The organism is Pontibacter sp. 13R65, assembly GCF_047525655.1.
In the GTDB taxonomy this organism is placed as follows: domain Bacteria; phylum Bacteroidota; class Bacteroidia; order Cytophagales; family Hymenobacteraceae; genus Pontibacter.
Genome location: NZ_JBLIQL010000004.1, coordinates 1 through 115343, shown reverse-complemented (window position 1 = coordinate 115343; position 115343 = coordinate 1). Strand labels below are relative to the sequence as shown.

Below are 115343 nucleotides of genomic sequence, written 5' to 3'. Positions count from 1 at the left end.
TAAAGCAGCGAATCTTTATAGTTATGTGCTGCCGGTGCGTTAGAACCCTGAAAATACCATTTCTCGGGAGTTATAAAAGTCCAGTTAAGTAAATCGGTAGAATGCCAGTAACCCATGGAGCGGGTCACAAACATATAGTACTCTCCCCGGAACTCCACTACAGCCGGATCTGCACCAGACCGATAAGAAACATCGCGGTGCGAATCGTAAATCATGTAGGTATAGTCCAGGTTTACGGGATTGCAATACGTGCTCAATTGTGCAGATTGCGCCCTCAGGCTGGTGTAGCAGCACAGCAGGAGACCACAGCACATAGTCAGGAAAGTAGTCGTTCTTCTCATCGTTGTTGTATTGCCTTTTATGATGAAGGTGATCTTATAGACTCAGGTAGCAACCGAAGACTGTTTTCGTTAAAGCATAACCTCTAGAGCTGCTGTTCCGCTTTGAACGTGTACCATGATAAGGCTTGTTGCGCTACCAGCACGCTGCTCAAGTAAGTACTTTACCTTTGCTACCAATCTCTTGCAATTTCCACAACTTGCTGCAGCCCCCAAAAAATTGCTCCCCTACAATACTACATCATGCCATACCCTTTTACTTTGTCGGCAGCATTACCATTCTAAACTTACGCTCATTTGTATGCAGCCAGCTTCTAATACTATAATCAGGAGTAATCGGTTTTTAAATTATGTGCCGCCGGAGCCGACTTTTTTAACTGTAGAGAGGTAATGATGTAGTAAAAATAACCAGGCAAGGCAGGCATGAGAGGTGGCTACAGTAGTTCAGGCCCATAAACCGCTATAAAAAGGCATGGCTGATGTAGCCTTTGCAACTAAGTTTAGATGGCTCGATGTAGTCCACTGGTGTTTGCGATGTAAAGATTGGTTTCGGCTTGGGTAACCAAAAGCACCATATTTCAGTGCCCGCAAAAGTGAAAGGCCCTACATCCATTGAACTATAAAATACCTCTGGAAGACCAAATTCATTAGAAGAATTAACTCTCCTGCCATACCGACCTGCTATTGGTTTTATTACTTTGGTTTAGTATTAAAATACAAGCGCCACCTGCTCCCGCACACAAGTGTTGCAGAGATCAGGCGGCGCTTGTAAGCTTTGAGAACAGCAGCAAAAGTTACCTTGAGCCTTTCTATTCAGAACGTTTTATTTTTTAGACAGCGGAGCTCCTACCGGTATGGCACAATCGTGACCAGGCTGGCCGTGGGGCGGATTGATACCGGGTGCCACGGTTCCCTGAGCCTCAGGCATCGGCTGAGGCATTGGCTGTGGTCTGAACTGAGGTGCGGTATTCAAATTTGGCTGCATCGGAGTACTGAGGGGTGCCCCTTCCGGTATGTCGCAACGGTGGTTTGGCTGACCGTGCGGCGGGTTTACGGCTACTGCTGCACCCTGACCCTCAGCCGGTTTTTGTGCGTTGAGAGGCTGCGCTGGTGAAACAGGAGCATTCGTTTGCGGTGCTTTCTCAGCCTTGCGATACTTGGTGTTATCGGTATCGGAGCAGCCTACCAGAACAATTAGACAAGCAGAAAAAAGAAACGTTAGGATGATTTTCATAAAACTTCAGTTAAAAAGCATTTTCCTGTAGCCAAATGCCTGTGCTAAAAAAGACAAAGTTTACCTCCGGAAGGCCTTTTTGATTAGAATAATTGGTCTTGCTGGAACTATCCTGAGTCCAATATGCAGCAGTGGAAGGAAGTATTAGTAAAATAATATACTTAGTTGCTGCATATGACCAGGTTTAAAGGTAAAACAAAAATACAGGCTTACCAAAAATGCAAAACTATAGTGCAGGCAAACGCTGAGGCAGGTTATTTAGGCTGTGTCCCACTTGAAGCAGATTTGCCTCTTCTTCTCCAATCCATGGTTACGAGCCTCACCGGCACTTCATCGCCTAAAAGTTTCCCCCAAGGTTTCAGACCATCTATGCGGTCGAACACAATTTTGAGTACCGCCACAAACGGAATAGAAAGAAACATGCCCGACACGCCCCATAAGGAGCCGCCCAACAACACCGCCAAAATAGAGATAAGTGCGTTAATTTGCACCTGCGACGACACAATGCGCGGCACAATAATGTTATTGTCGATAAACTGAATAACAGCATAAGCGCCTACTATGGCCAATTGGGTGGTATAGCCATCTGTGGTAATTGTGGCCATGATAACCGGCAATAGTATGGCCACGATACCGCCGATGTAAGGAATCAGGTTTAGAATTGCTCCCAACACACCAAGCAATATGGCATACTCCACGCCCAGGAGCAAAAGCGCGGCAGAGTTTAAAACAGCTATAATAAGGGTTTCAATCATTAACCCTACAATATAGCTCTGTATGGCAGTTTTGGTACCTTGTAAAATACCCGCCACACTCTCTGAACTTTCTTTTGAGAAGACCTCGTAAATAAAATTAAGAATCAGGGTTTTGTAAAACAGCAGCAGGAAGATATACACCGGTATCAGGAAAATGACGCTGAACATGCCCAAGGCTCCGCTAAGTGTCCGGCCTAAAATGGCTTTATTACTGCTGGCCGCCTCGTTCAGGTACTGTGCCTGCTTCTCCAGCGAAATGCCAAAAGTTCGGGCAATCCAGTTCTCCAGATCGAGTATGATCTGCCCAAACTTCTCTTTCATAACAGGTACCATCTCCCCGAACTGGATGATTTGGGAAGACAGAAAAAAGAGTATAGCACCAATTACTAAGATAGCTAGTAGCAGCGTAAGGATGATGGCAAGAACTTTCGGGATTCGCATGCTCAGAAGCCTGCTGTAAAGCGGATTCAGGAGCACCGCGAAAAGGCCTGAAAAGGCAAGCGGCACCAGAAAATCGGCCAGCATATAAAGGATATAAACAGCAAGTGTAAGACCTACCAGAATGGTAGTCGTCTTTTTATAAAAAGGCTCCTTCGTTTCGATATTCATACTTTTAATTAAGTAGTATGGCTTTGAAACGTTACTGGCAGAAAAAAGAACATGCTTTAGCAGTCGAGCATACGTATTTCTTAGCGAATGTAATTTTGAGTTGTTTTGTAAGGGCAAAGGCCTTCTTTCGGTGAGTTAAAATCCCTCTGCTCTTGAGGCCCAAATAGCCGCATTTTTCCACAGCCTCTTCACCTGAGCTGGTTCTTCCACAGCAGCATTATGCCCGATTGTAGTCAGAAAAATGCGCCCTCTTCCAAAGTTGTACACCCACGCCAGTGGCTGTTGTTTACCGGCACTACCCGATACTGCCAACAAAAGAGGTACCGCAGGTTCAGTTCCTACCACACAAAAACCTACAGGTACAGCTACATCAAAATTACTCAGGCCACTGGTAACGGCATGCTGCGCCACGCTAACCTGTACTTGATTTTTTTTCTGCTCATTCAACTTTCGTGTCCTGCTCTCTTTTCTGAAAATACTGGTATAAGCTGGCCAACCTTTAAACCTCTCAGCATTTGCTATACTTGCTGCTGAGTCCAGTAAAAAAGTAGTTGCAATTAAACCGCCTCCCTGCTGCAGGTAACTTTCTAACGCTTTCTGAGAGTCGCTATTCATTCCGTTTAAATCCTTCCTGTTCAATATGATGACCTTGTAATCTCTTAAGTCATATTGTGCCAGGTCGTTCACGTTAGCCGACATATCCACCAAAAACTGGCTATCTTCTTCTATACCAGCTGCTATAAGTTCAGAAAAAATTTGGTACTGACTGCTCGCTGCATTTTCATCTGTTATCTGCAGGGCTTTTTTTGTTTTCTGATAGAGATGCTCCGTCACTTCCTGATCGGAAAAGAATCTTGTTTCAATACCTGTCGGTGGCACCTCTGCTCCTGCCGCCCAAACTAGTCCGTTTAATAATACTTTTCGGTAATTGGTATTTTCCCAATTGGAGTAGAAGTGGTTCAGGGTAGCACTAAAGGCGCGTCCACCATCAGATCGTTCTACTGCCCAGGCTACTACATTTCCGAGTCCGGCTCTCCCTCCCAAGGCAGGCACCTCTAGTATAGGGGTCAGGCGGGTGTCATTCTCTCTAAATCGCATGTTGTAGTAAAATTCCTCTTCAACCCGGAAGGGCATTACTCCTCTTGAAACAGGATGTGCGGGACTAGCAAGGTGCACATCTGCCTCCAAAGTTTTTATTTCAGAATACTTACGATATGCACCGGTTGGCTCTTCCCAGTCGTAGTACCCTCCTCCCCACTCCAGCACCTTCTGGCCATGTGCGTATGAGGCAAAAGTAGCAAAATGTAACAAGGCAAATCCGCAGCCTCGGCTCATTTGTCTCTCCATCACCTTCATTCTCTCTGGTGTCATAAAGGGCACGTCTTCAAATAATTCTCCATCGCGCCCATCAGCCAGAAAAAATATTAAATCAGCGTCATTCAAGGTTTTTTCGTTGGGTGGCCAGCCATGTAAATAGACCTCGGTGCGAAGACCACTGATGTTTGAATGGTCGAGCATAGTTTTGATGAGACGCACCGTTTTAATATACTCATGCGTGCCCGGAGGATGACTTTTTTCACCGGCAATCAGCACTATTTTCTTAGCGGTATTATCGTTCGTGTTGGTAATGTTGTTATTGCTGTTCAGCTTATTTTGGATTTGGTTGCAACCTGCCGAAAGCAACATAAGCAGCCATAGCACCAGATAATGCCTTCTTAACCTTTCACATATCCTCTTCAAATAGGTGCTGTTCATGTTGCTGCTACGTTACAAGTTCTTTCATTCACAAAAAGAATAACCCGAAGATAGTGGATGCTTCTTACCCGTTGGAAGCACAGTGTTGGCCTGCGCGTTGCCCATTGTGGTTAATAAAAGTAGGGCAGGCCGCAGCAGGCTAATAATTTTATTCGTTCTTAGAGACTTTCGGAACAGAACTTTTATTTTACCTATACCACACCACTTAAATTATTCTAATGAAAAAGGCCTTCCGGAGGCATTTTCACCGATGGAGCTTATAGGCTTTCAAAGGCCTTTGTTATGGTACAGGCAACTTGCGGGAGGCATCATCCAGCATCAGCACCCAATCCTGACCAGCTTCCTGTGCTGGAGGAGAAAACCGGACAGTGGCCTTGTTTTTATATGTTCCGGCTTTCTGGATATGACCTGTTCTGGGATCGAACCAGCTGGCAGTTACTTTCCGGCCCGAAATCTTGCCCATATTAAGTTCAAAAGGCAAACCAGCTGCCGAGTAGATAAAGGCATAGTCGGTGCCGCGTGTAGCCTGCACGCGCTCCTGGTAGTTATCAGGAGCATTTACTACCAACGACTGGTCCGGCACCCGCTCCAGCATTGGCCGCGACTCCATCAGCTTGCGCACATGTGTCATGGCCACGGCTCCGGGTAGGTCCAGCGACTCGTGCCAGGGTTTAGTAGGTTCCAGGGTTGGCTTCCGGTGCTTGTCGTACATTTGCCAGATGTTGTTGCAGCCATACGTGTGCCCATGAGCTCCGGCAAACAAGCTCAGGTAGGCTCTCCTCCTGATGTCGATAGGATCAGGGTAACCGTTTTTGATATCGAAGCAAACCGGAATTTCCTCGTAAATGGGCTCTCCATCCATAGTAGGTTTTACAGGATAGCGCTGATAGTCGCTGCTGATCTTCTCCCATACCTTTACATCGGGGCAATGGCCTGTTTGGAGCATGTTAAAATCCAGCCACTCATCCTGATGAAACCATTTAGATGAATTCGTTTGCGGATGGAAGGTCATCATGGCATTGTCTTTACCTCCCACTGCATCTGTAATGCCTTTCGCCATCGCCCGCCACACCGCCACATCTTCCGAATGGTCACGTGGGTTCCGGTCGCCGCCTACCACCCAGATAATGTTTTGCTTTGTTTTATACCTGTTTCCGATGTAGTGGCCAAAGGCATAGGCCTTCTGCTCATTAAAAATCTCGGGACCAACGCCCCACTTATCTTTAAACAATTTATCGCCCCAGGTGGGCAACAGTGCAATGTGCAGCCCCAAGTCGTCGGCTTTGTTAATGATATAATCTACATGCTGAAAGTAAGCTTCTACCGGCTGCTCGGGGTCGTTGTGCAGCAATGGTGTATGCCCGTAGGGGTTTGGATCTTGCAGACCATTATGCTCTGCCAGCACCACTGCCTGTATAGCCGTAAATCCTTTTTCTGCTCTGTTAGTCAAATACAAATCTGCTTCCTCCCGGTTCAGTCTATGAAAAAGCTCCCAGGCGGTATCGGCCAGATAGAAAAAGGGTTTACCGCTAGTGTATTCCAAATAGCGCCCATTCTGGCTTACCCGCAAATCAGACTGCGCTATGACTAGTGGAGTCATAAAAACACATAAGCCGATAATGCAAAGAAGCGTTTTGTAAAGTCTTCGGGAAGTATGGAACATGCCTGATAAATGAATAAGAGAAATGATTATTTTCCCTGGTGCAGGGACTTTGGGACTACTTATCTTGTGTAACACCCTGCCAGGTGTCGGTGCGGAAGGGAGAAGCCGGAAGTCCTTCCCCATTATAAAAGTTAACCTTGGGGTTAGCAGCCCAGCCATACCTTACCGCTACCGGCTGCTGTACCTCTGGGCTAGATACCAGCACTTCGTTGCCCACGATGGTAGCCTCTGCCCAGTGAAATTTTTTATCTGCTCCCGCAATCGCAAAACCCGTTAATTTATTTCCGCCTTTTGCTTGCAATCCTTTATTTGTATGGTCGAAGCTTAACCGTATGCTATTGCCTTCTACCTTCATGCTTTTGTAGGCAGGGCCTGAAAAAGCTATTTTTTCGTTGTATGTTTTGGCCCGCGCTGCTAATGCCAGCCTTCGCCCTACTTCCTGCTTATTTTTAGGGTGAATGTCTTTTTCCTCCCCAATGTCTATGGCCACGGCCATGCCGGTATTGGGCACTTTCAATGTCATGAGTTGTGCCTCACGCAGCTCTGCCCAGTCAGACTCGCCTGGCTCAGGATTTGATTGCATGTAGTTAGCCAATTGCACAAAGTAGAACGGGAAATCGCCTCGGCCCCAGCTTTTGCGCCAGTCGTTTATGAGCAATGGAAAGAGGGTGCGGTACTGGTAAGCTCTGCCGGCATTGCTCTCGCCCTGATACCAGATGGCACCTTTAATGGGCAACTTAGTAAGCGGGTGCACCATAGCGTTGTAGAGCACAGTAGTTCGGTTGGGGCCCACCGGGTACTGTGGGCTTGGGGGCAGCTGTGTGTAATCTACAGCAGGTTGATAGAGCCACTCCCCTGCCAGCGAAATTTTTTCGCCAGTTGCATTGGTCAGAAACAGCTCGTCCGGGTGCCCGTACAGGCCGCCATCTCCTCCGTTGTCTCCCACGCGCACCGTTACTACGTTATCACCAACTTTAACCAACTTGGCTGGCACTTTGTAACTTCTCAGCTTGCCGTAGCCTACTGTTTGCCCAACTTCCTCACCGTTAAAGAACGTGGTTTCGTCATCGTCTACCGGGCCAATATTAACCCTTAGCTCTTTTCCGGCCCAGGCTGCCGGTAGGCTTACCTTCTTTCGTAGCCATACCACACCATCAAAGCCAGGCATTTCTTTTGTCTCCCAAACACCGGGCATGGGTATTGGCTTCCAGGACGAGGTGTTGAGGCTGGCTGACGCCCAGTTTGGAGATTCCTGATTATAACCCGCATCTTTGCTCCTAATCAGCTTGTAGAATTTCTGTTTCTCCTGCTCATACTCTGACAAAAGCATCTCATCGCTCTTGGTGTTGTTGGCGTTTTGCTCAATATGCTTTACCTGCTCTACAAAGGCAGGCATGGTTTTAAGAGAAGGGCCGCTGGTCCAGGCTTCGGCAATGGTTCCGCCCCAGGAGGTGTTAATAATCCCGATTGGCACGTTCTGGCTTTTGTGTATATCGCGGGCAAAAAAGTAGCCAACTGCCGAAAATTGCCGAACAGTTTGTGGCGAACATACCTCCCAGCCACCGTTCTTTATTTTTGCTTCTTTTAGCGGACTGTTGCTGGTAATGTTCTCTACTGTCAGAAACCGAATTTCCGGGTAATTGGCAGCGGCTATCTCCTGCTGCGCATTCAGCACATTACCGTACTGCCCCGCCATGTGCATCTCCATGTTCGATTGCCCCGAACACACCCAGACTTCTCCAACCAGCACGTTGTTGAGCTTTAGTTCTTCGCCGTCGTTAAAGGTTATTTCAAAGCCTCTGCCAGCAGCTGGTGTCGGTATGGTTATTTGCCAGTTGCCTTTCTTGTCGGCTTGTGTGGTGTAGTTTTTTTTGTCCCAGGATGCTTTTATCGTCAGCTTGCTGTTAGGAGTGGCGGTACCGAAAAAAGGCACCTTGTCCTTTTGCTGCAGCACCATGTTATCGCTGAAAACTGCCGGCAGCACGACTTTAGCTTCTGCGGCATGCAGAGAGAGGGCTCCAACTGAAAGGAGCAGTACGCTTTTCTTTAGTATAGAAATTATATTATTTGAACGCATATTGTCAGGTTTTTGAAGTTTGTGATGTTTCGCACTAAAGGCATTCTATAAAATTCTATAACTCTCTTCACAACTAATAAATCTGGTGCCCTCATGCTATGTAGTTCTATTGCCGGGGATCTGAGCGCATAAGGCTGTGTGCCTTGACCTTTGGCCATAAAAGGTTCGCGGATTAGTTGAGACCAAAAAAGCCTGAGTGTTTGTAGCGTAAAAAGGCTCTGGAAGACCCTTTTTATTAGAATAATTCAAGCTCCTGTATAGTTGGGCTCACACAGCGTGTACTTTCAGGCCAGAAAGAAGCTGAGTGTTACTATTATTTCATCAGGTGAGGCTTGAGGGCAGCAGCCCATATATCATAGCCTTTCTGATTCAGGTGTACACCATCTTCCACATAGATGCCAGCAAGGGGTGTACCGCTGTCGTTCGTAGTAGGAGTTACAATATCCACAAACTCGGTCCTTTTCTGTTCTGCAAGGAAGTCCTTAACCAGTCTGTTTGCCTCTTCTACTTTAGCACGGGAATGAATGCGGCCCGGACAAACTTTGATTGATATAAAGGCGACTGGCAGCTTGGGCTTATCTTTTCTGATCTGGCTAAAAACGGATATAAATCGCTGAAGCACTTCCTCAGGCTCTTTTCCACTGGCAATGTCATTATCGCCGCTGTAGATAATAATTTGTTTCACCTTCGGCGGATACCCTACTTCACGCAGATACAGGTTAATGTCGGGTAGTTGTGAGCCACCAAACCCCCTATTAACAATAGTATACTCCGGAAACATCTGCTGCGCATTATGCCAATTGGTAAAAGAGGAGCTGCCAATAAACAGAATGGCATTTTCAGGAGGAGTTCTGTCTGCATCTTCTCTCTTAAAACGCTGTACAGTATCCCAATAAGGAGGTTTGGCATCCGTATCCTGTACTTGCCCTTGAGTTAGATTTTGTGCAACCGGGGCACACCCTAAAGTAAGCAGCACCAGTACCAGGCACTTCAGTATATTTTTGGCAATAAGGTATGATCGCATGTGACGGGTGTATTTAAGTTATAATTGATAATTCTTTTCCATGTTATTTTAGCTCAAACTGATAAGCACCTGCAGGCAGCGTATACACCTGCACCTTATCAGTCTGGCTTACCAGCCGCACGTCTCCTGAAACCGCCTTCAACTCCTTCTTTCCTTCATACACTTTCTGCCCCTGGGCTACAGGTAAGGTAAGTGTGGCGGTGGTGTTAGCCGGGATTGTAACTGCATAAGAAATTCTCTTCCCTGTTTTTTTCCACCCTGATGCTATAGTGCCATGGCAGCTCTCGTGCGATGCCTCAAACTGCTGGAGACCGCTTACAAAGTTTGGCTGTAGCAATATATGCTTAAAGCCGGGTTTCTCCGGATCAGGCTTAATTCCGCCCAGTGCTTTAAAGTACCAGGCACTCACCTCCCCGAACATAATGTGGTTCATCGAAATATCTTTCTCTGCATCTATAGGCCAATTTTCATACAAGGTGGTAGCGCCATTCACAATCCACCAACCCCATGAGGGGTAAGTTTCCTGCGACGCTACTTTGTAAGCCACATCGGCATAGCCATTTTCGCTCAAGGCGTTTAAAAGCGTTTTAGTACCGAGCAAGCCCACATCCAGGTGAAAGTTATCTCTTTCTACCCGACTGGCCAGGTTGGCTGCCACCTGGCTTCGCAGTTCCTCCGGCACCAGCCCCCAGTAAAGAGCTGCACTCAACTCTGTCTGAAAGCCGCTGCCGTACATACCAGTCTGGCGGTTCAGATATTTGCTATTGATGGCATCTTTGATACTGGCGGCCAGTGCGGTGTATTTCTGATGATCGTCCTGCTTGTTCAGCAGTTTAGCAGCTTTGGCTAAAATGGTGGCATCTACAAAGTAGTAGATAGAAGAAGTAAGCTCCACTGAGGCCTCTGACTTTACCGGAATCCAGTCGCCGAGCCCTCTTGCCGTTAAACCACCCGGGTAGTTGGTGTTAATGTTATCGACAAAGCTCTTAATGTTGCCATAGCATGCTTCCAGTAGCCTGGTGTCGCCGTTAAACAAGTAAGTGTTCCATGGGATAAGGGCGATGGTACTGGTCCAGTCGATGCCATTGCCCCACTGGTAGCCCCAGCCACTTGTTGGAATTATGGCCGGCAATATACCGTTTGGCTGCTGCTCATCCTGGTGGTCGGCCATCCACTTTTCGTAAATCGTAATGCCATCAAAGTTATACAAACCGGTTTCTATGGCGATATGGGCATCGCCGGTCCAGCCGTTTTTCTCGCGCTGCGGGCAGTCGGTGGGGTAGCCAAACAGGTTTGAGAGATAGGCATTGTTGGTGGCCCACCAGATTTTGTTGAGTGTGGGGTTAGATGACTTTACCTTTCCCAGGGCGGGCACATCGCTGTGCATAAAGTAAGCCTTTAGGTTTTGCTTGCCCAGCGCAATGGGTTTGCTGCTGGTTACCTCCACATACTGAAATCCTTTGTAATTAAACCGAGGCATAAACGATTCCTCGCCCTTGCCGCTCAGAATAAAAATATCGGTCTGGAAAGGATCTTTGTCGTCGGTAGGGCGGTAGTGGGCATCAATGTTCGACAGATCTACGTGCCCGTTTTTGTATAGTCTTTCTCCATGCTTCAGCCGGATAACTGTGCCGGCAGGGCCTTTAACCGTGAAGTGGCTAACACCGGAAATATTTCTGCCTAAATCAAAAACATAGGTAGTGTCGTTCAACTGCTTTAGTTCTTTTACCTGTACCTCCTGCACATTCCGAATTGGGTGCATGGCTTGGGCTACAATGTTTTGCGATGGAGCCGAACGGTCTATAGCGGCTTGCCAGTGTTTATCGTCAAAGTTTGCGGTGTTCCAGCCCGGCTGTTCCTGACGTGCATCGTAATGCTCTGCTGTGTAAATGCTGTTGAAAATAACAGGACTAAGTGAGGTTTTCCAGTCTCTTCCGGTAGAGATGGTTTCGGTGGTACCGTCTTCGTAGGTTACTCTAAGGTCCAGGCAAAAGGTGGGGCGTGCACGCCAGGGTGCCTCATGAAAATACCATACCGCCGTTGACTGATAGTTGTACCAGCCATTGCCAAGTAATACGCCAATAGCATTTTTGCCTTGCTGTAACTGCTCCGTTACATCGTGGGTAACGTAGAGGTTGCGGCGATCGAAGCGCGTAAAAGCAGGGTCCAGGCGGTGGTTGCCGACTTTTTTACCATTTATCGACAATTCATATAAACCTCCTACAGCCACGTAGGCCCTTGCCGATTTCACTTTCTTTTTAGTGTCGAAAACTTTCCGGAAATAAGGTGCCGGTTTCAGATTAGAATCCATGTTGTCGCTGATCCAGGCTCCCTGCCAGTTAGCTGCTCCCATCATACCCGTTTCAAAAGAAGCTATTTTGGCTGAAGTGGCAGGTTGTGCGTCTTTATCCCAGAGGCTTACGGCCCAAAAATATTTAGTGAATGGCTGCAATGATTTGCCACCATATACTACCCTGTTGTTACCGGACGTAATTTTGCCAGTATCCCAATAACTGCCTTTGCCTTGGCTAACTTCTGCCGAGTCTGTACCCACTACTATTTTATAGGCTGTTTGTGCTGCCCCTCGCCGGTTGTCGTCCAGCCGCCACGATAATCGTGGATTAGGAGCATCAATACCAAGTGGATTTACCAGGTATTCAGCCCGGAGGTAACTCACCGTAGCTGGTGCAGCAAAGGAGACAGCTGGCACCAATAAAAAGATCAGGCCCATCAGCAGGGCTACTGATGCGCGTAGGGCAATGCGGCTTTTTGTAAAGGTTATCAATTTCTATGTTATTAATGTCGATACTCAAGGCTTTATTACTCTTACTATGAGCAGCACAAGGGGCAGCGAAGCGCTCTGAAACAGAATTTAAGTTAACTTAATTTTTTGAACTTGCCACTGCTGCTTTTTTACTACCGCTGCTATGTTGCCGGTAGGTTTTTAAGGCAGCAGAATCTTCAAGGGCCACTAATACATCCTGTAAGCCTTCTATGTTCATGCTGAGTCCAACTTTTGCATCTGGAGCCGTGTCTTCGTTAATAATGCCAATAGGTCCCTTGTAGCCACTTTGCTGCACAATCTGCATCATCTCCTGCTCTGCGTCTCCTTGCCCAATTGGCACTACTTTTACCGGGTTCCCTTTTTGCAAGCCAGCCAGGTTAAGGCTTAGCAGGTAAGGCTGAATTTTAGGAAAGAAGGTAGGAAAGCGCTCAATATGCTCTTTGGCATGATGAAAATTATATACGATGCCAAGGTTGTCCATTTTCAGGTAATCGATAAGGGCCAGCTGGTTTTCGGGTTCGCCGTACCAGCCGCCATGGTTGTAGAGTCCTACTTTGCAGCCGATTTCGGCCGCTTTTTCTGCAATGTATTTAATAGGTTTCGCATGCGCTTCTATTTTCTCCTGCTGGGTCATCTGATCGAGGTTATCGATGCTGCCTACCATGCACCAAATTTCGGTTTTTACCTTCTGCCGCTCTAGTACATCCAATATAATTTTCAGGTGTGGGTCATCTTCCGGGTTAGGGCCGGAGTAAAGCCAGAAGGCCTGTAGTGCAATATTATTCTTCTTCAGTGTTTCTATTTCCTCGTCAAACTCCGGGATGTGCTTTTCTCGCCAGTCGTAGGCCAGCCTTGTTATGCCAAGCTCCTTCAGCATCTGGGCTCTCTCAACCGGCCCCCGCTCCTTTACATCGAAGGGTACAATACACCAGGCCACCAGGTTACTGAGGGCAAATACACTTTCAGTAGCAACCGTGTCTGTTTCTTTGCTCGTGTTACAGCTCCACAAAAAAGCAGACAGCACACAGGCAAGAGCAAAGCTTAAACGGGTTGTTAAAGTCGATTTTCTCATATTTTCTGATCTTAAAGTCATTCAATTATTTTAAAGCTGTTTTGGAAGCCGTGGCTGGTGAGTCGGGTAAAGCAAAGGCCACGTAGGTGTCGCCGGTAGGGCCACCCAGTTTGCCACCTCCTGTTGCCGGAATTACCACATACTGTTTTCCGTTTACAGCGTAGGTACTGGGGGTGGCGTAACCGCCATATGGTAGTTTTACCTCCCATAAAACCTTACCTGTCTCCTTATCAAAGGCTCTAAATTTCTCATCGCGGGTGGCTCCAATAAATACCAGCCCGCCTTTGGTCACGATGCTTCCTCCAAAGTTTTCGGTACCCGTAACCGGCATTCCTGCTTTTGTCAGTTCTTCGTACTCACCCAACGGCACCTTCCACTTTATTTTCCCGGTGGTCAGGTCAACTGCATTCAAGGTGCCCCAGGGTGGTGCTGTAGCCGGATAGCCGTCTGGGTCCAGGAACTTTACGTAACCCAGTGAGCGGTATTCAGGACCTTTTTTTTCTGCTTTCTCTGCTGGAGCGCTATCTTTATCTAACAAGTACTGGCTTAGCTGCCGGAGTTCGGTATCCGGAATTTGTGAGAAAGCCGGCATGCCTTTTCTGCCGTTCCGGATAATTTGAAACACTTCGTCTTCGCTATATTTTTTTTCTAGACCTGTCAGCCTAGGGCGGCTTCCCTGGCCCTCTCGTTTGGCGCCGTGACAATAGGCACAACCCATTTTCAGGTATACATTGTTGCCAGGGTGCAGCACTGCAACTCTATTACTATCTTCAGATGCTGTGGCGTTCAGGTCTTTCATTTTAATTTGCCAGGCCAGCTCATTAGAGTTAATGTAAACTGTATTTTCTTCGTGGTCGTAAGCTCCTCCACCCCACTCTGCACCACCATGTATGCCATAATACAGAATGCCTTTTTCAGAGGGCGGAATATACCAGCCAGCATCCATCTCATCGAATACCTTTTTTGCGTAAGCGTATGCCTCAGGTGTTCGGTTGGTGAGGTCGTTGGCAGTAACAACTTGCTTTGCAAAGGGCTCTGGCCAGGTAACATAAGGCTGCGTAGGATAAGCATATTCGCCGGGCAAGTCTGAGGGCGGCACCGGCCTTTCCTCCACCTCTGATAAAAGTTCGCCTGTGATTCTGTTAAATAAAAAGATATACCCCGTCTTTGACAGCTGCATCACACCCTTTACCTTTTTGCCTTTGTGCTTTAAGTTTACCAGAATGGGGGCGCAAGGCAGATCCAGGTCCCATAGGTCATGATGGATAGCCTGATAATGCCATATTCTGGTACCGTTTGTTGCATTGAGCGCTACAATGGAATTACCAAACAGCTGCTCCCCCTCGTTGTCGGAGCGGTAGAAATCATCTTTTGGCTGGCCTGTGGAGAAGTATACAATACCACTCTCCGTATCTACAGACAGACCTCCCCAGGCATTGGCTCCGGCACCATCGCGCCAGAACTTCTTATTGCCCCAGGTATGGTACCCGTACTCATTGGGCTTAGGAATGGTATTGAAAATCCATACTCTTTTACCTGTTGTCACGTCGAAGCCGCTTACATTGGCCGGTGCGCTCCAAGAGGCAGCCCCGGCAACAACAGTATTTTGGTAAATAACTGGTGCAGCCGGAGAAAAGATACTCATATCAGCAGCAGGCCTTACCAAGTCTGCATTCAAATCGATGCGGCCGTTGTCGCCAAAAGAGGCTATGGGTTCTCCGGTTTTGCTGTTTACTGCATTCAGGTAATTACCGGAGGTGAAATATAGTCTGCTTTCTTCTCCGGCTGGCGCCTGCCAATACCCGATTCCTCTGTTTGTTCCGCCAAACGTTTCTCCTTTCCGGGCCGGGTTGTAGCGCCATACTTCTTTGCCATTTGCAGCGTCTATTGCTATCAGTTCCTGCGCTGGTGTGGTCACATACATAGTACCGTCAATGATCAATGGGTTTACCTGCACATTTCCGGTAGTGTCGCCGGAGCGATAGGTCCAGGCAACAGCCAGTTCAGCTACATTCGCTTTATTTATCTGATCAAGTTCTGAATATTTGGTCTGCCCCGGATTACCGCCTGCAGCCGCCCAGTTCTCCGGGCTACTCCCCTGCCCTGATTTCTGGCATGATGTAAAATAAACAAGATGGAACAAGACAAATAATGTCAAAAGCTGACGCTTCATATAGGGGATAACAGACTGATTAAGTATATTTTATTTATTGAAATCTCTTCCTGATTTGCATATTCAAGTTTACAAAAATTACGAACGTTAATTATAATACTCTTTTAACTTATTTTGATCTTTAATTACCTTTACTCCATAAAATACGCATTCCTGCTAATATTAATTTAGCACCTTTTTCTAATAAACTCCAAGTGGCCAAGGCTCTGTTTTACTCCTGACGCCATATTCTCAACCTAATGCAAAAGGAGGGAAAGTTGCCCCTCCCCCCCTTTGTTTCTCTTTTATGTAGTTGAATAGGCATTTGGGAAATTGTATTCCCACTTCCAGGTATCGCTCATCTCCGGGTATTCGCCTTTGCAGGCCAGGTAATCTTCCATCATGCGGCGCATGGTGGGGCTTAGCGTGTCGAGGTACTGGGGCGTGAGCAGGTTGCTATTGAGCAGGTAGAAATGCCAGGTTGGCGGATATGCCGCACTATGGTAGCCCATATGCAGCGTGCGGCGCGGCACCTTCATGGTTTCGGTATAGCCTCTGTGAATTAAGTTATTGTTGTATAGTACCGCCTGCCCCGCTTTTAAAGAAACAGGTACTCCCCCGGGCATCTCTACCCCTACCGGAGCATAGTGCTTGGAACCCTGGAAAGCAGCATCCTCCTCCGGTGTATTAGGTCGATTATGACTGCCTGGCACTACCCAAAGCGAATTCTCGTCCACGAGCGGCAAATTAATTTGTACACTGTTGTGAAACCGCTCGGGCGAAAACAGCCAATCGTTTATCTCGTCCTGCGGAATTTGTATGATGTCTCGGTGCCAGCCCAGGGAATAAGAGGTTCCTTCGTTGGCAGCCAGAATAGAAGCATTGTTCACGATCAGGTTTGGCCCTAACAATTCCTCCACAGTCTTCAGCATTTTTGGGTGGTGGAACGCATGGTGAATAGACTCCGTACCAGGCTTTGTGAGCAGGTGGAAATAATACTGACGAGCCTCTTTCCCAAAATCCTTGATTTCGTCGCCCAGGTGCTGGAAGGAAGAACTGCGTTTTTCGGTGTCGGCGGTTTTTATTTTTGGACTGATTAAGGCATCCATTACTTCTCTAAACTCCGACACCTCCTGTTCGGTGAGTATCTCTACAATGACAAAACCGTCTGTCTGAAATTTATCTCTTATTGTTGATTCCATAGCATTTGAAGTTGATTAGCTGAGAATTAGTTCTGGTTGACTGATACTTACCTGCTGTTTTGTTTCTGCTGATGCAAGACCAGCCTCAAGCACTTTTATAATCCGGAGGCCATCGTCAAAGTTGGGCTCTATGGCTTTATCCTCTGTTATGGCTGTTATAAAATCGATGGCTGCATGCACAAAGGCGTGTTCATAGCCAATAATGTGGCCCGGTGGCCACCAGCTTTTCATGTAGGGATGTGTGGGTTCGGTAGCCAGTATGGTTCTAAAGCCCTGCTCCTGCTCCCTGTCCTCCAGCGAGAAGAACTGCAGCTCGTTCATCTTTTCCAGATCGAAGCTCAGACTCCCGTTGCTGCCATAAATTTCAAATGATAACTTATTTTTTCGGCCAGTGGCAAACCGGGTAGCTTCGAAAGAACCGATGGCACCGTTTTTAAACTGCACCAGCATCAGGGCAGCGTCTTCTACGGTTACTTCTCCTTTCTCGTGGCCCTTGCTTTGCGCCTGGAGGTTACCTGTACTGGCTTCTTCTGCCAATGGCCTTTCAGAAATAAAATTAGTAGTGAGGGTGGTTACTGTCGCGATTTCACCTACTAGAAAATGAGCTAAGTCTACACAGTGCGAGTTTAAATCCCAGTGCGGTCCGGCCTGCGCCGTTTCTTTCCGGAGCTGCCATGTGAGCGGGAACGCTGGGTCTACAATCCAATCTTGCTGGTAGGCGCAACGCCAGTGGTAGATGCGTCCGAGTCGCCCCTCCTGAATCATTTGTTTTGCCAGCGAAATGGCCGGTGTTCTGCGGTAATTGTGGTTCAGGTAGTGCTTTACGTTGTTTTCTTCACATACCCGCAGCATCTCTTCCGCCTGCTGGCTGGTCATGGCCAGCGGTTTTTCGCAGAAGATGTGTTTACCTGCACGGGCACCAGCTATGGCTATGTCGTAGTGCAGGTGCTGCGGGAGGGCAATATCTACTATATCGACATCGGGGCGGGAAATAAGCTTTTTCCAATCAGTTTCTGTTTCCTGCCAGCCCCATTTCTGCGCAAACTCTTTTAGGGCAGGCTCGTGGCGGCCACAGGCGACCTTTAAAATTGGCTGAGCAGGCACATCAAAAAACAGGGGAGCTTTTAACCAGGCATTGCTGTGGGCGCGGCCCATAAATTTGTAGCCTACTATGCCAATATGGAGTTGCTTTTCCATTCTTCCAGATTTTGAACCATGGTTTTCAATGCTTTGATACTTTCTTTCACCACTTGCTCTTCCTGATTGGTGTAGTCGGGGTGCAGGAAATCGATTTCCACTGCCAGAAAGCCCTGGTAGTTGTGCGATTTCAGAATCTGCGCCAGTTTCTCGTTCTGAATAAGGCCGTGGCCGGTAGGCACGCAGGAGAAAAAATACCATTCGTTTACCGGCACTCCCCGCACCGGCAGCAAATCTTTAATATGGGTGGCAAACACATGCGGCGCAAGCTTTTCCATGGCCTGAATTGGATCGTCGAGAACCCGCAGAAAATTACCGGAATCGAAATTAACCCCGAAATAGGGTGAGTTTACATTCGTGACCAGTTGCAGAATTTCGTCGGAGTTGTAGTCGATGTGATTTTCTACGGCTAACTTAACACCATAAGCCTTCGCCAGATTAGTAGCCTCGGAGAACATATGGCTCAGCTTTTCGAGCTGCGGTGCATGTGGCTCAAACCTGAACAGGAGGCTGCTTCCTACTACCCGCATCACGTCTGCCCCTATCTGGCTGGCATACTCTATGTGCTCCATCATTTCGTCGAATGCCCGCTCATTTTTTCCACCCTCCAGCCCATCGGGGTGGCCCCAGGCATACACACGGTCCATGCCCATGCCATCGAGCTGCGCTCTTATGCCTTGCAAATAGGCCTGGTCGAAACGCGGTATAAAACAAGACTCCAGCGAAACACCCTCTATTCCCATGTCTCCTATCTTCATCATGAAATCTTCGAAAGAAAGTGTTTTGTCAGGTTTGTTCTGGCCTGGGTAGACTTCCCCAAACAGCCTGTGATAGCAATAACTGTCTATTCCTACTTTCATATAAAGTTGGTTTCGTTAAAAATGGAAGTACAATTCATTTTATTGACGCAGCGCCACCTGACTTTACATACCGGATAGCGGTCTGGACAGGGGAAGTTTACTGTGAGAGGCAAGAAAGCCTGATATACACCCAGAGGGATATGAAGCACAAATAACCTCTGGAAGGGCAAATTCATTAGAATAATTCACAACCTGTTGTCAGGATACATTAGCAGTACGTTAAGTGTATCTTTTTCAAATTATTCAGATGAAATTGCCCTTCCGGAGCCTTTTAGCTCACTTTCTGCTAAGGGATTATTCTGTAAAAAATATACCAGCTATCGATTGGTATGTAACACCGGTCACTATTAAACTTGGCTCCAGGAGCAGACTTTAATTCTTAGGCACCACTCTAAAATTATCAAACGACATATCAGCAGTAAGCACACCATTTCCGTGGAAAATGAATTCTGCTTTGTAAGTCTCTTTACCAGGGTCCAGCGGTTTATTGATGATACTGTTCAACGGTATTGCCATAGTTTCCCACATGCCATTTGTATGGAAAGCAGGGTTTGAGACCCAATTGTAGGTATTTTCAGTTCCCCAGTTACCATCCAGCATTAACCTGATGCGGTTGCTGTTAAAAGGCATGATGGTGTTTACCTCAAATTTGAGCAGGTAATTTTCAGGGTTACTTACGGCAGCAGCAGGCAATCTTACCTGCCCCCCTGCAAACTCCAGCACATCCCAGGAATTTACCTGCTTGTTTACTCTTACATACTTGCCATTTATGCCACCAGGCACAGGGCTATCGGTAACATACTGGTTGGTGCTGTTCTCGAAGTCGAAGAGCAGGTTGCGGCTGTCTTTGTAACGGAACGGTGCTACCCGCTCTATTCCACTGGCATTTACTACTTTAATCTCGTCTCCGGCAGTAGCTCCGGCTGGTACTTTCAGGTAAAGCGTGTTTTTGCTAGCACTGTCTATGGGCACTTCTATGGTGCCAAAAAATACTTTACCGGGTTTGGAGGCAAACTCATATACATCAAAATTATCTCCGTTCAGAAAGAAACTTTCGCCTGGCGCAGCATACTCATTTTTGGTGCCGGTAATAACGATTGGCGGAACAATAATGGTGTAGGTATACTGCCCTGTTCCGGCTTTGGTGCGTACGGTTATTTTCTGAGAATCTACTAAGGGAGCTTTTCTAGGAATGCGCAGTGTTATTTCGGATGGTGTGATGTAAGCATCTGCCAGGTCTACGTTTACATCGTTGAGTGTAATCTGCTCCACATGGCAGAAACTGGAGCCCTGAATAATGATCCAGTCATCGAGATTGCTCTCCTTAAGCACGGCAGTTCTGTCGGTTGGTTTGGTTATGCTGGTAATAACGGGAGCGCCGCTACAACCCATTTCCACCTCATCCTCTTCGCAAGAGAACATCAGAAACGAACTCAGCAAAAGTAAGGCTGCTACCTTTGCTTTATGTATAGAAGATTTATGATTGTACATTTTAGTTGACTTTAGAATTTACAAATGCGATGCTGCAAATAAAATAATCGGATAGCGGGAAAATTCTGGAAGAAAAGCCATAGCACTGCCCCCAATGCATAGCACCAGGAGCAGCCTAAATAGAGTTCCTACCAACCGGGGTTATTCACATTAATGCTCGTGTTTCCGTTTACTTCATTCAGTGGAATAGGGAACAGCAGGTGCCTTTCTTGCCGGCGCTTGATGATATTATTGGCATCAATGTCGATCGCATTCATTACCGGCAGGTAAATACCCCAGCGCACCAGGTCCCAACGACGGTTCATCTCCATCGAAAGTTCTCTTCTTCTTTCTTCCAGCACATAAGAGCGGAACTCCTGCTGGTTCATGCCGGCTGGTGCATCAGAGGCGTTGCTTCTCCTGCGAATTCTGTTCAGAGCCTCATAGGCCTCAGCTGTAGGTCCGTTATTCGCCTCGTTTTCAGCTTCAGCAAAAATGAGCAGCGTTTCGGCATAGCGAAGGAAAGGCACATGCATATCTCCCCTGGACACGGTACGGTCCGTAATCATGGCAAACTTTTTCAGCATAGCAATATGCCACTGATCTTGCGAGGTTACATCAGTACTAACATAGCCTAGCTCATTGTTTTTAACATAAGTACTGTCGCGGAGCGGGTAGTAGTGCATCTGACCGGGCTGGAACATCATCCAGCGGTGAATAACTCCCTCACGGATGCGCTCATCCTGAAACTCAAAGAGATCGTACCAGTGATCCGCCATGCCGTAGTGCGCCCCATTAATGGTACCATTCGGATTTATGTAACCTACATACTGAAAAGAAATGATATTGCCGAACACTTCAGATCCGCTAATGGCGCTCATTTGCCACAGGTGTTCTTTTCCGGCCCTGTTTGGTATGGTCCAGATATCCATCTGCTTTTCAAAAAGCCCCATGTTTGGTCCTTCCATCGCCATCACTTCTTTTGCTTTGTCGCGGGCCAGCCGGAAATATTCTGCGGCATTAAAAGATTCGTGCCCTGCTACCACAGCTTTGGTGTAAGTAGTTGGTGCAGCTGTGGTTCTTACTACCCTGGTTCCTACAGTTTGCGTTTGTTTACCGCCCAGCACTGTAACCTGTGCATTGGCAAGCGCACCCGATGCCATCGTCAGATACACTTTCGACAACAGTGTTTTAGCTGCCTCCTGGCTAATTCTTCCTTTCTGGTACTTACCGTTGCTGCGGGTATACAGGCGGGTTTCCGCTTCCTTCAGGTTCTGGATAATAAAGTCATACACTTCTGGCACTGAAGCACGTGGCTGGTTAGGGTCTTCTCCTTCCGTTACTGATTGTTTGAAGATAGGAACAGGGCCAAAAGCTTTTACCAAGGTAAAATAGGCCCATCCTCGCAGGAAGTATAACTGACCAAGTGCATTGTTCTTTACGCCTTCCTCTATGGTCATTTCCTCTATTTTCATAATAGCAAAGCTGCATTTCTGGATGAGCGCATAAGGTCCGTTCCAAACGGTATTCAGGTCGGAGGTTGATTGGAAGTTACCGGCACCTAACTCGCGGAAAGCAAAGTCTTTGCCCGTTATATCATCTGCATCTGCCTCCATGGGCCTGTTAAATACGCCCCAGGCAAAAAAGTCGCCGCTGTTAAAGGAGTTGAGCACCCCGTTTACCCACAGGTTGGCAGCTGCCTCGGTGTTACCCAGCTGGTTTGGCCCAACAAAATCGTAAGGGGTTTCTTCTAAGGCATCTTTACAGGAATAGGTACTAAATGTTGCCACCAGAAACAAGGCTAGTAATTTTATCTTTTTCATCTTGATCTTCTCTAAAGTTGACATTACTGTATAACCGCTCTTAAGCCGAGTGTAAAGGTGCGGGCGTTTGGATAGGAGTTCATATCTACACCTCTTCTTGATGCGTCGCCTCCAAAAGAATTCACATCCGGGTCGTACCAGCTATAGTTAGAGAAGGTGAGCAGGTTGCTTACACTTCCGTACACATTTATAGATTCTATGAACCGGTAAGGTACTTTAAAGCTGTAGTTCAGGTTAATGTTTTTCAGACGAACATAGGTGGCGTCCTCCAGGTACCTGTCAGAAAAGAGCATAATCCTGTTAGAAGAGGCATTGGCTTTTGGCCATTCTGCCGAGGCTGCGGTTTCAGGAGTCCAACGGGTGTCGTAGGCGAATTGAGGTATGTTGCCATTCTGGCTCATTCTAACTTTTAGCAGGTTGGTGTTTACAATATCACCTCCTACAACACCCTGGAAGAATACACTCAAGGTAAATTTCTTGTACGTCAGGTTATTGGTGATGCCAAAGGTGTAATTAGGGTTGGTGTTTCCGATGATTACCCGGTCGGTGGTTTCGCTGATGCTGGTGGGGTCATCGTCCATGTTCTTGTATTTGATCTCACCTATTTTAGTTCGCTGCACGTTTTCCGGCAGGTTGGCAAACTGTGGATCAGCCATTACCTCGGCCAGGTTATCGTAGTAACCATCTTCCACCAAGCCGTACACAGCACCTATTGGTTGACCGTTACGCTGAATAAACACATTGTCGACGGAGTGCCACAAGCGCTGGGCAAACTGGTCGGCAGGCAGGTCCATTATTTTGTTGCGGTTCCACGATATGTTTGCATTAACATCCCAGGTAAAGTTTGAAGAGGAGTGTAAGATACCCTGACCAGTAATTTCAAGTCCTTTGTTTTCTACAGTTCCATAGTTCGTCAGCATCACACCAAAGCCAGTGCTGTTTGCAATCTGGATGCGCTGCAGCAGGTCTTCGGTGCGCTTATGGTACACATCTACCGTGAGGTTAAAACGGTTGGCGGCAAAGCCCATGTCGATACCAGCATTGTATTGCGACGTTGTTTCCCAACGGATATTCGGATCAACAAGCCCTAAACCATGGTTTACAACATAACCGCTCTCCTCTTTTCCGTTTATAGGCACGTTGGCAATTGCCAGGCGGTACATACTACCATATGGCCCAATACCCTGGTTACCTGTTTGACCGTAGCTGGCCCTTACTTTCAGATTAGAGAAAATGTTCAGGTTCTGTATAAAGGCTTCGTTGCCGGCATTCCAGGCCGCCGCAAAAGAAGAAAAGTTAGCCCACTTGTTTTTCTCTGCAAACTTACTGGAGCCATCGCGCCGGAAAGAAGCTGTTAAAAGGTAGCGGCCGTCGAAGCTGTAATTAACGCGACCCAGCACAGACATCAGGTTAAATGCATCTCTCCCGGTACTGATAGGAGCCGGATTCAAGCCTGCACGCAAGTCGAAGTTTTTGGTGATGTCCGTTGGGAAATTAGTAGCAGCCAGATCTTGGTATGTGGAGTTACCTTCTTCGTAAGAGTAGGCACCCACAGCATTGATGTTATGCTTCTGACCAAAGGTTTTGTTATAAGACATGATCGACTCCAGCACCAGGTGCCCGTTGTTATGAGTACTGGAAGAGGCTCGGCCGTTAACTGGTGCTCTTCCTTCGTTCAGGTCTCTGCCATAGTATGTTTCGCGGGTATTGGTATTGTAGTTGTACCCCATTCGCTGCCGGAAGTTTAAATCCTGGCTAATGTTCACCTGGGCATAAGCCGAAGTAGAAACGCGGGTAGAGAAAGTTTCATCTTTCGCATCGGTGGTCGTTTTGTAAGGATTAGCAATGTTCATCCAGGCAATGCTCTGTTCCCTTAAAACGGAGAACTCATCGTTATCGGCAGGGAAAGTTGGCGCAAACAATAAGGTGGAGCTGATAAGGCTTGGCTGCGCACCGGAGGAATTGGTTTTGCCAAACTTGAACTGCGTGTAAGATATATTGTTGTTTGTTCCTATATCCAGGAGCTTGCCTACTTTTCTGTTCAGGTTAAACTGCACGCCATAACGCTTGTAACCAGAATTATTGATGATACCTTGCTGATCTACGTAATTACCTGAAATAGAGTGTGCTCCTTTTTCATTTCCACCAGAAACACGGAGAGTATAGTCCTGCATAGTAGCAGTTCTGAAAATCTGATCCTGCCAGTTAGTGCCGGTAAATCCTACCGGGTAAATAGTAGAACCTTCGGGCATACCATTTAAAAAGTCCTCTGGTTTAGGACGATAAGTGGTTAAGCCTGTTGCCTGATCAACGCCAACTGTACCAGGAAATGGCACACTTAAAGCTGTTCCTTCGTAAGCGCTGAAATTGGCAAAAGCCTCGTTCTGAAACTGAGCGTACTGGTAGGCGTTCAGCGTTTCTACACGCTTAGATATTTCTGACAATGAAAAGTTAGAGATGAACTCAACCTTATCTTTTCCAGCCTTGCCTTTTTTAGTTGTGATAAGTACTACTCCGTTTGCTCCCCTGGAACCGTAAATAGCAGTGGCTGATGCATCTTTCAGAATCTCCATACTTTCGATGTCCTGCGGGTTCAGGAAAGAAAGCGCGTTAATAGCCTGCATATTGTCTTCAGTGCCTGCTTTAGGTGTAGCAGCAGAGGTAAACGGAATACCATCTACTACATACAAAGGCTCACTCCCGGAAAAAGAGTTTGTACCACGGATTGTAATATTTACGCCTGCACCAGGTGCGCCATCCCCCCTATTCACCATTACACCAGCTACCTGACCTTGCAAGGCCTGATTAACGCTGGTAGGCAGTGTTTTCAGCATATCTTCTGTTCTAACTGAGGAAACGGCTCCTGTAAGGTCGCTTTTCTTTACGGTACCATAGCCGATTACCACTACTTCGTCCAGCACCTTGCTATCCGGCTTCAGACTGATATCTAATGTGCTTCTGCCCTGCAACGGCACCTCCTGCATGGTATAGCTAAGAAAAGAAAATACCAGTATAGCTTTTGGTTCGGGGACCTGCAGTTTGAATTCTCCACTTACTCCAGTAATTGTACCTACCGAAGTGCCTTTAACCACGATACTAACCCCAGGAATTGGCTCCCCAGTTTCGGAATCTTTTACTGTGCCTGCCACATCTATGGCTTGGGCCCAAGCATCTGATATGCCTATAAACAGGGAGCACATCAGCAACAATAGTAAAAATCGCTGTTTCATATAATTTTTTTTGTGGTCTAATAATATTTTTGAATAAGTAATATCAAGGGGGCCTAGATTTGCTGCGGCCCCACTGTCTGCGCAATATGGTTTGCACTTGGGGTAATGTATGTTTATTTAATCCTTTATTACTTTTAGACTTGTCTGCTTTGCACCCGTGTCAACATATATAAAATAAAGCCCTGGCCTTAGTTGAGTTAAGGCCAGTTCAAGTTTATCGACAGACTTAAACTCTTCCGTTAGTAAAGCTCTTCCGTGCACATCATATACAGTAACTTTAACCAATGGGTAAAAGGCACCTAATTCAATAAAATATTGGTCGGTGGCTGGGTTAGGGTAGGCCAGGAATTTATAATCTAGGTTGCTGCCAGGAAGAGAAGTTACGTTTCCGCAGTTAGTATTAGCAGCTTTATACTTTTCCAGTACTGCCATTTGCGGACGATCAATGCCATTACGTGGGGCTACAGCCAACATATAATCGCCCCACCAGGGTCCGGCAGCCCAGTAAGTACCGTTTATACAATTATCTTTTAAGTAACTAAGCATGTATTCCAGCACAACCAGCCAACGGGGGTCGTTGTCGGGTATGCCATATTCGCCCACAAAACCACGTAAGTTGTTGCTCTTTAGCCAGTTTACAAATGGCGTTACGCGCTCTATGCCAGTAGTTGGTTTTGCATTCTCGGCTGTATAGTTCTGGCTGTATTCACCAGAGGAATTAGCATCGAAATAGACATGCGCCTCAAAAACCATGTTTTTAGATGGATCTACCAGGTTTTTCAGGTTGTCGCTGACAGAAGGCCATAGTCTGGCAGAGCTAAAACCATCTCCTCCTACCACTATGGTAGTGTTAGTATCTACAGTTCTAATTTCGGTGATGATGCCCTGTGCAATATTAAACCAAGAATTTGCAGCGGGCATGGCATAGGGCTCGTTCATTATACCGTACCCCCAGATGTTGTCAAAGGACTTAAACTCGTCTGCTATTCTTTTCCAGGCCTCTGCCACATGCCCGATCGTAACGGCAGGCGTAGTGCCTATTATCACATGCTCTTCTCCTATTTTTCTTCTGGCATAATTGTGCATATCCAGCAACACGAGCATTCTTCTTTCCTTTGCCGCAGTCACAAAGTTTTTCATGCGGGTTAGTTCAGCTACATCCAGGTTACCACCTAAGTTGTGTTGTATGCGCTCCCACTTAAAAGGCAATCGTACCAGAAGAAGCCCTTTTGATTTAAAGTAATCCAGATCAGTGGCTGTGGGATAGGTGTAGTTGGTATTATACACACCAGGCATAGAGGTTCCAAACTCAGCGCCAGCCAGGTTTATTCCGAAAGGCAGCAGGCTTACAACAGGCTCTTCCTCTATAGTAGTGGTGTTCGCCGTCAGCTTACCAATGTTATAAGCAGTATCGGCAAAAGCAGTATCCTTCCTAGGAATTTGGTTTGTAACATCCTCCAGAATATGATTTTGCAATTCACCATTAGTAGCAATACCTTCTCCCTTAAAGCTAACTTCACTGCCAGCTTTGAAGTTAGCATTCTGGCTACTCTGGGCACTTCCTAAGCCAGGCAGGAAGGTGCATAGCAACAGGCACAGGCAAACTGCTTTCTTTTTCATTAGGCTATATTTTAGAGAAGTTGGCAAACAAACATATTATCGCCTATAATGCTTCTGAACCATTAATTGCGGCACCTGATGCAGATGACAGGAAGGGAGTTACTAAAGGCTGATAAAGAAATTTTTCTAATGAATTTTGCCTTCCAGACCTTTTTCAAACCCGAAAGCACAAAGCCTTCTTAAGTAGAGTCAGTACACGGTACTAACTCTACTGCTTACAACACAGAAAGCTGTACGGCCTATGTTATCTGGCTTCGCTTTTAGCGAACTTATACTTCTCAAGTGTTTTTACCTGCGGCCTGTCTTGGCCGTCGCGAGGTTCAATAGCGAGCACGTATTTGCCCCACCAGGGTCCAGATGACCAGTATGCGCCGTTAATGCCGTTATCTTCTAAATGCTTTAGAAAATGATCTAGCGTTACCAGCCATCGCGGATCGTTATCGGGCACACCATATTCGCCTACAAAACCTTTCAGATTATATTGCTTTAGCCAATCCACAAATGGTGTTACTCTTGTAACTCCGGTCATAGGTGTAGTACCTTCTTCGTCGTAAGACATTTTGTAAGACCCGGAAGCATCATTGTCGAAATACACATGCGCCTCGTAAATCAGGTTCTGTGAAGGGTCTTTCAGGTTTGCCAGGTTAGAGCTGTAGGCAATCCATCTTTCGGCAGAGCTCCAGCTATCTCCACCTACCAAAATAGAGGTTTCAGTGTCTATTTCTCTTATCTTAGTAATACAGGCCTGCGCAATGTTAAACCAGGGCGTAGAGGCTAACATGTCGTGCGGCTCATTCATGAGGCCATATCCCCAAATATTGCTGTAGCCCTTAAACTCTTTAGCCAGCCTGCCCCACAAATCAGCAACCGGGGCTATAGGTAATTCTGGCGCTCCTATAATGTACTCAGTGCCATTTACTTTGCGGCGCCCATAGTTATGCAAATCCAATATTACCCAAAGGTCCCGCTCCTGGGCAGCTTCTACAAAAGCCTTCATTCTGGAAAGCTCGATCGGGTCTAGGTCGCCTTCAAGTTCTGGTTGTATCCTCTCCCATTTAAAAGGCATTCTGAAAAGCGTAAGACCTTTTGACTTAAAGTAATCTAGTTGAGCGGTAGTTGGATAAGTATAATCTTTATTGAAGACACCCGGAATATTAGACCCAAACTCCGCTCCACTTGCATTTACACCAAACGGAAAAGGCTTTGCACTTTCCGCACGAGCTTCAGTCTTGCCCATAGCCTGGTGCTCAGCCGGAACATTAGTTTTACAAAATTGTAACAACAGAGTGGTTACCAACAGATAAAGGAGCGTATAATTCTTCTTCATATTTTCATTTATATTATATTATTTTACATTAAACCATTCATTGTGTTCAAAAACAAATTGTTATAAGGCACGCAAGAAACTATACTATCTTTCCAAAATATGATACTATTTTACCTATCTAACTCAAAATACTTTTATTATAAACAGCTAAGCTATGCATGACCTATATACTATTGTTTGGTCACAGGAAAGAACATAGCAAAACAAGAACAAGCTAGTAACCTCCTATTTTACATATAATTAAAAGAATTTGATTCTTAACTTTTTCCTGTTCCTAATTTTAATAAGTAATAATTTAATGATTATAAATTTCTAAAAATTATTAATAAAAAAACAATACTATTTTAACGATTGTTTGTTCATTTATATTAAGCAACACTTATTAAGGAGTTGTGAATACTTTCATCTTGTGGAGAGTAGTCAAGCGCAGACAAGACACTAACTATCGTTTGTTATTTTGTCGCTAAAAATAGGGCCTTCCTAAAAACAGTGTCAGGACGCGTATTCTCTAGCTACTGCATCTAAGAATAATACTCCTGCTATAATTAGCTATGACTAACCTTGTTCAGCCGTTTTTACTTTATGAATAACCAGCATATACAATGGGTCAATATGAAAAAACATCTGCATAGTTAGATTTGACTCTACTCAAATATAATAAAATTTTACAACTTGTATATACAAGATGATTTATTTTTTATAGTTTATATGAATTTGTCTAGTGTAAGTATCCAATTATCTGGTTAATCACACATCCAAAGCCAGTTTAGCCACTAATCTATACACATAAAGAGCCGTTTTCTTCATCTATCTAAGTGGCGGAATATCATGTAAGGTGGCTTGTAAGGCTATTACTTCCCCTGGCAAGATCTGCAGGCCTCAAGCTTCTACTCACGTAATGGCTGCCTCTTTTTGCATGGTTTCAAAAAAGGCTAAGTTATGATCTATCTGAGCATTTAGCTTTTCCACAGAAGCAGCAGATCGATACTCATCAGCTGGCGTGTTTATAACATAGTCTAGGAGTCGTTCTATGGAAGAAGTAGCTACATGAACCCGGGTATCTGATGAGGCATAGTAGATATACACGGTGTCATCTTCATCTTTGATCCACCCGTTCACGAAGAGCACATTAGACACATCGCCAATCCGCTCCTCTCCTTCCGGTGCCATAAAGTAGCCTGCCGGTTTGTAAATTACTTTTGCAGGTTCCTGCAGGTCGGTCAGAAACATATATAAAACATAGCGGAGACCAGCGGCCGTATTGCGTACCCCATGTGCCAGGTGCAGCCATCCTGCCTGTGTTTTGATTGGGGCAGGTCCTTGGCCGTTCTTTACCTCGTAAACGGTGTGGTAGCGTTTTTCATCCATAATAACATCATCCATTACAATGGCTTTTTCCATAGACGCTGTTAAACCAAAACCTATTCCACCACGGGTTCCCGCCTCTATAAAGCTGTCCTGCGGGCGTGTATATAACCCGTACATGCCGTTCACAAACTCTGGGTGCAGTACAACGTTTCGCTGTTGCAGAGAAGATGAAATCAGGTCAGGCAGTCGTTCCCAGGCAACTAAGTCTCGCGTCCGGGCAATGCCACACTGTGCCAAAGCTGCTGATTCATCTCCCTGCTTGGCTCCGGGGTCTTTGCGCTCTGTGCAGAAAAGGCCGTAAATCCAGCCATCCTCGTGCTGCACCACACGCATATCATATACATTTACATCTGGATTTTCGGTTTCAGGCAGTGTTATGGGGCGGTCCCAAAACTGAAAATTATCGATACCATTGTCGCTCTCGGCCACCGCGAAAAAAGATTTCCGATCCAAGCCTTCTACCCGAACGACCAGCAAAAACTTATCATTGAGCTTAATTGCCCCCGGATTGAATGCTGCATTAATTCCACAACGCTCCATGAAAAACGGATTCGTTTCTGGGTTAAAGTCGTAACGCCAGAACAGAGGCGTGTGAGCGGCCGTAATTACTGGGTTTTTGTACCGGTTAAACACACCATTTCCCAGTGACTCTTTCTCATTTTTTTTGGCAATAAGTTCCTGATGCGCTTCTTGCAGTTGCTTTAGTCTTTGTGTAAAGGCAGTTCCCATCGTTATTAGAATTATGTCTTATCTACGTGATCTATGTGTATCATACTCAAGCCAACCAGGCAGCTCTGGCAAGCTTTGTTCTCCTTAGGAGCCAGAGTTCGCTCTCCTGCCACCGAGAGACCAGGTGCAGAAAATAAGTCTACTTTTGTTTTAGCTCTTTTCGGGCTTTGAGAGACAAATTAATAAGAGGCGCTACACAACCTCTTTAGAATACCGGCTCTTCCCTAGAAACAACCCTAAGCGAAAAACCGGGCTTTTCTGCTCCGGAAGGCTATTTTCATTATAATAATTTGGCTCAACCTTGATAAGCTGCACATGGTATTAGTTCGAGACAAGGGCTTTTTCGCGCCGGTTAGCCTTCTCCTCTTCAGAGTAAAGTTTGTCCCACCAGGTTCTTTTCAGAATAACACCGCACACGCTTAGAACTCCGAGCACCACTGCCAGCTCAGTGAACATCTGCAGCACCAAGTAAATGGGCAACAGCGTGAGGCACAGTTGCCCTACAACCCCTAATACTACATTAAAGGAGTCGAGTGCGAAATTTTTGTTCTTTCTAAAATCAGGATGCTCGGCTACCACGAGCTTGTGCACTGGCTCCCAAAAGCCCCAGGGTCGCACCGAGAAATAAAACTTCTTCAGGGTTTCCATATCTGTTGGTGGAGCCATGTAGGTACCCACCACACTTCCAACCAGCGAGATAAAGAGCAATAGCGGGAAATAGTAGAGATCCAGCCCATCGAAGATGTAAGGAAAAACAAGGGCTGGCACAATACCTGCCATCATACCCCAGAAAAACCCATTGCCATTGAACCGCCACCAATACCACTTAAGAACATTGGCCGCTATATACCCGCCGTACAACCCTGCCACAATCCATTGCAGCAAGCTGTTCACATCTTTCGAGAAAAAGCCGACCACCACACTCAGCGCTACCACTAAAATGCCGGTGAGGTAATTCATATTGGTTACAGTTTTATTAGAGGCCTTTGGATTAATGTATTTCAAATATAGGTCGTTTACAATATAAGCCTGGGCTGCGTTTAGTGTTCCCGCAAAAGTGCCGACAAAAGCTGCCAGGAGGCCAGCTAATAGTAAACCTAAAATTCCTTCAGGAGCAAAATTCTGAATGGCAGCTGGCAGAATCTTTTCAAAATCTATCCCGCTGGTCGACTCCAGATTAAGTTCTGAATAATTTAATAAAGCAAGTACCGCAAAGCTTATGATCATAAGATACCGGGTAGGCAACAGCACCAGCGACACAAAGCCGCTCATTTTAGCTGCATCCTGAGGAGAGCGCGAAGAAAAGATCTTTTGCATGTCGTAGTTTGGGGCAGGTCCAGCCAGGCTTGCCAGCACACCTTTAAAAAGCATCATCGAGAAAAAGATGCCGAAAAGCGAGAAGCCATCTGTCTGAATCTTCTCATTTACTTCGTCTATAATACCTGTCCAGTCCATGTTCAGTTGAGCTCCGAAAAAGGGGGTAAACCATTCCGCAGGCACCTGCAGCGAACTTATTGCCAGTTCATTTATAGCAATTATGGCAATGGCAACAGCCGCTATAGTCATGATAACAAACTGCACCACATCGGCCCACACAATACTGGCCATTCCACCCAAAACAGAATAGAAAACAGCAAAAAAGGTAAACGCCAGTCCGTAGAAATGAGGCACATACTCTGCAGAAACCTGAATAGGCACAAAAGGCTCTACAACAGACCATGGAATAAAAATTTCCACGAACTTTCCTAAGCCAATAAACCCGTAAGCAAGAAAACCAAGGCAGCTGAGCAATGCAAAAACAACCACAATACTGTGCGCTTTGCTGGTATCCCTGCCCCGGCCAAAACGGGTCAATATCCACTCTGCACCCGTTGTTACGTTAGAACGGCGTAGCCACGATGCAAGAAACATCATGAGGAACACCTGGTTAAAAGAAGGCCAGAGCCAGGGAATCCAAATACTTTTCAGTCCATACACAAAGGCCAGCATCACCATCCACATGGTACCAGAAATATCGAACATACCTGACGCATTAGATACTCCCAAAGCGTACCATGGCAGCTTATTGCCACCCAACATGTAAGACCCAATATTGCGTTTAGCACGCTTCTGCATGACAAGCCCAATAACTGCCACAGCTAGGAGGTAAATAAAAATTATGCTGATGTCTAGTGCAGAAAGCCTCATCTGATAGGATAGTAAGTACACAAAATTTTTTAACAACAGCGACTAACAAGAGAAGCTATAATTGCGAATGTTAGTTAGCTACTGATAAAACAAATTTAAAGCGGCGGGGCAATTATTACATAATACTATTTTATCTATTTGTTCGACAAATAGCCTGATTTTTAACCACTCAACAAAAAGAATGCATGGCTACCACCTGCACTATATTGTGATAGTTATGTCAGAACTACCAGCTACCATTAAAAAAACCTTCTTATTTTGATGTATTACAGATTTTTTTACTATTTTAGGGTTAAAGAGCCAAGTTTTGCTTCTTAAAATTACACATTAAGTTCTGTGTCTGTTTTAATCATTATAATTTCAATAATTTAACCTCAACACTACTTCATTTGCACAAATACACAATAGCATGAGTGTACGAAAAGTAAAAGACAACTCCTTTTCTAACTAATATTTTCAGAAGTTCCACCTCCTTTTTTGATCATATATTAGTTAGCTTGACGGAAGTTTCTTCAGGATTTAGTTTAACTTGTTAAATTATTTGCCCCTATCATCTCTGTCTGATATGCTCCTCTGGATAAACCCACTATGCTTACCCTGCTCAAATGAAAATTCCGTATGAAAAGGGGCGGCCAGGTTCTTATACTTCTCATGTTCCTCCTTGTGAGCTCTTTTACAGGAGGAGCAAAGAAAGTTTATGACATAAATGGTTATGCACAAGGCACCAGCTACCATATAACATACTTTGCCAAAAGCAGCCTCATTACAAAAGCAGAAATAGAATCAGTTTTCAGCAACATAGACAGCTCCCTTTCTATCTATAACCCATCCTCTTTAATCAGCAGGTTTAATGAATCATCAACAGGAATTAAGGCCGATAAGCACCTCTTAACCGTTGTCCGGAAATCGATGGCTATATTCAGTGAAACAGAAGGAAAATTCGACATAACTGTTTACCCTTTGGTAAACGCCTGGGGTTTTGGCAACAAATCTGTTTCTTATCTACCTGATTCGGCAAGTATTAAAGCGCTCTTACACTGTGTAGGCTCCAATAAAATTTCACTTCAAAAAGGCACTATTATAAAACACTCCCCTTGCGTGAAAATTGATGTAAATGGAATTGCCCAAGGATACAGCGTAGACCTAATCGCTAACTTTCTACAAAAGAAAGGCATTCGAAATTACCTGGTAGAAATTGGGGGCGAAATAAGAGTAAGCGGCAGGAAGCCAAATGGGGAAAGCATGAAAATAGGCATTGAGGGACCACCTGAAAATAAGCAGGACAAGCTCATTATAAACAGGGTCATCTCCATTAACAAAGGCGCTATAACAACATCTGGTAGCTACAGAAAATTTGTTATGGACGGAAGCATAAAACGCTCACACCTTATCGACCCAAAAACAGGTTATCCTTTTGAAAATGATATGATAAGTGTCACTGTTGTTGCCAAAGATGCCCTGACAGCCGATGGATATGACAACCCTCTGATGGCCATGAAGGTAGAGGAAGCTTTGAATTTCGTGAACAATAAGAAAAACCTGGAAGCTTATTTTATTTATCGTAAAAAAGACGGTGCTGTGGCAGATACAGCTTCGGAAGGATTTAGGAAATACATTGTTCGCTGAGTACCTGTTTGCCTGCAACTCTTAAATTAGGTTTAGGCAACCCAATTTATAAATATTTTATTCCTTAAGACAACTTCATCAGTGGGATTAAAAAACTGTCCGCTCAGTTTAATGAGACATCATGTTTCAGGCCATATTCTTTGAGTTGTTTTTGTATACCCTCCTCCTTCACCTGCTCATGCCGAAGAAAATCAAAAGCCTTTTTTGAAATAAAGTCATTCTCATCTTGTAAGAGCTCAGCTACTTTACGATATGCTTCAACATCTGTAAGTTTATGGCGCTTAAAAACCTCCAGCACCCTACTAATGATCTCGCCGTTTAATTGCGCCAGATTACCGGCCAGTTTTTCTTTAACGCGAGAGTTTAACTCAGGAGCTTCTTTTAGTTTATCTATAATCAGCTTTTTAATGCTGTAATCAGATTCATAAAATTTCTGAAGCAAATGGAATTGCAGCGAATCGGATGTAAGCTCAACAGGATCTAAAGCATAAATTGCCCGTTCTGAAAGGCTGTAGTTTTCGGTATTTATGAATCCAAGAATTTTATTGCTAAGCTTCGGACTGAGCGGCACGTAGCCCTTGATATGATGCAATGCCCACATTACATCACTCTCATCAGGGCTGTTGAGTATTTGTAGCATTAACTCCGGTGAAAGAGCCATTCTGGTGAAACGCATTACCTCTGCCTGGGCAGAACCATATACCAGATGCCACAACTTGTAGGTAGTATAAGCTGCTCCAGGTACTACATGCTCCAGTACCGCCGGAGAGGTAGCGGAAGTAATCCCGTCTAACCCCGCTAGTTTAGACACCGGCTCCTGTACTACTTGGTTATAAGTAAAATTAGCAAGAGGAGATCTTTTGTCTGCCAGTATATCGCTTAACTGCTCATACTCTTGTTCTGTGAAAGGCTCATGATCCGTTTTACTTAAGTATTCGCCCTGAGGAAGCTCAAAGCCTAGATAGCGCCCTGTAATGTTCCAGTAAAGCACCACATCCAACTGCCGGCATTTATTATCGAAACAAACTCCTGTTTTAATCTCCCGAAAGTAGGCGACAGGGTAGTTATCTTTTGACCAGACTTGATACAGCGTATCATTGGAAGTTGAATCTCCGAAAGCAACAAAATGCGCATCTATCCTATCATATTTCACCAAGATGGTAGGTGAGCGGAAATATTTTTTATTCTCAGCTTTCTGAAATGCAACCAAGGTTGAAATCAACAACAGGGCGAAGCAACAAAGTATATTCCTATTAATTTTTCTTTCCATGTTTAACTATCAACCCTATAATTGTAGGCAAAAATGCTCTTGTGCCTCCCATTCTTCGATCAGTTGCTGTTTTACCACTACAAGGATGTGTAAAAAACAATTTTGTTTGAATAGGCAGGATCCCCAGTAGCCGTTTATGCTGGCACTATTCCACCATGTTCTTCCAGCAACTTCCTGATTTCGCGCATGGGCACATCCAGAGGCGTTTTGTTACTTTTGTTTGCAAGCACAGCCACCGCCGCCGCCGCCTGGCCCATGCCCATACAAGAGCCTTGCACCCGCAAGGCAGAATTGGCCAAACGATCGCTACAAAGGCTTCGACCTGCTACTAAAAAATTTCGGCTGTTTTTGGGCACCAGGGCCCGAAGCGGAATCATGGGTACTGTGCCAGGCTCTAACTGACTTGGAATCACACCGGCTTCGTCGTGCAGGTCTATAGGGTAATAAGAATAAGATACAGCATCATCAAACTTTTTGGCTGTAATGTAGTCTTCGTGGGTAATTTTATAATGGCCGTCTATCCGGAAGGTTTCGCGCACGGCTGTTTCTGTCTGCATCTGCCGTAGCACAATCTTTTCGCAACCAGGCAGTGTCTTCAGGAAACGGAGGTGATTGTATAAAGAAGTTCTGCCTTTAATATTGGCAAGGGTGTGGGTTTCCGATGTGGTGGAATCGGCGCCAGCAATGTGCTGTATGTTGTCTCCTTTGCTTCTTAAAAGTCCTATAATGTCTCCCCTGAATTCTGATTTTACTAGCTCTCCCTGCTCCAGTGCCTTGTTGTATTTGTTTCGGATTAAGGCCACATCTAATTTATCAAAGTCATAACCTCCCAACTGGAACATGAGCGTACCAGGTTGCGTTTCCTCTTCTCTTATTAGATTAAACCCGGCAATAGAAGCTACATAAGCATTTCCTGTACAGTCTATCAATTGATTGCAGGTTATTTCAGTACTAACGCCTTTCCCCGTAGTCTGCACTTTCCAGTTGTTGTTGCTGAAGGCTACCTGTGTGGGAGATTCGTAATATCGAATTTGGACTCCGGCTTCCAGGCACTTCTGCTCGGCTAGCATCGCATACAAAGGCGCATTTACTCTTACCTGATGAGTCCAGTGTTGCTCACCGTGCGGCACCGAAAAGTCAGGGAGTGTATCATTGTTCATGGCCACTGCTTCCTGCACCAGTTCCCAACCAATGCCACCGATCACCTGCTTTCCCCAGGCAAAGTAAATGCCCGGGTAGGCCACTCCTCCGGTTGTAGTAGTACCTCCTAGCTGGCTTCCATTTTCTACCAGAACAACTTTTCGTCCTGCTCTGCCAGCCTGTATTGCCGCAATTACGCCAGCTGTGCCTCCGCCAACAACCAGTATATCTGTTTTTAAGGATCTCCTTTTTATCTCATAAGGTTTCTTCAGCACCTCACCTTTTAACAAATTGGGTGTAACGGCTCCTACCGAAGCAACGCCAATTGTTTTAAGCATCAACCTTCTATCAATTTTTGTCATGATTAACTAAATTTTATAACAATGATGTGTAACCAGCTCAAAGGCTAAGGCAGCTAATTTCGTGTAGTCTCTGAAGTTCTGAATTCCTTCTCTGGCCACACTGGCCAATAATCTATGTGGGCAATTCAGTTCCTACAGTCCTAGCATCTTAAGAGGAAAGTAAGCCAAACAAACCTTTTCATAACATCGAATAAACGTCCTATCAACTCCTTACTAAAGAGAATAGAAGCATGCAGTAGCGTTACCCGGAGGGTAAACCGAGATAGTATAGCAGAATAGAATAACAAGCTGTAAGAAATCACAAACAACTGTTAGTTTATGTTCTAACAAATGTATACTAACAAAAGGGTGATGAACTAATACTGTTTTATCAAACTTTTTACTTTATACATCATTTAATACTCTTACCTGCCGAATTTTACTTTTCTTGCGACTGAACACAAACATTTGTTTTTAGGCAACTGAAAGTAAAAACCTGTCTCATTGTCTGAAAAAAGCAGATCACAGGATTATTAAAGGGTTATATTTTTCTTTATTAGAGGGTTATCACTCTAACCTTTATATGATGTTCAAACCTAGCGTTGATACTGCTCTTCTGCCATGTGAAGAGGCACAGTTATACTAATATTACCTATGTAAGACTGTTTTAAATAAAATTTTGTGAATGCCATCTATCGAGAAATTACGCCGCTAACGCAGAACGATTGCTTTACTTTATTCTCCAGGAAAAAGAAAGTATTCGATTTTCCGCTACATTACCACGATGAGTTTGAGCTAAATTTTGTTATAAATGGGGCTGGCACAAAGCGTATTGTGGGTGACCATACAGAGATAATAGATAATCTGGACCTCGTGCTAATTGGCGGTAACCTGCCGCATGGCTGGTTTAACCACCATAGCCAGGACCAGGAGATACGTGAGGTTACAATCCAATTTCATAGGGATCTTTTTGACGACAAGTTTCTGCGAAGAAACCAGCTCAGCTTTATCCGGACAATGCTGCAACACTCTTATAAGGGAATTACATTTTCTACGAAAACGAAAGTAGCCTTTAAAGAACGGATTCTGGGACTGGTGGATAAGAGCGGATTCGATTCAGTGCTTGACCTCATTTCCATTTTACATGACCTTTCCATTTCAGGCAATATCCGCTCGCTTTCTACCAGCACCTTCTCATCAGAGCTTTACCAATCTAATAGCCGCAGAATCCAAAAATCCTATAACTACATGCAGGCCTATTACACCCAGGATATACTTTTAGCCGATGTAGCCAAGGTTGTGAACATGTCGGATGTTTCGTTCTCCAGGTTTATAAAGAAACGCACCGGCAAAACCTTCATCGAAACCCTCAATGATATCCGTTTGGGACATGCCTCCCGTTTGCTTATAGACACCATACAAACTATTACCGAAGTATCGCAAAAATGTGGCTTTAATAACCTGTCTTACTTTAACCGGGTTTTTAAAACGAAATATGGGTGCACTCCTACCCAATTCCGGCAAAGCTATGCTGGCCTACGAATATTTATTTAAACGTTATTTCCCGAGTTTGATTCTGAGGAATCACCTGACTCTCTTAACATCGAATGAGCCATTCTTCTAATGAAAAAACCCTTCAGGAGGCTTTAACCTTAATTTAGCTTTGAGGGTGCTAGTAAGTTTCCAGAAGGCGTACACTTAATAACGAACACTTGTTATTTAATTCAACAAAACGATAAAAATGTGCTATACAATTCAACAAGTGTTTTTGTAGGTTTGTAGCTGTATTTTGGCCTATAAGTGACTCCGAGTTGATTTAAGTAAATTATAATTGTTAATTATATACTATAATTCGGTATTTAAATACTACCAAATATTTAAATTAAACCTCTCCTGTTCAGCAAGAAAATCTGAAATAATGATGCTAAACTTCCAATCGCTGCAAATAGCTTTTCTCTACTTATTCGTCTTTTTTCTTCCTTTGTATAGTTCCGCCCAGCCGGGTCTTAAAAGTAATGAAGTAAAACGAGAATGGTGGCATATTGAGGAACTCAAACCATACAAAGCAGATCCTAAGAGCAAGAAAATGTCTTTTATCAGGGTAAAAGGAAACTCTTTTGTAGATGAAAGTGGAAAGTCGATTGTTTTTAAAGGTCTTTCAATCTCCGATCCTGACAAACTGGTAAAAGATGGCCGCTGGAACAAACGGCATTTTGAAGAAATAAAGCGCTGGGGTGCGAACATTATTCGCATTCCGGTACACCCGATTGCCTGGCACCAGCGGGGCGTGGAGGAATATATGCGCCTGCTAGATGATGCCGTTACCTGGAGCTCCGAGCTGGGTATTTACCTTATTATAGATTGGCACTCTATCGGCAACCTGCACATGGAAATTCTGGCTCATGACATGCATTACACAACCAAACAGGAAACATTTAATTTCTGGCGCACCATTGCAGCTCATTACAAAGACGTTCCGGCGGTAGCTTTCTACGAAATTTTTAATGAACCCACCATCTACGATGGCCAGTACGGCAATACCACCTGGGCAGAATGGAAAGTGCTGGCAGAGCAGATTATCGATGTAATTTATGCACAAAACAAAAAAGCGATTCCGCTGGTAGCCGGTTTTAACTGGGCTTATGACCTGACTCCTGTCAGAGAAAACCCTATTGCCAGAGAAGGTATAGGCTATGTTACCCACCCTTACCCTGGCAAAAGGCCTGTTCCGCGCGAACCTAAGTGGGAAGAAGATTTTGGTTATGTAGCCGATAAGTACCCCGTGGTAGCAACAGAACTTGGTTTTATGAAAGAAGGCGACGACGAAAACCTGCACGACGACGGTGTGTATGGCCCCTCTATTATGAACTACTTCAATAAAAAAGGCATATCGTGGGTAGTTTGGGTATTCGACCCGGTTTGGGTACCGCAAATGATTAAGAACTGGGACTACGAGCCAACGGAACAGGGCAAGTTCTTCAGGGAGGTGATGCAGGGTAAATTTAAGTATGCCAGGTAAGCTCTGCAGGCGCCAAGAGCAATTATTCTAATAAAAGTAGCCTTACAGAGGTGCTTTTACAAGAATTGCCTAAGGGCTCATAACCTTACTTTAGCATAAAAACAGCAATGTGTTAGGTAGCCGAATCTGAAAAATCATATCTTCGAACAAATTTTATGTTAGTAACCACACCACGATGATTAGATTAAAAGACCGGCAACTGGCTCTAACTAATAAAAGAATCACTACAAGTGTCAATAACTTGCCTATTCCAAACAGCCAGGCAAATGATATTTGTAGTGCACTAACAGGCATTTCAGATTTATTGATAGAGTACGAGAAGCTGGTACTGGTAACCTCCACCAGGGAATGTTCCTGGCCCGTAGCACAACAAGGCTTTCTGCAATATTGCCAGCGCTTTAACAGAAGCTACACCATTTTGGAGTGTGCTGCTACCGAAATACCATCTCCTGGCACCGCGTATTTCACCTTGAACGACGCAGACCTGGCTTCACTCATTGCCAAAACGAACATGTTTGGTTATAAGCTCGGACAAGACATAGGACTTCTTGCTTTTGACGATAGCCCTATCAAAAAGCTGATGAATTTAACAGTTGTTACCACAACCCTGCCCTCCGGCTCTACCAGCCAACAGCACCCTGTAAACAGCTGCAACAACACTTTTGAAATCATAAGAAGGGCCTCTTTGTAAGCAGGCCTACTACCAGCCAAACCAGGGGTGCAGCGCAATTATTCAAATAAAAGCATCCTTCCGGAGGTAAAATCCACCTTTTAGCACCCAGGCCTTCCGGCTGCATTAAAAGTAATCCTGCAAAAAATATTCCTGCGTATTGCAGTAAACAAAAGAGTAGATGTTCAATTCCGGCACATTTGTCTGCAGCCTTCTTTTCATGTGCACAATCGGGTGATTGGTTTTTATATCCAGAAGCTTGCTGATATTCTTATTACCGTGTATAGCCCATATTTGCTGCTCACCTTCCTTTATCTCTACCTGATATTGATCGTTCAGTGTTTTAAACAAGGAGCGGTTTTCCAGGTCCAGCGCTAGAAACCCGGGAAGATTACGGTTTGTGATGTACGTCTCTTCAAACAATACGGGTTTATCATTTATAATTCGTAGTCGGGTAAAGAACATACAGCCTGCCTCCTGCTCTTCCTGACTGATTTCATAAGGAAAGCCTGAAGGCCAGGATTGCTGCACTGGCTTCTGCAGAATAGAAGTGATCAGCGTCTGATCGCCGACACCAGCGGTAACGCCATGCAACGAAAGAATGCCCAATCCCTTTTTAGGTTCCGATACAATACTGCCCTTGCCATGCCTGCGGGTAATGTAGCCCATATTTGTAAGGTCAGAGAGCGCCTGCCGTATGGTTACCCGTGTGGTATTGTAGGTTTTGCAGAGCTCATTTTCAGAAGGAAGCAGATCGCCTTTCTTAAACTCCCCTTTATCCATCATCGATTTCAAATCATCAATTACCTTTTTGTATAAAGGCGTAGTTTCTTTCTTGCTCATGAAGGTAAACGTAACAATAAAGTAACAAAGGTAACTATTTACGGGGCTTTACCAGAACTTGATTATACAAGTTATACCATGTCTCTCTACAAAAACAGCAGCAACAGGATACAGGAGTTATGATACAAGCATTTTCAGTTTTATCATGCCTTTGGAAAGAGGGGTATTAAAGGCATAAAAATATCAAAACCAACTTGTATAGACAAGATGAAATTCTTATGTTTGGTTAATCATTTCTGAAGAAGCATGCATGCCCGCTTTTTTGTCTACTTCTGCTCTTTCCCTGCACAACAGTAGGTTGTTGCACTAGAACAAAAAGCTCTTCAGGGCTTACAAAGTTTCTCTTCATTTACAAGATCATGTATTACCTTGGTTAGAAATGAAGGCTACATACACAACAAATTATTATCTTCTATCTTGAATAAAGAGTGTACGCAAAGAACATCATGCCACAACAAAATAACAAACGTTTGCTAGATAAAATAAAGCCGAAATGGGAAATTGGCTACCATTTTTCTGAAGAAGCCGCACCCGAAAAATGGATACCAGCCACTGTTCCGGGTGCTGTTCAATTAGACGTAATGCAGGCTGAAAATTACCAACAGCCATATTGGTATGCCGATAACGTAAAGCAGTTCGATTGGATGGAAGACTACTACTTCACCTACAGAACTTCTTTCCCCAGACCAGATCTGCACCCTGGGCAAAGGCTTTGCTTTCATTCAAAAGGAATAGAATATGATTTTAAAATAAGCCTGAACGGTACCCAGCTTCTGGAGCAGGAAGGTATGTTTACCTATGTAGACCTCGACCTGACAGACCAGCTGCAGGATATAAATGAGCTTCAGGTACAGATAAAGCCCATTCCGAAAGTGGCAGGAGCCCCTGCGTATACTCCAGGCACCGATACATACCGGCAACATGCCCGCGAGAGCGCTAAGCCGGCAGTAAGCTACGGCTGGGACTGGCACCCAAGGCTGGTTACCAGAGGAATCTGGGATGAGACCTACCTCGAAGTACGAAGCAGCACCTACCTCACAGCATCCACAGTTACTTACCAACTGAACGAGGAGCTATCTCAGGCACAGGTGCAATTAAACCTGGAAGGCAAAGCATTAGCCGGTAAGCACTATAAATGGTCTCTAACAACCGAAAGCGGCCAAATTGCCATTGCACAGGAAGGCATCCTTAGCAGTAATACTGAAAGCATAAGCACCCAACTGCAGGAGCCTGCGCTATGGTGGCCAAGCGGCTACGGATCTCCTACTTTGTACACCAGCGAAGTAACCATTCTCAACGCCGAGCAGGAGGAGCTGGACAGTAGCCATAGCAAAGTGGGCTTCAGGAGAGTGAAGTTATTGATGAATGAAGGCGAGTGGGATAAGCCTCTTGTTTTTCCTGCCTCCAGAAACAGAGCTCCGGCCAGTCTGGAAATAAACGGAAGGCGCATATTTGCAAAAGGCACCAACTGGGTGCACCCCGAAATTTTTATTGGCCTGATTACAAATGAAACTTACGAGAAACAGATTCAGCTGGCTAAAGAAGCAAACTTTAACATCCTCCGCATTTGGGGCGGGGGCATTACCAACAAAGAGTCGTTCTTTGATTTGTGCGATGAGCAAGGCATGCTGGTGTGGCAGGAGTTCCCCTTAGCCTGCAACAACTACACCGACAAGGCGTCCTACTTAGCTGTATTAGAGCAGGAAGCTACCTCCATCATCAACCGGGTGAAAGCCCATGCCTGTTTAGCTATCTGGTCCGGAGGAAACGAGCTCTTTAACGCCTGGGGAGGCATGACCGATCAATCGCTGGCCTTGCGCCTGCTGAATAGCTTATGTTACCGCCTAGACCCTTACACGCCTTTTGTTCCAACTTCTCCGCTCAACGGTATGGGGCACGGCAGCTACCTGTTCTACGACAAAACCATTGGCACCGGAGAAGAGGTTTTTCAGTGGATGCAGCGTGCAGACAACACAGCTTATACCGAGTTCGGAGTACCCGGCGTGGCGAACCTGGAGGTATTAAAACAATATATTCCTCCGCACGAACTTTTCCCGCCCAAAAGAGAAACAGCCTGGGAAACCCACCATGCCTTTGGTGCCTGGCGCAAAGACAGCTGGCTGGAACTTCCCTTTCTGGAAGAATACTTCGGGGAAATTACCTCGCTGGAAGATTTGGTACGTTTTAGCCAGCTCACCCAGTCAGAAGGGTTAAAGTTTATTTATGAAGAAGCCAGAAGACAAAAGCCCTACTGTAGCATGGCGCTGAACTGGTGCTTTCAGGAACCTTGGCCGGTTGCCGCCAACAACAGCCTGGTAAACTGGCCCAATATACTGAAGCCTGCTTATTATGAAGTAGCGGCGGCTTGTCGGCCGGTGCTGGCAAGCCTCAGAGTACCAAAATTTTTGTGGCACGAAGGAGAAGATTTTATATGCGAGCCCTTCCTGCTCAACGATACCTACGATCCTATAGCACCCGCTCAAATTACCGTAACGCTGTTGTATGACGGTGGCAAATCACTTAAAGTAACTACCTGGACTTGCCCTGGTGCGCCCGAATTTCAGAACAGCCAGGGCTCTAAGGCTCAGCTACCTTTGCCCGACATGCACGGCAGCTTTTTCACGGTAAGCGTGGAGGTTGAAAGCAATCCAGCATACAACTCCAGGTACACATTTATGTACAGAGGCAAAAACGAAACAGGTGTAAAGCCAGGTGCTGCGTTCTAGTTTGTAGCTGAAAGTAGCTGCTGGTTCATAAGAGACAAAGTTACATATGATCCAAGTTGTGCGGTAACTGCTCTCTTTAATGTATTGCGCCGGGCAGCAACAAAGAGAACACCTGAGCCAAGTGAACCCGTTGACGATTTTTTGTTTGAGCGTTCAGCGAGTGGGGGTGCAGGGGCCCCCTTTAGACAAAATCGTCTTGATTTTTTTGGTTCTTTTTGTATCAAGACAAAAAGAACAAGAAAGCCAGCAATACAATGACTACACTCCGCTGTCACAGCTTAACAAGTGGCTATGCGAACTTAGACTAAAAGCTAATAGCGACTGCTAAAAAGTTAAACCGTTGGCATGAAAGTATGAGCTACAAGCTCGCACTAGCGAGGAATTCAAACCAAAAAGCTAATAGCGGCTGCTGTAGGACCTCGCCCACAAGATCTTTACAAGATGACAACATGAGTTAGTATCAGTAGCAATGATGATCCAGCTGCTACCACACAACTAAATTATTCTAATGAAAAAGGCCTTCAGGAGCTTTTTCATTAGAAATTGACCAAGGGTTTCACCCACCACTCCAGCTGTAAACCACTTTAGAAACAACAACAAAAAATAATTAATAAAAATCTTCAACTTGTATATACAAGTTGAAGATTTTTATTATATTTGATCATGAAAACATATAGACTAAACAGGTTATTCAACCAGAAATCGGGCAATTGCTTTGATGTAGCTATTGACCATGGGTTCTTTAACGAAGCATCTTTCCTTAGCGGAATAGAGAATGTGCAACATGCCGTAAATGTATTGGTAGATGCAGCTCCGGATGCCATACAGCTTACGGTAGGCCAGGCCCAGTATTTACAATCGATCCCCGGCCGCCAAAAACCATCGCTCGTGTTACGAACAGATGTAGCGAATGTGTACGGAAAAGAACTTCCCCGGACCTTGTTCAGCAGAATGATCGAAAATGCGGTGGAACAGGCGCTGCGACTCGATGCAACTTGCGTGGTAGTAAACCTCTTCAGTATTCCAGGTCAGCCGGAGGTAACGGACCTGTGCATTCAGAACATCCTGAAACTTAAACCGCTATGCGACCAGTTTGCCATGCCGCTAATGGTGGAGCCGCTGGTTTTCCGTCCGAACAACGAGGCCGGTGGTTATATGGTAAACGGCGATCCCGAAAAAATTATTCCTTTGGTAAGGCAAGGAGTAGAACTGGGAGCCGACATTATAAAAGCTGACCCAACTGACGATGTGAACCAGTACCACCGGGTTGTAGAAACGGCAGGCAATATACCTGTATTGGTACGTGGAGGCGGAAAAGCAAGTGACCAGGAAATATTGGATAGAACGTATGGTCTGATGCAGCAAGGCGTAAAAGGCATTGTATATGGCAGAAACGTTATTCAGCACGAAAACCCTGCCGGCATGACAAAGGCCCTCATGGCTATTGTGCATGAAGGTGCCCAACCGCAGGAGGCAAGCCAGTTCTTGAAGGCATCTCCTAAACTTGCCCCAGCCTATCTTTCATAAAATAAAAAGCTGGTAAGTTTTTTTAACTCACAAATAACAAACGGTAGTTAGAAGTTCTTTTTGACTACCAGGTGCCTAAAAGTGCTGTTGCATCAGCTTAGCAGCTTTCAAAAATCACCCAATCAACAATAGAAACATGAGAACAGTAAATATTGGAATTATTGGCGGCGGACTGATGGGTAAAGAAGCCGCCAGTGCGTTCGGCCGTTGGTTTGCCTTAAACGATTTTCCGGTAAAGGTAGCGCTTAAAGCCGTTTGCGACTTAAACGAGCAGGTGCTGGCCTGGTATAAGAGCATTCCTTCTGTAGAGCTACTTACAGCAGACTACAAAGAGTTGCTTGCCCGCCCTGATATAGACGTGGTATATGTGGCGCTTCCGCATAACCTGCACAAGGCATTTTACCTGGAGGTGCTAGCGGCAGGAAAAGATTTGCTGGGTGAAAAGCCGTTTGGCATAGACCTGGAGGCAGCACTCGCCATTAAAGAAGAAGCAGAAAAACTAGGCCGCTTCGTAAGATGCAGTTCAGAGATGCCCTTTCTGCCGGGGCCGCAGCGGGTCATTAAAGAAGTGCAATCTGGTACCTTAGGGCAGATCATCGAAATAAAAGCAGGTTTTCTTCACTCCAGCGACATGGACCCTACAAAACCGATTAACTGGAAAAGGCAGGAGAAGTTTTGCGGCGAAATTGGCGTAATGGGCGACTTAGGCATGCATGTGCTGCACGTACCGCTAAGGCTTGGCTGGAAACCTCAGTCTGTTTTCGCCCAACTGCAAAAGATTGTAACCGAGCGCCCCGACGGCAAAGGAGGCATGGCCGAATGCGACACATGGAATAATGCCACCCTCTCCACGCAGGTAGAAATAGACCACCACAAGGTACCCATGACGCTGGAAATGAAACGACTTGCCCCCGGCGAAACGAACACCTGGTTTATTGAAGTACTGGGAACAGAAGGCGGCGTAAGGTACAGCACCAAAGACACCAAAGCACTCTGGACCTTTAAGCGCGAGGAAGAGCAGTTTTGGCAAAGAACCGATCTCGGCTTTAAAGGAGTTCCCTTCCCCACCATAACCGGGGGCATTTTTGAACCGGGTTTTGCAGATTGCTTTATGCAAATGCTGGCAGCTTTTGTAGCCGAAAGAGAAGGTGCGCTAGCTGGCAGGTTCGGTTGCGTTACCATGGAAGAAGCCGTACAGAGCCATTGCGTATTTGAAGCCGCTTTAAAATCTTTTGCAGGAAATACAGTAGAAAAAGTGATATATTACCAAGAAGAACCTGCATGAAAAGGTCAGAGATAAACGAAGTCATACGCGCGTCCCGGCAGTTTTTTGAGCAAAATGGCTGGACTTTACCCCCTGCCCCCCGCTGGGATGTGACTGACTTTGGCCTTGGCTCCTTTTCAACAGCTGGCTTGGTGCTCGTTAACCTGGCAGAAGAACCCGAGTACTGCGAAAAGCTGATGTATGCCACATGCAACCAGGTAACACCGGCCCATACGCACCAGAAAAAGAAAGAAGACATCATCTGTCGCACCGGCACCCTACATATCCAGCTATGGGCACAGGACCCTGCCAAGCACCACAACCAGGAATCTATTCAGGTGAAAGTAAACGGAGCCTACCAGAAAATTGCTTCAGGAGAGGTGCTGGCACTGCAGGCCGGAGAACGGGTAACTATTACGCCCGGCACCTGGCATGCCTTTTATCCTGCTTCCGAAGAGTGCATCATTGGAGAGGTTTCTACTGCGAACGATGACCTGCATGACAATTTCTTTTCTGATCCCAACATAGGGCGTTACTCTGATATAACAGAGGATGAACCTGCTATTGTAAAACTTCTAAGCGACAAACTGTGAGAAACGGAATATTAGTTAGCGGAAACTGGATTATTGATCATGTAAAATTGATTGATGTTTTTCCTGAAGAAGAAAAACTGGTAAGCATATTGGCAGAGTATAGCTGCAACGGAGGCTCCGCCTTTAATGTGGTAAAGGGACTGGCTAAGCTAAAGGCACCTTTTCCAATAAGTGGGCTTGGGCTGATAGGCGACGACGAAAGAGGAGAAAAAATACTACAGGACTGCAGTAGGCACCAGATAGACACAAGCCAGCTTCGCAAAACGACCGAGGCGCACACATCCTACACCGATGTTATGTCGGTGAAGTGCACTGGCAAAAGAACTTTTTTCCATCAGCGCGGCGCAAACGCCCTGCTCGATATGCATCATTTCGACTTCGCTGCCTCACAGGCAAAGATCTTTCATCTGGGTTACCTTCTCCTGCTCGATAAGCTTGATGTAAAGGAAGCCGATGGCACTACCCGCGCCGCCAAAGTGCTGAAAAGTGCCCAAAACCACGGCTTTATTACCTCAGCAGACATTGTAAGCGAACGCTCCAACAGGTTCAGGGAAACAATACCCTCCTCCCTGCCTTACTTAGATTATCTCTTTGTAAATGAATTTGAAGCAAGCATGATAACAGGAATTGAGACTGTGCAGAACGGGCAGGTGTTAGAGGAAAAATGCACGGATGCTGCCTGGAAGCTTCTGGAAATGGGTGTTAACAGGTGGGTTATCTTACATTTTCCAGCTGGTGCCATTGCCGTGAGCAAAACCGGGGAACAGCTTTTTCAGCCGAGCATAAACTTACCATCCGACAAAATTGCAGGAGCTTCGGGTGCCGGCGATGCTTTTGCCGCAGGCATTTTAATGGGGGTGCACGAAAACTGGGAAATGAGTCAGTGCCTGCAGTTAGGTGTTTGCGCTGCCGCCAGAAGCTTATTTGCCGCAACCTCTTCTGATGGAATTTTGCCCGCAACAGAATGCCTGCAATTAGCGCAGCAGTACGGTTTTAGAAATGCTACCGTGCAAGTATAAAGCGGCCTGCATCCGGCCAGAATAATTTTAAGTACTTCCTAAAGCTCCACCACGAGTTAAAAACTACATGACGCTTCAGCTAATAGACTTCCTGATCATTGGGGCCTACCTCCTCATGATGGTTTTAATTGGTTCGTATTTTCAAAAGCAGGCCAGCGCTAACAAAGACAATTACCTGCTTGGAGGCAAGTCGCTGCCCTGGTACTACCTGGGCCTGTCCAATGCCTCTGGCATGTTCGATATTTCCGGTACTATGTGGATGGTGACATTGGCTTTTGTGTATGGCATAAAGAGCCTCTGGATACCCTGGCTGTGGCCGGTTTTTAACCAGGTGTTTTTAATGATGTACCTGTCGGTTTGGCTACGTCGTTCCAATGTAACCACTGGCGCCGAGTGGATGCTCACCCGTTTTGGCGAAGGCAACAGATCTTCTATGGCGCAATGGGTTGTGGTGGTGTTCGCCATCTTGAGTTGCCTGGGCTTTCTGGCTTATGGCTTTGTCGGGCTCGGGAAATTTGTAGAAATTTTTATTCCTTGGCAACAAGTGCAGCCCTACCTGCCCTTTACCCTCTCACCCGAATATGTTCCGCACTTCTACGGGATTGTGTTTACGCTGGTATCTGTTATTTACTCTATTTTGGGAGGCATGAGCAGCATTGTATTTGCCGATGTGGTGCAGTACCTCATTATGACAGTGGCCGCTATTGCCATTGCCGCTATCGCTATGACACAACTGTCTATTCATCCGTTAGTAGTGCCGGAAGGCTGGTTAGACCCCTCCTTTGGCTATACCATGGGCCTGGACTGGAGTAATGTTATAACTGAAGTAAACGAGAAGATCCAGAGCGACGGGTATGAACCTTTTGGCATCTTCTTTACCCTTATGCTGATAAAGGGTGTGCTTGGAAGTATGGCAGGCCCGGCCCCAAACTTCGACATGCAAAAGCTCTTGTCTACTAAATCGCCCAGCGACGCAGCCAAGACCAGCGGCTTTGTTAATCTCATTCTGCTCCCGACCCGTTACCTCATGATCATGGGCTTTGCGGTGCTGGGGCTTCTGTTCTTTAAAGAACTTAACCTGGAGGGGCCTAACGGAATAGATTTTGAAAAAATTCTTCCTGCTGGCATCAACAGCTTTGTTCCGCCAGGCCTGGTTGGCTTGCTGCTGGCTGGCTTGCTTGCCGCCTTTATCGGTACCTTTGCCGGCACCTTAAACGCCGCCCAGGCTTATATATTAAACGATATTTACCTGAAGTACCTAAACCCCCAGGCCTCAAACAAAAGAGTAACTACTATGGGTTACTTAGTAGGTATATTTGTGGTAGCAGTAAGTATTGCGCTGGGCTTTTTTGCCAAAAACGTAAACGATATTCTGCAATGGATTGTGGGCGCTTTGTACGGCGGATTTATTTCGGCCAACGTGCTGAAATGGCATTGGTGGCGCTTTAACGCCATGGGCTTTTTCTGGGGAATGATGGCAGGCATTGTGGCTGCACTGGTGTTCCCTTATCTGTTCACGGGCGTTCCACTGTATAGCTGGCCATTGCTCTTCCTAATCTCGTTTGCAGGCTCCATTGTTGGCACCTACCTTACCCCCCCCACCGATAAAGCCGTGCTCAAATCATTTTACAAGAATGTTCGCCCCTGGGGCTTCTGGAAACCAATAGAGCACGAGGTAATGGCAGAGGACCCAAGCTTCCAGCCTAACAGAAGATTTAAGTTAGATATGTTTAATGTGGTAATCGGCATTATCGGGCAATGTTGCCTCACTTTGCTGCCCATGTACATTGTGCTATCTATGGGGTTGCCCTTAGTTGTTGTTATCGTTCTTCTGGTCATTATTGGGTTTATTCTAAAACGCACATGGTGGGATAAGCTGGAAGATTAAGAGACCTGCCTTTACGGTGCAGTGCTTACTAGTTACAAATAATATGCAGCCACTAGCTCGAGTATACTTCTGCTGGTGGGCAGCTTGGCACGCGCGTGTTATCCTGTAGCCGCTGGCTTTAAAAGAACATGGCAGCTGCCAGAAAAGCTCAGGTTATATTCTGTCTGAACTATCATATCATCACCTGTTACATAAGCTATAATTCACAAGTCTTGCTCACTCAGACTTATGATTTTTTTTTAACAAATAAACATTTAACCGCACATTAACATGAGAATAAGAGAAATGGCAAAAGCTGCCTTTACCTTACTAGCCTTTGCGGCTTTTTTCCTGACTTTTTCATCTACTACCACAGCGCAACCTGGTCTCAGAAGCAACGAAATAAAACAGGATTGGTGGAACATCAACAGGATAGAGCCTTATAAACTGGCTCCTAATGCCACCAAAATGAGCTTCATAAAAGTAAAAGGAAACTCATTTGTAGATGAGAACGGAAAAGTAATTGTTTTTAAGGGCCTATCGATTTCTGACCCTGATAAAATAATAAAAGACGGCCGCTGGAGCAAAAAGCATTTTGAGGTGATCAAAAGCTGGGGCGCCAACATTGTCCGAATTCCGGTTATTCCTATTTCGGTGCACCAGCGCGGCATAGAGGAGTATGTTCGCATTCTAGATGAGGCTGTTACCTGGTGCAATGAGCTTGGCATTTATGTTATTATCGACTGGCACTCTATCGGCAACTTAAAATCGGAAGTGCTGGCCCACGACATGATGAACACTACCAAAAAAGAGACCTATAATTTCTGGGCTACCATAGCCGAACACTACAAAGATATTCCTACAGTGGCGTTTTACGAACTCTTTAACGAACCGACTACCTTTAACAACCGCTACGGCACCTGCACCTGGGAAGAGTGGAAAGTAATAGTAGAAGAGATGATAGACATAGTGTATGCCTTCGATAAGAACGTAATTCCATTGGTAGCTGGTTTTAACTGGGCCTACGATCTTACTCCGGTTAGAGACAACCCCATTAACCGCGAAGGCATAGCCTATGTAACGCACCCTTACCCTGGCAAAAGGCCAGTACCCAGAGAGCCCAAATGGGAACAAGATTTCGGGTTCGTAGCCGATAAGTACCCTTTGGTTGCAACAGAAATTGGTTTTATGAAAGGCGGCGACGACAAGACACTGCACGACGACGGCATTTACGGAGCATCTCTTATGAACTACTTCAACAAGAAAGGCATATCGTGGATGGTATGGGTATTCGACCCTTACTGGGTACCGCAAATGATCGAAAGCTGGAACTATGAACCAACAGAGCAGGGCAAATTTTTCAGAGATGTGATGCAGGGCAAGTTTAAGTACAAAAAGTAAGGTTATAGAAGGGAGGTTCCTGCTGGCGCAGCGGGAACATCATCTCCCGCAAAAACCTAAAATATAAGCCGCGGTTAAGACCTGTTACCACCATGGCAGGTTTTAACCGCGATTTATTATTTCTACTCTTCACCAGCGGACCTTTAGACTAAATAAATACAATCCTCCCTTTAGCCTTTATTAGGAGTTTTTACAAACAAGCCTGATTACCTTTAACAATAGAACAAGATAGCCTTCATTTGGGATCGCCCAGCACGGGTAGAAGGATTTTGCTATCTTATCCAGAGGGTTTACTTAGAGTTTTTATTTAATAATCACCCAAGGGTGTCTAATACCTAAAAAGCCTCTGGAAGGCTATTTTCATTAGAATAATTTGAGTGGGTGTGCCCAATATAAATTCAGGAAAGGCTTAAAGGAGGAGAAGCATCCATCAGCAAAAGCATTTTGCTTTATGCCCTGTGTCATGAATCCTAAAAAAAGCCTCTGGAAGGCCTTTTTCATTAGAATAATTGCCAGCTACCTCTCGTAAAAAACCATTACCAGCACACTATCCTTTGCTTAAGAAGAGTGTGCCGGTAATGGAAATAATACTGGTTACGGGTATTGCTCTGTTACTTGCTCGTTAAAACGACATGTTTAACTGAACCTACTGTTTCTCCTATTCAATTCTAACTTCAGCTTAATACCATCATCAAATTTGAGGCATTTCTACTGCAGCATTCCAAATTCAGTGCAGAACCAAGTTTGATTGCTCAGTTTATTTAAACCATTTAAAAAGCTCCTCGGCAATCAGGTTATGCCCTTTTTCATTTGGGTGGTTCACATGTGACATATAAGGTTCTACAGTACCCTCTTTCTTTGCAATTTTTTCGAAGGCAGCGTAAGGATCTGCTAAACCTACTTTGTAAGTGGCGGCCAGCTCCCGGATCTGCTTTGCATGTTGTGCCAATACGTTGTTTGGGTCTTTCAAGTCCTGCCGCTGGTCAGGCGAAGGGGTAACTAAAATCACTTTCATATAAAGCCGCAGGGCTTCCTCAATCATTTTCTGCCATGCTGCCCTGGACCGTTCCAGCCCAATACCCATGTCGTTGAGGGCATAGTCGATAAACAATACATCAGGTTTATGCGGCACCACATCGCTTGTAAACCGCGTTTGCCCTTTCTCGGCATACTCACCTCCTATGGCGGTTACGATTATATTAATAACTGCATGTGGGTACTCCTGCTTCAGCTTGCCCAGCAGTAAGTGCGGGTAAGACTCCAGCGTATGCACCTCCTGCCTGCTCCAGTATCCGGAGGGTACCGAGTGGCCATGAAACACCAGGTTTATCCTCCTGTTATTTGGGAACACCGTACTAAGTTCTTTTTTTACCTCGTGCAGGTAAGCAGCAGAAACAGGGTAGTTCAGTGTCTGGCATGCTGCTGCAAAAGACAGCAGCCATGCCAGCAACATAATGCCTAAAAATTTCATGTTATCAACTTTAATCACCAGGAAACCACAAGCTCTCCTGTCACATTTTTCACGATATAGTTGTTCCCGAACTCCTTTTCTCCTTTAGCAAATGGCAGCTGGCCAGTCTGCCACGGGTAAGTAGTGTTGAGGTAAAAATGAATGCCATCCTCTGTTATGTTCTCATCGGCATAAATTCGCACCGTAGCATTCTGTAGCCCCGAAATCTGCAACCGCCTGCTAATACCAAGCTCAACAGACGGCATCTCTTTACAGGAAACAATGCCGTCGTTCTGCTCCACAAACACCCTGGCTTCTCTGTTCCAGGCTGTAGGAAAAGCGTAAGTGGCGTATCCTTTCTGAAGCTCTGTGTCGTAGCCAGTCAGAACCGGTGCTCCCTGTGGCAATTTTAAACGATGCTTTACAGTTGTGTTTGGAACATAACCGGCTAGAAAGTAACCATTGCTACTGCGGGAGATCGTTAAAACGGGGCTCTTTATATTTGGGTCATACTTATCCACATGGTACTCTAAGCCGAACTCCTGCAGCACATGCCGCAGATAGGCTGGCCCAACTGCATATTTGGCAGGGTCGTCGGGGTTCAGAAGTCGACCACCTTCATGGTGGCTGGAGTTGGTACCGCGTACATAGGCTATTTTGCCCCCTTTCCAGCCCGGCTGCGACCTTACCCACACGGCATCGCGCGAGTTGCCCGCCTTTTGCATCCGCACCTGCACGGTGGTATGCGGGTCTTTCGGATTTTTAACAGTGGTTCTTAAACCGCCACCCGAAAACAACGAGAGGTGCCGGATAGTAGTTGGCGCGCCTTTTACCAGCTGGTCTTTTGCATAGTTACCCACTATTTTAAATTCACCCTCCAGAGGTGTTGTATTCTGCAGGTTGAGCAGCTCTGCGAAAGCTGGGCTGGCATAGTCGGCAGGACCGTAAACAATGACCTTGCCACCGTTCTTTACATACGCCATTAGACTGGTTTCAAAAGCGGAGCCGGCATCTGGCACAATGGTTAACAGCACAGACTGGTCGAACATAGCTTTTTTATGCTGCACAGCCGACTGAAAATATTGCGTTGAAATAACTGTGTTGAGGGGCAAGCCGCTGTTAATGGCCTGCCTGATAAACCAGTCACCATAGTAAATTTCGTCTAACCGCTCTTGCTGGTTGTAAGCCCAGCTATGATATTCCTCAAATGGATATACCCACACCAAAGGCCCCGGAGCCGTAGGACTATCGTAGCGGGCTTTCAGGATATGCGGTGTTACCTCGTTTGGCACCTGTGTAGGCATATTACCGAATGAGTCATCAATGGTAAGGAAATTGAGGTGCGTCGGAAGTTTTACTTCTCCTTGCTGGTCTATTCTGGCTACTGCCATGGGCAGGTAAATGTCGTGCGGCTCGCGGCCATAGCGGTCTAACCAGGGGCTGTTTAGCCACCACGGGTCATGTGTGTAGTAGCGGAAAATGTACCTGTCGTCTGGCAACTGTGCAATCCGCGACATATAGCCCACCATTTCCAGACCAAAGTCACCATCCAATGCGGCCCAGGGTGAGTTAGGCGGCGGCAGTATGTTGTATCCACCTTCGTAAATGGCTTTCAGATCTACGCCATCTTTGGCCAGGTCTATGCCGGTGGCCAGGTTTGTTCCGCGCGTTTCAATTCTGAAGTCGGGGCATTCTTTCCTGAAAAGGCTCCAGAAGTTAACAATCTTCTCTTTTGTATCAGATAAGTTTTCCTGGTTAAAGCCTTCGCCAGTAAAAATGGTACCTGTAGAAGCCCAGGGTTCCATACCAAAGCCAAAGCCATTGCTAAACCAGATGTAGTCAAAGTCCAGATCTTTCAGGAAGTGCTGGCTTTGGCGCCCAAAGAAGGTTCCGAAGGGTGTATTGGCCGGAATACCATTCGGGAACCCGGCATATGAGGCCTTGTCAGCGTTCAGTGTGGCGTAGCTAAAGACAAAGGATTTATGCCCCATAGCGCTGCCTTCCAGAATTTCGGGGTGCTTTTTATACTTAAAATCCGATTTGGCAAATTCAGGACCAGGATCAAAGGTAGCTCCTACTCTTATGGGTTTGCCAGTAATAGCCGCACCGGTTTCTTTTAATGTCTGAATAATAAACTTCAGGTCTTTGTAAGTAAAGTTAGGCGGGTTATCGAGGTACAGGTAAGCCCGCTGGTGCAACGATAACTCTTTGGGACCGGCATTCACTTCGTGGTCGGTGTTGGGGTTTCCTATGTATTTTGCCCACTCCAGCGGCTGGTCGAGCGAACCGTTATAGTCCAGTATTTCAGATCCGTCTGATGTCCAGAGCATCACGGAAATAGTGTCGGCATGCCGTAGCAGGGAGCTCCATTGCGTAAACATTTCTGCCGCCACACTCCTGATATAAGCCTCGTCGTTTTGCTTAAATGGCTTCAGAGAAGCTTCTAGGGTGATATTATGAAACGATTTACCACGTAGGTTATCGTCGATGAGCGGGATGAGCCCAGGCAGTTGCACATTTGAGGTCGATGTTGGAGCCGGGGTTGGAGGAGGCGGTGGCGGAGATGTTCTGGAGCTGGTGCAACCATACATCAGGGCTCCCATGAGTAGCCAAAACCGGTAGTTAAGCTTAAATTTCATCTTATATGCTAAAGGTTTGTCAATGCAATTGTAAGGGAGATGGACCTGGCTAAAAAGCTATTTTAAGCAGCCACTCCTTCCCTTTTGTTGAGGAGTAGAAAAAGGCAGGCAAAAGGGGTGGCTACCACAGCAAGCCCTTTTGCCTAAGGTACTTAGTATCCAGCATTTTGCTGTACGGCAGGATTGATCTCTACTTCTCTTCTTGGAATTGGCAGCACAAGCTCATGTGGCGCAACAGAGAAGTTTAAACCTTTGCCCGCATAATAAGCGTTAATCACTTCTACTGCTCTTCCGGTTCTAACCAAATCGAACCAACGATGCGCCTCGTAAGCAAGCTCTACTCTTCTTTCCCGTGCTATAGCGGCACGCATCTCTGACTGGTTAAGCCCTTCCAGCCCCGCCAGTTTAGCACGACTCCGCACTGCATTTACAAAAAGCTTTGCCCCTTCAGTATCTCCTTGTTCATTCAAAGCCTCGGCATACATCAGCAACACATCGGCATACCGTAAAACTATAAAATTCACGGCACCATCTCGTGGGTTTATAGCAGTTAAATCTACAAACTTGAGTCCGTGCCTGCTATAATCTCTTACACCTGTTAAGTTAGAGGTAATTGAGTCTCCTACAGAGGCTTCTCTTCTGCTGTCTCCCTGCTCATAGGCATTCATTAAACTTAAGGTAGGATTTATTCGCCCGGTGCCTTGCTGGTCGTTTGCCAGCAGGCCGGTTGAGGCCGGCGTAAACTGGGCAGAGTAGCTGTTTCCTAAATTTGCTCCGGCAATAAATTTCAGCTCAAACATAGACTCTGGCAGATTTTCATTGCCCTTCACAAACATGCTTCTGTAATCCCCAACCAGGGAGTACTGTTGTGCATCTATTACTTCCTTAAGTTTGGCGGCAGCCAGATCGAACCGTTGCTGCGTAAGGTAAACTTTTCCTAAAAGCGCTTTAACAGTTCCGCGGGAGGCATGGCCTTTGTTTGGATTAACCTCCACCGGGAGCAGGTTCTCTGCATGGGTCAGGTCCTCCAGAATAACCCTATATACCTCCTCTTTAGATTGAAGCGATAGGTCTGTTGCCTTAATCTGATTAGGACTTCTGAACTCGGCATTGGTAACAGGAGATTTCCCAAAGGTCTGCACCATTATAAAATAGGCATAAGCACGCATAAACTTTGCCTCGCCTAATACCTTGTTTTTTGCGGCCTCATTTATGTCGGCACCTTCCAGGCGATTAATAATTACATTGCAGCGCGATACGGTATAGAGCGCCCTATCCCAAACTGACTGCACAATGGTATTAGCTGGAGTTACATTTAATTCATCAAACTCTACTTCGGTAATGGATGAAGATGGAATCGAGATCTCGGCATTATCCGACATAAGTTCAGCTATGTAAAAGATGTCGGTATTATACAGATCTCGGAACGTAGCGTACACGCCGATCATGGCTTTATCGAAATCATTTACCGTTTTAAAAAAGTTCTGGTCGTTTATCTGAGACTCCGGCTGCAGGTCTAAAAAGTCTTTGCAGGATGTAAACGCTGTAAACAGAAAGGCTATAAGTATTACTTTGTATTTCATGGCTTTATTGCTAAAGTTAAACCCCTGATTATTGAAGTGTGATTCTTAAGCCAAGTGTAAAAATCCTTGGAAGTGGGTATGAAAAGTAATCGATGCCGCTGGCCGCCACATTATCACCGGTTGAGCTGGCCTCTGGATCAAAGCCTGGGTAATCGGTAAACGTGTACACATTGGCTACATCTCCGAAAATGGTGAGGGCCGGTAGCCGCAGTTTCTGTAGCAGGTTATCTGGCAACGAATAAGCCAGATTAATATTCCGAATTCTTACAAAAGAACCATCAAATAAATACCTTGAACTGGAGCTGATGCCTCTGGCATAGTCATTCCGGATGGCTCTGGGCACAATGCCATTTCCTGGGTCCTGCTCAGATCGCCACCGGTTGGCAACCATGGCTAACTGGTTTTGTACACCTGCAGCGTTAAGAGAGATCTCCCCTCCCTGAAAATAAACTTGGTTGCCCTGAGAGCCCACAATGGTTGTACTCAGCGTCAGGTTTTTAAAAGAGAAATTGTTTGTGAACCCGAAAGTATATTTTGGCCAGGGGTTGCCTACTATTTTCCTGTCAGCGTCTGTTATAACCCCGTCTCCGTTTACATCTTCAAATTTCAGGTCGCCAGGCTGCACATTGGGGTGCTGTTTAGGGTTAGCATCCACATCTGCCTGATTCTGAAAAATCCCGATGGCATGGAGCATGAAAAAACTTGAGATAGGATGCCCTACTTCTGTTATCTGGTAAGCGGAATTATTGATTCTGGAACCGGAAGTGCTAAGCGCCAATACTTTGTTTCGGTTCATGCTTATATTAAAATTTGTACTCCAGGAGAAGTTGGCCGTTCGGATGTTCACGGTGTTTAGGGCAAGCTCTATCCCTCTGTTTTCGAGTTCGCCTACGTTTTGTGTAGAAGAACCAAAACCAGATATAGCTGGCAACAACGCGTTCAGCAGCAAATCTTTTTTATGGTTTCGGTACACATCGGCTGTAAGCGACACACGATCTTCAAACAGGGCCAGGTCCAGGCCCAGGTTTACTTCCTGTGAGCGCTCCCATGTCAGGTTTTCGTTTGCCAGGCTTTGTGGCACAATACCTAATATTGGCTGGCCTCCAGCCACGTACCTGGTTATTCCTAACAAACCAATGTGTGCATAGTTACCAATCAGGTTGTTCCCGGAGGTGCCATAACTTGCCCTTATCTTAAGATCGCTTACAAAGCTGAGGTTCTTCATAAAAGGCTCCTGAGATACCCGCCAGCCGGCCGAGAACGATGGGAAAGTACCCCACCTGTTGTTTACCCCAAATCTTGAGCTACCATCTCGGCGCACTGTGGCAGTAAACAAGTATTTGTCATTATATGCATAGTTTACCCGCCCCAGCACAGATAGCATTGACCATTCCGAAATAAAGTTGGTTCCGGCATTTACGTTTCCACCCGCCAGGTTTGGAATGTAATCGGTCGGATAGTCTGTTGCGCCGGCCTGGAACATTTCTAAAGCATCTTTTTGGGCTGTAAGACCAGCCACGGCATTGAAACTATGCCGCTCCCCAAACTGGCGCTGAAAATTAATGGTGTTCTCATTTAGCCAGTTTAAATTAGTTCGCTGATGTACACCTGCTGTTGCCGGACTGGTTTTAGCTCCCCACTCCCCTATTTCAGACGATTTCCACAATCTGGTTTTGTCTACGATATAATTTATGCCTATAGAAGACCGAAGTGTTAATCCGTTTAAAATTTCGAACTCCAAATAATTGTTGTTGAAGATATTGGTTGAGTTGCGCCGATCGCTAAACTCATCCAGAATAAGTAAAGGGTTTTCTACGGGCACTCCAAGCGGATCTAACAGCTCCGAGCTATAACCACCGGTCTCGTTATAGATTGGGAGAGCAGGTGAACTGGCCAGGGCTGCAGATATTAGGCCACGCTGCCCCAAGTGCCCTTCAGCACGGGCAAAATCGCCGTAGGAGTGCGATCCTGCTACCGATACACCTATCTTCAACTTCTTCGATAGGTACGCATCTACGTTGGTTCGCAGGTTGAACTTCTTAAAATTGGACCCTTCAATAATACCCTCCTGATCGAAGTACCCACCGCCTACATAATAGCTGATATCGTTAGCTCCTCCACTTACCGAAAGCTGGTAGTTCTGAAGGGCGGCTGGCCTGAAAATAACATCCTGCCAATCGGTATTTACAGGAAGTGAAGCCGGGTTTCTGAATTCTGGTTTTACGCGTGTGCTTCCGGCCCGCACCTCATTCGGGTCTGATGCCTTTCCTCCGGCATACACCCAGGCATTATCTCGACCCTCAGCCACGTATTCAGCGAATTGCTGGGCGTCCAGCAGATCCAGTTTTTTTGCCACTGTCTGCACACCGCCAGATGCTTCAAAAGAGATAGAAGGCTTACCCTGTTTTCCTCGTTTTGTTGTAATAATCACCACACCGTTTGCTCCTCTAGAGCCATAAATAGCCGTTGCAGAGGCATCTTTTAAGATTTCTATAGATTCTATATCTGCTGGGTTAATAGTGCTGAGCGGGTTTATTTTGTTGGCTGTATTATTAGCCATACCGCTGGAAGAAAAAGAATTGCCATTGAAACTACTTACATCAGAACCACTTCCTCCTGCTCCTATTGCATAACCATCTATCACATAGAGTGGTTGGTTCCCTCCTGTAATGGAGCTTATTCCCCTAATTACAATATTCACGTTTCCTCCAGGCGCACCTGTTGTTTGCGTAATCTGCGTACCTGCCACTTTTCCTTGCATCATCTGGTCGAAACTGGCCGCGGGTGTAGGCAAAAGCTGCTCACTTGTCAGACTCACCATAGAGCCTGTCAGATCTTTTTTCTTTTGGGTACCATAGCCCACTACCACTACCTGCTGCAACATTTTCTGGTCAGCATCCAGTGTCACGTTAATCAGACTGCGGTTATTAACAGGAATTTCCTTTGTATTAAAGCCGATGTAGGAGGCAACCAGGGTGGCATTGGGAGCCACTGACAAGGTAAATCGCCCAGACACATTAGTTGTGGCTCCATTCATCGTTCCTTTTTCTACTACAGTAGCTCCTACCAAAGGTTGCTCCCCATCTGTTGACGTTATGGTACCACTGATTTCAATTTTGCCATTTGATTGTGCTGCCAGGTTATTCGTAAAACCTATCAAGCATAGCACAAAGCAAAGCAACCCAAGAATAGAGACTTTTTTGTGTACATGTTCCATCGTAAGGTTTCAAATAGTTTAGTTAGTGAACATATTGTGCTTTAATAATTTATATAAAGACTTGCAATTGTACCTCTCTGACTTTCACAGAGACCAGAAGAATGCACTTTCCGAGTTTTTCAAGCTCTCTTAATAATAAGCTGCCAGGCTCCGGCTGACCATTTTCTCAGAACTTATCTTAACGCACTAAGCTTAAATCAGCAAAATTTTTTAGCATTTTTAAAATCAACATCAGCTCAAACTATAACACAAGACTTTAATACTTATGTTACAGTTATACTAAATATTGTGATTTAGAGTGTTTTACCAATCTCCCTGATGAAGTTAATTTATTATATTTTTACAGATTTCAGGGGGTATGGTGTAATTAATGAATATTGATTACTAACAGTAAGCAAATAGTAAAGCGGCTAATTACTTAACGCACTAACCTGTAACAATAATAAAAAAATAATCCGAAACAACCTAACATTTGTAAGTTAATTTAACAACTTTCAGCATAGAAAATAAAGTCATTTTTAACTGTGTTGTAGGCCAGATATACCTTGGCAGATTTTCCCTTTCCCAAACTCGAAAGGGGGCTTTTATTGTAAACATTGCACCTTCTATATCTGAAATAACCGAAAGCTAATCCGGCTCCTAAGGTCTGGTTGGTTAGGTTTTGACCATACTACTGCCAATGCTTTTCTATAACTTATAAGCCTTGGTACCAACAAGGCTAAATCGGCTCTGGAAGGCCATTTTTATTAGAATAATTGGCGAACGAACACCTTGAATTGATTGGCATAATATGTTCTGCACTGAATAAACCGTTGAATCAGAGGTCTGGCGCATGAGGTAAAGAAAATCAGAAACCAAAAACTGGTTCCTGATTTTCTTTGGTTTCTGATTTCAATTTAGCTAAGGCTTTTCTAAAACTGCACGATAAACTTTTTACTAACCTTCTCTTTCTGATTATAAAAAGTAGCAATGTACAAACCAGATGAAAGTTTCGGCACCGGCACCTCCAGTTGGTTGTCGCCAGCAAAGAAATGGTACGGTTTTTCGGCCACTTTGCGCCCTAACATATCTGTTATCAGCAATACTCCTTCGGTACCTTCTACTGCACGGGCATTTACCAGTATGTTTCTGCCGGATGTTGCTCTTACAAAGAACTTATCTTTTTCTACATCAGCAGCTGGTCCTTTAGCAACTGCGTTGGAGGCAAGGCTACCTAGGCTTAGCTGCTGATCCGATGCCAGCCTTATATAGTCGATGCTCACTGTTTTGCCTAAAGAAACAGCACTTACCGGGCTCGGCACATCGAACCGGATGATCCGAATGCTGCTCTTAGTAGTCCAGAGCGCCTCTGGTGCCAGGGCTACTGTATATTCTTTAAAATCGGTATCGTTACTGCTGATATCGAACTCTACAAAGTTGGCCACATTATCGCCTACAGGGCCCCACCAATAAAACCGTGCTTTGGTATCAGCTGTTTCGTTCTTCAGCCTGATGGTAACGAATTTATATAAGCCAGGGTCTACCGGAGAAGAGGCAGGCACATCGTAGCGGATGTTGTTGAAGCTTTGGGCTGCCGTAAGACTTAGAACACCATTGACCGTTTGAGCATTCGTATAGTTTATGATGTTCCAGCCATCGGCTTTGTTATTTGCCACTGGCTCGTTAAAATGCCAGGTGTAGGCAAGAGCTGGCGGCAAAGCTGATAACAGCTTCACCTGATCTACCCGAACCGCTTTTCCGATAGAGGCCGCTCCGGCAAGGGCAGGTACATCGAACCTGATAAGGCGAATACTGCTTTTGCCGGTCCAGCTTGGGTTCTGGCTAAGATCTACTGTGTATTCTTTAAAGTCGGTGTCGTTTCCGGAGATATCAAACTCCACGTAATTAGCTACATTGTCTCCTGCAGGTCCCCACCAGTAAAACCGCGCTTTGGTGTCAGCTGTTTCGTTCTTAAGTCTGATAACGGCGTATTTGCTTTTGGTTGGCTCTATTGCATTAGAGGGCGGCACATCATATTTAATGTGCTGGTAAGACTGAGAGACCGTCAGGTTCAAGATGCCTTCGGAGGAGCTGGCATTGGTGTAATTAACAATGGTCCAGCCATCTACCATGTTGCCCGCTACGGCACCATTAAACTCCCAGATATGTGTTTGCGGATCTTCCTCCTCCTCTTTTGTGCATACAGTATTGGCGGTTTTATATTTTTCGAGTACAGCCATTTGTGGTCGATCTACACCTCCTATGGGCTCTACTGCCAGTCTGTAAGTGTGCCACCACGGCCCGGCAGACCAGTAGGTACCGTTTATGCAGTTGTTACGGAGGTACTCCAGCATATTATCCAGAGCCACCAACCAGCGCGGGTCATCATCGGGTACACCATATTCGCCCATGAAGCCTTTTAGCCCGTTGTCGCGGAGCCACTTTACGAAAGGTGCCGACCTGGTAATACCTATGGTTGGGTTGGCTTGTTCACCGTCGTATGCCTGGTCATACTTTCCGGAGGCATCATCATCGAAATATACATGGGCTTCAAATATCAGGTTGTCCGATGGGTCTACCAGGTTCTTCAGGTTATCGCTGGCTGCGGGCCACCTTACCGGAGAGCTCCAGCTGTCGCCACCTACTACAATGGTTGTTTCGGAATCTGTTTCCCTTATCTTGTTAATGATAGCCTGGGCAATGGTAACCCAGGGCGTGGAGGCCAACATGTCGTGTGGTTCGTTCATAATACCGTAGCCCCAGATATTCTCATCTGCCTTGAACTCCTGAGCCAGCTTTTCCCACACATCTGCTACCGAAGTGATTGACAAGGCAGGATCGCCGATAATGTATTCTACCCCGTTTACCACCTTACGGCCATAATTGTGCATGTCCAGCAGTATCCACATATTTCTTTCGCGGGCCGCCTTTATAAATGCTCTAATTCTTGCCAGTTCTGCCGGATCGAGCGCTCCGCCAAGCTCAGGTTGTATGCGCTCCCATTTAAACGGCATCCGCACCAGGTTCAGACCTTTCGATTTGAAGTAGGTAAGCTCGGTTGCGTTAGGGTAAGTATAGTCTGTGTTAAAAACACCCGGTATGTTAGAACCGAACTCGGCACCCGACAGGTTTACACCAAAAGGAGCGGGCTCTCTGTCGGGCATTGGCTCCAGCGGCACCGGCTCAGGCAAAGGCACTTCTTCTGTCGATAGTTTCACAGCATCGATATGTACTGTATTTCCGAAAAAAACAGGGTGCAGCACATTCGGTACATCGAACCGGACGATGCTGATCTGGCCGCTCCAGCGTGGGTCCCGGCTCAGGTCTATGCGGTACTCTTTTACTTCGGTATCGTTGGCCGATATATCAAATTCTATGTAAGCGGCTGTTGCAGCACTTCCCCACCAATAAAACCGCGCCCTGCCAATTCCTGTTTTATTCATAAGTCGAAGCACGGCTGTTTTGCTTTGCTCCGGATCTATAGCATGGCTGGCCGGCACATCATATCGAATGTGGTTATAGGTGGTAGAGGCGGTCAGGTTCAGCAGGCCTTCCGTTGTGTGGGCACCGGTATAGTTTACGATGGTCCAGCCTTCAACCCTGTTGCCTATTACCGGTTCATCAAACTCCCAGGTGTGCGTGTATTGAGCATTCGGATCGGCTTGGGCACCTCGGCTTATGCGCATGATACGTGCCTTCGGCTTGTTGATAGTATAGATATGGTCAGCGACAGAAGCCATTTGCACCTCTGTTTGCTGCTGCACCGGTTTCTCCAGAAGGTAAGCATCGAACAGGCTTTTATTGGCAGCATAAACAGGGGCGTTGGTGCTCTTTAAATTCTCCAGATAAGCTTTTACATCTGGGAAAGGTGCGTTTTTTAAGGCGTCAGGCAAATAATTAATCTCTACCCGCTTTATATCACGTAGCTTGCGCTGGAGCGACCGGTATAGTGCCACCTGCGCCCCCACCTGCATGGCTTGTTTGTATTGCGGTGTATTTTGCTTTAGAGCCAGGTTAACGCCTTTACTTAATTCTTCGCTCGTGTAATTGCTGATAAAGACCCCGTCTATTGTCAGGGTGTAATCTCCTTTGGGAAGTTTGGCTACCTGCAGCAGCTCGGCGTTCAGTTCCTGCGAGAAAGGCACTAAATCAAGAGCAGAAGCTGCCTCAGGCGATACCGGGTAAGGCAGGCTCTTTGCCAGGTAAGTAAATTCTATGTCACCTTCATTTGTCTTTAGATCGGTTACGCTGCAATCTTTACATCTTTTGACGCTACCGTTCTCTAGACTGATGTCTGCCACATAGCGCGGTGCGCCAGTATCTTTCAGAAACTGGTAGGCCATAATAAAATTACCTGCTGTACCAGGGTGAATGCGATCGTTGCTGATGAGAGTGGCGGCGGGGTTTGTGGCCTGTACCTGCTGGTTCAGCCTGTTTAGAATAGTCCAGTAATCTACTACTTTTAAGTTGTACTGCTCTGCCAGCTGCTCTATTATGATTGTACATTTTTGCAGCGCATCGTTTACGCCAACCAGGTTCTCTGCCGGCAGGTCGCCTGTTTGGTCGTAGATGCTGGGCTTTTGCAATATTACCTGCGTGTTTGCCTGCAAAAGCCTCTGTATTACTTGCTCCATGTTAGCCTTATAGTCGGTGAGAGCACGCTGTTTCTGCTCCTCAATGCCTGCCTCATTTTGCCTGGATGCAGCATATAATCCTCGGTTCACATCATTCATGCCTGCCATTACCACCGACCACTCCGCTGGCCGCACAAGTATGTCGTGGTCCATGCGGCGGAGAAAGCTGCCGGCATTGTCGCCCCAGATGCCCGAATTATAAAACGTTACGCGTTGGTCTGGAAAGCGGGTGGCATAATAAAGCCAAATAAAGTTTTGAAACTCCCCACTATGCGTGATGCTGTTGCCAATAAAATTGACACGGTCGCCGTGCTTAAACACGACATCCCCCTCCTGCTGGGCAAAAGAAAAGTGGTGCAAAAGCAAGGTCAGCAAAGCAACCAGGTAAGTAGATCTTTTTAGCATGATTTCATATGAGTTAAGGTTACAAATTGCGTGAGGCAGGGATTTGCTGGTCGACGCTGTACACAACCTTAAGCCGTACCGGCACCAAACCTGCATTAGATTGAGTAGACTTTAAATGATAGGCTTTTCAGTAGATAAGCAGGAAAAGTAAAATTGGCTAATACACTTGCCTGCCAGCAGCCAATTATTCTAATGAAAATGGCCTTCCAGAAGTTTTTTCACCTAAAATAGGACTAGGGTCAACGCAAGGATTTGAACGAATAAACTAACATTAGCTCTACCTCTTTTAAATGAAGTTAGCTTTTAACATTTGCCAGCAAGCAAACCTCGTATCGGTGCTACAATCAGATCGATTGGCTAAGTACATCCTGTTACACGCCAATGTTTAAGTGTTCTGTAAGTGAGGCAGGAGCACTACTTTCATCCTGAGCTTGCAAAAATAGCGATGAAGCACATACCAGTGAGAAGCAGTTTTCCAGACAAGCCCGAATTGACCTCGACTTCGTCTGATCTATTACCTCTAGTAAATTCTTTCAACAAGCCAATTGTATACACCTGTTGTTAGGAACAGATAAAAAGAAAACAATAGGTAGCCTGTGCAGCAGCATAGACTACCTGTTGTTTAGCAGATTAAGGTTTATTGAGTGTTGTAGAAGTGCTGGTTGCAGGACCAAGCATTTCTACCGCCCAGTCTTCCTGCAGTAAGAAATACAGCCTGGAATAATGCTTATCGGCCCACGCTTGTCTGGCCAACTCAAGGTAAGGAGCATGCTTGGCTGTACCGGTACTCTTCTCCTTTGCCGCGAGCTGCACTTTCTCAAACCTGTGGCGGAGTTCGGCTATAAATTTTTCAGAAAGCTTAACATCACCTGCCAAAACACGCTGCTGGGCAGAAGAGCTTTGGAGAACACGCAGCTCGTATGGCTCCAGGTTCAGGCTTATCTTTTTTGCTTTCTTAAACGATTCACCTGTAACCGGCTCCAGCACTTGCTCCGATTTCTTTAGCTTTATCTGGATTTGAGCAGGCTCAGGTAATGTGTTGAGCACATAGAAGTATAATTTACCATCTACTACCTTCTGCCGTATCCGCACAGGGTCTACCACACCTGGCACATCCTCAAAATCAACAGCCGGTAATGCCTGTAGCGCCTGAGAGAAACGCTCCAGTTCCTTCTCCATACCAAATGTTCCTATCACATAGCCACCTTTTACAATACTGGTCGCATCTAAATGGTGCAGCGCAAACATGTATGGCTCCATAGCATGGTAACTAACCCCATTAAAGGTAGAGGCACGCCAAACCATCTCATTAACACCAATGTTTTTTAATCCAGCAAGTGGAGCCTCGCTTCCAATAGGGTCTTCCCAGTAGCGGTCGTGTATGGTTACTCTCACGTTGTCGTGGTCCTTTAGAGAAGCTACTACTTCCGGAGCAGTCATAACCGTGCGATTAATTTCGTGGTTACCAGGTTCGTAGTTATTGCGTTTCCAGCGCATATCTGCCGGCACTGTGGTATAGTTCAGCACAATGTTTGGGTGGTTCTTGTACAGCGCAGGGTCAATCCCCATTTCCCGCATCACTTCCACGCTTGGCTCTGCAAGGTAATCGGCCAGGCGGTGGTTGTTGGTTAAATGTACAAACACATTCAGCTTCAGTTTCAGGTCCGGGCGGTAGGTGGCTATTTTGGTGCCCATGGCGGCATAATGCTCATAAAGAACTTTGCAACGCCAGTCTATCCAGGCTTTTTTGGCGTCGGGGTTGCTCATGAGCCAGTTATAACTGTTGGCAAATCGTTGGGGATCGCCTGCCTTGTAAACAGGAATTTGCATTTGCGACTCCTTCTGAAATCGCTGCAGGTTGGTATCGTTGTAACCTGAGGCAAGCGTACCGAAGGTAAACAGTTTGGGCCGGGCCATTACCAGCGAAATACCATCAAAAGCGGGTTCTTGTGCATATCGCTCACACACTTCATTTACAATGGCATTTACAGATTGCATTACACGCGGGTCAGCCGCATTATAGTTTGGGTCGGCTCCATGCCAGTAGCCATACCAGAGCTTTCCGTCTTTGTTTATGTTAATGGCCGTTTCGTGGCCCGCATGAATAAGCGCTGTGTCGGCTAAGGCATATTTGTTTAAGCTGGGCAGCGTGTGGATATGCAGTCCGGCTGTAAATTTGATTTGCTGCTCTGCTAGCCGCTTAAGCAGATAAGCAGGGTAGCCTGCAGGATGCGGACGCTGGCCACCCTGTGCCCCGTCAATATCAGGCTGAAAAGGTTCTACAGCAGTTCCGTAAAGAGGCCCCGCATACCAGGCAAGCGGATATTCCAGTTCTGTTTGCCCAAAGGACTGCATATACTGCAGCAGCCGGTCTGTGGCTTTAGTAAAACCCTCCAGGTCGCGACCGGTACCGAAGTTATGAAACAGCACAGGATCTTCGTAGTAAATGCCGGCGCTTCGGGCAGGCACGCTGCCTGAGAAACGGCCTTTAGCAGAAGCTACAGCAAAGTCTTTTAACCTGTAAATTTTAATATGCTGAACGGCAGCTGGCAGATTGGGCTCTGCTGTCATAAAAATGAAAGCCTGCTTTTTAGACCGGGGCCAGAACACTACCCTATGCTCCTGCATTTTATTTGAGAGCGGGTATTCGCCTCCTGTGAACACACCCGTATGCACCTGAAAGTCTATGATGTTACCAAAATTCTGCAACATTACTTCCATAGACCTTGGTTTATCATCCGGGTAAGAGATAATAGCCAAATGAGGCTCATTTACCTCTTCAACCTCAAAATCAAGGGCAAAGCGGTCCCGTTTTTTAGTGCCTCCTTCACGGTAAGCTCCTATAGGTAAATTATGGATAACCGTGCCTCCTGTTTCTCCGATTGGTTCCTTTTTTACGGCATCCAGCTCCACTAACAATGTTTGTTGTGCAGCCTTTGTTATAGCTTTGTTCGAAGCCGCTACTACCTGCACGGCAGCTTTGGTTTTTTTCTGCTGCTTGTTCTCGGTATAGTGCAAGGTGAGATTATAACCTCCCGGTTGGAGTGCCGGGAGGTTCAGCTGTACCTGTGCTTTTCCGAATGCTTTTACCGATTGATTTTGCACGTTGCCTTGCTCTACTATTTTCCCCTGGCTGTTGGCAAGTTCAAACCGGAGGTCTTTCAGCTCGACTGGCTGCTCTCCTGCGTTGCGCACCACCACGGGCACCACGCCAGGTTGAGCGGCTTCTAAAAAAGGATCGATAATAGCGACATCTGCCACCAGCTTTCCAAATTGCTGAAAAGCCTTGCGTGCCTCAGCCTCTGTAAACTCTCTGTTGTAAATATAAAACTCGTCTAGCGTAGCCTGGCACGACTCTTCTCCTTTTGCATTGGCGGCACCAATAAAAAAAGAATCGTAGGCTACAGGGGTCCATTGTGGCATCCATCCGATAGAAGCAGGTTTACCGTCTACGTAAATAGAGGCTCCTTTTAATACATTCCAGGTAAAGGCCAAGTGGTGCCATTCGCTATCGCTCCAGCTATCTATTTTATGGTAATACACATAGGAGTCGCGCTTATCTTTCAAACTAAAGCGGATAAACCGCCCACGAAACATTTCGATTTTAAAACTGTTGCTGCCACTGGTTTGCGGGCCGCTTTCCTGAAATATGGTAAAGGGGTCTATCTGTTTTCCATCTTTTAAAGTTGGCACTTGCAGCCACATCGCAATAGTGCCTTCAGACTTCTGCAGATTACCCTGTGCCGGGTACTGGAGCACCTGACCAGGCATAAAAGAAGCGGCTTTACCCTTTACACCGTTCACTGCTCCAGGGTGCTTGCTCTTGTTAACCGGGTTGTTGCTTCCGATTGCATTTGCTTTATAGCCAGCTTCAAAATCGAGCTGAAACAGAACCTGTAATTCTTTTATTGCAGGTTTTTCCTCTTGCCAGGCAGCCGGTATGGCCGCCGCAGCAAAAGGTTTGGTTGCTAAAAGAAAAAGAATAAAATATGCCGCTTGCTTTATCATGATGCTTATTCTACAATAACTGCTTCGATGTTAAGGTATTCTCCTATTTTCTTGATAGTTTCTGCGTGGTGCCCTACTCCTAAGGCAAAGTGGTGTGTAGGTCCTTCTTTTACCCATTTCTTTAGAAATGTTCTTACATCCGGCTTAAAGTAACCTCTGGTGTTTGTGTTTCCAGTTGGCGGAATTGGACCTTCTACAGATGTACCTTCTGCAATTACAAATTTAAATTTTCCATCGTAGGTAGAGGTAATGCTAAGCATGGTAATAGGCCCCTCTTTTATTTTGAACTCTACTCCTGCCCCAAAACCAGGTTTACCATGGTACTTTTTCAGGCTACGGAGCACTGGTTTACCTTGGGCAATGGTAACGTTATGCGGACCGTCGTGCCCCACCAAAATAAAGTTTTCCTTAAAATCAACCGGGTGGAATTCTGCAAAACTGCCCCCAATACCCAGGCGCTCCATTATCATCATGGCAATGCAGCACTTCAGGTCAGACTCGCCACACATAGGGAAGCCGGCGCCAGTCAGAAGGGAGTTTCCTACAATCAGGTTTGTCATTACCTGCCGGGTTTCGCTGTTCTCGGGTCCTTCGTAATAGTAAGCCAGGCCATCTAGCTTTTTGTCTTTCACAAACTCTTCTAGCGCTACCGATACGCGCGCAGCAACTTCCAGGTCTGTTTCGCGGAGCTTTTCAGAAATTGGGTCTGATACGGGGTCGGGTGTATCAAAAAATTCCAGGATACGCACCTTTTCTTTATCTACATCTGTTGCAGCAACCTGCTGAAATTTGTTTACAATTTCGTGGGCTTCGCACTGCACGATATGCAAGCCAAAATGAGAGGTGAGCATGGTCGCATCTGAGTGCATATCGAGCATGGCCTCTATGGGGTGTCCTATATGGCCTATCCGGGCCGTTTTCAGGTCGTGCAGCACACGAGCAATATTGCAGTAGGTACTAATTTCTGCTTCTGCAGCAGGGTCGTCGTGCAGGGTACCAATAATAACGTCGGGTGCTTTTTTACCCATTCTAACGGCTACACCTGTAAACTCAGGAAGAGAGCAGATATCGTCGTTGTACAGTTGTTGGTAGGTAGAGGCTTTGCTGTAATTCAGGGCTTTATCGGGTTGCAATGCCACCAGCACCACAGGCACATCAAGGCTTTTGATGATAACGCCAAACGTACTGGAGGTGGCATAGGTCAGCATGTCGCAGAATACAAGATCCAGGTTTGCTGCTTTTAATTTTGGCAGCAGCTCGTATGCCCCCTGCACATCGTCTACCATTCCGAAATCAAATACCTCTACCTGGTTCTTCTCAACCTTTTCGAGGAGTATGGCCTGCTTCTCCATCATTTGCTCATAGAGGCCTTCGAATTGTTCCCAATACTTGGCGTATCCTACTCCGAAAATCCCGACTCTTGGAATAGTTTCTTTTCTTTTCTTTATGACTGGCATATTATCAGGCTTTACTACCGTTTCAGCCACTGTCAGTTCTTCGAATTGGTTCATAATTTCAGGTTTAATATTTCAACAAATATCTTTACGCACTAGGTTTTTAAATACACACTTTTATTTCTCAAAATTTTATAATAACCAAATTGCATACAGGTAAATCTGATTTTCTATACTTGGCCTATTACAATTGGGTGGTCCACTAAAGGCTCTTCTTAAATACCATTAAGCTGCCACTGTAATCATCAGCTTAAATTATTCAAATGAAAATGGCCTTTCAGAGGCTTTTCTCATGTCAGCACCTTTAGGGTTCCCTCTTAGCACCCCCTCAATAGAAAAAACATTTATCGTTTTATAATTCTGAATTGGGTGCAGCTATAGTTGATGCAACCAACTCAATTATTCTAATGAAAAAGGTCTTCCAGAGGCAATTATACCTTGTTAGGGCTAAGGGCTGAGTTAATATACTTTTTATATTAACTATTAATAGGGATAGACAACTTAACGCACTAAGTTAAATAATTTTGAATAATTTTCCTTATCATATTTGCTTAATTTTGAAGCTTTGTTTGCCTTTTAGCCGCCTAAACTTCAGACAAAGCGAATATGCTTGCTGCTGTTCTACTCTATAATGGTTAATTCGAGCTGGCGTGTAACCGATTTACGGGAGTCAACAGTTTGATTCGTTCCGACGAAGGTGACTTGGTAGGTGCCGGGCTGAGTATACACAAAATTGTAATTTTCCAGCGCGTTAGTGCCTATATTCTGAATTGGCCTCCCTGTATCGGGGGGCACTTTCGTAAAATAAAGTGGCTTTGAAACGTACCAGTCTTCACTCTCAGGAGCGTTAACGCCGCCACCTATAATCACTAAGTCTACAGCCGGGTTTCCTCTTGTTGTCCAGGTGTTGGCATCGTTCTTTATGCTGAATGGCAGCCACCCGGCATTCTGCAGCGAGGCAACAGGAATGGCAGTAACGTTTGGCAACACAGTTTTAGCGTTAAAAGCATGCACAATCCAGTTTCCGGCTGCCTTGGCAGGATCTGTTTGCCCTACAAATTTGAAGGCAAAAAACAGAGGCTTACCAGGCTCTACCAAATCAGAAACATGTAGCGTACCGGAAGGCGTTATAACAGTGTTGGGCGCAATAATGGCCCGGTCGGTTATATCGGTCCAGTTGGCAGCCAGAACACCTTCTTTGGTAAGGGCAGCCAAATCAGAAGACACCATTAGGCGGAGAGAATTGATCTGAGTGCCTCCCCCACCATACTGGGTCGTAACATCCAGCTGCGGTATACCCCCTTCTACAGCCGTTCGTTCTCTGAAATTGTAATCGGCACCAGCCACACCAGAGTAAAAGGTGATGTGCCCTGCATAGCCGGAGAAGTTAAACTGTACTGTTTCTCCAACCTTGTAAGTTTGTTTTTCGACCTGCACATCGAAGTCTGGCGTTACCACATCCAATGTTTTGTTGCAGGACATGAAGGCAACAGTGAGCACTATCAAATATAAATATCTCATAACTCAAGAACAGTTTAGTAACCTGGGTTTTGTGTAAGCGATTTGTTCAGCGACATGTCGTAAGTCGGAATCGGAAGCAGAAGGTTTCTTTCGCTTATGTTTGTCTGAGCCAGCACGTGCCCCTGAACTGCGCCATTGGTCAGAGCCCAGGCCATATAAGCTTTCATATCTCCTACAAAGTTACCCCAGCGTATCAGGTCGGGTCGCCTGATTGCTTCAAAACAAAACTCTCGGGCTCTTTCGTCTTTTATCGCTTGCCTGAAATCTTCCTGCCCCATTCCTCCTGGTAGATCGGCCTGCACATCAGGTTTGGGGGGATTAGGCAGCATCAGACCGTAGCCTCTTCTTCTGACCTCGTTTATGGCATCGTAAGCCTCTGCGGTTGGTCCTGCAATTTCGTTCTCTGCCTCAGCAATCATCAGCAGGATATCGGCATACCGGAGTATCGGGAAATTTTGGGGCGATGTGCTGATGTCTTTAGGCGATACCACCTCATACTCTCTTCTCCACTTGCCAAGGGTGCGCCTCCAGATGTCGTTATTAGGAGTATACACAGCAGGGTTACCGGCATAAGTAAAGGGAGCAATGTTCCAGTCTCTGCGCAGGTCCGGAGAAGCCTGGGGCAAATCGGTGTTTGCGAGGTCTTTTTCGTAGAGGTCGAACAGTTTTCTGGTTGCAAGCACTGACCCGCCGCTTATGCCTTTTTCCCGGTCAGCCGGGTTTCTGATTCCGCCCCTGGCTCCAATGTAGTAAGTGTATTCGCTAAATGCCCCTGTATTATTACCATAAAATTCTATCTCCCAGATGCTTTCTCTTACATCGTATTGGTCTTTTGCATATTTAATAAATATGTCAGTGTAATCAGGGTTGAGAGCGTGTTTTCCGGAGTTTTTCACTATTCTTGCCCAAGTGAGTGCCTCAGCATACCTAGAGGCATCTCTTAGCGGGAAACCGGCCATAGTCAGGTTTACTCGGGCTAAGATTCCCTGCACGGCAGACCTGGATATTCTGCCTCCATAGCTTATACCTCCCTCGGAGCCAGCACCTGCCACCTCTTCTACCAGGCCTTCTGCTTCTGTCATATCTCGTATAATCATCTCGTATACTTCTTTCTGAGGTGTGCGCGGCACATTTACATCTGATATGGAAGGTGTGGCCGTTAGCAGCAAGGGCACATCGCCGTAGTTACTCACCAGCAGAAAGTAGTAGTAAGCACGAAGGAACATGGCTTGCCCTTTGATTCTGTTTCTGGCAGCTTCGGCAATGTTGGGATTGTCTACAACAGCCAACAGTAAGTTTGCCCGGTAAATACCCTGGTAAAGTGTTTTCCAGAAGTTTGTAATTTGGGCATCGGCAGGCGTATAAATGTAAGCTGTGGTGTTTGCCTGGCCGGTGTTGGTATATTCTATATCTGTGCTCACGTTTAGCCAGTAAGGCACTACATCCCCATACATCGCCTGCGAACCCAACACATCGTAAACACCTGCCAGAGCGGTCTCCAACTCCCCCACCGTACTGTAATTGGGGGCTATAAAGTTTGTAGGCTCGGTATCCAGAAAGTCTTTGCAAGAGGTGCTTCCCAGGCAAAGCAAGGAGGCGAATAAATAATATTTAAGTCTCATATCTAGGAAAATAAGATTACAACGAAGTGCTTAAACCGAAAGTAATGGTCCTGGCTAACGGATAGGCGGCAAAGTCAAAACCTGGTGTAAGAGCCGAGTGTCTGGTAGAAACATCTGGGTTAGAGCCGGAATACTTCGTCCAGGTAAAGAGGTTTTGGGCAGAAGCATACACCCTCAGTGACTTCAATTTAATTTTGCTGATAAAGGCTTCGTTAAAGTTGTAGCCAAGCGCCACTGTTTTTAAGCGCAAGAAAGAAGCGTCTTCTACTACCCTGCTAGAGTAGTAAGTATCGCGCTGACCGCCGGTTCTGAACAAGGTATTGCTCGGGTTCTCCGGAGTCCAACGGTTCTCGTAGCTGGCATATTGGTTCAGGGACCGGGTACGCTTGGCATTGCCCTCCAACAACAGGCGGTTTGCATTTATAACATCGTTGCCATAAGACCACTGAAAGAAAACGTTCAGGTCGAAACCTTTGTAGCTAAAGTTGTTGGAGAAACCGCCTACATGTACAGGCAGCCCACGGCCTATTACAGTAAAGTCCATTTCGTTTACCACCAGGTCACCATTTATATCCTGGTATTTTATGTCACCAGGTTGAATGTTCGCACGTGGTTGTCCGTTTGTTGAGATATTGTCTTTAAGCACATAATTGCCCAACACCCAGTCAAAGTCCTCATACTGATACACGCCATCCCAAATCAGGCCATAGATTTGCCCTATAGGTTGCCCTACCTGCGCAATGTAGGGTGAAGTGTTCCTGAAGTCCGTATCAAAAGCGACCTGGCTTAGCAGGGAAGTCTGGCCTTCATTTAAAGCAATTATTTTGTTCTGATTGAAACTGATGTTAAAGCTGGTACTCCAGCTGAAATCGTTTTTCTGGAGGTTAACGGTATTAAGTGTTAGCTCAAGCCCCTGGTTCTGCAGCTTCCCAATGTTTTTAAAGGCAGTAGCGAGGCCAGAGGTATTGGTCAGACCTGTGGCATAAGGCAGGCTGGCATTCAGCAGCAAGTCTCTTGTAGTTTTGCGGTATACATCTACTGTTATCTCTACCCGTCCTTTTAGCAGGCTCAGATCGTAACCAATGTTGGCTTGCTCAGTTGTTTCCCATTTAAGCTCGGGGTTACCATAATTCTCCAGGAGCGCCCCTCTGGTGGGCGAACTGTTGTTAAAAGAATAACCACCATAGCGCGGCACGCTCAACTGGGTCAGGTAAGGGAAATCAGAAACGCGGTTATTACCTGTAAGTCCGTAGCTTAAGCGGAGTTTGGCATCATTAATAATGCTGATGTTCTTGATAAACCCTTCGTCAGACATTCTCCAGGCAAAGGCAGCTGAAGGAAACGTGGCCCATCGGTTACCTGGGGCAAATTTAGAAGACCCATCGTTCCGGATAGAAGCCGTGAACAAATACTTTGATTTGAAACTGTAATTTACACGACCTAACAGCGAAGCCATGGACCAGCGGGAACTGCTGGAGAAGCCAATGTTTGTATCTGCCTCATCCAGTCCATCTATGCCAAGTGCTTCATTTAGAACGTTGGTCGCCGAAAACCCATAATTAGCATCTGTTTGATGTTGAATAGTAAAGCCTCCAACCACATTAACATGATGATGCTGGTTAAAAGTCTTTTTGTAAGTTAGAGTGTTTTCGTTGAGCCAGTTAGTTACAGGTCTGAAGTTAACCGATCCGTTTACGCCCTCTGCTCTTCTGCTATTACCATTGGTTGTAAGAGAATTAAAAAAGGCATCGCGGCGCACCATCATATTAGTAACCCCTCCGGATACTCTTAAAGTCAGGTCTGGTGTAAGGGCATACTGTGCATAAGAGTTAACATTCAGATTGTTTACGCGGGTTTCGCGAAGTTCATTTTTAGCCGATAAAATGGGATTAACCCTAAAATCGTTGCTGAGCATTGTTGGGTCAAACAGTTCATCTAATACCTGGTCTCCGGCTCCGCCCACAGGCCGGAACCCCCAAACAGAATACAGCAGGCTTAAGCCACTGTAGGTCATGGTATGCGAGGTGTTCGACACAATAGCTCCATAAGTCAGTTCGCTGCTGTAGTTGGCATTAATACCAACTTTAAGCTTCTTGCCTACTCCCTGATCCAGTGTAAGCCTGCCCTGGTAGCGCTTAAAGCCAGAGTTTATAACCAACCCCTGCTGGTTTATGATATTCCCTGATATGGAATAATTAGTAGCCCCATTTCCGCCTCTTATCGACAATTCGTGGTTCTGAATAGGCGAACGCTGATATATTTGCTTCTGAAGATCGATACTTTCCACATTTCTATAATCTTCCAGTGTTTTCTCACCGGTAAAATATACATTCTCGGCAAATTCGGGCTCCAGCTCACTCTGGTACTTCACAAACTCATAGGCTCCCATAAGCTCCAGCGGTTTCGGGTTTTCAGAAAGCCCAAAAAAAGTATTATAAGTAATCACAGGTGCCCCGGCTTTTCCTCTTTTTGTAGTAATCATAATAACGCCATTTGCTCCTCTGGCCCCATAGATGGCCGTAGCGGAGGCATCTTTCAGAATATCGATAGATTCTATATCGCTTGGGTTAATGGAGTTCGCCATTGAAGTCTCCATCGGGAACCCATCTACCACGTAAAGTGGCGAGGTATCCTGTGTTAAGGACCCGGCTCCCCGAATTACAATGTTGTTGTTAGAGCCAGGCTGCCCATCGTTGCCCGATACTGTAACACCAGCCACACGACCAGCAAGAGCCTCGTCAAACGATTTCACAGGGGCTTTCTCTACATCCTGCATCCTGACCTGCCCTATGGCACTGGGTACATCTTCTCGTGCAGAAGTACCATAGCCAATTACCACTAGTTCCTTTAATTGATTCTGATTTGCCTCCAGTGCCACATTTATAACACCACGGCTGTTTACTGGAATTTCCTGGGTCGCAAAACCCAGATAAGAAACTACTAATGTAGCAGTAGCAGGCACCTTTATAGAAAAACGCCCTTCTGCATTTGTTGTAGTTCCATTACTTGTTCCTTTTTCTACAATTATAGCTCCCACCATAGGCACCTCATCTGCAGCGGCAATTACTTTACCACTTACAGCAGCAGCTTGCTGTGTCTGTGCTGCCAGATCCCCTACACCCAGCACTAGCCCCACCATGATACAAACTAACTTTAACGTCAGCACCTTAGCTAAAAAGTGTTTCATGCTTCTTTCTCAATTTATGGTGATTATGATAGATTTCTTTTTTTTGAGAGACGATTAAAAATGAGACTGTTGGCGACTAACAAATCCAGAAAAGGTTAAAGCTGCACATTATTAGAAAGAAATATGTACAACTTACAATGCAAGTTTAATATTAGACCAGCCTAACGCACTAAGTTAAAATCAGATAAAAATTTTTACCTTATCAGGTAGCGGTTTGTCGCTCCAACTTTTCTTTCAGATCAAACACAACAGGTTTAATTTTAGGAATAAATACTGCCAGCAATACAAAAGCGATAGGATACATCAGACCAGAAACCACCCAAAGAGGTCCATACGAATAGTCTTGTATCACCATACCGATAAGCGGGTTCATAACCATACCAGACACCGCACCAGCTGTACCCGAAAGTCCTACTACAGTAGAGGTGGCATGTCGTCCAAAAACATCAGAAATAGCCGTAATGTAATTGGTAATCCACAGTCCGTGCGCTAACATCATAACTGCCATTAAGAAAATAGCTACCTCCACCGACGACACCCAGGCAATAAGTGGAGCAACCAATGTAATGAAAGCCGCCACTCCCATTACAGCTTTACGGGCAAAATTTACTGAATGCCCCCGCGCAATAAGCCTATCAGACACCCAGCCTCCCATAATATTAGAAATACCAAGGGCCAGAAACGGAATCCAGAAGAGCTCTCCTACTCGCTCAAAAGAAACCCCACGTTCCTGATTCAGGTATTTTGGAACCCAAAACATCAGAAAGTAAAATATAGGATCAAGTAAAAAGCGTACTAGCACAAAAATCTGTACCTCTTTGTTTTTTAATAGCTTTAGGAAAGGAATAGCAGCCGCTTTTGGTTCTGGTTCCACCTCTTTCAGTTCCTGGCCTGCATGCTGTTTTTTCCGCCAAGGCACCAATACCCACACCAGCACCCAAACAATACCGACTAAGCCTGGAATTGCAAAACTCCAACGCCACCCCATTTGCGACGATATAAGAATAGTAATGGGAGGTGCCAGCACAGCCCCTATTGCAGATCCGCCAATGGCAATGCCGTTAGCCAACGCCCGCTCTTTTTTACCAAACCACTCATACACCGTTTTGGCAGCACCAGGAAAACAACCTCCTTCACCTACTCCTAGCAAAAACCTAAAGGCTAGTAAGTGATAAAAATTCGTCATAACCCCATGCAGGCTATTGGCCACAGACCACACTCCTACAGAAAGGGCAAGTCCTGCTTTGCCTCCAATCCGGTCGATGAGCCTGCCTCCTATAGTAAACATCAGGGCATAACTGATCAGAAAGCTGGTATTCACTAAACCATACTCCACATCAGTAATACCAAATTCATCTTGTATTTTAATTATTGTCATAGACAGCACCTGGCGGTCTAGAAAGTTTAAACCTGTTGCCAGAAAAACAAGCACTAAAATGAACCAGCGGATTTTTGGAGACATAATCTTAACGCACTAAGTACATACAATAGTAAATATTTTTTAAATAACTACCTAACATTTGTAAGCTATATTTAAAAATATTTCTCTCTCCCAAATACCAATCAATCAACTTAAAATAGTATTAAATAAGAAAAATACAGTATACTATAAGCACATAATAGGATATAAAATATCAGAATCGAAAAATTACAAACCTAACGCACTAAGAAAATAATTATAGTTAGTTGGTTTATTAGCATGTAAAAGATCCTTGCATCTAAACACTCTTGCTAGCTTACATGAGTTAACATAGAAAACAAATCTGCGTTGCACCTGCCACCACTTTAGGACCACCTACGATTGGTGTAAAGCAAGCTGTACATAACTTAATTGCTAGCAGGAGGAAAAGGGCATTACAATTAGTAGAGGCTGCTAACTAGACTGCGCCTTACAAGTAGATAAACTTAACACGATGAGTTACAGATAATTTTATTAAGAGTATGCTTTAGAAACAGATAGCTACTTGTCGTTGTACTCTGGGTTTGCAACAATGGCAAACTTATACTTATCGCCGCGGTAAAATGACTTCTCTATTTCAAGTACTTTTTCTGGCTGACACAGCACTACGCCGTCTAGAATAAAAACTGGTAACTGCTTGTTAACTTCAAAGTTGTTGTCCGAAGCGCCAGGCTCTAAAATGTCGGCACTGAGCGTTTGCTTGATATCGGTTATTTTATGATGGTATTTTTCTTCGTAGACCTTAAAATAAGAGATTTCTGTTGACATCATGTTGATTTTAGGGCATAGCTTCAGGCAGATATACCTTACTTCATCTTTGATGATAACATCATCAGCGTATCGAAGCTGGTGAATCTTTAGCACAGGACCTTCCATGATAAAATGCTTGCCACTTATTTCAGATGAAATACCGTGCTGCAGAATAGTCTTTTCCAACACAATATTTTTGGGATTGAATCCCTCTGCCCTTAAACTCTCATTGAAACCACGACGGGTAGAGTCGATGGACCCTAAAGTCCGTAAGAGGTGGTGATCTTCTGTACGATTAAGTACAAAAGTTCCTTTTCCTTTTATTCGTTGCGCCCACCCTTTAGACTCAATCTCTAATAAGCTTTTACGGGCAGTAGTATTGCTGACATTATAGCTTTTGATGAGTTCGTTTTCAGAAGGTATTTTATCACCTGGCTGCAGCTCCCCCATTTTAATTTTCTCTATAATTTCCTCGCTGATCGAAATGAATTTGGGCTTCATTGAAAAAGATAAATAGTATAACTGCCTCAATATATCAATTGTTAGTTAAATATTATCCGCAAGTCCATAAAATTGTAGAAAGTAAACGATTTAGGAACATCAAACTCAATTGCTATTTTATCTCCAGTTTCATCAAGGATAAAAGGCTTAATTAATTACCCCCTATAGGTTCATTATCCATAAAAAAGTTAAAACCGTATTAGATCAGGCTAGAGTTTAAAGCATAAAAGTCTATTTTGACGGAAAAGATTCATAAAAAACAGAAAAGCCTTACCGGACTAGATAAGGCTTTTCTGTTGATAAGAGTCCTACAAAGATCAGGCTTCTTCTATCTTACCGCTTGCTTTGAACCTATTAGTTGCAGATGGATGGTAAAGGCTGGCTCTATTTATCCACATACTGGGCCGGTAAGTAACAGGTTGCACGCTGTGTCAGACGATTTAGACCAAAGTAGCCTGGCATCCTGACAAATGGACATCAAATAGGTTATTCCCTTCTCTCTCTTTTGCATCAATCCGACCGGGGCATGCAGTACACCTGCAGCTCGTTTAGAAAGCAGCTAGCTTCAGGGCATGAGCATAAAAAGGAAGTGTTGCATTATTGTTGTTCATTGCTATTGTACTGGCAAAACAATTGTTTGAGGCTGTAGCCCCGGTGACTGGAACGTTACTTTAACCTCTCCTTTCTTTTGCTCTGCTTGCAAATACGCTAATAACTTCCCTCGTAATGCTTTACGCTTATTTGCTTTGTAATCTTCATGGCTCACCAGGCTTCCGCTTTCAAGCCCTAGAAGCTTAGCAGGTCCCTCTACAGTTACGGCTATTTCATTTTCAGCATTGTAAACGGCATTACCTTCGCTATCCACAATGTCAATCACAATGTGAGCTACTCCTTTCTTGTCTGCTTTAAGAGATTGCTTGTCTACAGTTGCTTTTAAGGCGTAAGGCGAGCCTGTTGTTTTCAGAACGTGTTGGGTAACCTCTTTGCCATTTTGATAGCCTTTAACTAGTAACTCCCCTGACTGGTAGTCTACTTCCCACTCCAGCACACGGGCTTTGGCCTGAGTATAAGGTTTCCTGCCAAGCGACTTCCCGTTCAGGAACAATTCAGCCTCATCGGCATTGGTATAACAGCTAACTTTTATTTTGTCTCCTGCAGCCCAGTTCCAGGCAGGTGTTAAAGGCTGGTAACGCTGGCCCTCGACTTGCTCCTGTACCTTAGCGGTGGCAATATATACCATAGGCTTATCTGACCAGAGACTTTGCCTGAAAAAATAATCAGGTTTAGGGAAGCCTGCCAGGTCCAGTAATCCTGCTCCGCTGCTGCGAACAGGCCAGCTTCTGGCTTCTCCCATAAAGTCGAAAGCTGTCCAAAGAAATTGTGCTGAAATATAATCTAATGTATCTACAGCTAACCAGGCATCTAAACCTTTTCCGTTCTCACTACCATAGATAATACGATTGGGATGCTTTTCATGGTCTTCAGGATAGCGATACTCTTGGTAATTGTAACCTACCACATCCAGTTCATCCGGATAAGTGGTAAAATTAGACATTACTACTCCTGCCAATGCAGCCGTTATAGGGCGTGTTATATCATACTCCTTGGCTACAGCCACTAACCTTTTCGCTATTTCCCCTAATCGGCTGGCAGGGGGATTGTTTGGCTGGTAACCTTTACCATATATTTGCGGATTACGTCCTGTGTTTAGTACCTCATGCGAGTAAGGATCATTTGGATAATCTATTTCGTTGCCAATGCTCCACATAATGATAGAGGCATGGTTACGGTTACGGAGTATCATATCCCTTAAATCACGCTCTGCCCACTCAGCAAAATGTTCGTGATAACCGTCGTTACCAGGCTTTCCAACATTCCAGCCTTCAATCCATTTGTTCTTACCTAGTTCCCATTCATCAAATGCTTCATCCTGTACTAAAAATCCCATTTCATCACACAGTTTGTAGATATAGTCCTGATGCGGGTAATGGCTCATTCTAATGGCATTACAACCTAGTTCTTTCAGAGCTTTAAGGCGTCTTACCCATACTTCCTCCGGAACAGCTGCTCCCAGAGCTCCCGCATCGTGATGGAAGCATACGCCCTTCAGCTTTATATTTTCGTCATTCAGGAAAAAGCCTTTGTTCGCATCAAAGCGGAAATTGCGGAAGCCTACTTTTTCTACATAATTATCTGTTTTCTTTCCGTTTACATAAGAGGCCACGTGTAGTTCGTACAGGTTCGGATCATCCACAGACCATAGCTTAGGATTCTTTACCTGGAAGGCTAAACGAGCTTCTGCCTCCTGCCCTGCCTTCGCCTGTATTTTCTGACGGTTATCTGCTATAGTTTTCCCTTGCTTATCGCGCAGTTCTGCTCTTACTTCTATGTCGGCTGCTTTCTTAGATTTGTTATTTAGCGACACAACTACCTGTGCAGAAGCATTGCTCTGACTAACTTCGGGTGTAGTGAAGGCAACACCCCAAACCTTAATGTGTACAGGCTCTACCGCCATTAAATACACATTGCGATAAATACCGGAACCAGGATACCACCTCGAATCGGCAAATTTTGTATGATCTACTTTAACCGCGAGTATATTTTTACCCTTCTTGTTAAGATGCTGGGTAAGTTCGTAATAAAAGGAGGTGTAGCCATTGGGACGTTTCCCAAGGTAATGGCCGTTAATCCACACTTCACTGTTTTTGTAGACACCATCGAAGTACAGAAACAGGTTCTTTGAGCGGACATCAGAAGTTAGTTCAAAGGTTTTCCGGTACCAACCAATGCCGCCAGGCAGGTAACCCGTGCTACTTGCCCACTCCGGACTGAAAGGGCCTTCGATACTCCAGTCGTGTGGCAACTCTACTTCACGCCAGTTCTTATCATCAAAACCTGGTGTTTCTCCACTGGTAACATCCCCTTTGTAAAACTTCCAGCTGTCGTTGAACAGCACTTCTTTTCGCACTTGCTGCGCCATTAAGCAATCAGGTAAGCAAACAAACAGCAGCCCTATCAAGCTTAGTAAAAGTTGATTTTTCATTTAAGACTTTTTAGTAATGGTTTGACATTTACTTTGGTAACTAAAGACATTTAACAGCTGAGTTCTCTCCTGGTAAACTATAAATCACGGCTTTATCACATCTACTTTAGGACAGCTACCAAGGTAGTTACTGATCTGGGGGCCAGGGTTATCTCACTGTTGTTTTTTAAAATACTTCCGGGCATAAGGTTCTCTGTTGCTGTAGTCACATAAGGTCTGACCTTACCAATATTTCCCCCCTTCACATTCAGCTTCATTTTTGCAGCGTTAATACCTGCGTTAACTACTACTGTGATCAATTGTTTGTTGGCAGCATCCACATAAGAGGAAGCTAGTAAAGCATTATCTTCAGTTTTTCCACCAGTTAACTCCGTATGCACCCGTGTGGCACCAGGACGAACAAAGCGGCTATAATTACCTAACGCCCAAAGCATTTTACTTTCATAGTAGTTGCCGTCTGTTTTATTATGATCTATATACACTAAACCATCCTTATAGTTATAAGGCGACACCGCTAGCCACCATTGCCAGGCTGTTGCATTCGCAACGGTTAAATCATTATGTATAACACGCGCCATGTAAATGGCAGGATCGATACCTAAGTCTCGTTTATTCCCTTCTATCTCACCAGCATTGTCGCCTAAAATACAATATTCCGATTGCCAAAACTTTAAATTAGGTACACTAGCAACCTTTTCAGCCAATTGTCTTCTTTTGTCTACTGCCTGGTCAAAGGGTGAGGTTGTAAAATAACTATGACCTGAAATTACTTTTCCAACATGCGACAAGCTTCCGATGTAATGTGGTGAGCTACTGGTAAAGAAGGCATCAACCTGGTTCCCTCTGTTTGGTTTATCATCAACGGTATAGAGGTAATCAATTTTTCCAGCTTCTGCTATGTCTATGGTAGTATTTATTTTTTTTCTTTCGAGAGATGTGTTTAGGGCTCTTACAATACCCGCCACATTCTCATTCATGAAAGGTGTACCTTCCTGCCCACCGTCACTCCAGTCCCATTGCGGCTCATTAACAGGGCTTATGTATCGAAATTGAACACCATGTACTCGCTCTACTCCCTGAACTACTTCAGTCAGGTAATCAGCAAAGGCATCATATTTATCTGGTGCGAGATTAGGCTTCCCATCAGAAGCGAACGCTTTCCCGTTAGTTGTCAGGTTCACAGGCGGACTATTCGGGAAAGCCAAAAAGTTTTCTACACCTCGCTCCTGCGCAGCTTTCAGAAACCATACTTGCCCTGCCTGCCGCTGCCAGTTGTAGCTTCCGTCGTCATTCAAAAAGGACTCCGCTCTTCTCCATTCGTCTTTAATGCCACTCTGTTCCGCTTGCTGTGTACTTCCCGCTCCAATGTTAAAGCGCCACAGCGATAAGGCTATTCCTTTAGGCTGGCCACTGGTGCTGGTATCGGTACTAAAAAGCAAATCTGCGATGGCATTTCTTTTGACATCAGGCCAGTTCCCTACAAATTGGCAAGCCCAGGCATCAGAGGCAGCAAAATTATCAATGGTCTGGTAGGTGTCAGATATATTAATGTTTGCTGTTATCTCTTTTACAGGAACTCCTTTTAAACTTTTATCCTGTCCATCTTCCTGCACATTGCTAGAACATCCAGCTAAAACAAAAAAAAACACTATGGGAGATACGATGTGCAGCGCAAAAAGCCTGCGGCCGGAGAACATTTTCTTCATTTTGGTATACTGAGGATTTCTTTGATAACAGTATAAACAACATGGTGCCACTACTTGTGGCACCATGTTGAAAAAGATTTAATATCCTGGATTTTGCTCCAGTTTATTTCCAGAGGCCTGTATCTCAGATCTTGGAATAGGAAGCCAATAATGTTTCTTTTCGAACCTGCGGCCTTCCAGCGCAATTCTACGATTATACACAAAGTTATCTCCTTGCTTGGCTACTTCTACACCATAAGCAGGAACATTCTCTGTTTGCTCCGCGATCATCCAGCGACGCACATCGTAGAAGCGATGCTCTTCAAAAGCCAACTCCACCTGGCGCTCATTACGGATACGTTCCCGCATCTGGTTTTGGGAGAGCCCTTGTGGCAAAGGCGGCATGTCAACTCCTGGCCGCTGACGAATTTGGTTAATCGCCTCGTATACAGATGCGTCCGGTCCTATGGCTTCATTTTGTGCTTCTGCATAATTTAGCAGAATTTCTGCGTAGCGGAAATAAATCCAAGGCTGTCTACCGGCAACATTCCAAGGATTCTGAATTGGGTTTTCATCATCCATGAACTTGCGCAAATAATAGCCTGTCTGGGAGGTATTCCAGCTGGAAGGGCCATCCTGGCTATCTCTACCGCCTGGTCTGAATGTTTCAACTGCCCTGCCTCTATACTGCGCTCCGTTATACAGAATAGTTGCATAAAAACGAGGATCTCTGTTAGTGTAGGGGTTTTGAGGGTTATAACCTGAAGCCGGATCATTAATTGCCCTGCCATTCGCCATCTCATATGCGTCGACCAGGTTTTGCAAAGGTGTGTTTCCACCCCAGGCATCATACCCGTTAGGCCCGTTGGCTATTTCCAGTGCTGTATGTCTTGAGTTGGGGTTATAATACCGGGCAAATATAATCTCCTTGCTGCTACCCTCTTCGTCTATAAACATATTAGCATAATCTGAACCTAAGGCATACATATTACTACTCATAACATCCTTTGCTGCTTCTGCAGCCTCTTGCCATGTAACTGTGGCGCCATTTTCCTTGTAGAGTGGGCTTGCTCCATAAAGCATCAACCGGGATTTTAGAGCTAAGGCAGCCCCTTTGGTTGCTCTGCCTTTTTGCCAGTTTGAGCTATGGCTCATAGGTAGAATTTCTGCTGCCTCGTTCAGTTCATTCATAACATATTCTAAACCCTCCTGAATGCTGGAACGCTTAAAAATTGCTGGATCATCGAAATCGTCATCTAATTCGGCCACTCTATCACCCATCAAAACTACACGTCCGTAGTTGCGGATTAAGTCGTGGTAGCGAAAAGCCCTGATAAACTTTAGCTCTCCCAATAAAAGGTCCTTATGAGCCTGACTCATCTGTACTTCATCGATATGATTCAATGCGTAGTTCACCTCTCTAATACTGCGGTAGCTTCTTCCCCACAAGGCACCAGCAACACCCGTGTTTTCTGGCGATAATTGTCCACGTTGGATTAACCATGATTGATCGTCGCTTCTATAAATCGATTCGTCGGTAAGAGAACTCCACAGGGCATACTCCCAACCTCTTCCAAACCCTGGAGGGGCTCCGTCACCTTCCTTATCAATTTGCCTAGTTCCTAAGTATCTGTTAATTACAAATGCCTCAAATAACACCGAATCTGCTACTATGGCTTCATCAAACAAACGATCAGTGGGCGTTACGTCAAGAAAATTCTCTTTACAAGATGTAAAGGTGGTTGCCAAGCCTATGGCAAATGCTAAAAATATTTTAGACTTCATAATCTGCTGTTTAAAAATTAAAATCTAACATTTACCCCAAGGTTAATAATTCTCTGTTGCGGATAGAATTGCGCATTACCAGAGTTGGTCTCCGGATCAAAGTCCTTCACCTTGCTAAATGTGAGCAGGTTAAATGCATTTGCATAAATTCTTACATTCTCAATTTTAATTTTGGAAAGCAATTGAGATGGAAGGTTATACCCAAGTTCAACGTTCTTTAACCTCAGGAATGCAGTGTTGTATAACCAGAAATCGTTACGGAAAAGGCCACCACTAACTGAAGATCCGGTTCTTGTATCTACGCGCGGATAAGAACCATCAGGATTTGTTGGGCTCCATCTGTTATCTGCCCATGAGCTAAAGTAGTTACCACTGATGCCTACATCTGGCAGTACATGCTGCCTTACCCTTCCCTGCCCTTGGAACAAGACTGATAGATCGAAGTTTTTATATTCTGCCCCCAGGTTAACACCATATACAATCTGTGGGATATTGCTTAGGTTTGTTCTTACCATATCATCTGCAGTAATCTCTCCATCACCATTATAATCTTCATAAATTAGGTCCCCTAGTCTAGTTCCTGCTGGATGCGGGTAATTATCAAGATCTTCCTGTGTTCTGAAAATGCCAATGGTTTTATACAGCAAATAGCTATTCATCGGTCTGCCTGTCTCTCTTTGGTAATCCAGCACCTCAGGTGCCTCGTCTCTAAACACAATTTTATTAGTAGCATAAGTTATGTTACCTGAAATGTTGTATTTGAAATCTCCTGATGATTTGTTGTATCCGAGGGTTGCTTCAATGCCGTTGTTATCAACTCGTCCTATGTTTTCTGATGGCACCAAAGAATTATAGTTAGGGCTATTGTCATTGTATGGGTTTACTATACCAGTAACGTTAGGTACAGATGCGTTTCTGTATGCAAGTATGTCTTTCCGTTTTTGCTGGAAGTAAATAAACTCAAAGGAAAAATCTTTAAGGAACCTACCATTTAAACCAATATCCGTTTTTTGTGCTACTTCCCAGGTGATCAAAGGGTTTGCCAGTTTTATTAAGTCTATACCTGGTTGCACTACCCCTCCTATAACATATCGGTTATTGAAGGCATAATTGTTAATAAACTGATTAGCAGCAACGTTATCGTTTCCAAGCCTACCATAAGAAGCGCGCAGCTTTAAATCATCAAAGAAGGGAACGCTGTTTCTGAACCAAGACTCCTCAGATATACGCCATCCTACAGAGATACCTGGGAAGTAACCGAATCTGCTAGTACCAGGAAAGATGGAACTACCATCTGCACGCATTTGAACTTCCGCCAAATATTTTTCTTTGAAGTTATATGTTACTTTACCCAGGTAACTTCTTCTGGTAAATACCCAGCTCCAGCCAGCATTGTTCCGTTCGTTTTCTCCTGTTCCACCCTGAGATAATTCAGGTGTAAGAGGTGTAGGAAAGTTTCTTCTACTTGCTTCGAAATGCTCTAAGCGATTCTCACTCTGTTCATAAGCTATGAATGACCCAATACCATGGTCACCAAACTGGCGGTTAAAGTTCAGTTTGATGTTAGCTGTTACAAGTGTAGTGTTCTCCTGTGCCTGGAATAAAGAAGCTTTTGGCTCACCTACCGTAATGGGTCTGTAGGTATCACCTCCTTCATAACTGTACACCAGGTAAGGCTTTGTAAATGATTTTGTAAAATTTTGGCCTTTGTCTACCGAATAGAAACCGTCTACAGACAAGCCCTGTAGAAACGCGAAATCGTAACTAGCTTTTAATATTCCGTTGAAGATTAGTCTCTGGTTGTTATTTAGACCTGCTGCATCGGTACCAATCATAACAGGGTTTATACCACCTTCTACACCTGCAGAAGGAAGACCATTAGGATATCTGGCAGGAATAAAAGGATAAGCCCGATAAGTATTCCAGAATATGCCTCCAGCTCCATATTGTGGAAACTGCCTGTCCTCCTGTCTACCTGATAGTGATACACCTATATTGAATCGATCTGTTATGTTGGCATCTATGTTAGTTCTGAAGTTATATTGCTTGTACTCTGTAGCACCATTTTTATACAGGCCGTCCTGATACAGTGTACCTAATGAGGCGTAATAGCGAACATTCTCAGTCCCACCATTTACTGCCAGGCTTTGTCTATTTTGTAATGCAACAGGATTCAGTACTTCTTTCAGCCAGTTTGTGTTTGGATAGTTTAACGGGTCAGATCCATTTCTAAATAATTCAAGTTCTTCTGCCGTGTAGCGCTGGTTGAGTCCTCCTGCCGTGTTGTTATAGTAATCAATTTCATTAAGAATGGTGGCATAGGTGGCTGCGTCAGCGAATTTTGGCAAACGTGTTGGTGATGAAATGCCTTGGTTAAAGCTATACGAAACAGTAGGCTTGCCCGTAGTTCCACGCTTGGTAGTAACTAAAATAACACCATTGGCTGCTCTGTTACCATAAACGGCTGCAGAAGCATCTTTCAATACCGTTATGCTTTCGATATCGTTAGGGTCCAGGCGATCTAAGCCTCCAATTTGTCCAGGCACACCATCTACTACTATTAATACATCATTATTACCCGTAGTAGCCAAGCCTCTTATTCTTACTTCAGCACCATCATAACCTGGCTCACCACCACGGTTATTGATGATGACCCCTGAAACACGTCCGGCAATAGCATTCGACACATTGGGTTGAGGGCTTCTGTTTATGGCCGCACCTTCCACCTCTGAAATAGACCCTGTAACGGTTGCTTTTCGCTGTGTTCCATAGCCCACCACTACTACTTCGTCTAAAGCTTTTGCATCAGTAGTAAGTTGAACGTTAATAGTAGATCTGTTATCAATGGATACCTCCTGTGTTTGGAAACCTATAAATGAAAATATCAACGTACCGTTACCACTTGGAATATTGAGAGTATAATTTCCATCAATATCAGTAGGGGCAGCCGTAGATGACCCCTTAAGTAAAACAGTAACACCAGGCAAACCGGTACCACTTGCATCTGTAACCTTGCCCTGTACTGTTATGGCCTGAGCAAATGCCCCGGTAACAGCAAAAAATAACAGAGGGAGAACGAGTAGGTATCTCAGCTCTTTGTATAAATAGTGTTTCATGATAAACTATTATTGGTTTTAATTTAAAAGCTCGATGGAATTTGTTATTACTCCTTTTTAGCAGTTTTTAGACTACAAACTTCAATTGCTAAGACAGATGAATAAAGTACTTTACACTCTAAAACTGTCTGTTGCAGACATGGTAATAACTAACTTAAAAGCTAAATACCCTGGGATTTGTTAAATCAATTCTATTCTTATCTATATTTATACTCTTTTATGTTTATCATCTTTAGTAAATATATAAAGCTTGTACTAAGGGTTATATGTGCCTATGCAAGACACTCACTAACATTTGTTCTTCAAATTTGCTAATCTGGCATTAAACAGAAGGGGGGGTAAATTCTATTTTACAGGGGGGTAGTCTGTAAAAACCTTTAAATCAACCTCGTTAACAGCTATTTTTAGACTTAAATCAGCCAAAAACATAAGTTTGGTAACATAATGAAAGTACTCTTCAGTAGAGTCTGAAGAAAAGAGCGATCCAGTATGCTAATGGCATAACATACCTTAATGCACCAGCATGAGTCATTGCCTTCTTTAGTCACAAAGAAACTTATACTTCAGTATTGTGTGTTTCACCAACAACTCACCAGTTGTAAGTCGCAGCAAGGGCCGACTGTGCAAAGCCCTAACCTGAATACAAAATACCCAACTCAATACTTGTTATTCCACCGTCTCTTTCAGGATGTTCTCATTCAGGGTATAGCTCTTGTGGAACGCTTTCCTATATTTTTTTACGTACTCCGATGGGTTAAGGCCGAACAGCTTTTTAAACTGTTCTCTAAAGTGTTTCATGTCGCTGAAACCTCCCTCAAATGCGGCCTCATTTACCCGGTAATCTGTGTCGATGAGCAGGCGAGCCACTTTGCGAAGTCGGATAAAACGCACAAAATCGTTTACAGGTCGCCCCGAAATTTCATTAACTTTTTTATAAAGGTTTGACTGGCTCATACCCATTTCCCGTGCAAAAGCCTTTACCTTAAACTCCGGGTCGCTCATATTCCGCTCAATCGTGTCGATGCAGGCAGCTAGAAAGTTGCTGTACTCCGCTGAGATTTTCAGCTTGTTGTTCTTTAGGGTTACTTCGTTGTAGAAGTAGCGCTGCAGGTTATCACGGCTCTTCAGGATGCTTTCTACCCGAGCCACGAGCAGTTCTTTTTCAAACGGCTTAGTCATATAATCTACGGCGCCACCCTCTATACCTTTCAATTTTACTTCTGGTGAGGAACTGGCAGTAAGCAGGATGATCGGAATATGATTCAAAGATGGATTCTCCTTTATTTTGCTGCAGAGTTCTAGTCCATCCATGCCGGGCATCATAATGTCGCTTATAATCACATCCGGCAGATACTCCTGGGCAAGTTTCAGCCCCTCCTCACCGTTTTCAGCTTCGTAGATGGTATAGGCATTGCTAAAAATCTGTTTCACATACTGGCGGATCTCGCTATTATCTTCTACCAGCAACAGCGAATTTGTCTCCATCACCAGCTCGTCCAGCTCGTTTTCCGGCAGAAGAGTGGTAGGATTCGCCTGCAACTCCTCTGCCGGCTGCAGGGCTACCTGCAGCTCTTCCAGCAAGGCGGATGACTGTACGATATCTTCTACTTTGCACCCAGCCGGCAGATGATCTTTGCCTTTAGGCAGCAGAACCCTGAAATTGGTACCTTTATCAAGTTCGCTTTCATAAGAAATTTCCCCCTTGTGTTGCTCTACGAACTTCTTCACCAGGTATAGCCCAATGCCAAAACCGCCTGATGCAGCAGCCCCATTGCTGTACACCTGGTGGAACTTATTAAACAGCTTGTTTCCTGTTTCTGCAGGAATTCCACAACCACTGTCTTTTACCATTAGCTCCACCTGCTTGTCATGCTCTGTCACAAGAAGCGTTATCTGCCCGGCAGCAGGGGTAAATTTAAAGGCATTTGACACCAGGTTGAAGAGGAGAATTTCCAACTTTTCGCGGTCACCATAAAAATCAATAGCATCCGCATCGCACTTAAAAACATAGTGGATATTCTTGGTTTTAGCCTGGTGAGCAAAGCTTTGGTAAACCTCTTCGCAGATGGTGGCTATGTTAAACTGGCTTATCTTCAGGACATCCTTGCCACTGTCGGCCTTTCGGAAAAGCAGTAACTGGTCTACAAGTCCCAATAGCCTGCGGGCATTCCTATACACAACCGCCATCTCCTGATAATTTATATGTTCCCGCTTTTTATCCACCAATTCTTTAATCGGATTGATAATAAGGGTTAAAGGGGTGCGGAACTCGTGCGAAATGTTGGTAAAGAACGATAACTTTTTCTCGTTCAATTCTGCGTCCTTATCTGCTTTAATGCTGGCAATATTAAGTTCATGCCTAAGTCGCTCCTCTTCGCGCCTCAGGCGTTCCTGTTTAGTACGGTAAGCATTGTAGGCATATAGAAGCCCTATTATAATCGCAGCGTAAATACAGAATGCCCACCAAGACCTGTACCAAGGTGGTAGCACCTGTATATGAACAACTCGCTCCTGCTCATTCCAGACACCCTCCGCATTGGTAGACTTTATTCTTAAGGTGTAAGATCCTTCTCTTAAGTTCGAGTAATTGGCTGTACGCTGTTTATCAGTATAGTTCCATGTTTTATCCCAGCCCTCCAGCATATAGGCATAATTGATTTTATCAGGGGCTGTAAACTCCAAAGCCGCAAAATCAAATGAAATGAAAGCCTGATCGTAAGGAAGTGTAATATCATCCACCAAATACAGGCTTTGCCCCTCTTTCACAATATTATTGTTTGGAGCAACAGGTTTATTGAATAAGCGAATTCCGGAAATGACCAGGTTGGGAAAAGCATGGTGCGTCTGCACACTATCCGGATGAAAAATATTAAAGCCTTTGATACCACCAAACAAAAGCTCACCTGTACTTAACTTTAAAGAAGCATTGTAGTTAAACTGGTTACTCTGAAGCCCATCGGCCTCATAAAAGTTTTTGAACTCTTTTGTTTTAGGGTCGAAAGAGGAAATACCATGGTAGGTACTTATCCATAGCTTACCATGATTGTCTTCTTCTATAGTATGCACCGAATTATTTGCAAGTCCTTCTGCTTCTGTAAAGGCTGTGAATTTTTCGGCAACAGGGTCGAATAGCAAAAGACCATGCCCCTGCGAGCCAACCCATAAATTACCTCGCTTATCCTGATACAAGGCCCGCACAGGGTAGTTTAATTCAAAGGACTTATGCTTTTTCCCATTTTTATCAACTTTTATCAAAAGCCCATAGGTGCCTAACCATAAAGTACCTTTATCGTCTTCTAAAATGGCTATCGGGTGTTCCAGCGCCGGGTCGAATAACTCAAATGTATCAGTGCCTCTGTTATACTTGTAAAGAGGACCTCCTTCTGTTGGTCCTGCCCATAAGTTCTTCTGAGTGTCTTCATACAACCTCCAGATAAATTTATGAGGCCCACAGGAATAGTGGCTGAAAGTACCATTGGACCGGTTATACCTATTTATACCTCCTCCCCAAGTGGCTATCCAAATGTTATCTTCAAAATCTTTTATAATACTGGTGGCATTATTGTTACTTAGTGAGGTGGGGTCATTTTCATTATGTACAAAATTCCGGAAGCTGTTATCGGCCCGGTTCCACAAAGACACACCTCCTCCGTCGGTACCCACCCATATCGCTTTATCAACATCTTCGCAAAACGAAAATATAAAATCATTCACCAGGCTGCTCTTGTTCAGCGGATCGCGGCGGATGGTCGTAAACTTGTCTTTATTCTTGTCGATAACATTTATACCTCCCCGCTGCAGGCCAATCCACCATCGTGAGTCGTTATCCTTCAGCAAGGATGTTACAGCATTACTATTTAGAGATGCTTTTCCTTCACCTGATTGGAAACTGGTAATTTTGTCAGTGGAAAGATCAAGTATATTTACGCCACCTCCATCTGTAGCAATCCATAATCGATTGGCCTCTGCGCCATTTATATCTACCACTCGGCTACTGGAAAGCTTCCCTGCTCCTTTTCCGTAAAGCTTGTACTTGTTCGTTTTTAGGTCATATTGATAGAGCCCGTTATCGTTGCCTAGCCAGAGCGTGTTTAGCCTAACTGACTGAATAACGTTAGCCCGATTGATAGCACTTGTTACTAAAAGCAGTCTATTGGTTTTAGGGTCAAACTTATGAAGCCCAACATGCTTTACCATTACCCACACATTATCACCTGCATCGGTATGCAAAGCCTCCACAATGTAATATTGATCTGCCTCCGTTGCCGCCTTCAAAGCTATTTGCCTAAAGCTGTCTGAGCTTTTGTTCTTCACTAATAGCCCCATCCCAGAAGTACCTAAGTATATATTCTGTTCCTTGTCAATGGCAATTTCAAAAATCTCTTCTGATATCTTTTTCTGGGATTTCTGCTGTAGCGGGTAATAGTAGACAGGGGAAAAATTAGCGGTATTGCTGTTTAAAACGCAGAGACCTCTTTTGGTGCCAACCCAGATATTACCAGAGGCATCGCCTGATAAAGAAGTTATTTGATTATGGACTAACGAGGTAGTGTCATTTAAACTATTCCGGTAAATTTTAAATTCGTACCCGTCATATTGACTCAACCCATCGTCGGTGGCAAACCACATAAAACCAAACTTGTCTTTGTAGATTGCATTCACCGTGTTATTTGATAAACCATGTTCAATACCCAAATGCCCAAGTGATTGTGAAAATACCTGGTGTGTAAATAGTAAGAGTAAAAAAGATATAGCTATTGGTATTTTCATGTTTATTGGGTAGTACATCTGCAGCTGAACAGGTTTATAAAATTATAAATTCCGTGTCGTGTTCATTTCTATACCTGTCAATATTATACGATTTTTAATTAGAACATACCAGTGCCCCATCACATTAACCATCTATTATGTTAATTTACATTTGAAAACTTCAAACAACAACCTACCAACACATATAAGGAACAAACAGTTTTGTACTAATGCCACTATGTTAATCCAATATTCTTTACCTAAAGCCCATAAATTGATATAGCAAAAAGGGTCCAAAGCCTTTTTTACCATAATAGCTGTAGTATGGAGTTTCGGGAGCGAGTTGTTTAGCTTAATTAAGAAAAGTCTTGATGATCATTTGGTCGAAAAAGCATTCTGCCTTGCTCATACTTTTAAATCTACGTTGCCTACAAAAAAGAAAACATCGCCACCAGAACTGTGCGGCAGCTTTGTTCTGGCATAAAAAAACCTCCTGCTATAGTGGCATAGTTACCACTTTAACAGGAGGTACTCCTTTTCTGATCCCAAGCCAATTACTAATTGGAGACGAGAAAACACTTAAAAGAATGCTGAGCAGCCTGATGTAGCTAAATACTACTACCTAGTGATCAACATCTTAAACAAAAAGTGGAGTAGCAGGGATTCGAACCCTGGTCCAGACAAGGAAACCGACGTGCCTTCTACATGCTTAGACTTATTCGGATTGTAGGGAGCTTGCAAGTATAAGTCAAACTCATGCGCACTCCTTAGGTGCTTTATTTCGCCTGTGTACCACACCTTTACACAGACTAGAGAAACGGATCGAAGCCTCTGATGTGCAAGCAGTTTCACGAAACCTGCACGAGACTATGGCTAGTGCTTAATACCTAGATTAAGCAGCCATGGCGTAGTTATATTCGCCAGTTATTGTTCGAACGAATTTTTGACAGGTGGTACGTTCATCACCCGACATGCTTACACGCAATCTGCACAAGCTGTCAATTCCAGTCTACCCCAAATGTTAAAGAACGTTTTCCTGAATAACTTCTTCAAGAAACATGCCACAAACATACAAACTTTTACGTGAATATGCTGCTGCTTGCCTGGAGAATAACAGCGTTACAGCATCAAAAGTTTCAGGCACATGCGGTCCTTTTGATAAAGTGCCTCAACAGAACGCAGGCAAAAGCAACTATCCATAGCGGCCTCAAACTGTATTTCAAACTCATAGACAACACGTTACACACAAAAAAACGCTATATCTGAAACAAAAATATAAATATTAGCATATAGCTGAATAGTACACAGCTTTTATGTTGCACTATATGAATTATTTTTATTTACGTTTTAGCTTACTATTCCTTGTTTACCTGGTCTTTACCTGCCCTATTAGTGCTCAGCCCGTTAAAATCATGCCTTTAGGTAATTCCATTACACAAGGAAATACCCAATACCCCAGCTACAGGTATCAGCTTTGGAAACAGCTCATAGATGCCGACATCGATTTTGAGTTCGTAGGTTCTCATGATGTAAACAATGGCGGCAGTCCTGCTGTAAAAGGAGAGGTATACAAAGGCAAAGTGTACACAAACGTAAACGAAGGACACTGGGGTTGGAGAACCGACCAAATACTAAACGGCCACAACGGAGAGTCCAATAAGGGAAAACTTGCTGACTGGTTGCAAAGCTATACTCCCGACCTGGTTCTGATGCATTTGGGCACCAACGACATTTTCCAGAAGCCCTCTAATGAGCCAATAGAAACTACCATAGAAATTACCCAGAACGAGATACGAGAAATCATCAATGCGCTGAAAGCAAAAAACCCCAATGTGGTCATACTGCTTGCACAGCTCATCCCGATTTACCCCACAGATTCAGATGTGAATGGTTACATCACGCAATTTAACAATCAAATTCCAAACCTGGCAGCCAGCCTGAACCAGGGTACAGCCGAGTATGTATATGTGGTGGACCAGAATACCGGGTTTGACCCAGCGCACAGCGATAGTAACCCGGAAATAACCAAAGACACTTACGATAAAATTCACCCAAACACCTCCGGCGAATTAAAAATGGCTACAAAGTGGTCTGAAGCTATACAAACCGCTTTGGCCAACTTGCCTGTAACCCTAGTAAGTTTTAAGGCAGAAGTTCTGGCAGCTGGCAAGGTAAAACTCCACTGGAGCACCGCCATGGAGCTAAACAACGATTATTTTAGCGTAGAAAGGTCTATAGACGGAAGTACTTACGAAACAATAGGCCGTGTAAAAGGGAGCGGAAACTCCTCTACCAAAATATCTTACACGTTCCTGGATACAAGTCCACCAGCCGAGGAGGTCTATTACCGGTTGCGACAGGTAGATTTTGACGGGACTGTTTCTCTCTCACCTGTTATTGTAGCCAGAACGCGCGGAGGCACCAAAAACGAGATGATTATTTACCCGACTATCAGCAATGGCCAGCCCTCTTTGCTGCAGCTACGGTCTCTGCTCCCTTACGACCCGGTGGAAATAAACATCTTTTCTCCCAATGGGCAACTACTCAAGCAGTACAGAGCTGCAGCCGATGCTGCTGGGAACCTGCAGCTGTTTTTAGATTTATTATCTCGCCAAGTACAAGGGCTGTATTTAGTAAAAGTTCGGGTGCAGGACCATGTTCTGGTAGGCAAGGTAATGGTGGAGAAGTAACTCTTTCAAAAGCCTCTGATAAATTATCTGACCGAGCCGTCTCTAACTGCAGCTGCACCCTGAATTATTCTAATGCTTTTGCCCTTCCGGAGCCTTTTTACAGGTAAAAGGCCTAAGAGTGCCCATAAGGCGCGGCTCGTTTACTATATAAATAGCTACCAAAGCTGGCAGCCATTTAACTTTCAAAAGTGCTTTTGGCACCAGTTGTTCACTTCACAAATGCTTAAATTACAATTCTACAACAAATTATTTCTAAACTATTGCAGACTAAAGCCGTTTTATAAACACTTTTGGCTAAGAGTAAACCAGATTGGAAACAATCAAATCCAGTATTCTGTGTGTTACGCTCTCAACCAACTTTAATCAATTGAGTGAACTAATAAGACATGACTAAAATCTACTTGAGTAAAACATTTTTGCTCCTGATCTGCCTGATCATACCATTTTGTTCTCTGGCACAGGCACTTAAAATAATGCCGCTCGGAAACTCCTTAACCCAGGCAGATAAAGACAACCTCAGCTACCGGTACCACCTCTGGAAAAAGCTGCTCGATGCAGAAGCAAACATTGATTTTATAGGGTCGCAGCAAAGTAATCACGGTGGCAGCCCTACCTGGCCTTCCTACAAAGGCAAATCATTCGACCAGAACCACGAAGGCCACTGGGGCTGGACCTCCGACCATATTCTGAACGGTGTTGATAACGGGGAAAACGCCGGTAGTCTGCCGATCTGGCTCAACACACACAAACCCGACATCGTGCTGCTGCACCTGGGTTCTAACGACATGTTCCGCAACGGTAGTGTAACCGAAACAGCAGACCGCCTAAAGGAAGTGGTCAGGCTACTTCGCCAGACAAATGCTGGTGTTATTATACTCATGGCGAAACTGTTTCCGGCAGACCCTAGCGTGGTAGGGCAGCAGGAAGCACAAAAAATACCGCTCCTGAACGCTGAAATTGACAAACTAGCTAAGGAACTGCACACGAGCAAGTCGCCGGTAGTTCTCGTAGATCAACACACTGGCATAGATCCTAAATCAGGTGCCGACACATACGATGGGGTGCACCCCAATGAAGCCGGAGAAGAAAAAATGGCTGCGCGCTGGTTCAAGGCCCTGCAGCCGTTCCTGAACGGCAAACCTTTATCTGCAAAGCCGGAGCAAAACGCATCTGGTCTCGTTGTTTATCCTACCTTAACGCAAAGCCAACCTGTAACCATCTCTATGGAGCTGCTCAAGCCTAACGAGCAGGTAAGCCTGGAGGTACACACCACCGACGGCCGGCTCGTTGCCCAGCACACCATTCTGGCAGATGCAAGTGGTAACCTGACACATGTTCTGGAAACAGGCAGCAACAGGGTGGCGGGCTTGTATATTGTAAGGGCAAGCAGCGCTAGCAAAACATACACTGCTAAATTTATGGTGCACCCGTAATAACAAGCAGGAGGGCACTCAACAGAGCAGCATACAATTCTGCTAATGAAAATGGCCTTCCGGAGGCTTTTTAAAGATTTTGTATACATGGCATAAGCCTGCCTTAATGTACACTTCGCTGGTAAGCCTGCTATAGTTTTAATTTGGCGCAGCAACTAAATTCTGCTAATGGAAATAGCCTTCCGGAGGTATTTTATATAGAAAAGCCACGAGAGCATGCTTTTCTGGCGGAGGCATATGCAATTGCTTTTTCAAGAATATCTTTGTTTCTCTATTAGTAGCTGCTTTCATCTTATTCTAAAAGTTATGCGCATGCACCTGGCTTACCTCCTACTCCTTTGCCTGCTACTGGCCTGCAACAGCCGGGAAGCCTCTACAGGTCAGGAAGATTTAACCGGAGCCACAGCCGACTCGCTGGAGGCGCTACAGGAAGAGCACCAGCGCAAAAGCAACACACCCGGCCCCGATACCATGAGTTTTGTAACGGCATTTTCACATTTCTATGATGCCCTGCAATCATCGGACTCGGTTGCGCTGCAACAGTACGTAGATCCGGAAAATGGCCTCTTTATCATAGAACAGCCTGGTGCTCTGCCTAAAATGACGCATGTACAACACCTGAGCCGCTTTAAAAGGGATTACCAGCAACACTCATTTTTCAGCATCAAAACCGAAATAAACCACTGCGACCTGCAGCAAGAGCCTTTTCCAAGCTTCGATTGTGCCGACATGGACCAGGGCCGCACCGGTTATGCCAAAGATGGCTGCTTTGCCTCCCATGCCACAGCCTTTCAGCAAACCAATATCTGGAATTACGCCAGCCTGTCTGAGGCCGAACTCCAGCAGGTGCACACCATGCTCCCGCTCCTGCAGCACTCCGTACTACACACCCAAAGCTCCTTCCGCTTTCATTTTGGTTTCAGCAAAGGCAAGTGGTACCTCTATTTTGCAGATCTGCGTATACCTTGCAGCGCCTGATGTCATAATAAGGAAGTATTGAATCAGAGAATTATTTTAATGGCTGTTGGTGGCGCTACTGCTCTTTAAACCTTCAATGCCATACCTTTTATGGGTAAATGTTAAGAGTTGAAACCAGGCAAATGCACTCTCAATTTTACAAACTAATCACTTAGCAATTTAGCAATTTAACCATCAAACTAAAATGTACTACCGCAGATTTGATGCCCCGCCACCAGACCCGGCTTTAGTGCGGGACCTAACACGGCAGCAGGAGGAAATGAAAAGCCAGGTGATCATCCAAAAACCTGAGTTCAACCTCAAGCTCATTGCCGGCTGCGATTCTTCTTTTATCGGCGAAGACACTATTCTGTCGGTGTTCGTGCTCCTCACTTACCCTGCGTTGGAACTGGTAGAGAAAGTGTGGCACCATGGGCCAGTTACACTACCTTACATTCCCGGGCTTTTGTCTTTCAGAGAGGCCCCTAACCTGCTCAAAACATACGAACTGCTGCAGCAAAAGCCCGACCTGATTATGGTAGACGGCCATGGTATATCGCACCCGCGCCGCCTGGGTATTGCCACGCACCTGGGCCTGCACCTGCAGAAACCAACCATGGGTGTTGCCAAAAAAGTGCTGGTGGGCCAATATACCGAGCCTGCCCCGGAAAAGGGAGCCTTGTCGCCGCTGACCTACAAAGGAGAAGTAATTGCTAACGTGCTGCGAACCAAAGACAAAGTAAAACCCGTATTTGTATCGCCGGGGCACCTCCTGGACCTCCACACAGCCACCTCCGTAGCCCTATCCTGCACCTTAAAGCACAAGCTACCAGAACCCACCCGTCTCGCCGACCACTTTGCTGCCGTACTCAAACCGGAAGTACGCTAAAGTAACCTTACAGCCACAACTAGGTATAAATGAAGCAGAAACATGTACTCCTGGTGTGGCGGACCTGGAGGAGAGGCAGGTAAATAAAATTACCTCCAGTTGGTTTAGCAGGCGAACTTAAATTGAAATTTTGGCAAATGTCAACGACTTTTCCTGCAGTTCGCATGGCTGCGTACAAAGTTTGTGTGAGTAGAAACAGGCTGCTAACGCTTCTAATCCATCCTCCGCGGCTACCAGAGCACCTGGTTGCAACTAAAACAAAAACAAAAGCTATGAATGAAACTGCTCTTATTACCGGTGCATCTAGCGGCATTGGCTTTGAATTGGCCCGCTGCTTTGCCCGCGATGGCTACCGCCTGGTGCTGGTTGCTCATTACCCCGATGGACTAGAGGCTGCCGCCGGAAAGCTGCAAAGCGAGTTTCCGGGGTGCATTACCACTCTAATTCCCTGCGACCTGAGTAAACCGGAAGGTCCTGAACAACTATATGCCGAAACAAACCGGCTTGGTCTGCAAATAGATGTTTTGGTAAACGATGCCGGCTTTGGCGAATATGGCCCCTTCGTGGAGTCAGACCTGCAAAAAGAACTTGCCATGATTCAGCTAAACGTAGCTTCGCTGGTGCACCTTACTAAGCTCTACCTCCGCGACATGGTGCCACGCAAACACGGCAAAATTCTGCAACTGGGTTCTGTGGTATCGTTTATGCCCAACCCATTACAGTCTATTTATGCTGCCACCAAGGCCTTTATTCTGTCTTTTTCAGAATCCATTCAGAAAGAACTAAAAGACACAGGCATAACAGTAACCATACTTTGCCCACCTGAAACAGACACGAACTTTTTTGAGGTAGCAAACATGGAAAACACAGCAATAGCACAAGGCAACCTGGCCACGCCGCAAGAAGTGGCCGAAGCAGGGTACAAAGGTCTGATGAGCGGTGAGGCGCGTGTATTACCAACTCTGAAGGCAAAGGCTTTTCATGCCCAAAGCGCCCTCCTCCCCGACTCTATGCTTGCCACTATTATGAACACGATGATGAAAGAAGTGAAGTAGGAATTATTGTACTAAAAACAAAAGCGCCTTCTGCTGACAGCAGAAGGCGCTTTTGTTTTTAGTACAGATGGCAGTAAAATTAAATGAATTTTACTAATCAATTTGTCTGGCCACGTTACCCCGTAAGTCGCTGAACCTGACGCACCCTACCTGCTAAATACAATATAATACTTCCTCCACTTAACAGCACCTAAATCGGCCATACTATGCTCCACCAGATGGTTTAGCTGAACTAAACCACTCCCTGTGCGGCAGATCGGCACCCAATATTCATATATGGAAGAAACTAATAACCATCACTTCTTATAATGACTACCGTCATACTTCTCCGAAGCCCACACTACTACCTTTGATACATCAACAACAACAAAACCACCTTAACTAAAAGGTTATGAATACTTCAAAAACCATAAAACTGATCAGCTTCCTGAGCCTCTTTTTAGGCTTAGGCTTTGCAAACCTACTACACGCCCAAGCTCCTTATAAACTGGCTGCCAAACCAGAAATTAAAGTACTAGGCGGCTCTACCCTGCACGACTGGGAAATGGTTTCGGCACAGGCAAAAGGCAAGGCCGAAATAACAGTAGAAGGCACTACTGTAAAAGGCATCTCCTCAGGCCAAGTGATAATGAAATCTGAGTCTTTAAAGAGCGGCAAAGATAAAATGGACGGCATAGCTTACGAAAGCCTTAAAACCAAAAAGCACCCCGACATCCAGTTTACGCTGACATCTTACAAAAACCTGGATGGCAAAAAGGGCCAGGCTATCGGCAATTTGACTATAGCAGGCACGACCAAGGCTGTAACCTTCACCGTCGACTCTGTTGTGAAGGGCGGTATAGTAACTCTGACAGGAGAAACCGGCATAAAATTTACGGATTTTAACTTAGCACCGCCAACTGCCCTGCTAGGCACTGTAAAAACCACAAACAATTTAAAGCTTCAGTTCATAGTTAATTTTCAGCAGGTTAATGCTTCTATCTAACCTCACTATTTAAATATAAAGCAAAATACTAATCAACCAATATCATGAAAAAACTCGCACTTTCTCTGGGTTTATTGCTTGGCTTAAACATGGGAGCCATGGCACAATTAACGCTCTCCGACATGCAGTACTTTAGACCTTACGACAAGAGAGGCCTGAATGTGTTCGAGACAAGCAAAGCCGACACTACTGCCTTTGAAGGCATTAAAGTAAGATTAGGTGGCGGATTTGCGCAGCAGTTTCAGGGTTTACAGCACCGCAACACGGCTACCGCCATTATGCAGGGCGAAAACAACCTGAACCAGCTGATGCCGATCGAGAATGGATTTAACCTGGCCACTGCCAACCTGAACCTTGATGTACAGCTGGCCGATGGTATCAGACTAAACCTGGTAACTTACCTCTCATCCAGACATCACCCAGAGACTTGGGTAAAAGGTGGCTTTATTCAGGTAGATAAAGCAGAGTTCCTGAACAGCGATTTTGTAAACAGCGTGTTTCAGAACCTGACCCTGCGTGTTGGCCACATGGAAATTAACTACGGCGATGCGCACTTCAGAAGAACCGACAACGCCCACGCCCTCCACAACTCATTTGTAGGTAACTACATTATGGATGCCTTTACAACCGAAATTGGTGCCGAAGCCATTTACCAGTACAAAGGCTTCCTGGCAATAGGCTCTGTAACTGGTGGTGAAATTCAGGGCGGTATTCAAAGCCCCGGACAAAGAAAACCATCTTTCATCGGTAAAATCGGGTACGACAACCAACTGGCCCAAGACCTGAGAGTAAGATTAACCGGCTCTGTTTACACAACTGGCGGCTCTGTTAGAAACACGCTTTATGGTGGCGACCGTGCCGGCTCACGTTACTACCTGGTTATGGACCCTGCCCGTGTGGCAAGCGGCACAGCAGTAACAACAGCTACTCACTTTACCTCTGGCCACATTAACCCAGGCCTGACTAACAGCATAACAGCTCTGGTAGTGAACCCATTCGTGAAATACAAAGGAATTGAGTTCTTCGGTAACTTTGAGCAAGCGAAAGGCAAAGGAAGACTGGGCGCTGCCAATGAGCCGGAAGATCGTACCTGGAGACAACTTGGAACTGACCTGGTGTACAGAATAGGCGCTAACGAGAACTTTTATATAGCAGGACGTTATAACGTGGTAAATGGCCGCTTGGCTCCAAATGCTGCCACACCAAACGTGCAGAACAACGAGGTAACGCTAAGCCGTGTACAAGTAGGCGGTGGCTGGTTTGTAACCAAAAACATACTGGCCAAAGCAGAATACGTGAAACAACAATATAAAGACTTCGCTCCAACTGATATCCGCCATGGGGGCCAATTCAACGGATTTATGATTGAGGGAGCCATTTCCTTCTAAAGCTTAAAACCATGTTGCTCATTCATATCTTACTCGCTGTTGTAGTTATGGTAAACGTGGTTTTACCACCAAAAGAGGAGTTTGTAATTGTTAAAGGAAGTAAAATAACAGTACAGGCGGCCACCTCTCTCGGAAACATAAACTGCAGCTATAGCTCCAACAGCCTGAAAGATACCTTACTGCTTAACACAGCCCTGCTTAAAAAGGACAGATTAAAACTAAGCATACCAGTAGAGCAGTTTGGATGTGGCAACCCTCTCCTGAACCGGGATTTTCAGCAGACATTAAATGCAAAAGAATACCCAAACATCAGAATAGAGGTTCTGAGTCTGAAACAGGCTGGCAAGGACTACAAAGGTGCCCTTAAATTTGAAGTTGGCGGAAAAACAACCATGATGGAAGAAGTTATTTTCAACATGTTTTCGGCCCAGGGCGCAACTTTTATGAAAAGTAATATCTGCCTCAACTTTACCGAAATGGGTCTGAATGCACCCAAAAAGCTGGGAGGACTTTTTAAAGTAGACGAGGAACTGCAGATTATCGTAGAGTTGCAGGTAAGTAACAAACAAGCACTGCCGTTCTTAACAGGGTCAGCTATTTAACCTTTTACAAGTAACAGCCGCAGGCTCCGGAAGTAATTTCGGAGCCTGTTTGGTTTTTAATCCTTTCAGGCCAAAGCTCCCGCAAACCCCGGGGCAAAATCAGCAATAAATCGCTCTGGAAGGGCATTTTGATTAGAAGAATTTGAGTTGTACCGTCAGTTGATAGGTATAGATCAAAGCTATATCAGAAACCATGTAAACGTTGGGCACACCACCTACTCAACCTAAGGCTTTAGAAACAACGTACTTTAAAGTACACGCTTACCTGGACGTTGTAGCATGATAAACAGCCAACAGCTCGACAACTCCTGCCACAATGGCTACATTTTACAAGCAAGAGCTTTCTAAACATGACATAATTACATAAAAAGCATCTAAAATACAGTTGGTTTAGAAATTGTTTGTACTGTTACCGTAGTAAAACAATTGAAACAGGAACAGAAAATGAACTTTAATAACTATACTATCAAAGCACAGGAGGCTATCCAAAAAGCCTCTGAGATAGCAGGCGGCAACCAGCAGCAGGCTATCGAAACTGGGCACATTCTCAAAGCCATTCTCGAAACAGACGAGAACGTTACCAATTTCCTGTTGCAGAAACTGAACATAAACGGACGCATACTGCACAGTAAGTTAGATGAGACTGTAGCCACTTATCCAAAAGTAACAGGCGGAGGCGGACCTTATTTAGCCAACGATGCAGCCGCTGCCCTGCAAAAAGCTACTTCATATTTAAAAGAATTTGGCGATGAGTATGTTGCCATAGAGCACATGCTACTCGGCCTGCTGTCCGGCCGCGATAAAGTGGCCGGCCTTATGAAGGATGTTGGCTTTAACGAGAAAGACCTAAAAAAAGCTATTAAGGAGCTTAGAGGCGGCGCCAAAGTAACCGACCAGAACGCTGAAGCCAAGTACAACTCTCTGAAGCGCTATGCCAAAGACCTGAACGAGCTGGCCCGCTCCGGCAAAATAGACCCGGTAATTGGTCGCGATGAAGAGATACGCAGGGTGCTGCAGATTCTGAGCCGACGTACCAAAAACAACCCGGTGCTGTTGGGTGAGCCTGGCGTGGGTAAAACTGCCATTGTAGAAGGCTTGGCGCAACGCATCGTATCTGGCGACGTGCCCGAAAACCTGAAGTCCAAAACACTCATGAGCCTGGATATGGGTCTGCTTGTGGCTGGCGCTAAATACAAAGGTGAGTTTGAGGAGCGCCTGAAGGCAGTGATAAAAGAAGTGATAGACGCAGAAGGAGAGATCGTACTCTTTATTGATGAGATTCATACCCTGATAGGTGCCGGTGCAGGCGGCGAAAGCGCCATGGACGCAGCTAACCTGCTAAAGCCTGCCCTGGCTCGTGGCGAACTGCATGCCATTGGTGCCACTACGCTCAAGGAGTATCAGAAATACATCGAGAAAGATAAAGCCCTTGAAAGACGTTTTCAGGCGGTGATGGTGGATGAGCCAAGCGTACCCGATGCCATATCTATTTTACGTGGTATCAAAGATAAGTACGAGCTGCACCACGGCGTCCGGATTAAAGACGATGCCATTATTTCGGCCGTAGAACTTTCGAGCCGCTACATCTCCGACCGCTTTCTGCCAGACAAAGCAATTGACCTGATGGACGAGGCCGCAGCCAAACTGCGTATTGAGATTGATTCGCTGCCGGTAGAGCTCGACGAGATTCAGCGCCGCATCATGCAGCTGGAGATCGAGCGAGAGGCTATCCGTCGCGAAAACGACAAAGACAAAGAGTCGGTTCTTTCTAAAGAAATTGCTGACCTGAGCGGCAAGCGCGACGATCTGAAAGCCAAATGGCAGAACGAGAAGCAGATTATTGAAGGGCTTCAGAAAGAGAAAGAAAATATTGAGAACTACAAGCTGGAGGCAGAACAGGCAGAACGTGCCGGCGACTATGGCCGCGTAGCAGAGCTGCGTTACGGTAAAATTCAGGAAGCAGAGGCACACCTGAAGCAACTACAGGAGCAGGTGCGCGAAATGCAGGGCGAAAACCCGATGCTGAAGGAAGAAGTAAACGCCGAAGACATTGCCGAAGTAGTAGCTAAATGGACCGGCATACCTGTAAGCAAAATGCTGCAGAGCGACCGCGAAAAGCTGCTGAACCTGGAGCAGGAACTTGGCAAACGTGTGGCTGGTCAGGAAGAAGCGATAGAGGCTATTTCTGATGCGGTGCGTCGAAGCCGCGCTGGTATGCAGGACCCAAAACGCCCAATCGGTTCATTTATCTTCCTTGGTACTACCGGTGTAGGTAAAACTGAGCTGGCCAAGGCCCTCGCCGATTATCTGTTTAACGACGAAAACGCCATGGCCCGCATCGATATGAGCGAGTACCAGGAGCGCCACGCTGTGAGCCGACTAATTGGTGCGCCTCCGGGATACGTAGGCTACGACGAAGGTGGTCAGCTGACAGAAGCTATTCGTCGCAAGCCATATTCTGTGGTGCTTCTCGACGAGATTGAGAAAGCGCACCCTGATGTGTTCAACATTCTGCTGCAGGTGCTCGACGATGGCCGCCTGACTGACAGTAAGGGCCGTGTGGTGAACTTCAAAAACACCATCATCATCATGACCTCTAACATCGGCTCTCATATTATTCAGTCTAATTTTGAGAGCATGGAAGAGTACAACAAAGAGGAAGTGATTGAGCGCACTAAGGACGAGGTGTTTGACCTGCTGAAGAAATCGGTAAGGCCGGAGTTCCTGAACCGGATCGATGAACTGGTTATGTTCCGTCCGCTGAGCCGTGGCGACATCCGCAAGATTGTGGATATCCAGTTCCACCACATCCAGCAGCGCCTGGAAGAGGCTGGCATTGAACTGGTAGCCACCGACGAAGTACTGGATTATCTGGGTGAACAAGGCTTCGATCCGCAATTTGGAGCCCGCCCACTGAAGCGGGTACTGCAACGCCAGATTCTGAACGAGCTGTCAAAAGAAATTCTCTCTGGCAGAATCAGTAAGGACTCGGTGGTAGAGGCCACGTTACAAAATGGTAAAGTTCAGTTCGTGAACGTAGACATTGAGCTACCAACCGACAGATAATTTTTTGTGAGTTAAAGTTTAGTTGAGCAAAACGCTACTCTATACGGAGTGGCGTTTTTGTTTATAAAAAATCAAATTTATCAGGTTAACAACCTAACCTAAAATCATCCCTACTCCTGCGCGCTCCTTTACATTTCTGATTCCGCATTACTCCTTTCTGCCTTTCCTACAGGAGCCACATCTATATTTTCCCAACCTGGCATTACATAGTGCCAAAATAAAACCTAAATCCCACAACGGGAATCAATTGCTAAGGGTGAACACCTTCCATTAACCTAAACAGTTATAACCAAAATTTACATAATACTATTATTGATATTAAAAAAACCTTTCCAGTAGCAGGAAAATCCTCCTCTACTAGTATCCACAGCCAAAATATTCACCAGTTAACAAATCCTACCACTCAACAAAACACCATAAAATACAAAAAATAATATCTATTGTATCAAATTGGCACAGTTTTAACATATGCCAATTTGATACAATATTTCAAATTTATTATTGAACATTCCAAACATCATACAGGCACTTTAGCAGACACAAATCTGACTGTTATTTCCTTTTCTCTTTTATAAAATACTATAACAATACCATATGCGCTACTTTTACTCTGTTTTCCATGTCTTTACATTTCTTTTTTTCATTCTTCATATTTCTAATTCTGCTGCAGCGCAGGAACAGATAAGTACGCAGGAAACTGTCATGTATGAGCCATTCAGCGGAAATTCATTTACAAATGGCTGGGTATCGCACAAAGATGGTAACCTAAGTTGGAACGTGGAGCAGGGAGTAAAATCGAGAGACGGGAACCCAGGCTCTGCTATGAGATTCAGCACATCTAGCGCAAAGGTGCAGAATAATTTAAAAGTTATTGCTTACACCCGGGAATTATGGCTGGCTCCAGAACATACCCATACCTTCAGCTTTTACCATAACAACTTATCCAGCGGCTCCGCAACGTTAGACCTAGTCCTGAACACTAATAACCAGGACAAAAACGGCGGAAAGAATGTCATTAAAACACTGACCCTCAATAACAATAACAGTGAATGGACAAAACATACGGTTTCATTTACTGTACCAACTGAAGGCAATTACTATATTGGTTTTCATATAACTTATACTACTGGCGATTTAAATATCCATATTGATGATGTTACTGTTACCAAACCCGCCAATGCCACTGATGCCTCCACGACTGGATCTACCTATCCGGTTACTTTAGTTTCATTCAATACGCAGAAAAAAGAAACAAATGCTGTCCTGAGTTGGAAAACAGCTATGGAGCAAAACAACAAAGGCTTTGAGGTACAGGCATCAGTAGATGGCTTGATGTATACAGCCATTGGGTTTGTACCAGCCAAAAGCAGTAACAGCAGCCAGGGTTACAGCTACACTTATACGGATATCCGCCATGGCAAAGCAGGCACCGTGTATTATAGGCTGAAACAAATAGACATTGATGGCCAGTTTGAATATTTCAGCTCGAAGGCGGTAAACTTTGGCAATGCCAGCCTTACCATAACTGCCTCTCCAAACCCATTCTCCTCAGAAGTTGAGCTAAACATTGGGGCTGCAACAGACGAAGATCTGACCATTGTCCTAACAGATGCCAGAGGCAAAGAAGTTTTCGGAAGAAGCATCTCCGTGTCGAATGGCTTTAACCAAGAACGCCTTCAACTCCCGGCCAGTCTACCCTCTGGCCTCTACCTGCTCTCCGCCACCTGGAACAATCAGTCGCAGACAGTGAAGCTGGTAAAAAGATAAGAAAAGGCGCAACAGGCTCCCACCAGCAAATTGGACTGACTGGAAACAACTATTTTGGCAGGCTGCCTTTAGAGCAGATAATCAGTACCGCTTATTTTTCCTGCTGAAGTTGGTCTAGGATATGACCAGCTAATGTATAATCCAACACCTTGATGTAAGGCACTTGCTTTTCTTTTGCCATTCCACCTGTCTGGAGCACTGCAATTTTATCTAGCGGAGATATTTCTGCCACATAGGTGATTCCAGCATCAACACAGGACTCAATTGCCTTCTCATGCAATTGTTTAACGGTAACCGGATGAGTAATCATATCCCGCACATCCGCTATCAAGGTAAAACCTGGCTTTGCCATTTCAAGTGTCTTACCCCAATCCTTAAGGTACTCAGGCACTACCTCCGGGCTCTTCCAATAACCAAGCATCCGGAAATGAATCCGGTTTTTATCGGGTTCATACGAAAACTCATAGAATTGATTTCTGGCAATAGTAATCATAGAATGTTTATTTATTAACTAAAGATAGTGAATATTTCCTTGGTTGAAATTACAAAAGACATTACCGTTTGCCGCAAGCTTAGTAATAATTACTCTAACTGGCTTCAGGTCAGACAGCTTGTTGGCAATCTGACTGAGAGGATAAAACTTTACTTTCCCTCCCGCACCCACCTCATCGCTTGTTCCTTCTCAGCCAGATCGAAATAACGGACGCCTTTCTTCTTTACCGGACTTATCAGCTTTGCCGCCCACTCCTGCCATTTCTTCTCCCCTACCATTGCTACCCGGCCATAGTCTAGCCCGTGTACTACATCGAACAAGCCGTTCTCGATAGCTGCTACTGGCTGCACCCAGTTTACATCTTTCATTTCGTAGTACAGGTGCACTTCCTGATAAGCCTGCATCAGGTCGCGGAGCAGGTTGCGGTACTGGTCAAAATCGGCTATGGTCAGCTCTTTGCTCACCCGTATGGCCAGCAGCTCATCTTTTGTTTCGCGGAGAATTTCTATCATGTCCACAAACCTAAAAACACACCACTACCATCAACAACCTACTTAAACGCCGGCACCACCTTCGGGCACATAGGAGCCTCCACCTGCACCTCGTGGCCACTTGCCGTAAGCTTGCCTGAGGCTTTGTCTATTTTAAAAGACACCAGGTTGTTAGAGCGCTCGTTGGCTACCAGTAGAATGTTGCCCGTCAGGTCAATAGTAAAGTCACGGGGCCAGTCGCCGCCTACGCTTGCCAACTGCACCTGCTTTAGTTCACCGGTACTTTCGTTGATTGCATAAACTACAATGCTGTTATGCCCTCGGTTTGCACCATACAGATATTTGCCATCCGAAGATACTTTAACAGCAGAGCACTGGTTGTTTTCTTTAAAGTCAGCAGGAATGGTGGTGATAGTTTGTACTTCAGAGAAAGTGCCTTTATCAGCATCGTAAGCAAGCGCTACCATAGTGGAGTTAAGCTCATTAATTAGAAAAGCAAAACGGCCATTCGGGTGAAAAGCCATATGTCGCGGCCCGGAACCTGCCTTTACAGTATAAGCCACTGCAGGCTCATTTGGCACTAATTTGTTATCCTGGTACCGGTACCCCAACACCTGATCGGTTCCCAGGTCTACCGCAAATACAAATTTCTGGGCAGGATCTGGCGTAATATAATGAGCATGCGGCCCCTCCTGCCGGTCTTTATTCGGTCCCGAACCTTTGTGCTGCCCTACTCCTGTGGCAGCTTCTAAGGCACCATCCTGGTTCAGGGGCAAAGCCGCTACATTACCTCCTCCATAATTCGCAACCAGTACCATTCCGTTTTTTTCATCTACTGACACATGGCAGGGGCCAGTTCCTTTAGAAGCCACCTGGTTGAGCATCGTAAGCTGTCCATTCTGCTGATCTACAGAAAAAGCAGTAACTGCTCCGCTTTGTTCCCCTTCAAAATCTCCCTTCTCATTTACCGCATACAAAAACTGGCGGTTTTCGCTAAAGGCCAGGTAGGTTGGTTTCTCGCCTCCACTCGCCGCACCTGCTGGAGTAAGCTCTCCGGTTTGGGTATTCAGGTTATAAATAAATATGTTTTCTTTATCTGCTTCGCCACTTGTTCCAAGGTATACCATATACGTTTCTTCTGTGTTGGTTTCACGATTTGCTGCCGTTCCTTCACTCGCCTCATCTTTATCGGAGGAGGAGGTGGAGGAGTTGCAGGCCGACATAGCAAGGGCCAGGCCGAACATGGTTACTTTTACAAAACGGTTGCGCATATGGTTATACATTTTTCTCATGGGGCTATAAATTTGTTTTAGTTAATACAATTTTTGTGCAATCAGGCCTTAGCATACCAGTAGCCCAAAAGCCTGCGGAAGGGCTTTTTCATTAGAATAATCCAGGTACAGGATGAACCGTAGCAGGCGTTAAAATAATTTTGCCGGAGAAGCCTCTTATTGCGATGCTCCTGTGTATGGTTCTACTAAATTATTCTAATAAAAAACTCTTTCCGGATCTAAAATAGCACAAGTTTTTTCTATGACTACCACTACGACCAAGACCCAGTGCACACCTTGCCTATACCCGATTCTATGTCAACTTACTTAAAATTACCGAATGTGTTTTTCTTTTTTTGCCAGCATGCATTCATGTAGTTACAGTTTTAATTTTGTATTACTTAGATCAATGTTTTATTTTGCAACTTAGTTACACCTATACAAACTCCTGTGTCTTCTACTTTTCAAACTTATCTCAAACTCGGTTTTCATCATATCTACGATTTCAGCGCTTACGACCACATGTTGTTTCTGCTGGCCCTGTGCGCTATTTACACCCTCAGCGACTGGCGAAAAATAATTGCACTGGTCACCAGCTTTACCATTGGTCACTCCATTACGCTGGCTTTGTCTACGTTCAACATCATTAAGTTCGACTCAGACCTGATCGAATTTCTTATACCCGTCACCATCCTGTTTACCTGCATTACCAACTTTTTTAAACTGAAAGGAGCTGCATCAAACCAGCACCCGATCTGGTCGTTCCACAACCTGCTGGCTATTGTTTTCGGGCTTATTCATGGCATGGGCTTCTCTAACTTTTTAAGGTCGCTGCTGGGCCGCAACAGCAAAATTTGGGAACAGCTGCTCGCTTTTAACATTGGCATAGAACTGGGTCAGCTCCTGATTGTAGCCATCATTCTACTGGCCAGCATGGTGGTTCTGAACATCTTCCGGTTAAAGCGGCGCGACTGGATAATGGTACTTTCTAGTGCCGCTGCAGGCATAGCTTTGGTTTTAATGATGGAAAATAGTATCTTTTAGCTTAATTTATCCTCCATTATCAACATCTAACTACAATCACACACTCAACTCGAATGAGAAACCTATTAAAGGGAATTGCCCTGTTCTGTTGCCTGGCTGGTCCCCTGGCGGCACAAGCCCAGGACACAAAGTTCGGACAGCTTGGTCAGGAGTTGCCAACACCGAACACCTACCGCACGGCCTCTGGCGCACCAGGGCATCAATACTGGCAGCAACGCGCCGATTATAACATTAAAGTAGAGCTCAACGATCAAAACCAATCCGTTACCGGCTCCGAAACCATAACTTATACCAACAACTCACCCGATGTGCTCACTTACCTCTGGCTGCAACTAGACCAGAACATTTTTGAGCCAAACTCTATGAGCAACCTCACCAGAACCGGTGGTCTGGAGGAGCGTATGTCGATACAGGCAGTGGAGCGGCTGGCACGGGAGAACTTTGATGGCGGTTTTAAAATTAAGGCAGTGAAAGACCGTAACGGCAAGGCCCTGCCCCACACCATCAACAACACCATGATGCGCATAGACCTGCCTTCGCCCCTGAAGCCGAAGCAGAGTGTTACCTTTAGCGTAGACTGGCAGCATAACATCAACAACCAGCTGACCCTTGGCGGCCGCTCGGGTTACGAGTATTTTCCTGCAGATGACAACTACCTCTATGAAATGGCGCAGTGGTTCCCGCGCATGGCCGTGTACGACGATGTAAACGGTTGGCAACACAAGCAGTTTTTAGGTAACGGCGAATTTGCCCTCCCTTTTGGCGACTATAAGGTGAGCATTACCGTGCCCGCCGACCATATTGTAGCCGCAACCGGCGAACTGCAAAATACCAGCCAGGTGCTAAGCTCCACGCAGCAGAAACGCTTTGCTGATGCCGCTAAAAGCAACAAACCAGTAGTAATTGTAACACAGGAGGAGGCTACTCAGGCCGAAAAAACCAAAGCCACTGCCAAAAAAACCTGGACCTACGCTGCCTCTAACGTACGCGACTTTGCCTGGGCCAGCTCCCGTAAGTTTATCTGGGATGCCATGAACGTGCGCGTAGCCGCCAAAAACATACTGGCCATGTCGTATTACCCAAAAGAAGGCAACCCACTTTGGGGGCAATATTCTACCGCTTCGGTAGCACACACCTTGCAGGTTTACTCCAAACATACGATCGACTACCCGTACCCGGTGGCTATTTCGGTGCACGGTCCGGTTGGTGGCATGGAGTACCCTATGCTCTCATTTAACGGTTACCGCCCGGAAGAAGACGGCACCTACTCCGACCGCACAAAATATGGTCTCATCTCAGTTATCATACACGAAGTGGGACATAACTTTTTCCCGATGATCATTAACTCCGATGAACGCCAGTGGACCTGGATGGATGAAGGCCTGAATACCTTTATGCAGTACCTTGCTGAGCAGGAATGGGAACGGAACTACCCGTCGCGCCGCGGTGAACCGCAGAACATTGTGGAGTACATGAAAAGCGACAAAAGTACCCAGGTACCTATTATGACCAACTCGGAGTCGGTGCTGCAATTCGGCAATAATGCCTATGGCAAACCGGCCACAGCCCTCAACATTCTGCGCGAAACCGTAATGGGCCGCGAGCTGTTCGACTATGCCTTTAAAGAGTATGCTAACCGCTGGGCCTTTAAGCACCCTATGCCAGCTGACTTTTTCCGGACCATGGAAGATGCCTCAGGCGTGGATCTGGACTGGTTTTGGAGAGGCTGGTTCTATACCACCGACCACACCGATATTGCCATTGATGGCGTGAAATGGTACACCATCGATTCGCAAAATCCTGAATTCGTAAACGCACAGAAACGGGAACAACAGAATAAAGCGCCACAAACTCTTTCGCAGCAGCGCAATCTGCAGGATATTCCGCGCACACTCGTAGAGGCCAATCCGGAGCTTAACGATTTCTACAACAGCTACGACCCGCTTGCCACCACGGCAGCCGACCAACGGCGTTATCAGTCGTTTCTGAGCGGCCTCACGCCGGAGCAGAAGAAAGTGCTGGACTCTGGACTGAACTTTTACGAAGTTGGATTCAGCAACCTGGGAGGTCTGGTAATGCCAGTAATCGTGCGTATGGAGTTTGAAGATGGCACCGAGGAAGTAGTTAACATTCCTGCTGAAATTTGGCGCCTCAACAACAACGAAATAACAAAAGTAATTATAACCGAAAAGCCTGTAGCGAGTTTTACGCTGGACCCTTACCTGCAGACAGCAGATACAGACCTGAGCAATAACACCTTCCCGCGCCGCCTGGCACCGTCGCGATTCGATATTTTTAAGCAGCAAAGTCAGCAACAGCAAAACCCAATGCAACGCCAGAACTCGAGCAGCCGCTCCAATCAGCGCAACAGCACCGGGCAGTAAACGACTTTACTTTTAGCCGTTAGAGAATCCCTCGTTCCATATTTGGTGCGGGGGATTTTTTATTTAAAGCTGGTTTGTCTCCTACCCTGGGCCATAAAGTTGCTAAAATTGCTTGGAAGGGCATTTTCATTAGAATAACGTGAACTCGGGAATTAATTTGGTTTAAGACAGGCATTTGCGCAACAAAAAAGGCTAAGGATTAGGTAGAAATATTGTCCGATGTTTCACCTAACTCCTTAGCCTTATGCACTTTATCAT

At 45.3% G+C, this 115343-nt stretch carries 66 protein-coding genes and 1 other RNA gene (1 of these 67 running past the window's edge); 23 read left to right on the top strand and 44 right to left on the bottom strand.

Going from position 1 to position 115343, the window contains the following annotated elements:
* The 20 genes from ACMA1I_RS06580 to ACMA1I_RS06485 form a co-directional block, all read right to left on the bottom strand.
* Nucleotides 1-341 carry the 5' end (the start) of a family 43 glycosylhydrolase gene (locus tag ACMA1I_RS06580; protein WP_337067504.1) on the bottom strand. Its footprint begins 1393 nt before the window's first position, so the window shows 341 of its 1734 coding nt (coding positions 1-341); it begins with the start codon at nt 339-341; its stop codon lies off the left edge, out of view.
* Between the two features lie 820 nt (nt 342-1161).
* Nucleotides 1162-1572: a hypothetical protein gene (locus tag ACMA1I_RS06575; protein WP_337067503.1), complete on the bottom strand. Its 411-nt coding sequence runs from the start codon at nt 1570-1572 to the stop codon at nt 1162-1164.
* 254 nt (nt 1573-1826) lie between these two features.
* A complete protein-coding gene (locus ACMA1I_RS06570; protein ID WP_337067502.1) occupies nt 1827-2936 on the bottom strand; it encodes an AI-2E family transporter in 1110 nt (369 codons plus the stop codon).
* Nucleotides 2937-3071: 135 nt separating this feature from the next.
* Complete coding sequence (locus tag ACMA1I_RS06565) at nt 3072-4622, bottom strand: ThuA domain-containing protein (protein ID WP_414703874.1); 1551 nt, start codon at nt 4620-4622, stop codon at nt 3072-3074.
* Between the two features lie 349 nt (nt 4623-4971).
* Nucleotides 4972-6291 (bottom strand): glycoside hydrolase family 140 protein, encoded by a 1320-nt coding sequence (locus ACMA1I_RS06560; RefSeq protein ID WP_337067500.1) that lies wholly within the window; start codon nt 6289-6291, stop codon nt 4972-4974.
* Between the two features lie 118 nt (nt 6292-6409).
* On the bottom strand, nt 6410-8431 hold the full coding sequence (locus tag ACMA1I_RS06555) for a sialate O-acetylesterase (RefSeq protein WP_337067499.1): 2022 nt from the start codon (nt 8429-8431) through the stop codon (nt 6410-6412).
* A gap of 313 nt (nt 8432-8744) precedes the next feature.
* On the bottom strand, nt 8745-9455 hold the full coding sequence (locus ACMA1I_RS06550; RefSeq protein ID WP_337067498.1) for a GDSL-type esterase/lipase family protein: 711 nt from the start codon (nt 9453-9455) through the stop codon (nt 8745-8747).
* Nucleotides 9456-9498: 43 nt separating this feature from the next.
* Nucleotides 9499-12240, bottom strand: coding sequence for a glycoside hydrolase family 78 protein (locus ACMA1I_RS06545; RefSeq protein WP_337067497.1), 2742 nt, complete (start codon nt 12238-12240; stop codon nt 9499-9501).
* A 97-nt stretch (nt 12241-12337) separates the two neighbouring features.
* Nucleotides 12338-13312 carry a sugar phosphate isomerase/epimerase family protein gene (locus ACMA1I_RS06540; RefSeq protein WP_337067496.1) on the bottom strand — a complete coding sequence of 325 codons (975 nt, stop codon included), beginning with the start codon at nt 13310-13312 and terminating at the stop codon, nt 12338-12340.
* Between the two features lie 25 nt (nt 13313-13337).
* The gene (locus tag ACMA1I_RS06535; RefSeq protein WP_337067495.1) at nt 13338-15470 is read right to left on the bottom strand and encodes a pyrroloquinoline quinone-dependent dehydrogenase; all 2133 of its coding nucleotides are present in this window, start codon (nt 15468-15470) and stop codon (nt 13338-13340) included.
* Nucleotides 15471-15769: 299 nt separating this feature from the next.
* Complete coding sequence (locus ACMA1I_RS06530) at nt 15770-16666, bottom strand: phytanoyl-CoA dioxygenase family protein (protein ID WP_337067494.1); 897 nt, start codon at nt 16664-16666, stop codon at nt 15770-15772.
* A gap of 15 nt (nt 16667-16681) precedes the next feature.
* Complete coding sequence (locus ACMA1I_RS06525) at nt 16682-17863, bottom strand: Gfo/Idh/MocA family oxidoreductase (RefSeq protein ID WP_337067493.1); 1182 nt, start codon at nt 17861-17863, stop codon at nt 16682-16684.
* On the bottom strand, nt 17836-18723 hold the full coding sequence (locus tag ACMA1I_RS06520) for a sugar phosphate isomerase/epimerase family protein (protein WP_337067492.1): 888 nt from the start codon (nt 18721-18723) through the stop codon (nt 17836-17838). The genes ACMA1I_RS06525 and ACMA1I_RS06520 overlap by 28 nt, the downstream gene beginning before the upstream one ends.
* A 372-nt stretch (nt 18724-19095) precedes the next feature.
* A complete protein-coding gene (locus tag ACMA1I_RS06515; RefSeq protein WP_337067491.1) occupies nt 19096-20214 on the bottom strand; it encodes a glycan-binding surface protein in 1119 nt (372 codons plus the stop codon).
* 128 nt (nt 20215-20342) lie between these two features.
* Nucleotides 20343-22016: a RagB/SusD family nutrient uptake outer membrane protein gene (locus ACMA1I_RS06510; RefSeq protein ID WP_337067490.1), complete on the bottom strand. Its 1674-nt coding sequence runs from the start codon at nt 22014-22016 to the stop codon at nt 20343-20345.
* Nucleotides 22017-22039: 23 nt separating this feature from the next.
* Nucleotides 22040-25246, bottom strand: coding sequence for a TonB-dependent receptor (locus ACMA1I_RS06505; protein WP_337067489.1), 3207 nt, complete (start codon nt 25244-25246; stop codon nt 22040-22042).
* Nucleotides 25247-25363: 117 nt separating this feature from the next.
* Nucleotides 25364-26866, bottom strand: coding sequence for a cellulase family glycosylhydrolase (locus ACMA1I_RS06500; RefSeq protein WP_337067488.1), 1503 nt, complete (start codon nt 26864-26866; stop codon nt 25364-25366).
* 244 nt (nt 26867-27110) lie between these two features.
* The gene (locus ACMA1I_RS06495) at nt 27111-28193 is read right to left on the bottom strand and encodes a glycoside hydrolase family 5 protein (protein ID WP_337067487.1); all 1083 of its coding nucleotides are present in this window, start codon (nt 28191-28193) and stop codon (nt 27111-27113) included.
* An 891-nt stretch (nt 28194-29084) separates the two neighbouring features.
* Entirely contained in the window at nt 29085-30290 is a 1206-nt protein-coding gene (locus ACMA1I_RS06490) for a glycosidase (protein WP_337067486.1), read from the bottom strand.
* Between the two features lie 321 nt (nt 30291-30611).
* Nucleotides 30612-32477 (bottom strand): sodium:solute symporter family protein, encoded by a 1866-nt coding sequence (locus tag ACMA1I_RS06485; RefSeq protein WP_337067485.1) that lies wholly within the window; start codon nt 32475-32477, stop codon nt 30612-30614.
* A gap of 651 nt (nt 32478-33128) precedes the next feature.
* Between ACMA1I_RS06485 and ACMA1I_RS06480 the strand changes: the two genes are divergently transcribed.
* The gene (locus ACMA1I_RS06480) at nt 33129-34103 is read left to right on the top strand and encodes an FAD:protein FMN transferase (protein ID WP_337067484.1); all 975 of its coding nucleotides are present in this window, start codon (nt 33129-33131) and stop codon (nt 34101-34103) included.
* Nucleotides 34104-34206: 103 nt separating this feature from the next.
* On the opposite strand, the gene ACMA1I_RS06475 is transcribed toward ACMA1I_RS06480, so the two are convergent.
* Both ACMA1I_RS06475 and ACMA1I_RS06470 read right to left on the bottom strand, forming a co-directional pair.
* Nucleotides 34207-35373, bottom strand: a complete 1167-nt coding sequence (locus ACMA1I_RS06475) for a hypothetical protein (protein ID WP_337067483.1) — start codon at nt 35371-35373, stop codon at nt 34207-34209.
* A 134-nt stretch (nt 35374-35507) separates the two neighbouring features.
* Nucleotides 35508-36875 carry an FAD-dependent oxidoreductase gene (locus ACMA1I_RS06470; protein ID WP_337067482.1) on the bottom strand — a complete coding sequence of 456 codons (1368 nt, stop codon included), beginning with the start codon at nt 36873-36875 and terminating at the stop codon, nt 35508-35510.
* Nucleotides 36876-37535: 660 nt separating this feature from the next.
* Here ACMA1I_RS06470 and ACMA1I_RS06465 point away from each other — a divergent pair.
* The 3 genes from ACMA1I_RS06465 to ACMA1I_RS06455 all read left to right on the top strand — a co-directional run bounded on the left by ACMA1I_RS06465 (nt 37536) and on the right by ACMA1I_RS06455 (nt 40564).
* Complete coding sequence (locus ACMA1I_RS06465; RefSeq protein ID WP_337067481.1) at nt 37536-38408, top strand: AraC family transcriptional regulator; 873 nt, start codon at nt 37536-37538, stop codon at nt 38406-38408.
* Nucleotides 38409-38772: 364 nt separating this feature from the next.
* Entirely contained in the window at nt 38773-39873 is a 1101-nt protein-coding gene (locus ACMA1I_RS06460) for a glycoside hydrolase family 5 protein (protein ID WP_337067480.1), read from the top strand.
* Nucleotides 39874-40048: 175 nt separating this feature from the next.
* Complete coding sequence (locus tag ACMA1I_RS06455; RefSeq protein WP_337067479.1) at nt 40049-40564, top strand: hypothetical protein; 516 nt, start codon at nt 40049-40051, stop codon at nt 40562-40564.
* A 105-nt stretch (nt 40565-40669) separates the two neighbouring features.
* Here ACMA1I_RS06455 and ACMA1I_RS06450 read toward each other — a convergent pair whose 3' ends face one another.
* Nucleotides 40670-41386, bottom strand: a complete 717-nt coding sequence (locus ACMA1I_RS06450) for a GntR family transcriptional regulator (RefSeq protein WP_337067478.1) — start codon at nt 41384-41386, stop codon at nt 40670-40672.
* Nucleotides 41387-41832: 446 nt separating this feature from the next.
* Between ACMA1I_RS06450 and ACMA1I_RS06445 the strand changes: the two genes are divergently transcribed.
* The 7 genes from ACMA1I_RS06445 (at nt 41833) to ACMA1I_RS06415 (ending at nt 51783) form a co-directional block, all read left to right on the top strand.
* A complete protein-coding gene (locus ACMA1I_RS06445; protein ID WP_337067477.1) occupies nt 41833-44112 on the top strand; it encodes a glycoside hydrolase family 2 protein in 2280 nt (759 codons plus the stop codon).
* A gap of 663 nt (nt 44113-44775) precedes the next feature.
* Nucleotides 44776-45639, top strand: a complete 864-nt coding sequence (locus ACMA1I_RS06440; RefSeq protein WP_337067476.1) for an aldolase — start codon at nt 44776-44778, stop codon at nt 45637-45639.
* A gap of 136 nt (nt 45640-45775) precedes the next feature.
* On the top strand, nt 45776-46924 hold the full coding sequence (locus ACMA1I_RS06435) for a Gfo/Idh/MocA family oxidoreductase (RefSeq protein ID WP_337067475.1): 1149 nt from the start codon (nt 45776-45778) through the stop codon (nt 46922-46924).
* Nucleotides 46921-47496 carry a D-lyxose/D-mannose family sugar isomerase gene (locus ACMA1I_RS06430; RefSeq protein WP_337067474.1) on the top strand — a complete coding sequence of 192 codons (576 nt, stop codon included), beginning with the start codon at nt 46921-46923 and terminating at the stop codon, nt 47494-47496. Before ACMA1I_RS06435 ends, ACMA1I_RS06430 begins: the two co-directional genes overlap by 4 nt.
* On the top strand, nt 47493-48515 hold the full coding sequence (locus ACMA1I_RS06425; protein ID WP_337067473.1) for a carbohydrate kinase family protein: 1023 nt from the start codon (nt 47493-47495) through the stop codon (nt 48513-48515). Before ACMA1I_RS06430 ends, ACMA1I_RS06425 begins: the two co-directional genes overlap by 4 nt.
* Nucleotides 48516-48582: 67 nt before the next feature.
* The gene (locus tag ACMA1I_RS06420; protein ID WP_337067472.1) at nt 48583-50403 is read left to right on the top strand and encodes a sodium:solute symporter family protein; all 1821 of its coding nucleotides are present in this window, start codon (nt 48583-48585) and stop codon (nt 50401-50403) included.
* 270 nt (nt 50404-50673) lie between these two features.
* Entirely contained in the window at nt 50674-51783 is a 1110-nt protein-coding gene (locus tag ACMA1I_RS06415) for a glycoside hydrolase family 5 protein (protein ID WP_337067471.1), read from the top strand.
* A gap of 757 nt (nt 51784-52540) precedes the next feature.
* On the opposite strand, the gene ACMA1I_RS06410 is transcribed toward ACMA1I_RS06415, so the two are convergent.
* From ACMA1I_RS06410 to ssrA, 18 genes are all read right to left on the bottom strand, one after another.
* Nucleotides 52541-53254 (bottom strand): SGNH/GDSL hydrolase family protein, encoded by a 714-nt coding sequence (locus ACMA1I_RS06410; RefSeq protein WP_337067469.1) that lies wholly within the window; start codon nt 53252-53254, stop codon nt 52541-52543.
* 14 nt (nt 53255-53268) lie between these two features.
* Nucleotides 53269-55872, bottom strand: a complete 2604-nt coding sequence (locus tag ACMA1I_RS06405; protein ID WP_337067468.1) for a hypothetical protein — start codon at nt 55870-55872, stop codon at nt 53269-53271.
* Nucleotides 55873-56024: 152 nt separating this feature from the next.
* Nucleotides 56025-57455, bottom strand: coding sequence for a RagB/SusD family nutrient uptake outer membrane protein (locus ACMA1I_RS06400; RefSeq protein WP_337067467.1), 1431 nt, complete (start codon nt 57453-57455; stop codon nt 56025-56027).
* Between the two features lie 28 nt (nt 57456-57483).
* A complete protein-coding gene (locus ACMA1I_RS06395; RefSeq protein WP_337067466.1) occupies nt 57484-60672 on the bottom strand; it encodes a TonB-dependent receptor in 3189 nt (1062 codons plus the stop codon).
* Between the two features lie 911 nt (nt 60673-61583).
* Nucleotides 61584-65690, bottom strand: coding sequence for a cellulase family glycosylhydrolase (locus ACMA1I_RS06390; RefSeq protein WP_337067465.1), 4107 nt, complete (start codon nt 65688-65690; stop codon nt 61584-61586).
* A 630-nt stretch (nt 65691-66320) separates the two neighbouring features.
* Nucleotides 66321-69698, bottom strand: coding sequence for a LamG domain-containing protein (locus ACMA1I_RS06385; protein ID WP_337067464.1), 3378 nt, complete (start codon nt 69696-69698; stop codon nt 66321-66323).
* Nucleotides 69699-69703: 5 nt separating this feature from the next.
* On the bottom strand, nt 69704-71155 hold the full coding sequence (locus ACMA1I_RS06380; RefSeq protein WP_337067707.1) for an L-fucose/L-arabinose isomerase family protein: 1452 nt from the start codon (nt 71153-71155) through the stop codon (nt 69704-69706).
* A gap of 618 nt (nt 71156-71773) precedes the next feature.
* Complete coding sequence (locus tag ACMA1I_RS06375) at nt 71774-72673, bottom strand: DUF5017 domain-containing protein (protein WP_337067463.1); 900 nt, start codon at nt 72671-72673, stop codon at nt 71774-71776.
* Between the two features lie 14 nt (nt 72674-72687).
* A complete protein-coding gene (locus ACMA1I_RS06370) occupies nt 72688-74295 on the bottom strand; it encodes a RagB/SusD family nutrient uptake outer membrane protein (RefSeq protein ID WP_337067462.1) in 1608 nt (535 codons plus the stop codon).
* Between the two features lie 16 nt (nt 74296-74311).
* Nucleotides 74312-77482: a TonB-dependent receptor gene (locus tag ACMA1I_RS06365; RefSeq protein WP_337067461.1), complete on the bottom strand. Its 3171-nt coding sequence runs from the start codon at nt 77480-77482 to the stop codon at nt 74312-74314.
* Nucleotides 77483-77684: 202 nt separating this feature from the next.
* On the bottom strand, nt 77685-78944 hold the full coding sequence (locus ACMA1I_RS06360; protein WP_337067460.1) for an MFS transporter: 1260 nt from the start codon (nt 78942-78944) through the stop codon (nt 77685-77687).
* A gap of 498 nt (nt 78945-79442) precedes the next feature.
* Nucleotides 79443-80192 (bottom strand): GntR family transcriptional regulator, encoded by a 750-nt coding sequence (locus ACMA1I_RS06355; RefSeq protein ID WP_337067459.1) that lies wholly within the window; start codon nt 80190-80192, stop codon nt 79443-79445.
* A gap of 613 nt (nt 80193-80805) precedes the next feature.
* Nucleotides 80806-83235 (bottom strand): glycoside hydrolase family 2 TIM barrel-domain containing protein, encoded by a 2430-nt coding sequence (locus tag ACMA1I_RS06350; protein ID WP_337067458.1) that lies wholly within the window; start codon nt 83233-83235, stop codon nt 80806-80808.
* Nucleotides 83236-83336: 101 nt separating this feature from the next.
* Nucleotides 83337-84941, bottom strand: coding sequence for a glycoside hydrolase (locus ACMA1I_RS06345; RefSeq protein WP_337067457.1), 1605 nt, complete (start codon nt 84939-84941; stop codon nt 83337-83339).
* 78 nt (nt 84942-85019) lie between these two features.
* Complete coding sequence (locus ACMA1I_RS06340; RefSeq protein WP_337067456.1) at nt 85020-86705, bottom strand: RagB/SusD family nutrient uptake outer membrane protein; 1686 nt, start codon at nt 86703-86705, stop codon at nt 85020-85022.
* 17 nt (nt 86706-86722) lie between these two features.
* The gene (locus tag ACMA1I_RS06335) at nt 86723-89821 is read right to left on the bottom strand and encodes a TonB-dependent receptor (RefSeq protein WP_337067455.1); all 3099 of its coding nucleotides are present in this window, start codon (nt 89819-89821) and stop codon (nt 86723-86725) included.
* Nucleotides 89822-90487: 666 nt separating this feature from the next.
* Nucleotides 90488-94591: a two-component regulator propeller domain-containing protein gene (locus ACMA1I_RS06330; RefSeq protein ID WP_337067454.1), complete on the bottom strand. Its 4104-nt coding sequence runs from the start codon at nt 94589-94591 to the stop codon at nt 90488-90490.
* Between the two features lie 625 nt (nt 94592-95216).
* Nucleotides 95217-95586: a transfer-messenger RNA gene (gene ssrA, locus ACMA1I_RS06325) on the bottom strand.
* Between the two features lie 396 nt (nt 95587-95982).
* On the opposite strand from ssrA, the gene ACMA1I_RS06320 reads away from it, so the two are divergent.
* The 10 genes from ACMA1I_RS06320 to ACMA1I_RS06275 all read left to right on the top strand — a co-directional run bounded on the left by ACMA1I_RS06320 (nt 95983) and on the right by ACMA1I_RS06275 (nt 109402).
* Entirely contained in the window at nt 95983-97260 is a 1278-nt protein-coding gene (locus tag ACMA1I_RS06320) for a GDSL-type esterase/lipase family protein (RefSeq protein ID WP_337067453.1), read from the top strand.
* Nucleotides 97261-97646: 386 nt separating this feature from the next.
* Entirely contained in the window at nt 97647-98693 is a 1047-nt protein-coding gene (locus tag ACMA1I_RS06315) for a GDSL-type esterase/lipase family protein (RefSeq protein ID WP_337067452.1), read from the top strand.
* A 306-nt stretch (nt 98694-98999) separates the two neighbouring features.
* Complete coding sequence (locus ACMA1I_RS06310; RefSeq protein ID WP_337067451.1) at nt 99000-99671, top strand: hypothetical protein; 672 nt, start codon at nt 99000-99002, stop codon at nt 99669-99671.
* Between the two features lie 184 nt (nt 99672-99855).
* A complete protein-coding gene (nfi, locus tag ACMA1I_RS06305) occupies nt 99856-100539 on the top strand; it encodes a deoxyribonuclease V (protein WP_337067450.1) in 684 nt (227 codons plus the stop codon).
* Nucleotides 100540-100811: 272 nt separating this feature from the next.
* On the top strand, nt 100812-101594 hold the full coding sequence (locus ACMA1I_RS06300) for an SDR family oxidoreductase (RefSeq protein WP_337067449.1): 783 nt from the start codon (nt 100812-100814) through the stop codon (nt 101592-101594).
* 391 nt (nt 101595-101985) lie between these two features.
* On the top strand, nt 101986-102579 hold the full coding sequence (locus tag ACMA1I_RS06295; RefSeq protein ID WP_337067448.1) for a YceI family protein: 594 nt from the start codon (nt 101986-101988) through the stop codon (nt 102577-102579).
* A gap of 44 nt (nt 102580-102623) precedes the next feature.
* Nucleotides 102624-103967: a hypothetical protein gene (locus tag ACMA1I_RS06290; protein WP_337067447.1), complete on the top strand. Its 1344-nt coding sequence runs from the start codon at nt 102624-102626 to the stop codon at nt 103965-103967.
* Between the two features lie 11 nt (nt 103968-103978).
* Nucleotides 103979-104569: a hypothetical protein gene (locus tag ACMA1I_RS06285; RefSeq protein WP_337067446.1), complete on the top strand. Its 591-nt coding sequence runs from the start codon at nt 103979-103981 to the stop codon at nt 104567-104569.
* A gap of 444 nt (nt 104570-105013) precedes the next feature.
* A complete protein-coding gene (clpB, locus tag ACMA1I_RS06280) occupies nt 105014-107635 on the top strand; it encodes an ATP-dependent chaperone ClpB (protein ID WP_337067445.1) in 2622 nt (873 codons plus the stop codon).
* A gap of 594 nt (nt 107636-108229) precedes the next feature.
* Nucleotides 108230-109402 carry a T9SS-dependent choice-of-anchor J family protein gene (locus ACMA1I_RS06275; RefSeq protein WP_337067444.1) on the top strand — a complete coding sequence of 391 codons (1173 nt, stop codon included), beginning with the start codon at nt 108230-108232 and terminating at the stop codon, nt 109400-109402.
* A gap of 91 nt (nt 109403-109493) precedes the next feature.
* Here the strand turns inward: ACMA1I_RS06275 and ACMA1I_RS06270 are convergent, their stop codons facing one another.
* The 3 genes from ACMA1I_RS06270 to ACMA1I_RS06260 all read right to left on the bottom strand — a co-directional run bounded on the left by ACMA1I_RS06270 (nt 109494) and on the right by ACMA1I_RS06260 (nt 111678).
* Nucleotides 109494-109895 (bottom strand): hypothetical protein, encoded by a 402-nt coding sequence (locus tag ACMA1I_RS06270; RefSeq protein WP_337067443.1) that lies wholly within the window; start codon nt 109893-109895, stop codon nt 109494-109496.
* Nucleotides 109896-110044: 149 nt separating this feature from the next.
* Entirely contained in the window at nt 110045-110407 is a 363-nt protein-coding gene (locus ACMA1I_RS06265) for an STAS/SEC14 domain-containing protein (protein WP_337067442.1), read from the bottom strand.
* Nucleotides 110408-110445: 38 nt separating this feature from the next.
* The gene (locus ACMA1I_RS06260) at nt 110446-111678 is read right to left on the bottom strand and encodes a lactonase family protein (RefSeq protein WP_337067441.1); all 1233 of its coding nucleotides are present in this window, start codon (nt 111676-111678) and stop codon (nt 110446-110448) included.
* 429 nt (nt 111679-112107) lie between these two features.
* Here ACMA1I_RS06260 and ACMA1I_RS06255 point away from each other — a divergent pair, with 429 nt between their 5' ends.
* Together ACMA1I_RS06255 and ACMA1I_RS06250 are read left to right on the top strand one after the other, a co-directional pair.
* Nucleotides 112108-112701: a HupE/UreJ family protein gene (locus ACMA1I_RS06255; RefSeq protein ID WP_337067440.1), complete on the top strand. Its 594-nt coding sequence runs from the start codon at nt 112108-112110 to the stop codon at nt 112699-112701.
* A 53-nt stretch (nt 112702-112754) separates the two neighbouring features.
* Nucleotides 112755-115085, top strand: a complete 2331-nt coding sequence (locus tag ACMA1I_RS06250) for a M1 family metallopeptidase (protein WP_337067439.1) — start codon at nt 112755-112757, stop codon at nt 115083-115085.
* Nucleotides 115086-115343 lie beyond the last annotated feature (258 nt).

Excerpts from the sequence above, each read along its gene's own strand:
- ACMA1I_RS06575 (WP_337067503.1), bottom strand. The coding sequence starts at position 1,572 with ATGAAAATCATCCTAACGTTTCTTTTTTCTGCTTGTCTAATTGTTCTG.
- ACMA1I_RS06570 (WP_337067502.1), bottom strand. The coding sequence starts at position 2,936 with ATGAATATCGAAACGAAGGAGCCTTTTTATAAAAAGACGACTACCATT.
- ACMA1I_RS06565 (WP_414703874.1), bottom strand. The coding sequence starts at position 4,622 with ATGTTGCTTTCGGCAGGTTGCAACCAAATCCAAAATAAGCTGAACAGC.
- ACMA1I_RS06560 (WP_337067500.1), bottom strand. The coding sequence starts at position 6,291 with ATGACTCCACTAGTCATAGCGCAGTCTGATTTGCGGGTAAGCCAGAAT.
- ACMA1I_RS06555 (WP_337067499.1), bottom strand. The coding sequence starts at position 8,431 with ATGCGTTCAAATAATATAATTTCTATACTAAAGAAAAGCGTACTGCTC.
- ACMA1I_RS06550 (WP_337067498.1), bottom strand. The coding sequence starts at position 9,455 with ATGCGATCATACCTTATTGCCAAAAATATACTGAAGTGCCTGGTACTG.
- ACMA1I_RS06540 (WP_337067496.1), bottom strand. The coding sequence starts at position 13,312 with ATGAGAAAATCGACTTTAACAACCCGTTTAAGCTTTGCTCTTGCCTGT.
- ACMA1I_RS06530 (WP_337067494.1), bottom strand. The coding sequence starts at position 16,666 with ATGGAATCAACAATAAGAGATAAATTTCAGACAGACGGTTTTGTCATT.
- ACMA1I_RS06525 (WP_337067493.1), bottom strand. The coding sequence starts at position 17,863 with ATGGAAAAGCAACTCCATATTGGCATAGTAGGCTACAAATTTATGGGC.
- ACMA1I_RS06520 (WP_337067492.1), bottom strand. The coding sequence starts at position 18,723 with ATGAAAGTAGGAATAGACAGTTATTGCTATCACAGGCTGTTTGGGGAA.
- ACMA1I_RS06515 (WP_337067491.1), bottom strand. The coding sequence starts at position 20,214 with ATGTACAATCATAAATCTTCTATACATAAAGCAAAGGTAGCAGCCTTA.
- ACMA1I_RS06510 (WP_337067490.1), bottom strand. The coding sequence starts at position 22,016 with ATGAAAAAGATAAAATTACTAGCCTTGTTTCTGGTGGCAACATTTAGT.
- ACMA1I_RS06505 (WP_337067489.1), bottom strand. The coding sequence starts at position 25,246 with ATGAAACAGCGATTTTTACTATTGTTGCTGATGTGCTCCCTGTTTATA.
- ACMA1I_RS06500 (WP_337067488.1), bottom strand. The coding sequence starts at position 26,866 with ATGAAAAAGAAAGCAGTTTGCCTGTGCCTGTTGCTATGCACCTTCCTG.
- ACMA1I_RS06495 (WP_337067487.1), bottom strand. The coding sequence starts at position 28,193 with ATGAAGAAGAATTATACGCTCCTTTATCTGTTGGTAACCACTCTGTTG.
- ACMA1I_RS06490 (WP_337067486.1), bottom strand. The coding sequence starts at position 30,290 with ATGGGAACTGCCTTTACACAAAGACTAAAGCAACTGCAAGAAGCGCAT.
- ACMA1I_RS06485 (WP_337067485.1), bottom strand. The coding sequence starts at position 32,477 with ATGAGGCTTTCTGCACTAGACATCAGCATAATTTTTATTTACCTCCTA.
- ACMA1I_RS06480 (WP_337067484.1), top strand. The coding sequence starts at position 33,129 with ATGTTCCTCCTTGTGAGCTCTTTTACAGGAGGAGCAAAGAAAGTTTAT.
- ACMA1I_RS06475 (WP_337067483.1), bottom strand. The coding sequence starts at position 35,373 with ATGGAAAGAAAAATTAATAGGAATATACTTTGTTGCTTCGCCCTGTTG.
- ACMA1I_RS06470 (WP_337067482.1), bottom strand. The coding sequence starts at position 36,875 with ATGACAAAAATTGATAGAAGGTTGATGCTTAAAACAATTGGCGTTGCT.
- ACMA1I_RS06460 (WP_337067480.1), top strand. The coding sequence starts at position 38,773 with ATGATGCTAAACTTCCAATCGCTGCAAATAGCTTTTCTCTACTTATTC.
- ACMA1I_RS06455 (WP_337067479.1), top strand. The coding sequence starts at position 40,049 with ATGATTAGATTAAAAGACCGGCAACTGGCTCTAACTAATAAAAGAATC.
- ACMA1I_RS06450 (WP_337067478.1), bottom strand. The coding sequence starts at position 41,386 with ATGAGCAAGAAAGAAACTACGCCTTTATACAAAAAGGTAATTGATGAT.
- ACMA1I_RS06445 (WP_337067477.1), top strand. The coding sequence starts at position 41,833 with ATGCCACAACAAAATAACAAACGTTTGCTAGATAAAATAAAGCCGAAA.
- ACMA1I_RS06440 (WP_337067476.1), top strand. The coding sequence starts at position 44,776 with ATGAAAACATATAGACTAAACAGGTTATTCAACCAGAAATCGGGCAAT.
- ACMA1I_RS06435 (WP_337067475.1), top strand. The coding sequence starts at position 45,776 with ATGAGAACAGTAAATATTGGAATTATTGGCGGCGGACTGATGGGTAAA.
- ACMA1I_RS06430 (WP_337067474.1), top strand. The coding sequence starts at position 46,921 with ATGAAAAGGTCAGAGATAAACGAAGTCATACGCGCGTCCCGGCAGTTT.
- ACMA1I_RS06420 (WP_337067472.1), top strand. The coding sequence starts at position 48,583 with ATGACGCTTCAGCTAATAGACTTCCTGATCATTGGGGCCTACCTCCTC.
- ACMA1I_RS06415 (WP_337067471.1), top strand. The coding sequence starts at position 50,674 with ATGAGAATAAGAGAAATGGCAAAAGCTGCCTTTACCTTACTAGCCTTT.
- ACMA1I_RS06410 (WP_337067469.1), bottom strand. The coding sequence starts at position 53,254 with ATGAAATTTTTAGGCATTATGTTGCTGGCATGGCTGCTGTCTTTTGCA.
- ACMA1I_RS06405 (WP_337067468.1), bottom strand. The coding sequence starts at position 55,872 with ATGAAATTTAAGCTTAACTACCGGTTTTGGCTACTCATGGGAGCCCTG.
- ACMA1I_RS06400 (WP_337067467.1), bottom strand. The coding sequence starts at position 57,455 with ATGAAATACAAAGTAATACTTATAGCCTTTCTGTTTACAGCGTTTACA.
- ACMA1I_RS06395 (WP_337067466.1), bottom strand. The coding sequence starts at position 60,672 with ATGGAACATGTACACAAAAAAGTCTCTATTCTTGGGTTGCTTTGCTTT.
- ACMA1I_RS06390 (WP_337067465.1), bottom strand. The coding sequence starts at position 65,690 with ATGCTAAAAAGATCTACTTACCTGGTTGCTTTGCTGACCTTGCTTTTG.
- ACMA1I_RS06385 (WP_337067464.1), bottom strand. The coding sequence starts at position 69,698 with ATGATAAAGCAAGCGGCATATTTTATTCTTTTTCTTTTAGCAACCAAA.
- ACMA1I_RS06380 (WP_337067707.1), bottom strand. The coding sequence starts at position 71,155 with ATGCCAGTCATAAAGAAAAGAAAAGAAACTATTCCAAGAGTCGGGATT.
- ACMA1I_RS06375 (WP_337067463.1), bottom strand. The coding sequence starts at position 72,673 with ATGAGATATTTATATTTGATAGTGCTCACTGTTGCCTTCATGTCCTGC.
- ACMA1I_RS06370 (WP_337067462.1), bottom strand. The coding sequence starts at position 74,295 with ATGAGACTTAAATATTATTTATTCGCCTCCTTGCTTTGCCTGGGAAGC.
- ACMA1I_RS06365 (WP_337067461.1), bottom strand. The coding sequence starts at position 77,482 with ATGAAACACTTTTTAGCTAAGGTGCTGACGTTAAAGTTAGTTTGTATC.
- ACMA1I_RS06360 (WP_337067460.1), bottom strand. The coding sequence starts at position 78,944 with ATGTCTCCAAAAATCCGCTGGTTCATTTTAGTGCTTGTTTTTCTGGCA.
- ACMA1I_RS06355 (WP_337067459.1), bottom strand. The coding sequence starts at position 80,192 with ATGAAGCCCAAATTCATTTCGATCAGCGAGGAAATTATAGAGAAAATT.
- ACMA1I_RS06350 (WP_337067458.1), bottom strand. The coding sequence starts at position 83,235 with ATGAAAAATCAACTTTTACTAAGCTTGATAGGGCTGCTGTTTGTTTGC.
- ACMA1I_RS06345 (WP_337067457.1), bottom strand. The coding sequence starts at position 84,941 with ATGAAGAAAATGTTCTCCGGCCGCAGGCTTTTTGCGCTGCACATCGTA.
- ACMA1I_RS06340 (WP_337067456.1), bottom strand. The coding sequence starts at position 86,705 with ATGAAGTCTAAAATATTTTTAGCATTTGCCATAGGCTTGGCAACCACC.
- ACMA1I_RS06335 (WP_337067455.1), bottom strand. The coding sequence starts at position 89,821 with ATGAAACACTATTTATACAAAGAGCTGAGATACCTACTCGTTCTCCCT.
- ACMA1I_RS06330 (WP_337067454.1), bottom strand. The coding sequence starts at position 94,591 with ATGAAAATACCAATAGCTATATCTTTTTTACTCTTACTATTTACACAC.
- ACMA1I_RS06320 (WP_337067453.1), top strand. The coding sequence starts at position 95,983 with ATGCCTTTAGGTAATTCCATTACACAAGGAAATACCCAATACCCCAGC.
- ACMA1I_RS06315 (WP_337067452.1), top strand. The coding sequence starts at position 97,647 with ATGACTAAAATCTACTTGAGTAAAACATTTTTGCTCCTGATCTGCCTG.
- ACMA1I_RS06310 (WP_337067451.1), top strand. The coding sequence starts at position 99,000 with ATGCGCATGCACCTGGCTTACCTCCTACTCCTTTGCCTGCTACTGGCC.
- nfi (WP_337067450.1), top strand. The coding sequence starts at position 99,856 with ATGTACTACCGCAGATTTGATGCCCCGCCACCAGACCCGGCTTTAGTG.
- ACMA1I_RS06300 (WP_337067449.1), top strand. The coding sequence starts at position 100,812 with ATGAATGAAACTGCTCTTATTACCGGTGCATCTAGCGGCATTGGCTTT.
- ACMA1I_RS06295 (WP_337067448.1), top strand. The coding sequence starts at position 101,986 with ATGAATACTTCAAAAACCATAAAACTGATCAGCTTCCTGAGCCTCTTT.
- ACMA1I_RS06290 (WP_337067447.1), top strand. The coding sequence starts at position 102,624 with ATGAAAAAACTCGCACTTTCTCTGGGTTTATTGCTTGGCTTAAACATG.
- ACMA1I_RS06285 (WP_337067446.1), top strand. The coding sequence starts at position 103,979 with ATGTTGCTCATTCATATCTTACTCGCTGTTGTAGTTATGGTAAACGTG.
- clpB (WP_337067445.1), top strand. The coding sequence starts at position 105,014 with ATGAACTTTAATAACTATACTATCAAAGCACAGGAGGCTATCCAAAAA.
- ACMA1I_RS06275 (WP_337067444.1), top strand. The coding sequence starts at position 108,230 with ATGCGCTACTTTTACTCTGTTTTCCATGTCTTTACATTTCTTTTTTTC.
- ACMA1I_RS06270 (WP_337067443.1), bottom strand. The coding sequence starts at position 109,895 with ATGATTACTATTGCCAGAAATCAATTCTATGAGTTTTCGTATGAACCC.
- ACMA1I_RS06265 (WP_337067442.1), bottom strand. The coding sequence starts at position 110,407 with ATGATAGAAATTCTCCGCGAAACAAAAGATGAGCTGCTGGCCATACGG.
- ACMA1I_RS06260 (WP_337067441.1), bottom strand. The coding sequence starts at position 111,678 with ATGAGAAAAATGTATAACCATATGCGCAACCGTTTTGTAAAAGTAACC.
- ACMA1I_RS06250 (WP_337067439.1), top strand. The coding sequence starts at position 112,755 with ATGAGAAACCTATTAAAGGGAATTGCCCTGTTCTGTTGCCTGGCTGGT.